The sequence below is a fragment of the Pseudomonas shirazensis genome (assembly GCF_050496565.1).
GTDB classification, from domain to species: domain Bacteria; phylum Pseudomonadota; class Gammaproteobacteria; order Pseudomonadales; family Pseudomonadaceae; genus Aquipseudomonas; species Aquipseudomonas shirazensis_A.
The window spans coordinates 565668-679039 of sequence record NZ_JBNWAE010000001.1 but is presented as its reverse complement, the minus strand read 5'-3'; the positions used below and the strand labels follow the sequence as shown (position 1 = coordinate 679039).

The 113372-nt window shown below is 57.4% G+C and carries 101 protein-coding genes and 1 pseudogene (1 of these 102 only partly in view); 70 read left to right on the top strand and 32 right to left on the bottom strand.

Annotated features, from left to right (window positions below; translation table 11 throughout):
• Positions 1 to 8: 8 nt before the first annotated feature.
• The 15 genes from ACQZ2L_RS03030 (at position 9) to ACQZ2L_RS02960 (ending at position 18614) form a co-directional block, all read left to right on the top strand.
• A complete protein-coding gene (locus tag ACQZ2L_RS03030) occupies positions 9 to 479 on the top strand; it encodes a F0F1 ATP synthase subunit B (protein WP_101322794.1) in 471 nt (156 codons plus the stop codon).
• Between the two features lie 12 nt (positions 480 to 491).
• Positions 492 to 1028: a F0F1 ATP synthase subunit delta gene (locus ACQZ2L_RS03025; protein WP_101322795.1), complete on the top strand. Its 537-nt coding sequence runs from the start codon at positions 492 to 494 to the stop codon at positions 1026 to 1028.
• Between the two features lie 21 nt (positions 1029 to 1049).
• Positions 1050 to 2594, top strand: coding sequence for a F0F1 ATP synthase subunit alpha (gene atpA, locus ACQZ2L_RS03020; RefSeq protein ID WP_101322796.1), 1545 nt, complete (start codon positions 1050 to 1052; stop codon positions 2592 to 2594).
• 48 nt (positions 2595 to 2642) lie between these two features.
• Positions 2643 to 3503, top strand: a complete 861-nt coding sequence (gene atpG / locus ACQZ2L_RS03015; protein ID WP_101322797.1) for a F0F1 ATP synthase subunit gamma — start codon at positions 2643 to 2645, stop codon at positions 3501 to 3503.
• Positions 3504 to 3530: 27 nt separating this feature from the next.
• Positions 3531 to 4907 (top strand): F0F1 ATP synthase subunit beta, encoded by a 1377-nt coding sequence (gene atpD, locus ACQZ2L_RS03010; protein ID WP_101322798.1) that lies wholly within the window; start codon positions 3531 to 3533, stop codon positions 4905 to 4907.
• 44 nt (positions 4908 to 4951) lie between these two features.
• Complete coding sequence (locus ACQZ2L_RS03005; RefSeq protein ID WP_101322799.1) at positions 4952 to 5371, top strand: F0F1 ATP synthase subunit epsilon; 420 nt, start codon at positions 4952 to 4954, stop codon at positions 5369 to 5371.
• 120 nt (positions 5372 to 5491) lie between these two features.
• The gene (glmU, locus tag ACQZ2L_RS03000; protein WP_430324635.1) at positions 5492 to 6859 is read left to right on the top strand and encodes a bifunctional UDP-N-acetylglucosamine diphosphorylase/glucosamine-1-phosphate N-acetyltransferase GlmU; all 1368 of its coding nucleotides are present in this window, start codon (positions 5492 to 5494) and stop codon (positions 6857 to 6859) included.
• Positions 6860 to 7031: 172 nt separating this feature from the next.
• A complete protein-coding gene (locus tag ACQZ2L_RS02995; protein ID WP_101322801.1) occupies positions 7032 to 7808 on the top strand; it encodes a DeoR/GlpR family DNA-binding transcription regulator in 777 nt (258 codons plus the stop codon).
• Position 7809: 1 nt separating this feature from the next.
• Positions 7810 to 9645 (top strand): glutamine--fructose-6-phosphate transaminase (isomerizing), encoded by a 1836-nt coding sequence (glmS, locus tag ACQZ2L_RS02990; protein ID WP_430324634.1) that lies wholly within the window; start codon positions 7810 to 7812, stop codon positions 9643 to 9645.
• A gap of 282 nt (positions 9646 to 9927) precedes the next feature.
• Complete coding sequence (locus ACQZ2L_RS02985) at positions 9928 to 10782, top strand: TnsA endonuclease N-terminal domain-containing protein (protein WP_039593186.1); 855 nt, start codon at positions 9928 to 9930, stop codon at positions 10780 to 10782.
• A complete protein-coding gene (locus ACQZ2L_RS02980; protein WP_039593187.1) occupies positions 10779 to 12947 on the top strand; it encodes a Mu transposase C-terminal domain-containing protein in 2169 nt (722 codons plus the stop codon). Before ACQZ2L_RS02985 ends, ACQZ2L_RS02980 begins: the two co-directional genes overlap by 4 nt.
• Positions 12944 to 14404, top strand: coding sequence for an ATP-binding protein (locus ACQZ2L_RS02975; protein ID WP_039593188.1), 1461 nt, complete (start codon positions 12944 to 12946; stop codon positions 14402 to 14404). Before ACQZ2L_RS02980 ends, ACQZ2L_RS02975 begins: the two co-directional genes overlap by 4 nt.
• Positions 14405 to 14420: 16 nt before the next feature.
• Complete coding sequence (locus ACQZ2L_RS02970) at positions 14421 to 16088, top strand: TnsD family Tn7-like transposition protein (RefSeq protein WP_073470823.1); 1668 nt, start codon at positions 14421 to 14423, stop codon at positions 16086 to 16088.
• Between the two features lie 374 nt (positions 16089 to 16462).
• Positions 16463 to 18094 (top strand): TniQ family protein, encoded by a 1632-nt coding sequence (locus ACQZ2L_RS02965; RefSeq protein ID WP_230082024.1) that lies wholly within the window; start codon positions 16463 to 16465, stop codon positions 18092 to 18094.
• Between the two features lie 187 nt (positions 18095 to 18281).
• Positions 18282 to 18614, top strand: a complete 333-nt coding sequence (locus tag ACQZ2L_RS02960; protein WP_039593249.1) for a DUF2790 domain-containing protein — start codon at positions 18282 to 18284, stop codon at positions 18612 to 18614.
• Positions 18615 to 18919: 305 nt separating this feature from the next.
• On the opposite strand, the gene ACQZ2L_RS02955 is transcribed toward ACQZ2L_RS02960, so the two are convergent.
• From ACQZ2L_RS02955 to ACQZ2L_RS02930, 6 genes are all read right to left on the bottom strand, one after another.
• On the bottom strand, positions 18920 to 19387 hold the full coding sequence (locus ACQZ2L_RS02955; RefSeq protein ID WP_039593193.1) for a DUF411 domain-containing protein: 468 nt from the start codon (positions 19385 to 19387) through the stop codon (positions 18920 to 18922).
• Positions 19377 to 20180, bottom strand: coding sequence for a c-type cytochrome (locus tag ACQZ2L_RS02950; RefSeq protein WP_039593194.1), 804 nt, complete (start codon positions 20178 to 20180; stop codon positions 19377 to 19379). The genes ACQZ2L_RS02955 and ACQZ2L_RS02950 overlap by 11 nt, the downstream gene beginning before the upstream one ends.
• A 9-nt stretch (positions 20181 to 20189) precedes the next feature.
• Positions 20190 to 21164: a copper resistance protein B gene (locus ACQZ2L_RS02945; protein ID WP_039593195.1), complete on the bottom strand. Its 975-nt coding sequence runs from the start codon at positions 21162 to 21164 to the stop codon at positions 20190 to 20192.
• Positions 21136 to 21384 (bottom strand): hypothetical protein, encoded by a 249-nt coding sequence (locus ACQZ2L_RS02940; RefSeq protein WP_430324633.1) that lies wholly within the window; start codon positions 21382 to 21384, stop codon positions 21136 to 21138. Before ACQZ2L_RS02940 ends, ACQZ2L_RS02945 begins: the two co-directional genes overlap by 29 nt.
• A gap of 12 nt (positions 21385 to 21396) precedes the next feature.
• Positions 21397 to 23373, bottom strand: a complete 1977-nt coding sequence (locus tag ACQZ2L_RS02935; RefSeq protein ID WP_024014918.1) for a copper resistance system multicopper oxidase — start codon at positions 23371 to 23373, stop codon at positions 21397 to 21399.
• A gap of 177 nt (positions 23374 to 23550) precedes the next feature.
• On the bottom strand, positions 23551 to 23757 hold the full coding sequence (locus ACQZ2L_RS02930; RefSeq protein ID WP_019816895.1) for a co-regulatory protein PtrA N-terminal domain-containing protein: 207 nt from the start codon (positions 23755 to 23757) through the stop codon (positions 23551 to 23553).
• Between the two features lie 383 nt (positions 23758 to 24140).
• Here ACQZ2L_RS02930 and flgB point away from each other — a divergent pair, with 383 nt between their 5' ends.
• Positions 24141 to 24554, top strand: a complete 414-nt coding sequence (gene flgB / locus ACQZ2L_RS02925; protein ID WP_019816894.1) for a flagellar basal body rod protein FlgB — start codon at positions 24141 to 24143, stop codon at positions 24552 to 24554.
• Between the two features lie 110 nt (positions 24555 to 24664).
• On the opposite strand, the gene ACQZ2L_RS02920 is transcribed toward flgB, so the two are convergent.
• Positions 24665 to 24865 (bottom strand): heavy-metal-associated domain-containing protein, encoded by a 201-nt coding sequence (locus ACQZ2L_RS02920; protein WP_047292961.1) that lies wholly within the window; start codon positions 24863 to 24865, stop codon positions 24665 to 24667.
• Between the two features lie 358 nt (positions 24866 to 25223).
• Between ACQZ2L_RS02920 and ACQZ2L_RS02915 the strand changes: the two genes are divergently transcribed.
• Genes ACQZ2L_RS02915 through ACQZ2L_RS02900 form a run of 4 tightly spaced genes read left to right on the top strand, consistent with a single transcriptional unit; the run spans position 25224 to position 27030 of the window.
• A complete protein-coding gene (locus tag ACQZ2L_RS02915; RefSeq protein WP_073470825.1) occupies positions 25224 to 25499 on the top strand; it encodes a metal/formaldehyde-sensitive transcriptional repressor in 276 nt (91 codons plus the stop codon).
• A gap of 20 nt (positions 25500 to 25519) precedes the next feature.
• Positions 25520 to 26434 carry a CDF family Co(II)/Ni(II) efflux transporter DmeF gene (gene dmeF, locus ACQZ2L_RS02910; protein ID WP_169859580.1) on the top strand — a complete coding sequence of 305 codons (915 nt, stop codon included), beginning with the start codon at positions 25520 to 25522 and terminating at the stop codon, positions 26432 to 26434.
• A gap of 39 nt (positions 26435 to 26473) precedes the next feature.
• Complete coding sequence (locus tag ACQZ2L_RS02905) at positions 26474 to 26845, top strand: hypothetical protein (protein WP_024014914.1); 372 nt, start codon at positions 26474 to 26476, stop codon at positions 26843 to 26845.
• Between the two features lie 2 nt (positions 26846 to 26847).
• Positions 26848 to 27030: a DUF1289 domain-containing protein gene (locus ACQZ2L_RS02900; RefSeq protein WP_024616838.1), complete on the top strand. Its 183-nt coding sequence runs from the start codon at positions 26848 to 26850 to the stop codon at positions 27028 to 27030.
• A gap of 37 nt (positions 27031 to 27067) precedes the next feature.
• Here ACQZ2L_RS02900 and ACQZ2L_RS02895 read toward each other — a convergent pair whose 3' ends face one another.
• From ACQZ2L_RS02895 to ACQZ2L_RS02885, 3 genes are all read right to left on the bottom strand, one after another.
• Positions 27068 to 29425 (bottom strand): heavy metal translocating P-type ATPase, encoded by a 2358-nt coding sequence (locus tag ACQZ2L_RS02895; RefSeq protein ID WP_024014913.1) that lies wholly within the window; start codon positions 29423 to 29425, stop codon positions 27068 to 27070.
• A gap of 180 nt (positions 29426 to 29605) precedes the next feature.
• The gene (locus ACQZ2L_RS02890; protein WP_019816982.1) at positions 29606 to 30139 is read right to left on the bottom strand and encodes a cupredoxin domain-containing protein; all 534 of its coding nucleotides are present in this window, start codon (positions 30137 to 30139) and stop codon (positions 29606 to 29608) included.
• 157 nt (positions 30140 to 30296) lie between these two features.
• The gene (locus ACQZ2L_RS02885; protein WP_024014911.1) at positions 30297 to 30650 is read right to left on the bottom strand and encodes a co-regulatory protein PtrA N-terminal domain-containing protein; all 354 of its coding nucleotides are present in this window, start codon (positions 30648 to 30650) and stop codon (positions 30297 to 30299) included.
• Between the two features lie 204 nt (positions 30651 to 30854).
• Here ACQZ2L_RS02885 and ACQZ2L_RS02880 point away from each other — a divergent pair, with 204 nt between their 5' ends.
• The 11 genes and pseudogenes from ACQZ2L_RS02880 (at position 30855) to ACQZ2L_RS02830 (ending at position 42998) form a co-directional block, all read left to right on the top strand.
• A complete protein-coding gene (locus ACQZ2L_RS02880; RefSeq protein ID WP_019816984.1) occupies positions 30855 to 31541 on the top strand; it encodes a heavy metal response regulator transcription factor in 687 nt (228 codons plus the stop codon).
• The gene (locus ACQZ2L_RS02875) at positions 31541 to 32929 is read left to right on the top strand and encodes a heavy metal sensor histidine kinase (RefSeq protein WP_243241216.1); all 1389 of its coding nucleotides are present in this window, start codon (positions 31541 to 31543) and stop codon (positions 32927 to 32929) included. Before ACQZ2L_RS02880 ends, ACQZ2L_RS02875 begins: the two co-directional genes overlap by 1 nt.
• Positions 32930 to 33289: 360 nt before the next feature.
• Positions 33290 to 33673 (top strand): copper homeostasis periplasmic binding protein CopC, encoded by a 384-nt coding sequence (gene copC / locus ACQZ2L_RS02870; protein ID WP_024014909.1) that lies wholly within the window; start codon positions 33290 to 33292, stop codon positions 33671 to 33673.
• Positions 33674 to 33676: 3 nt separating this feature from the next.
• Positions 33677 to 34615 carry a copper homeostasis membrane protein CopD gene (copD, locus tag ACQZ2L_RS02865; RefSeq protein WP_024014908.1) on the top strand — a complete coding sequence of 313 codons (939 nt, stop codon included), beginning with the start codon at positions 33677 to 33679 and terminating at the stop codon, positions 34613 to 34615.
• 73 nt (positions 34616 to 34688) lie between these two features.
• Positions 34689 to 35030, top strand: a complete 342-nt coding sequence (locus ACQZ2L_RS02860; RefSeq protein WP_080377434.1) for a hypothetical protein — start codon at positions 34689 to 34691, stop codon at positions 35028 to 35030.
• Between the two features lie 100 nt (positions 35031 to 35130).
• Positions 35131 to 36387, top strand: coding sequence for a TolC family protein (locus ACQZ2L_RS02855; protein ID WP_243241218.1), 1257 nt, complete (start codon positions 35131 to 35133; stop codon positions 36385 to 36387).
• The gene (locus ACQZ2L_RS02850) at positions 36384 to 37868 is read left to right on the top strand and encodes an efflux RND transporter periplasmic adaptor subunit (protein ID WP_243241220.1); all 1485 of its coding nucleotides are present in this window, start codon (positions 36384 to 36386) and stop codon (positions 37866 to 37868) included. The genes ACQZ2L_RS02855 and ACQZ2L_RS02850 overlap by 4 nt, the downstream gene beginning before the upstream one ends.
• On the top strand, positions 37865 to 41008 hold the full coding sequence (locus tag ACQZ2L_RS02845) for an efflux RND transporter permease subunit (protein WP_024014904.1): 3144 nt from the start codon (positions 37865 to 37867) through the stop codon (positions 41006 to 41008). The genes ACQZ2L_RS02850 and ACQZ2L_RS02845 overlap by 4 nt, the downstream gene beginning before the upstream one ends.
• Before the next feature lie 355 nt (positions 41009 to 41363).
• The gene (locus ACQZ2L_RS02840; RefSeq protein WP_073470827.1) at positions 41364 to 41693 is read left to right on the top strand and encodes an HNH endonuclease signature motif containing protein; all 330 of its coding nucleotides are present in this window, start codon (positions 41364 to 41366) and stop codon (positions 41691 to 41693) included.
• Positions 41678 to 42031 (top strand): annotated as a pseudogene (locus ACQZ2L_RS02835) (DUF3703 domain-containing protein). Before ACQZ2L_RS02840 ends, ACQZ2L_RS02835 begins: the two are co-directional and overlap by 16 nt.
• Before the next feature lie 55 nt (positions 42032 to 42086).
• A complete protein-coding gene (locus ACQZ2L_RS02830; protein ID WP_024014903.1) occupies positions 42087 to 42998 on the top strand; it encodes a cation diffusion facilitator family transporter in 912 nt (303 codons plus the stop codon).
• A 126-nt stretch (positions 42999 to 43124) separates the two neighbouring features.
• Here ACQZ2L_RS02830 and ACQZ2L_RS02825 read toward each other — a convergent pair whose 3' ends face one another.
• Together ACQZ2L_RS02825 and ACQZ2L_RS02820 are read right to left on the bottom strand one after the other, a co-directional pair.
• Complete coding sequence (locus ACQZ2L_RS02825) at positions 43125 to 44561, bottom strand: heavy metal sensor histidine kinase (RefSeq protein ID WP_430324632.1); 1437 nt, start codon at positions 44559 to 44561, stop codon at positions 43125 to 43127.
• Positions 44558 to 45232, bottom strand: coding sequence for a heavy metal response regulator transcription factor (locus ACQZ2L_RS02820; protein ID WP_039593197.1), 675 nt, complete (start codon positions 45230 to 45232; stop codon positions 44558 to 44560). Before ACQZ2L_RS02820 ends, ACQZ2L_RS02825 begins: the two co-directional genes overlap by 4 nt.
• 553 nt (positions 45233 to 45785) lie before the next feature.
• Here ACQZ2L_RS02820 and ACQZ2L_RS02815 point away from each other — a divergent pair.
• The 5 genes from ACQZ2L_RS02815 to ACQZ2L_RS02795 all read left to right on the top strand — a co-directional run bounded on the left by ACQZ2L_RS02815 (position 45786) and on the right by ACQZ2L_RS02795 (position 52321).
• Entirely contained in the window at positions 45786 to 46994 is a 1209-nt protein-coding gene (locus ACQZ2L_RS02815; protein ID WP_024014899.1) for a TolC family protein, read from the top strand.
• Between the two features lie 88 nt (positions 46995 to 47082).
• Positions 47083 to 48306 (top strand): efflux RND transporter periplasmic adaptor subunit, encoded by a 1224-nt coding sequence (locus ACQZ2L_RS02810; protein ID WP_024014898.1) that lies wholly within the window; start codon positions 47083 to 47085, stop codon positions 48304 to 48306.
• A 26-nt stretch (positions 48307 to 48332) separates the two neighbouring features.
• Positions 48333 to 51500, top strand: a complete 3168-nt coding sequence (locus tag ACQZ2L_RS02805; protein WP_024014897.1) for a CusA/CzcA family heavy metal efflux RND transporter — start codon at positions 48333 to 48335, stop codon at positions 51498 to 51500.
• 142 nt (positions 51501 to 51642) lie between these two features.
• Positions 51643 to 51837 (top strand): co-regulatory protein PtrA N-terminal domain-containing protein, encoded by a 195-nt coding sequence (locus ACQZ2L_RS02800; RefSeq protein WP_024014896.1) that lies wholly within the window; start codon positions 51643 to 51645, stop codon positions 51835 to 51837.
• A gap of 151 nt (positions 51838 to 51988) precedes the next feature.
• Entirely contained in the window at positions 51989 to 52321 is a 333-nt protein-coding gene (locus ACQZ2L_RS02795; protein ID WP_024014895.1) for a DUF2790 domain-containing protein, read from the top strand.
• Between the two features lie 368 nt (positions 52322 to 52689).
• On the opposite strand, the gene ACQZ2L_RS02790 is transcribed toward ACQZ2L_RS02795, so the two are convergent.
• Entirely contained in the window at positions 52690 to 54015 is a 1326-nt protein-coding gene (locus tag ACQZ2L_RS02790; RefSeq protein WP_024014894.1) for an OprD family porin, read from the bottom strand.
• Positions 54016 to 55045: 1030 nt separating this feature from the next.
• Here ACQZ2L_RS02790 and ACQZ2L_RS02785 point away from each other — a divergent pair.
• The 4 genes from ACQZ2L_RS02785 to ACQZ2L_RS02770 are packed head-to-tail and all read left to right on the top strand — an operon-like array spanning position 55046 to position 59710.
• Positions 55046 to 56212 (top strand): SAVED domain-containing protein, encoded by a 1167-nt coding sequence (locus tag ACQZ2L_RS02785; RefSeq protein WP_024014893.1) that lies wholly within the window; start codon positions 55046 to 55048, stop codon positions 56210 to 56212.
• On the top strand, positions 56213 to 57463 hold the full coding sequence (locus ACQZ2L_RS02780) for a nucleotidyltransferase domain-containing protein (RefSeq protein WP_430324631.1): 1251 nt from the start codon (positions 56213 to 56215) through the stop codon (positions 57461 to 57463).
• On the top strand, positions 57447 to 59231 hold the full coding sequence (locus tag ACQZ2L_RS02775) for a ThiF family adenylyltransferase (RefSeq protein WP_024014891.1): 1785 nt from the start codon (positions 57447 to 57449) through the stop codon (positions 59229 to 59231). Before ACQZ2L_RS02780 ends, ACQZ2L_RS02775 begins: the two co-directional genes overlap by 17 nt.
• On the top strand, positions 59228 to 59710 hold the full coding sequence (locus ACQZ2L_RS02770; RefSeq protein ID WP_024014890.1) for a Mov34/MPN/PAD-1 family protein: 483 nt from the start codon (positions 59228 to 59230) through the stop codon (positions 59708 to 59710). Before ACQZ2L_RS02775 ends, ACQZ2L_RS02770 begins: the two co-directional genes overlap by 4 nt.
• 28 nt (positions 59711 to 59738) lie before the next feature.
• Here the strand turns inward: ACQZ2L_RS02770 and ACQZ2L_RS02765 are convergent, their stop codons facing one another.
• A complete protein-coding gene (locus ACQZ2L_RS02765; RefSeq protein WP_024014889.1) occupies positions 59739 to 60287 on the bottom strand; it encodes a 3'-5' exonuclease in 549 nt (182 codons plus the stop codon).
• Between the two features lie 222 nt (positions 60288 to 60509).
• Between ACQZ2L_RS02765 and ACQZ2L_RS02760 the strand changes: the two genes are divergently transcribed.
• The 4 genes from ACQZ2L_RS02760 to ACQZ2L_RS02745 all read left to right on the top strand — a co-directional run bounded on the left by ACQZ2L_RS02760 (position 60510) and on the right by ACQZ2L_RS02745 (position 63085).
• Complete coding sequence (locus ACQZ2L_RS02760; protein ID WP_230383555.1) at positions 60510 to 61148, top strand: antitoxin Xre/MbcA/ParS toxin-binding domain-containing protein; 639 nt, start codon at positions 60510 to 60512, stop codon at positions 61146 to 61148.
• A gap of 42 nt (positions 61149 to 61190) precedes the next feature.
• Positions 61191 to 61583: a DUF6957 family protein gene (locus ACQZ2L_RS02755; RefSeq protein WP_024014887.1), complete on the top strand. Its 393-nt coding sequence runs from the start codon at positions 61191 to 61193 to the stop codon at positions 61581 to 61583.
• A gap of 396 nt (positions 61584 to 61979) precedes the next feature.
• Complete coding sequence (locus tag ACQZ2L_RS02750; RefSeq protein ID WP_430324629.1) at positions 61980 to 62549, top strand: TetR/AcrR family transcriptional regulator; 570 nt, start codon at positions 61980 to 61982, stop codon at positions 62547 to 62549.
• Between the two features lie 59 nt (positions 62550 to 62608).
• Positions 62609 to 63085 carry a DUF1348 family protein gene (locus ACQZ2L_RS02745; protein WP_430324628.1) on the top strand — a complete coding sequence of 159 codons (477 nt, stop codon included), beginning with the start codon at positions 62609 to 62611 and terminating at the stop codon, positions 63083 to 63085.
• A 134-nt stretch (positions 63086 to 63219) separates the two neighbouring features.
• Here ACQZ2L_RS02745 and ACQZ2L_RS02740 read toward each other — a convergent pair whose 3' ends face one another.
• Both ACQZ2L_RS02740 and ACQZ2L_RS02735 read right to left on the bottom strand, forming a co-directional pair.
• On the bottom strand, positions 63220 to 64347 hold the full coding sequence (locus ACQZ2L_RS02740; RefSeq protein WP_430324627.1) for an alpha-hydroxy-acid oxidizing protein: 1128 nt from the start codon (positions 64345 to 64347) through the stop codon (positions 63220 to 63222).
• 132 nt (positions 64348 to 64479) lie between these two features.
• Entirely contained in the window at positions 64480 to 65829 is a 1350-nt protein-coding gene (locus tag ACQZ2L_RS02735; protein ID WP_430324747.1) for a PLP-dependent aminotransferase family protein, read from the bottom strand.
• 221 nt (positions 65830 to 66050) lie between these two features.
• Between ACQZ2L_RS02735 and ACQZ2L_RS02730 the strand changes: the two genes are divergently transcribed.
• The 5 genes from ACQZ2L_RS02730 to ACQZ2L_RS02710 are packed head-to-tail and all read left to right on the top strand — an operon-like array spanning position 66051 to position 71116.
• Positions 66051 to 68063, top strand: coding sequence for a DUF2849 domain-containing protein (locus ACQZ2L_RS02730; RefSeq protein ID WP_430324626.1), 2013 nt, complete (start codon positions 66051 to 66053; stop codon positions 68061 to 68063).
• On the top strand, positions 68050 to 68529 hold the full coding sequence (locus ACQZ2L_RS02725; protein WP_430324625.1) for a DUF934 domain-containing protein: 480 nt from the start codon (positions 68050 to 68052) through the stop codon (positions 68527 to 68529). The genes ACQZ2L_RS02730 and ACQZ2L_RS02725 overlap by 14 nt, the downstream gene beginning before the upstream one ends.
• Positions 68530 to 68531: 2 nt before the next feature.
• Complete coding sequence (locus ACQZ2L_RS02720) at positions 68532 to 69950, top strand: cytochrome ubiquinol oxidase subunit I (protein ID WP_430324624.1); 1419 nt, start codon at positions 68532 to 68534, stop codon at positions 69948 to 69950.
• Between the two features lie 18 nt (positions 69951 to 69968).
• Positions 69969 to 70976 carry a cytochrome d ubiquinol oxidase subunit II gene (gene cydB, locus ACQZ2L_RS02715; protein ID WP_430324623.1) on the top strand — a complete coding sequence of 336 codons (1008 nt, stop codon included), beginning with the start codon at positions 69969 to 69971 and terminating at the stop codon, positions 70974 to 70976.
• Positions 70976 to 71116, top strand: coding sequence for a DUF2474 domain-containing protein (locus ACQZ2L_RS02710; RefSeq protein WP_430324622.1), 141 nt, complete (start codon positions 70976 to 70978; stop codon positions 71114 to 71116). Before cydB ends, ACQZ2L_RS02710 begins: the two co-directional genes overlap by 1 nt.
• Here ACQZ2L_RS02710 and ACQZ2L_RS02705 read toward each other — a convergent pair.
• Positions 71110 to 72030, bottom strand: coding sequence for a LysR family transcriptional regulator (locus ACQZ2L_RS02705; RefSeq protein WP_430324621.1), 921 nt, complete (start codon positions 72028 to 72030; stop codon positions 71110 to 71112). The two genes, ACQZ2L_RS02710 and ACQZ2L_RS02705, sit on opposite strands and share 7 nt — an antisense overlap.
• A 192-nt stretch (positions 72031 to 72222) precedes the next feature.
• Between ACQZ2L_RS02705 and mdlC the strand changes: the two genes are divergently transcribed.
• The 4 genes from mdlC to ACQZ2L_RS02685 all read left to right on the top strand — a co-directional run bounded on the left by mdlC (position 72223) and on the right by ACQZ2L_RS02685 (position 77589).
• Positions 72223 to 73812 carry a benzoylformate decarboxylase gene (mdlC, locus tag ACQZ2L_RS02700; RefSeq protein ID WP_430324619.1) on the top strand — a complete coding sequence of 530 codons (1590 nt, stop codon included), beginning with the start codon at positions 72223 to 72225 and terminating at the stop codon, positions 73810 to 73812.
• 61 nt (positions 73813 to 73873) lie between these two features.
• Positions 73874 to 75208, top strand: a complete 1335-nt coding sequence (locus tag ACQZ2L_RS02695) for an MFS transporter (protein WP_430324618.1) — start codon at positions 73874 to 73876, stop codon at positions 75206 to 75208.
• A 129-nt stretch (positions 75209 to 75337) separates the two neighbouring features.
• Positions 75338 to 76615 (top strand): OprD family porin, encoded by a 1278-nt coding sequence (locus ACQZ2L_RS02690; RefSeq protein ID WP_430324617.1) that lies wholly within the window; start codon positions 75338 to 75340, stop codon positions 76613 to 76615.
• 65 nt (positions 76616 to 76680) lie between these two features.
• Complete coding sequence (locus ACQZ2L_RS02685) at positions 76681 to 77589, top strand: ketopantoate reductase family protein (protein ID WP_430324616.1); 909 nt, start codon at positions 76681 to 76683, stop codon at positions 77587 to 77589.
• On the opposite strand, the gene ACQZ2L_RS02680 is transcribed toward ACQZ2L_RS02685, so the two are convergent.
• On the bottom strand, positions 77586 to 78461 hold the full coding sequence (locus tag ACQZ2L_RS02680; RefSeq protein WP_430324745.1) for a helix-turn-helix domain-containing protein: 876 nt from the start codon (positions 78459 to 78461) through the stop codon (positions 77586 to 77588). The genes ACQZ2L_RS02685 and ACQZ2L_RS02680 overlap by 4 nt on opposite strands.
• Positions 78462 to 78587: 126 nt before the next feature.
• Between ACQZ2L_RS02680 and pobA the strand changes: the two genes are divergently transcribed.
• The 5 genes from pobA (at position 78588) to cfaB (ending at position 84318) form a co-directional block, all read left to right on the top strand.
• Positions 78588 to 79772, top strand: coding sequence for a 4-hydroxybenzoate 3-monooxygenase (pobA, locus tag ACQZ2L_RS02675; protein WP_430324615.1), 1185 nt, complete (start codon positions 78588 to 78590; stop codon positions 79770 to 79772).
• Positions 79773 to 79837: 65 nt separating this feature from the next.
• Complete coding sequence (locus ACQZ2L_RS02670; protein WP_430324614.1) at positions 79838 to 81313, top strand: aldehyde dehydrogenase family protein; 1476 nt, start codon at positions 79838 to 79840, stop codon at positions 81311 to 81313.
• Between the two features lie 19 nt (positions 81314 to 81332).
• Entirely contained in the window at positions 81333 to 82115 is a 783-nt protein-coding gene (locus tag ACQZ2L_RS02665) for a coniferyl-alcohol dehydrogenase (protein ID WP_430324613.1), read from the top strand.
• A 206-nt stretch (positions 82116 to 82321) separates the two neighbouring features.
• Positions 82322 to 83047 (top strand): transporter substrate-binding domain-containing protein, encoded by a 726-nt coding sequence (locus tag ACQZ2L_RS02660; protein ID WP_430324612.1) that lies wholly within the window; start codon positions 82322 to 82324, stop codon positions 83045 to 83047.
• A gap of 86 nt (positions 83048 to 83133) precedes the next feature.
• On the top strand, positions 83134 to 84318 hold the full coding sequence (gene cfaB, locus ACQZ2L_RS02655; RefSeq protein WP_430324611.1) for a C17 cyclopropane fatty acid synthase CfaB: 1185 nt from the start codon (positions 83134 to 83136) through the stop codon (positions 84316 to 84318).
• A 6-nt stretch (positions 84319 to 84324) separates the two neighbouring features.
• On the opposite strand, the gene cls is transcribed toward cfaB, so the two are convergent.
• Entirely contained in the window at positions 84325 to 85764 is a 1440-nt protein-coding gene (gene cls, locus ACQZ2L_RS02650; RefSeq protein WP_430324610.1) for a cardiolipin synthase, read from the bottom strand.
• A gap of 131 nt (positions 85765 to 85895) precedes the next feature.
• On the opposite strand from cls, the gene ACQZ2L_RS02645 reads away from it, so the two are divergent.
• Complete coding sequence (locus tag ACQZ2L_RS02645; protein ID WP_430324609.1) at positions 85896 to 86429, top strand: DUF3617 domain-containing protein; 534 nt, start codon at positions 85896 to 85898, stop codon at positions 86427 to 86429.
• A gap of 49 nt (positions 86430 to 86478) precedes the next feature.
• Here the strand turns inward: ACQZ2L_RS02645 and folE2 are convergent, their stop codons facing one another.
• Positions 86479 to 87357 (bottom strand): GTP cyclohydrolase FolE2, encoded by an 879-nt coding sequence (folE2, locus tag ACQZ2L_RS02640; RefSeq protein WP_430324607.1) that lies wholly within the window; start codon positions 87355 to 87357, stop codon positions 86479 to 86481.
• Between the two features lie 112 nt (positions 87358 to 87469).
• Here folE2 and zigA point away from each other — a divergent pair, with 112 nt between their 5' ends.
• On the top strand, positions 87470 to 88678 hold the full coding sequence (gene zigA / locus ACQZ2L_RS02635) for a zinc metallochaperone GTPase ZigA (protein WP_430324606.1): 1209 nt from the start codon (positions 87470 to 87472) through the stop codon (positions 88676 to 88678).
• 120 nt (positions 88679 to 88798) lie between these two features.
• On the top strand, positions 88799 to 89773 hold the full coding sequence (locus ACQZ2L_RS02630) for a CobW family GTP-binding protein (protein WP_430324744.1): 975 nt from the start codon (positions 88799 to 88801) through the stop codon (positions 89771 to 89773).
• On the opposite strand, the gene ACQZ2L_RS02625 is transcribed toward ACQZ2L_RS02630, so the two are convergent.
• Entirely contained in the window at positions 89764 to 90165 is a 402-nt protein-coding gene (locus ACQZ2L_RS02625; protein ID WP_103435513.1) for a DUF3301 domain-containing protein, read from the bottom strand. The genes ACQZ2L_RS02630 and ACQZ2L_RS02625 overlap by 10 nt on opposite strands.
• Positions 90166 to 90285: 120 nt before the next feature.
• On the opposite strand from ACQZ2L_RS02625, the gene pdxY reads away from it, so the two are divergent.
• Positions 90286 to 91158 (top strand): pyridoxal kinase PdxY, encoded by an 873-nt coding sequence (gene pdxY, locus ACQZ2L_RS02620; RefSeq protein WP_430324605.1) that lies wholly within the window; start codon positions 90286 to 90288, stop codon positions 91156 to 91158.
• Between the two features lie 211 nt (positions 91159 to 91369).
• On the opposite strand, the gene ACQZ2L_RS02615 is transcribed toward pdxY, so the two are convergent.
• A complete protein-coding gene (locus tag ACQZ2L_RS02615) occupies positions 91370 to 91855 on the bottom strand; it encodes an acyl-CoA thioesterase (protein ID WP_101322816.1) in 486 nt (161 codons plus the stop codon).
• A 377-nt stretch (positions 91856 to 92232) separates the two neighbouring features.
• On the opposite strand from ACQZ2L_RS02615, the gene ACQZ2L_RS02610 reads away from it, so the two are divergent.
• On the top strand, positions 92233 to 93993 hold the full coding sequence (locus ACQZ2L_RS02610) for a cation:proton antiporter (protein WP_430324604.1): 1761 nt from the start codon (positions 92233 to 92235) through the stop codon (positions 93991 to 93993).
• Positions 93994 to 94044: 51 nt separating this feature from the next.
• On the opposite strand, the gene ACQZ2L_RS02605 is transcribed toward ACQZ2L_RS02610, so the two are convergent.
• The 3 genes from ACQZ2L_RS02605 to uvrD form a co-directional block, all read right to left on the bottom strand.
• Positions 94045 to 94452, bottom strand: coding sequence for an SMI1/KNR4 family protein (locus tag ACQZ2L_RS02605; RefSeq protein ID WP_101322819.1), 408 nt, complete (start codon positions 94450 to 94452; stop codon positions 94045 to 94047).
• A gap of 112 nt (positions 94453 to 94564) precedes the next feature.
• Entirely contained in the window at positions 94565 to 95419 is an 855-nt protein-coding gene (locus tag ACQZ2L_RS02600) for a Tim44 domain-containing protein (RefSeq protein ID WP_430324603.1), read from the bottom strand.
• Positions 95420 to 95553: 134 nt separating this feature from the next.
• Positions 95554 to 97737 (bottom strand): DNA helicase II, encoded by a 2184-nt coding sequence (uvrD, locus tag ACQZ2L_RS02595; RefSeq protein WP_103435517.1) that lies wholly within the window; start codon positions 97735 to 97737, stop codon positions 95554 to 95556.
• Positions 97738 to 97937: 200 nt separating this feature from the next.
• Between uvrD and ACQZ2L_RS02590 the strand changes: the two genes are divergently transcribed.
• Positions 97938 to 100289 carry a putative bifunctional diguanylate cyclase/phosphodiesterase gene (locus ACQZ2L_RS02590; RefSeq protein WP_430324602.1) on the top strand — a complete coding sequence of 784 codons (2352 nt, stop codon included), beginning with the start codon at positions 97938 to 97940 and terminating at the stop codon, positions 100287 to 100289.
• Here ACQZ2L_RS02590 and zwf read toward each other — a convergent pair.
• Positions 100286 to 101728 (bottom strand): glucose-6-phosphate dehydrogenase, encoded by a 1443-nt coding sequence (zwf, locus tag ACQZ2L_RS02585; RefSeq protein ID WP_430324601.1) that lies wholly within the window; start codon positions 101726 to 101728, stop codon positions 100286 to 100288. The genes ACQZ2L_RS02590 and zwf overlap by 4 nt on opposite strands.
• 104 nt (positions 101729 to 101832) lie before the next feature.
• On the opposite strand from zwf, the gene hexR reads away from it, so the two are divergent.
• Both hexR and ACQZ2L_RS02575 read left to right on the top strand, forming a co-directional pair.
• Positions 101833 to 102699, top strand: coding sequence for a transcriptional regulator HexR (gene hexR / locus ACQZ2L_RS02580; protein ID WP_101322824.1), 867 nt, complete (start codon positions 101833 to 101835; stop codon positions 102697 to 102699).
• Between the two features lie 84 nt (positions 102700 to 102783).
• Positions 102784 to 103002 (top strand): PA3496 family putative envelope integrity protein, encoded by a 219-nt coding sequence (locus ACQZ2L_RS02575; RefSeq protein WP_101322825.1) that lies wholly within the window; start codon positions 102784 to 102786, stop codon positions 103000 to 103002.
• On the opposite strand, the gene ACQZ2L_RS02570 is transcribed toward ACQZ2L_RS02575, so the two are convergent.
• Positions 102944 to 103891, bottom strand: coding sequence for a LysR family transcriptional regulator (locus tag ACQZ2L_RS02570; protein WP_181003831.1), 948 nt, complete (start codon positions 103889 to 103891; stop codon positions 102944 to 102946). The genes ACQZ2L_RS02575 and ACQZ2L_RS02570 overlap by 59 nt on opposite strands.
• 201 nt (positions 103892 to 104092) lie before the next feature.
• Between ACQZ2L_RS02570 and ACQZ2L_RS02565 the strand changes: the two genes are divergently transcribed.
• Entirely contained in the window at positions 104093 to 105508 is a 1416-nt protein-coding gene (locus tag ACQZ2L_RS02565; RefSeq protein ID WP_101322827.1) for an acetyl-CoA carboxylase biotin carboxylase subunit, read from the top strand.
• A gap of 11 nt (positions 105509 to 105519) precedes the next feature.
• Positions 105520 to 107328, top strand: coding sequence for a sodium-extruding oxaloacetate decarboxylase subunit alpha (gene oadA, locus ACQZ2L_RS02560; protein ID WP_101322828.1), 1809 nt, complete (start codon positions 105520 to 105522; stop codon positions 107326 to 107328).
• A 192-nt stretch (positions 107329 to 107520) separates the two neighbouring features.
• On the opposite strand, the gene ACQZ2L_RS02555 is transcribed toward oadA, so the two are convergent.
• Together ACQZ2L_RS02555 and ACQZ2L_RS02550 are read right to left on the bottom strand one after the other, a co-directional pair.
• Positions 107521 to 108339: an amino acid ABC transporter permease gene (locus ACQZ2L_RS02555; protein ID WP_430324600.1), complete on the bottom strand. Its 819-nt coding sequence runs from the start codon at positions 108337 to 108339 to the stop codon at positions 107521 to 107523.
• Positions 108336 to 109154: an ABC transporter substrate-binding protein gene (locus tag ACQZ2L_RS02550; RefSeq protein ID WP_430324599.1), complete on the bottom strand. Its 819-nt coding sequence runs from the start codon at positions 109152 to 109154 to the stop codon at positions 108336 to 108338. The genes ACQZ2L_RS02555 and ACQZ2L_RS02550 overlap by 4 nt, the downstream gene beginning before the upstream one ends.
• 107 nt (positions 109155 to 109261) lie before the next feature.
• Between ACQZ2L_RS02550 and ACQZ2L_RS02545 the strand changes: the two genes are divergently transcribed.
• Positions 109262 to 110161 carry a homocysteine S-methyltransferase family protein gene (locus tag ACQZ2L_RS02545; RefSeq protein WP_430324598.1) on the top strand — a complete coding sequence of 300 codons (900 nt, stop codon included), beginning with the start codon at positions 109262 to 109264 and terminating at the stop codon, positions 110159 to 110161.
• Position 110162: 1 nt separating this feature from the next.
• Here ACQZ2L_RS02545 and ACQZ2L_RS02540 read toward each other — a convergent pair whose 3' ends face one another.
• From ACQZ2L_RS02540 to ACQZ2L_RS02530, 3 genes are read right to left on the bottom strand one after another with little or no spacing between them, the layout of a single operon-like run.
• The gene (locus ACQZ2L_RS02540; protein ID WP_430324597.1) at positions 110163 to 110837 is read right to left on the bottom strand and encodes a GNAT family N-acetyltransferase; all 675 of its coding nucleotides are present in this window, start codon (positions 110835 to 110837) and stop codon (positions 110163 to 110165) included.
• Between the two features lie 14 nt (positions 110838 to 110851).
• A complete protein-coding gene (locus tag ACQZ2L_RS02535) occupies positions 110852 to 111298 on the bottom strand; it encodes an N-acetyltransferase family protein (RefSeq protein WP_430324596.1) in 447 nt (148 codons plus the stop codon).
• Positions 111299 to 111309: 11 nt separating this feature from the next.
• Complete coding sequence (locus tag ACQZ2L_RS02530) at positions 111310 to 111939, bottom strand: FMN-binding negative transcriptional regulator (RefSeq protein WP_430324595.1); 630 nt, start codon at positions 111937 to 111939, stop codon at positions 111310 to 111312.
• 89 nt (positions 111940 to 112028) lie between these two features.
• On the opposite strand from ACQZ2L_RS02530, the gene ACQZ2L_RS02525 reads away from it, so the two are divergent.
• Positions 112029 to 113372, top strand: partial view of a PLP-dependent aminotransferase family protein gene (locus ACQZ2L_RS02525; protein ID WP_430324594.1) — the 5' portion only. 183 nt of this gene lie beyond the right edge of the window; the window shows 1344 of its 1527 coding nt (coding positions 1–1344); the start codon lies at positions 112029 to 112031; the stop codon falls past the right edge of the window.

Here is a 113372-nt window from a genome sequence, read left to right as displayed (position 1 = left end):
GTGTTGGCGTGAACATTAATGCAACCCTGATTGGCCAATCCGTTGCCTTCTTGATTTTTGTTGTTTTCTGCATGAAGTACGTTTGGCCTCCGGTCATCGCTGCTCTGCAAGAACGTCAAAAGAAGATTGCCGATGGTTTGGACGCTGCCAACCGCGCAGCTCGCGACCTGGAGCTGGCCCAAGAGAAAGCGGGTCAGCAACTGCGTGAAGCTAAAGCACAGGCAGCTGAAATCATTGAGCAGGCCAAGAAACGCGCTGCTCAGCTTGTCGAGGAAGCCCGTGACCAGGCCCGCGTCGAAGCTGACCGTGTGAAGGCTCAGGCTCAGGCCGAGATCGAACAGGAACTGAACAGCGTCAAAGACGCCCTGCGTGCCCAAGTGGGTGCCCTGGCTGTTGGCGGTGCTGAGAAGATCCTTGGGGCCACAATCGATCAAAACGCGCATGCGGAGCTGGTTAACAAACTGGCCGCTGAAATTTAAGCGAGGGCGATCATGGCAGAACTGACCACGTTGGCCCGACCTTACGCTAAGGCTGCCTTTGAGCATGCCCAGGCCCATCAGCAACTGGCCAATTGGTCAGCCATGCTCGGCCTGGCTGCTGCTGTGTCGCAAGACGACACCATGCAGCGCCTGCTCAAGGCCCCGCGACTGACGAGCGCACAAAAGGCCGCCACGTTCATTGACGTGTGCGGTGACAAGTTTGATGCACAGGCACAGAATTTCATTCATGTTGCCGCGGAAAATGGCCGTCTCCTGCTCCTGCCGGAAATTGCCGACCTGTTCGAGCTGTACAAGGCCGAACTGGAAAAATCCGTGGACGTGGAAGTCACCAGTGCTTTTGCGTTGAACCAAGAACAGCAAGACAAACTCGCCAAGGTTCTCAGTGCACGGCTCGGCCAGGAAGTTCGCCTGCACGCGTCGGAGGATGCCAGCCTGATCGGCGGCGTCCTCATCCGCGCCGGCGACCTGGTAATCGATGGCTCTGTTCGCGGCAAAATCGCGAAACTGGCCGAAGCATTGAAATCTTGAGTTTGAAGGGGCAGCAGAGCAATGCAGCAACTCAATCCTTCCGAAATAAGTGAAATCATCAAGGGCCGCATCGATAACCTCGATGTAGCCTCTCAAGCCCGCAACGAAGGTACCGTCGTCAGCGTTTCTGACGGTATCGTGCGGATTCACGGTCTGGCCGACGTTATGTACGGCGAAATGATCGAGTTTCCGGGTGGCGTGTACGGCATGGCCCTGAACCTGGAGCAAGACTCCGTAGGTGCAGTGGTCCTGGGTGCCTATGACACCCTCGCCGAAGGCATGAGCGCCAAGTGCACCGGCCGCATCCTCGAAGTTCCGGTTGGTAAGGAACTGCTGGGTCGCGTTGTCGACGCACTGGGCAACCCAATTGATGGCAAGGGCCCGCTGGGCAACACCGAGACCGATGCGGTCGAGAAAGTTGCTCCGGGCGTAATCTGGCGTAAGTCGGTAGACCAGCCTGTACAGACTGGCTACAAATCCGTCGACGCCATGATCCCTGTCGGCCGTGGCCAGCGTGAGCTGATCATCGGTGACCGTCAGATCGGTAAAACCGCAATGGCCATCGACGCCATCATCAACCAGAAAGACTCCGGTATTTTCTGTGTTTATGTTGCTGTCGGCCAGAAGCGTTCGACCGTTGCCAACATCGTTCGCAAGCTGGAAGAAAACGGCGCCCTGGCCAACACCATCGTGGTGGTTGCCAGTGCTTCGGAATCCGCCGCACTGCAGTTCCTGGCACCTTACGCCGGCTGCACCATGGGCGAGTTCTTCCGTGACCGCGGCGAAGACGCACTGATCGTCTACGATGACCTGTCCAAGCAGGCTGTTGCCTACCGTCAGATCTCCCTGTTGCTGCGCCGTCCACCAGGTCGCGAAGCATACCCAGGCGACGTGTTCTATCTCCACTCCCGTCTGCTGGAGCGTGCATCGCGCGTTTCCGAAGAGTACGTAGAGAAGTTCACCAACGGCGCAGTGACCGGCAAAACCGGCTCCCTGACCGCGCTGCCGATCATCGAAACCCAGGCTGGCGACGTTTCCGCGTTCGTTCCGACCAACGTGATCTCGATCACCGACGGTCAGATCTTCCTGGAATCGGCCATGTTCAACTCGGGCATCCGCCCAGCAGTGAACGCCGGTGTTTCGGTATCCCGCGTAGGTGGTGCCGCTCAGACCAAGATCATCAAGAAGCTCTCCGGTGGCATCCGTACCGCCCTGGCTCAGTACCGTGAACTGGCGGCATTCGCCCAGTTTGCATCTGACCTGGACGAAGCCACCCGCAAGCAGCTCGAGCACGGTCAACGTGTAACCGAGCTGATGAAGCAGAAGCAATACGCTCCAATGTCCATCGCGGACATGGCGCTGTCGCTGTATGCCGCTGAGCGTGGGTTCCTGACCGACGTTGAAATCGCCAAGGTTGGCAGCTTCGAACAAGCGCTGATCGCCTACTTCAACCGTGATCACGCCGATTTGATGGCCAAGATCAACGTGAAGGGTGACTTCAACGACGAAATCGATTCGGGCATCAAAGCCGGTATCGAGAAGTTCAAGGCCACCCAAACCTGGTAAGCCGCGGCGGGGGCTTCGGCCCCCGCTTGCTAACCTGATAGGTGATACATGGCAGGCGCAAAAGAGATTCGCAGTAAGATTGCGAGCATCAAAAGCACGCAAAAGATTACCAGCGCCATGGAAAAAGTGGCGGTCAGCAAAATGCGCAGGGCTCAAATGCGCATGGCTGCTAGCCGTCCCTATGCGGAGCGTATCCGCCAGGTGATCGGTCATCTGGCCAACGCCAACCCGGAATACCGCCACCCGTTCATGATCGAGCGTGCTGTAAAGCGCGTCGGTTATATCGTGGTGAGCAGTGACCGTGGTCTGTGCGGTGGCTTGAATACCAACCTGTTCAAGGCCCTGGTCAAGGACATGAACGCCAATCGCGAACAGGGTGTTGAAATCGACCTGTGCGTGATCGGTAGCAAGGGTGCGACTTTCTTCCGCATCTTTGGCGGCAACGTGGTAGCTGCAATCAGCCATCTGGGCGAAGAACCGTCGATCAATGATCTGATCGGTTCCGTCAAGGTCATGCTGGACGCCTACCTGGATGGCCGTATCGACCGCCTTTCGGTGGTATCGAACAAGTTCATCAATACCATGACGCAAAGTCCGACGGTCGAGCAGTTGGTACCGTTGGTGGCAACCCCGGATCAAGAACTCAAGCACCACTGGGACTACCTCTACGAACCCGATGCCAAAGAGCTGCTGGACGGCTTGATGGTGCGTTACGTGGAGTCGCAGGTCTACCAGGCGGTGGTCGAGAACAACGCGGCCGAACAGGCTGCCCGGATGATCGCCATGAAAAACGCCACAGACAACGCCGGTGACCTGATCAGCGACCTCCAGCTGATCTACAACAAGGCGCGTCAGGCTGCGATCACCCAGGAGATCTCGGAAATCGTCGGCGGCGCTGCCGCGGTTTAACGGTTCAAAAATTCAGAGGATCCAGCTATGAGTAGCGGACGTATCGTTCAGATCATCGGCGCCGTCATCGACGTGGAATTCCCACGTGACGGCGTACCGAGTGTTTACAACGCGCTGAAAGTTCAAGGCGCGGAAACCACCCTGGAAGTTCAGCAGCAGCTGGGCGACGGCGTGGTTCGTACTATTGCGATGGGCTCGACCGAAGGCTTGAAGCGCGGTCTGGCTGTAGTCGACAGCGGCGCTGCCATCTCTGTCCCGGTCGGTAAAGCGACTCTGGGCCGGATCATGGACGTGCTCGGCAACCCGATCGACGAAGCTGGCCCGATCGGCGAAGAAGAGCGTTGGGGTATTCACCGCGACGCACCTTCCTTCGCTGACCAGGCAGGCGGCAACGACCTGCTCGAAACCGGCATCAAGGTTATCGACCTGGTTTGCCCGTTCGCCAAGGGTGGTAAGGTTGGTCTGTTCGGTGGTGCCGGTGTCGGCAAGACCGTAAACATGATGGAACTGATCCGTAACATCGCCATCGAGCACAGCGGTTATTCCGTGTTCGCCGGTGTGGGTGAGCGTACTCGTGAGGGTAACGACTTCTACCACGAGATGAAGGACTCCAACGTTCTCGACAAAGTAGCCTTGGTCTACGGTCAGATGAACGAGCCACCAGGCAACCGTCTGCGCGTAGCGCTGACCGGCCTGACCATGGCCGAGAAGTTCCGTGACGAAGGTAACGACGTTCTGCTGTTCGTCGACAACATCTATCGTTACACCTTGGCCGGTACTGAAGTATCCGCACTGCTGGGCCGTATGCCTTCTGCAGTAGGTTACCAGCCGACCCTGGCTGAAGAGATGGGCGTGCTGCAAGAGCGCATCACTTCGACCAAGGAAGGTTCGATCACCTCGATCCAGGCCGTATACGTGCCTGCGGACGACTTGACCGACCCGTCGCCAGCGACCACCTTCGCCCACTTGGACGCCACCGTCGTTCTGTCCCGTGACATCGCCTCCCTGGGTATCTACCCAGCGGTCGATCCACTCGACTCGACTTCGCGCCAGCTGGACCCGAACGTGATCGGCAACGAGCACTACGATACCGCTCGCGGCGTTCAGTACGTGCTGCAGCGCTACAAAGAGCTGAAGGACATCATTGCGATTCTGGGTATGGACGAACTGTCCGAAACAGACAAGCAACTGGTATCCCGCGCTCGTAAGATCCAGCGCTTCTTGTCCCAGCCGTTCTTCGTGGCCGAAGTCTTCACCGGTTCTCCAGGCAAATACGTTTCCCTGAAAGACACCATCGCAGGCTTCAGCGGCATCCTCAAAGGTGACTACGACCACCTGCCAGAACAAGCGTTCTACATGGTCGGCAGCATCGAAGAAGCTGTTGAGAAAGCCAAGAAACTGTAATCCCGGTGCCCCGCAAGGGGCGCCAATCAGGTTGAGGCAAGCAGATGGCTATGACAGTCCATTGCGATATCGTCAGCGCAGAAGGAGAGATTTTCTCCGGTCTGGTCGAGATGGTAGTTGCGCACGGTAACCTGGGCGATCTTGGTATCGCTCCGGGCCACGCGCCGCTGATCACCAATCTCAAGCCAGGCCCGATCACGCTGACCAAGCAGGGTGGCACCCAAGAGGTGTTTTACATCTCTGGTGGTTTCCTCGAGGTCCAGCCGAACATGGTCAAGGTGCTTGCCGATACCGTGCAACGTGCTGGCGACCTGGACGAAGCTCAGGCCCAAGCAGCCCTCAAGGCTGCCGAGAACGCCCTGAACAGCAAAAGCGCTGATTTCGACTACGGCGCTGCTGCCGCGCGTCTGGCCGAGGCCGCAGCTCAGCTGCGTACCGTCCAGCAGATGCGCAAAGGGAAGTAATCGGCCCAGGCCGACGCTTCCGTTGCGATTGAGTAAAAGGGTAGCCTCGGCTACCCTTTTTCTTTTTCCGAAATTTCTCTTCGGTCACAGCGCTGACCGCCTTGGATTGGTAGCCAGTCAATGTCACTCGATATCGTTATTCTCGCCGCAGGCCAGGGCACCCGCATGCGTTCGGCACTGCCTAAAGTGCTGCACCCGGTTGCCGGCAATTCCATGCTCGGCCATGTTATCCACAGCGCGCGCCAGCTCAAGCCGCAAGGCGTTCATGTGGTCATCGGCCACGGTGCCGAGCTGGTTCGTGAACGCCTGGCAGCAGATGACCTCAACTTCGTCCTGCAAGACAAGCAACTGGGCACCGGCCACGCCGTCGCTCAGGCCATCCCGGCGCTGACCGCCGACACCGTGCTGGTGCTGTACGGTGATGTGCCGCTGATTGAAGTGGAAACCCTGCAGCGCCTGCTGGCCCAGGTCAGCCCGCAGCAACTGGGCCTGCTCACCGTCAATCTGGATGACCCGACCGGCTATGGCCGCATCGTTCGCGATGCTCAGGGCCAGGTTGCCGCGATCGTTGAGCACAAGGATGCCAGCGAGGCACAAAAGGCGATCACCGAGGGCAACACCGGTATCCTCGCCATGCCGGCCGCGCGCCTGAGCGACTGGATGAGCCGTTTGTCCAACAACAATGCCCAGGGCGAGTACTACCTCACCGACGTCATTGCCATGGCTGTGGCTGATGGTCTGGTGGTCGCCACCGAGCAGCCGCACGATGCGATGGAAGTGCAGGGCGCCAACGACCGCCGCCAGCTGTCCGAGCTCGAGCGCCATTACCAGCTGCGCGAAGGTCGCCGCCTGATGGCGCTGGGCGTGACCCTGCGTGATCCGGCTCGCTTCGATGTACGCGGTGAGGTGACGGTCGGCCGTGATGTGCTGATCGACGTCAACGTGATTCTCGAAGGCAAGGTAGTGATCGAGGATGACGTGCAGATCGGCCCCAACTGCGTGATCAAGAACAGCACCTTGCGCAAAGGTGCTGTGGTCAAGGCCAACAGCCATATCGAAGGTGCAGTGCTGGGCGAGGGCAGCGATGCTGGCCCGTTCGCACGGTTGCGCCCGGGCAGCGTGCTGGACGCCAAGGCCCATGTGGGTAACTTTGTTGAACTGAAGAACGCTCACCTGGGTGAGGGTGCCAAAGTCGGTCACCTGACCTATCTGGGCGATGCCGAGGTCGGTGCGCGCACCAATATCGGCGCAGGTACCATCACTTGCAACTACGACGGCGCCAACAAATTCAAGACAGTGCTGGGCGCAGACGTCTTCATCGGCTCGAACAACTCGCTGGTAGCGCCTGTGGATATCCTGGACGGCGCCACTACCGCGGCCGGTTCGACCATCAATCAAAATGTCGAGGCCGGTCAGCTGGCGGTCGCGCGTAGCCGTCAGCGGAATATTGACGGCTGGAAACGGCCTGTGAAAATCACCAAGAGCTGATTTATCCACAGCCGGTAATCATAAAGCCGACTTATGTGAGTAAGTCGGCTTTTTGGTTTTCAGCGGTGACATCCGCTTCGAGAGTTACCCACAGGTGCAACAGCACTTGACGAAAATGACGAGTTAGGTTTTGATTGCGCTACTTATCTTTCGAATCGAAACTTAACCTGTCATGTCGAAACGAAACACTCCCCAGCGCCGTCATAACATCCTCGCCCTGCTCAGCGAGCAAGGCGAGGTGAGTGTGGATAACCTGGCCAAGCGTTTCGAGACCTCCGAGGTGACCATCCGCAAGGATCTGGCCGCGCTCGAGAGCAATGGCCTGCTGCTGCGTCGCTACGGCGGCGCGGTACCGGTGCCGCAGGAGCTGCTGGCCGAAGCGGTGCAGCCGGTATCGCTGTACAAGCAGGCTATCGCTCGCGCCGCCGTGGAGCGGATTCGCGAGCACGCCCGGATCATCATAGACAGCGGCAGCACCACTGCCGCCATGATCCCCGAGCTGGGTCGCCAGCCCGGCCTGGTGGTGATGACCAACTCGCTCAACGTAGCCCGCGCCATCAGTGACCTTGAACACGAGCCGGTGCTGTTGATGACCGGCGGCACCTGGGACCCGCATTCGGAGTCGTTCCAGGGCCAGGTCGCCGAGCAGGTACTACGCTCGTACGATTTCGACCAGTTGTTCATCGGCGCCGATGGCATCGACCTGCAGCGCGGCACCACCACCTTCAACGAACTGCTCGGTTTGAGCCGCGTGATGGCCGAAGTTGCCCGCGAAGTGATCGTGATGGTCGAGTCGGACAAGGTCGGGCGCAAGATCCCCAACCTGGAGCTGCCGTGGAGCAGCATCAGTACCCTTATTACAGACGAGCGCCTGCCCATGGCGGCGCGCGAAGCATTCAAAGCCCGCGGCATTAACCTGATCTGCGCCGCGATCAGCCAGGAGCAATAATATGTGTGGAATCGTTGGTGCCGTTGCTGAACGTAATATCACGACCATTCTGATCGAAGGCCTCAAGCGCCTCGAGTACCGTGGCTACGACAGCGCTGGCCTGGCTGTGCTGACTGAGGACGGCACGCTGCAACGCCGCCGCCGTATCGGCAAGGTCAGCGAGCTGGATGCCGCCGTCGCCGCCGAGCCCCTCGCAGGCAAGCTGGGCATCGCCCACACCCGCTGGGCAACCCACGGCGCACCGACCGAGCAGAACGCCCACCCGCACTTCTCCAGCGATGAACTGGCGGTGGTGCACAACGGCATCATCGAAAACCACGAAGAGCTGCGCGAAGAGCTCAAAGGCCTGGGCTACGTGTTTGCCTCGCAAACCGACACCGAAGTCATCGTCCACCTGATTCACCACACCCTGAAAAGCACGCCAGACCTGGCCGACGCCCTCAAGGCTGCGGTCAAACGCCTGCATGGTGCCTACGGCCTGGCGCTGATCAGCATCAAGCAGCCGGACCGCCTGGTCGCCGCCCGCAGCGGCAGCCCGCTGGTGATCGGCCTCGGCCACGGCGAAAACTTCCTCGCCTCCGACCAGTTGGCCCTGCGCCAGGTTACCGACCGCTTCATGTACCTGGAGGAGGGCGACATCGCCGAAATCCGCCGTGACCAGATCACCATCTGGGACCAGGCCAGCGCACAGGTGCAACGCGAAACCGTGCAGTACCACGAAGGCGCCGAAGCGGCCGACAAAGGCACTTATCGCCACTTCATGCTCAAGGAAATCCACGAGCAGCCAGCGGTGGTGCAGCGCACCCTCGAAGGCCGCCTGGGCGGTGACCATGTGCTGGTGCAAGCCTTCGGCCCACAAGCCGCCGAGCTGTTCGCAAAAGTGCGCAATGTGCAGATCGTTGCCTGCGGCACCAGCTATCACGCCGGTATGGTTGCTCGTTACTGGCTGGAAAGCCTGGCCGGCATCCCTTGCCAGGTCGAAGTCGCCAGCGAGTTCCGCTACCGCAAGGTCGTGGTGCAGCCAGACACCCTGTTCGTGTCGATTTCCCAGTCGGGCGAAACCGCCGACACCCTGGCCGCCCTGCGCAATGCCAAAGAACTCGGCTTCCTCGGTAGCCTGGCCATCTGCAACGTCGGCATCAGCTCGCTGGTGCGCGAGTCCGACCTGACCCTGCTGACCCTGGCCGGCCCGGAAATCGGCGTCGCCTCGACCAAGGCCTTCACCACCCAACTGGTCTCGCTGATGCTGCTGACCCTGGCCCTTGGCCGCGTGCGCGGCACCCTTGAAGCCGGTGTAGAGGCAGAGCTGGTCGAAGAGCTGCGCCGCCTGCCGACTCGCCTGGGCGAAGCACTGGCCATGGACGGCGTAGTCGAGAAGATCGCCGAGCTGTTCGCAGACAAGCACCACACCCTGTTCCTTGGCCGCGGCGCGCAGTACCCGGTGGCCATGGAAGGTGCGCTCAAGCTCAAGGAAATCTCCTACATCCACGCTGAAGCCTACCCAGCGGGCGAGCTCAAGCACGGCCCGCTGGCGCTGGTAGACGCCGACATGCCGGTGGTCACCGTCGCACCGAACAACGAACTGCTGGAGAAGCTCAAGTCCAACCTGCAGGAAGTCCGCGCCCGCGGCGGTGAGCTGGTGGTGTTTGCTGATGAGCACGCCGGCATGAGCAACGCCGAAGGCATTCACGTGATCAACGTACCGCACATCGCCGATGCGCTGGCGCCGATCCTCTACACCATCCCACTGCAGTTGCTTTCGTATTATGTGGCAGTGTTGAAAGGGACTGATGTCGACCAGCCGCGGAACTTGGCCAAGTCGGTTACGGTGGAGTGATGTGAGGTTGGGAGGGCGGTTTGTTTGGTTTTGAACAACAAGGATTGACACAAAACAATAAAGTTTGACACTTAAGAACATAGATTGACACAAGGCTCAAACCCCCGTATCTACGGGGGTTTTCCTGTCCAGGCTTTTCCTTTGGTCTGGATTCATCGCTTCAACTTTTACCGGGTGTAGTCTGGAAAATGTTTTGAATACGGCCGCTTTGGCAGTCGTGTCCTTCTACGACTTTTTCTCGACGCGAGGTGAAGCGGTCCGCATCGACTGAGGAGGCGTGGGTTGCGAGGTCGTAAATTTGCATCACAGCAGGACATTGAACGGCACATTGCAAATGGATTTGGCGAAGGCGCCGGGGCAAGCTACGTGCCTTGGCTGCGGGTACAAGATGTCCCGTCGATTGGTCGTTCGCACAAGATCCAAGGTGTGAGGATCGAGAGGATTCATCACCTCCTGTCAGATCTCGAGCGTTCTTACTTTCTTGTGTGTGAATTTTCTGAAGACGTCGTGGATATCCGGGAGCAATACCCGTTACTACCCACAGAGCGTGCGCAGGCGATAGCGTCGGCGATCGATGTACGTTATCCAAGATACCCTAGAACAACACTGCCTTATGTGATGACAACAGATTTCCTGTTAACTGTTAAGGACCCGAGCGGAAACTTCAAATCGGTAGCGAGGACGGTGAAGTATCGTTCCGATTTAGTTGGCAGCGGCAGTAAAAGAACGCTTGAAAAACTTGAGATTGAAAAGCGCTTTTGGGAAAGCCAAGGTGTTGATTGGAAAATCGTCACAGACGAATTTGTGACACGGGATTTGATCAAAAATCTTGGACTTATCAGAAAATACTCGAAGCTCTCTCGTGATTTAATGAAAGCCCCGTTGCATTCGAATTTTATCGAGTGCCTAGCAAACTCCCGGGAATATTCGTGGACCTTGGCCACCTGTCTAAGAAAAATAGCGTCCCTTCTTTCCATTTCCTACATAGACGCTCAAGCAATTTTCTTCCATCTGGTTTGGAACAAAATACTGAAAATAGATTTGGTTAACACTCCTCTCCACCTTACTGGTCTAGTCCCTGACTTCGAAGTTTCCCCGAGCCCTGTCCAAGTATCGTTGAAGGAGAAAATGTCATGACTGTTCTCGTTAATGACGTCTTCGAGCCTGTAACCGATCTGTCGGTCATCGCTACGATAGCCAGGCTCCTTTACCACGATGAAACGCAAGACTTAGCAGTTGTGATAGATCTAGCTGACCCACCCCGACAGCCGTACGCGGTTGGTCTGGAGGAGCTGCGTCGCTCGATAGCGTCTGGTCACACCAAACCAGCAGCCATTACCACGCCAGAGTTTATGCTTGTGCTTGAGGAACAGTTGGATGAGAGAGCCAAGCAAGGCCGGGACGAAAAGTGGGCCGTCATCGCCCCTCTGCTAGATCCTGAATACCCAGGACAAATATTTGTACGAGGTGAGTTAGGCCGACTTGTTAGCAAACGGGCGTCAGAGCTCGGAATCCAGCGGAAAACCATCTATCGGCTTCTTTACCGCTATTGGTCTTATGGTCAAGTTCGCAACTCATTGCTTAACAATTATACGGCAGTAGGTATTGCCGATAGAAAATATGATCCGAGCAGGCCGCCAGGGCGAAAGCCTAAATTTCAAGGCGTTCTTACTTCGCCTTCCAAGATGCTCAGTGCCGTTGATAAACGATGCATCCGTGTTGGATATGCTCTTTATGTAAGAGATAAGAAATCTTCTATTTCGAGCGCATATGACGAAATGTTGAGACGATTCTACTCTGTTCGAGACATCTCCAAAAACAGTGAAGAAGAGCTTCGTTTGTTGCCTAGTTCAGAACTCCCCAGCTTGAGGCAGTTCCAATATTGGGGACAGATTTTTTTCGACGAGATTGCAACCGAGCGTGGCCGTAAAGGGTTGAGAAGGTGGTTAAAGGATTGCCGTCCGCTTTCAGGTACCGTTCGCGATTGGCTGCGTGGACCCTGTCATCAGTTCGAAATCGACGCAACGATTGCCGATATTTATTTGGTCAACAGCTACTCTAGACGGATGCTCATTGGTCGGCCCGTCGTTTATATCGTAGTGGATAGTTTCTCCGGAATGATTGCTGGTCTCTATGTAGGATTGGAGGGCCCTAGTTGGAATGGGGCGAGACAAGCGCTGTTCAACGCGTTTACCTCCAAAGTTGAGTTCTGCGCTCAGAACGGCGTTGAAATCAATGCAGATGATTGGAATTGTCACCACCTGCCCCACCAGATTTACGCCGACCGGGGAGAGATGCTGTCACTCGCAGCAGAGGGGTTATCCTCAGGATTGGGAATTGAGATGGGCACTGCTCCACCTTATCGGCCTGATTGGAAGCCTATGGTAGAAAGTCGGTTTGGCATTTTGAATGATTTGACGGGTATCAGATGGCTACCTGGCGGGGTGGCTGCGCGGGACAAAGAGCGCGGCGAGCGAGATTACCGGCTCGATGCCACGCTGAATCTCAAAGAGTTCACCCAAATCCTCATTAATTGCGTGCTCCACTATAACCGGCACCATCGACAGCCTGACCGACTGACTCAAGCGATGATGAATGACGGCGTTGAACCTACGCCCAACGGGATATGGAATTGGGCCTGCGACAACGACCTGATGGAATCCAACAAACGTCCCGACGAGCTGGTTTATCTCCACCTTTTACCCCGTGAGCGCGCGACCGTTCAAAAGGGCGGAGTGATGTTTCGCGGCATGCACTACGTGTGTGATATGGCCATAGAGAAAGATTGGTTTGCCAAGGCTCGCAAAGGGGGCGTTTGGTCAATAGAGTGTTGGTTCGATCCGAACTCTGCGGCACACATTTGGATTCAGGGAGAGGCCAAGCAGTTTATCCGTTGTGATCTTCGACGATCGGATGCCGGTTACGCGAATTACCGCTCGGACGAGATTTTTGATCTGCTCGAAGCCTATCGCCAAAAACCGCCTACTCGCCGGCGAGCCGAGCTGGAAAGCCGTGTGCAGCTTAGCGATCAGGTCCACCAGATCATCAGTCATGCACTCGCAGAACGAAAACTGGAACCTGCTCCGCCCACCAAGGCAGAGGCCACTGGAAACATCCGCGAGAACCGCGCAGAAGAACGTCTCCGTGAGCGTGAAAATGCGGTTGTTCCTGAAGGCGTCAGGGCGGAGCCAGCTTCACTTCAATCTGAATTGACACCGAAAGCGCATGATTCATATGCCGGCGAGCGCACTGCGCAGGTTATCGATTTGCTCAAAAGAATTCGGCCAGGACAGGCAAAATGAAAGGTGCACAGACGTTTGCCAATTACGTCAGACAGGACATTAGTGAGTATGCGGGTAACCCGCTTATCGAAGCTTTGCCTCCGATATTGTCAGAGGCGGCGGCTGTTGAGCTGATCTCGAATTTTCCTCAGCCGGTGGATCCGAAAGAGCTGACTCTCGAAGGAGCCACTCGAATTCACTGTATCGACCGGCTAAGAACCGTGGTACAGCCGTTCTTGCTACATCTGGAATTGGAGGCCCTGTTCTCACTGCTCATTCGTCGAGGGTATGTTGGGCGTAACCCGATGTCGCCCGCTACCGTCCGGCATTTGCATTCTTTATCTGGGGCTCAGCGTTACCACGATGCGTTCAAGTCCACTGCAGAAACGTTTACCGTCGTTGGCCTGAGCGGCATTGGCAAGTCAACGGCACTCCACGCCATTTTGAGCCTTTATCCACAGACAATCCGTCATGAGCGCTATGAGGGAAAGCAGTTTGTTCATACCCAAATCACATGGCTGAAGCTTGACTGCCCTCGGGATGGATCGCTGGCTGGATTTTGTCAGCAGTTTTTTTATGCGGTGGGTGACGCTCTAGGAGACAAGGACTACCACAAGCGCTACAGGCATCGAAACATCAATGATGCGCTGCAACAGATGGAGCAGGTGGCCAGCACATTTTTCATCGGCGCCTTATTGATCGACGAGCTGCAAAACCTCCACCTGGCGAAAACCGGTGGTAAGGAGAGCATGCTGAATTTTTTTCTGCATTTGGTAAACAACATTGGTATCCCGGTCGTTTTCAGTGGCACGAATTCGACGATTAGCTTGTTCTCTGAAGCCATGCGGACTGCCCGCCGAGTCTGTGGTGCCGGTACGCTCGAATTCAAACGCTTCGAAAAGGATGATGAGGAGTGGCGGTTGTTGGTCGAAAATCTTTGGAGCTATCAGTGGTGCAAACAGACTGCTGAGCTGACCGACGAGATTTTTGACATGCTGTATGAGCACACTCAAGGCGTCACAGATTTCCTGGTCAAGCTGCTGGTATTGAGTCAGCGTTATGCGGTCCAGAGTGGCTCGGAGTGTTTGACTGCTGAGATCCTGGTGAAGGTAAGCAACTCAAAAATGCAGATTCTAAAGCCAGCCCTTTCAGCTCTGCGTAGCCGAGATCCGAAGCGGATGCGGCAGTTCGACGATTTGCTGCCGATTGAGGATCAGCTGAGCGAAATGATGGTCTTCGATGGTTTGGCACGAGAGGATCGCCTTGCCTTGCTTCGAAGCGTTGTATCCCGTGAGAAGCCGGCAGACCCATCTCCAAGCATCCTTGCGAAAGACCACCCATCGCCGATTGCTACTGCTGTGGAAAGCTCAGAGGCTAAAGCGCTTAGCGAACATGACGCTCCCCTCGACGCTCTGCGCGCTGCGGGCTGGCTCAACGAGGACCTGTTTGAGTTCTCACCGATGTATCACAAAGCGTGAGTCAGAGGGTGGTGAAGTGCACCTTAAACTCCATTTCTTCCCCGCCGCGTTTCCCGACGAGACGCTGCACAGCGTGATTTCTCGCTACACCCGTCTTTGTGGTGTTCGTAATTGCCAAGCAGCATTTGCCGGACTGAAATCGGCGGCAGCATTTTCACAAAATGTGGCATTCCCGAGCCATCTAGGGGATTTTGTCGACGCGCTACCCAGCGGTACCGAGCTATCGGTAGCCGAGGTCCTCATGCGCCACACATTATTACCCTACTATGCGCCGTTTTTGAGGATGAGCCAGGTTGAACACGCTCGGACGCTGATGACCGCTGATGGGAAAGGCTTGATGTTAAAGCTGGGCGTCAACGCGAGCCGTATTGGATTCGCCTCCCGAGTGCGGTTATGCCCAGAATGTATCGCCCAAGATCAGGCTCAACGGGGAGTCGCTTACTGGCACAGGGTCCACATGCTTCCAGGCGTGCTGGTATGTCCGCATCACGGCACGTCACTCAGGATCCTTGATCCTCGCTGGTCCAGCCGCAGCTCTCGACAACTCAATCTGCCCAATGATGGGAATGTGCAAGCACACACAGTACTCCTCGACACCCCGTTGCGGTGCATGCCGCCGCTTCACGAAATAGCTTTGCGCTCACTTCAGGTCCTTGAGTCTGAAGTCACTGCTTTGTCGGCGGAGGCGGTGCGCTGCACGCTTTTACACAGGGCAACGCAGCTCAACCTTGCTTCTGATAACCATCGCTTGCACCTGCACATGCTGGCGGAGCACATGACCGATTTTTTTGCCGCACTCCCGCAAGAATGGGAATTTTCTATACTCGGGGAAGTTCGTGCAGGTACACCCGCCTCATGGGTCACCAAGCTGCTTCGTACGCCTATAACCTCCCACCATCCGCTCAAATACATTTTATTGGCTGGTGCTCTGGGCATTGACATGGTGAGCTTGCTGCATGGCCAATGCCCTGTGAAACAGGCGGTGGCATGTGGCCCGGAAGCTCACATTAGACTTCCCACGCGTCCTTCTGCGGTGATGCCTGGTCAAGGCCTGGACTGTTCGTCAGCCGCTGTGTGGAGACATGCTCTTGAAGGAGCTGATGCCAAAAAGATCGCTGCGGTTCTAAGCGTTTCATTGGCGTATGTCTATCGTCACATCCGAAATGTACCTGGCGGGCAAGATGATTGGAGGGAGGCACGATTTCACATTGAGCTATGCGCAAGACGCGCGGCTTTCGAGGCTGATTATCGATTTTACAAAGCACATGCATGCAGGGGGTATGCGTGGCTGTATCGCCACGATAGGCAGTGGCTTTCGGAGTCTACTGCAAACCCAAGCCCACATCGTACGCCTCGTCTAAATAGCACCGAAATGTTCGCTGCCCTCGATGCGAGACTGGCCGGCGAAGTCCGTCAGTGTGCTGACGCGCTTTATGCTCTTGCGGGTAAGCCTGTCCGCATTTCGCGTACGAGGATTGGTCGTGAGCTTCATGTCCTATCCCGCTTCGAAAAACAGCTCTGCAAGCTTCCTCTCTGTGCAGCGATGCTCGACAAAGTATGTGAACCAATCGAAGGCTTTCACGATAGGCGTCTGCGATGGGCTAGATGCCAATTGCTCTCGGAGGGCAAGCCTGTATCACGTTCTTCGCTCTACCGGGTCGCGAGCATTCGACCCATGCTGTAATCCAGCTGGACATTCCTCCTCCATCTAAAAAAGTTCTAAATCAATTCACCATAAACCCATTATTTTGCTGTTAATGAAAAAATTCACCTCCAGAAAAGGTCCGGCATACCATCACGATCAGCATGTAAACGTACTAACCCGCGATCAACCGAAATAGTTTTGCAACCGGCATGGGCTGACCTACGCGGGTTTATCGATACGTGTTTTGTATTCGAGGAATACGGGCGCGGCAGGATTTAGATGAATTCACTACGATTCAAAGTTGAGCGGCTGTGTCATTTTCAAATCCAGACCGGATACAGAATTTTAGGGGTTGCATATATACTGCCCCCGGATGCACATTCTCTTCGAGCCCTACCTTTAATCGGTAAATGATGTCTGATCTATTATTTTTCCCCGTTTCGATGCCGGATGAAATGCTTTACTCTCGTGTCACCCGATATCACTATCTGTCAGGTAACAGAACCGCGACGGAAACCTATCGCGATTTGTTCGCATCGAAACCCTTTTGCATCGGTGGCATCGTACCCAAGCAGATCGAGAGGCTCGCGCACAGGCTGCCGGGGCAATCGGAGAGCAATCTCGCAGAGTTGATCAGTAGCAATACTACTTTTCCTGCTTACCGGCCGTTTCTTGGCGTTAAGCAGGGGCCGGAGAACGACGTAGGGCCACTGGGTTATGACGGGGTGGTACGGGTGCCCCGCAGAGAAGAGTCCACCCATGGCAAGGCTAAGCTTTGTCCTACCTGCGTTCAGGAAGATCTGATTGAGCGGGGTTCTGCCTACTGGCATCGATCTCACCAGATACCCGGTGTTGCCGTCTGTTGGCGTCATGGCGACGCATTGATCCATGCCTGCCCCGAGTGCTCTCGCCCGTTCTACCGTAAATTGAAGCTGCTTCCCAATCTGACTGAGCCATGTGCATGCGGCTGGAGCCCGTTAAACAGCGCAGCAATACACAAGGGGTCAAAGATGGAACAGAAAGTCGCTCTGTTCGCACACGATATCCTGCAACGCAATATCCCTCCGATAGGCAGTACGGTATTGAGTTCGTGCTACGTCCGCCAATGCAAGAAGCGCGGATTCATTTTCGGAAAAAATGCGGGTATTGCAAAACTGTTCGACAGCATCCAAAGCGCTTACGGCGACGAGCTTTTGGCGCAAATTGATCCGGCCTATAACACCGGGAAGCATGAGCAATGGATCCGGCTCAAATCAGACAAAGGTCAGCTAAATATGCCGCTCGCGCGGCATTTGATCATTGCTCTTCACTTGTTTTCAAGTGCAGATGGCTTTGAAGAGGCTCTGAAAAATGAGTCTATCCTGCTGAGTGCCGCTGTTTCTCCGCGAGCGCCCAAAGTCGAAGAATCGCGTCTAAGCCAAAAAACTAGATATCGCCAAAAAATCGAGTTGCTTTTAGCGCTACGTACCGATGCCGATATCGAGTACCTCTGGAAGAAGGCGTACAAACCTACGCAATGGATTCTAGAAAATGATAACGCATGGTTAATGGCAAAACTCCATGCACCTAAAAAAGCTACAGTTAAGGTCGAAAAGTCCATCGACTCAAGAGACGACGCCTATGCAGCCCTTATCGAAGCGGGCGTAGATGAGCTGTATAAAGTTACGAAAGATCCGAAGAGAGTGAACATTCGGAATTTACAATCGCTGCTCCCAGGTTCGTTACCTCATGAGCTGGATCTACGCAAGCAGAGGTTCCCTCTTACTTATCAACAGATCAAGATTCATCAGGAGTCAGTATGGCATTTCCGTCTAAGAACTTTAGTGTGGACTGTCTCTGAACTCATCAGGATGAAGCTCCCCGTGAATTACTCGACGGTAAGATTGACCTCAGCGGTATCAAGCAAGGTTTTCCTGGCTTTTTGCAGTTTCTTCGAGTGGGATCTGGAAAGCCTGGCAAGAACCGGGGTCGACGCGGAGGTCCTGCTCAGGTCTACCGGCGTATCGAGGAATTGGGAGGGACCACCGGTTCAAATAAGCTTTTGAGGGCATCTTTGTTCCGTCACCGTCTGCCAACCTTGGGTGTTAACAAAAATCCTATCTGGCTTGAAAGCGTAAATGCGGGGTAGCGTCCACCTTTCACATTAGTAACCTTCGCGGCAGCTTTCTGAAAGCTTTCACTTGTTACTCTTTAACTCAGTAAATTGAGCTTTAGGAGAAAATCATGAAAGCAATGACAGCAGTGAAAGCGTTTTGCGCCGCTTCGATTTTGACCTTATCTTCATTAGCCATGGCTGAAGGAGGCGGTGACCGCGTGTATGGTCGAATGATGCAAGAGAACCAACAAGCAATGGAGCAATATGCCTCAAGGAACGGCAAGACTCCTCCTGAAGTTGTTCATTATGAATATGGTATGAACCTCGATATCCAGAAGGTCGTCAGTGTCACGCAAGCCAATAAAACCTGTGGGGTTGCTCCTTCACGCATGACCTATGAAGACTCTACGGGCAAGCTTAACACCGTGGAATATAAGGTCATGGCCGACAACTGCCCCCATGGAAGCTAGACAATGAAAATTATTTAAGAACTGCATAATTTTCCTTTGTCCGAAACTAGCTTACTGCTCGCTGACGTAGAAGTAATTTTCAGGAAAGCCTGAAGTTATCCACTTTATGAAATCATGTCCGTCAGTCGAGGGGTTTCTAACGTGCAGTAAACAATTGCTCGACCACCTGATACATCCCGCCTCCTTGTTTTTCCTTTGGTTTGGGAGGTGGCTTAGGCGCCCTAGTGGCGCCTTTTTTACGTTCGAAATGAGCTATGTCCTCTGCACGGCCATGACCTTCACCATGCAGGAGCGAGATTAGAAGATCAGTTTTCGGGGTATTCAGCGACGACGTGGTCTGTGCCTGCCTTTGACAAGCCGATTACCTTATACGCGTCATGTTTCCCGTCCACTTCCATTCCTGGGGAGCCGGCCGGCATGCCTGGAACGGCAATCCCGAGCAGGTCATCACGTTTGCTCATCGCAATGATTTGCTCGGCGGGCACGTGACCTTCAACAAACTTTCCGTTGATGGTTGCTGTGTGACAGGACGAGAGCTCAGGAGAAATTCCGAAACCGCGCTTGATCGCGCTCATGTTGGTTTCCACGTGATCAACGACGGTAAAGCCGCTGGCTTCAAGGTGCTGGACCCATTTCTTGCAGCACCCGCAATTAGCGTCGCGATGTACATCGATCGTCAATGGCTCTGCTGCGTGACTGGCTGAACTGATGAACAGAGCCACGAAAGCAGCGAGACGAAGTGCCCGTCTGCGACGAAGAGAATTATTTCGCATGGGTATGTTCCTTCCCATCAGTATGTGTATGTGATTTGGGCTGTACGGTTGGAGTCGGGGCCGCGTCATCTGAAGCTTCCCTACCCTTATGATCGGCGTGGTCAGCAGGCTCCTTTGCAGATGGCGCTGCGGAGGGGCCATGGGCATGTGCCGTGTTTTTCTCGTCATCATGAGCGCGGACTTCCGCCCTTTGGTCGGCAGCACCTGCGCCACTTTGCCCCTGGATCGTTCCATGCTGACCCTCATGGTTGTGCATCACGCTTTCGCCACCACCGTGTTGATGGCCACTGCTACTCGTGATCAGAGCTTTGTATTGCTCTGCATCCAGTGACGGAAGCTGCTGGAGAAATGCAACCATCCCCCATACGTAGGGATCGGCCATGCTTTTGCCCCACGCGGGCATGCCGGTGGATTTGATTCCGTGTTTGATGATCCAAAAAGCTGCAGCTGGGTGCCCGTCGACGCCCAGTTTCGAAAGATTCGGAGGTGCAGGGTAAAGGCTGTTACTCAGTTCGGTGCCTGCAAGCCCCGGAGCCAAATGGCAACCGACACACATCGAGTTGTAGTTGCCAGCACCTTCACGGATGAGAGCTTCTTGGCTCAGGTCGGGGACCTGAATGTCGCGCGAGCGCACGTGTATCGAGCGATCCCGAGCAATAGAAAGTAGCGCGTAGACGGGGGCAGAGTGGGGATCATCCGCCCCGACATTGATCACGCCGAAATACACCACGCCGGCAGCCGCTGCTACGGTGGCCAGACCAGCAGCTATTAGTGCCTTCAGTGTAATCTTCATGCCCGGTTCTCAGAACCACATCCGTATACCGGCGACAAAGCGTGCCTCGCTGGCATCTTCACCTTCCTCACGTGCAAAGTCTGCCGTATTGCCATAGGAACGGCTCCAACTCACCCCGATATAAGGGGCAAATTGGCGGACAATCTCATAACGCAATCGGAGCCCCACTTCGGTGTTGGCTAATCCGGACCCGATGCCGCGCTGAGGGTCATTCTTCCCATAAAAATTGACCTCGGCCGTCGGCTGCAAGATCAATCGATTCGTCAGCAGAATGTCGTAATCGCCTTCCAGTCGAGCAGCCGATTGACCGTTCTCACCGATGTAGGCAGTTGCTTCGGCCTCGAAGTTGTAGAGGGCCATGCCCTGAATGCCGAGTGCGGCCCAGGTTTGAGGGGACCCTGGTTTGAAATCCTGTCGTACACCGGTGACGACGTCCCACCACGGTCCGATGGAGTGCCCCCAGAGCGCGGATAATTCAGCGCTTTCCGTCACGCCATTGGTACGTTCGCCTTCCGAGCGCAACCACAGTCGATCAATGTCACCGCCGATCCATCCTTTCGCATCCCAGGCCAACGCACTACCGTTGTCAGCATCCTGGTATTCAAACTTATCCAGCAGCATGAAAGAGTTGATTGTTTTGTCGTGGACACCATGACCAGCGACATCTGGGAAGGCGGCTGCACGGTCAGCATCGGTAAGAACGGGGATAGGGGTTCGACTGGTTGTCGTCGTCCCTTCATCCATACTTTCCATGCCGGTCATTTGACCGTCGTCCATTTTCATCTTGCTGTGCTCCATAGCCCCCATGTTGCTATGGTCCATCGCTCCCATGGAGCCATGGTTCATCTTGGAGTGATCCATCTCTTCAGCGGCGTGAGCCACGGCAAAGAAGACAGGACTCGTAGAAACTGCCAATACCATCAACGTTGGGCGTAAAAAATTCCTGGTCATGATCTCAATCCGCCTTCTTGTTTTCTTGGTCATGATCCATCGACTCATGGCGCATCTTGGTATGAGGCATCGTCGCGTGATTCGGCGTTGCCTCGTTTGACGTGGTCGCAGTCTTGTTCGGCGCATCCGCAGAAGTAGCAGGTGAAGGATCAGCACGTTCTTCGACTGCCAATGCTACGCAGGAGAATCCACCCATCAGGCCAAAGGCAAAGAGGCAACCGACCAGCGATTTACGATTTAGGTGTGTGCTCACAGATCGTCTCCTTTACTCATCAACCCGTACTTCACGGAACATGCCCATTTCCATATGGAAAAGCAGGTGGCAGTGATAGGCCCAGCGACCTAAAGCATCGGCGGTGACTCGATAGCTGCGCTTGGTACCCGGTGGCATGTCGATTGTGTGCTTACGTACCATGAACTTGCCGTTTTCATCTTCAAGGTCGCTCCACATTCCATGAAGGTGGATGGGGTGCGTCATCATGGTGTCGTTTACCAAGGTGATGCGAAGACGCTCCCCGTACTTGAGGCGAAGGGGCTCAGCATCAGAAAATTTGATGCCGTTGAAGGACCAGGAAAACTTTTCCATGTGACCGGTCAGATGCAGCTCAATGGTGCGATTGGGCTCTCGGCCATCAGGGTCCTGGAAAGTGCTCTTCAGATCTGAGTAAGTGAGCACGCGTCGACCGTTGTTCCGCAAACCGATACCTGGATCGTTCAGTTTTGGCGTTGGGTTCATGGCCTGCATGTCAACCAACGGGTTGTTGGTTTCGGACGCTGGGTGAGATTGCATCTCGCCTCCCATGCCCCCCATGCCTCCCATCTGGCTGTGATCCATGCCGGCCATGTTGGGCATGTCACCTTTGTCCATCCCCGCCATCTTGCTGTGGTCCATGCCGGCCATGTTGGACATGTCACCTTTGTCCATACCTGCCATCTTGCTATGGTCCATGCCGGCCATATTAGTCATGTCACCACTGTCCATGCCGGTCATCCCGGTCATGCCACCTTCGTCCATTCCCTGCATCTTGCTGTGATCCATGCCAGCCATACCTGACATGTCACCCGGTTTCATATCGCCGCCGCCCATGCCAGCCATGCTGCCATGGTCCATGCCAGCCATACCGCCCATGCCCATGTCATCCATGGTCAACAGCGGACGCGGATCGATCGCCGGTACCGGTGCTTTCAGTCCTTCACGAACTGCCAAGGTCCCCCGCGCATAGCCGGTTCTATCCATGGACTGGGCGAAGATTGTGTAAGCCTCCTCGGTGGCAGGCTCAACAATCACATCATAGGTTTCTGCCACGGCGATGCGGAATTCATCGACACTGACTGGTTGGACATATTGGCCGTCGGCCGCCACCACGGTCATTTTCAAACCAGGAATGCGAACATCGAAATAGCTCATCGCTGAGCCATTGATAAAGCGCAGGCGCAGCTTCTCGCCAGGCTTAAAAATACCGGTCCAGTTGCCGTTCGGCGCTTGGCCATTCATGAGGTAGGTGTAGGTATCCCCGCTGACGTCTGCCAGATCAGTGGGGTTCATTTTCATTTCGGCCCACATTTTCCGGTCGGCGACGGCAGCAGACCAACCTTGCTTGCTGACGTCGTCGATGAAGTCGCCCACGGTACGTTTGTGGTGGTTGTAGTAGTCCGATTGTTTCTTGAGTTTGGCCATGACGCGACCAGGATCCTCATCGGTCCAGTCAGTCAGCATCACCACATAGTCGCGATTGTATTGAAACGGCTCAGGCTCTTTCGAATCGATGACTATTGGCCCGTAAACACCGGCCTGCTCTTGCAACCCAGAATGGCTGTGGTACCAGTACGTGCCGTTTTGATGCACCTTGAACTTGTACTCGTACATGCCGTCGGGCGCGATGCCATGGAAGCTCAAACCCGGTACACCGTCCATGTTGGCAGGCAAAATGATGCCGTGCCAGTGAATGGAGGTATCTTGCTCCAGACGGTTTTTCACGCGCAGAGTGACCGTCTCGCCTTCGCGCCAACGCAGCAAAGGCCCCGGCAACGAGCCATTGATGGTCATGGCTGTGCGCGGCGAGCCAGTGATGTTTACCGGCGTTTCACCAATAAACAGATCAAATTCGTTGCCGGTGAGGACGCTCGGCAGGCCGGGACTGGTCACTGCCCATACAGGAGTGCGCCACAGACCAAGGCCACCAAGGATGCCGCCGGCGGCCAGGCCTTTAACGAATGTCCGTCTAGAGGTTTTGGAATGCATGCCGTTTATTTCCAATCAGTCAAAAGGGAGCCGTTCAAATCAACCCGTGAGTTGGCAAGATGAGCTTCGCGTACCGAAAAAAAGACGAATTTTTCATTGCAAGCGAGCTCAGAAATTGCCACATCTAAACCACCTTCGTGATTACATTTCTGTCAGCTTGGCCGCGTGCCTGATCGTTCAGCAGTTTTTATGGTCCATCGCTTTGGCTTTGCTTTCAGCGACAGGCGGTTGAGCGCTCTGCGTTTGAGCTACCTGGTACGATTCCATCGAATTCGTCCTGGCCACTTCCATACGTGCGAAAGTCCGGTCACCACCGCCTTCAGCCATGGCCAGAGTGGAAACAGTCAGCGCTGCGACGACGAACAAGGTTTTGATGGTGTTCATATGGGCTACCTCAGATGTGTGAAAATATCCCCTCTGAATCACATCATGGATTGGACTCTTTGGGGGTGAGCAAAAGACTCAGTTGGACTATAAGAGACACCCCCTGTCAGGAAGCTTAGGCCAATATTACAGTTGTGTCAGTTTGGAATATTTTTCTTGAAGTACACGCTATTTAATACGTATGGTCTCCATCTTTTCGCATTGCGCGACTTTTATTGAATATAAGATTGAAGTGTAATCATTGCTTTGGGTTCCATTAATTCTCACGGAGGCGATGTTCTAGGTCTCTGCATTAAAATTAATAGGAGACTTGAATGCTCTGCTGCAACAGCTGGGTGTTCAATGATCAAAGAAGATAGTAATGCCACCGAGGGTGATTGATTGTGAGTATTAATTTTGAGAAAGCATTAGGCTCCGCAGAAAGAGCGTTAGTTTATCGTGGCCAAAGAGCTGAGATCTTAAGTAACAATATCGCGAACGCTGACACTCCGAACTTCAAAGCCCAAGACTTGGATTTTTCTACTGTGCTCGCCAGCCAAACCAAAGAACCTGCTACCACTGCGTTTTCTTTGAAAACAACAAACGCAAAGCATTTTCTTAAGAAAGAATCGGCGGTGGCTATATACGGGCGCGACTTGCTTTACAGCACGCCGGCTCAGCCTGCCTTGGACCAAAATACTGTCGATCAGCAGGTCGAGGTCGCGAAATACACGGAAAACGCGATACGTTTCGATGCCGCTTTTACTCGGCTAAATGGAGCATTCAAGGGTTTGCTCAAAGCTCTGCGCGGTGACTAGCAGCATAGGCGCATGCGAGCCAACTTTGGCCGATACAGCGGCTCAGGTACTTTCGGATTCAAAGGTATTCACCATCAGACGACGCTCTACTCAGGAGCAGGCGTCTCCATTCAATGGCTGATCTTGGAAGGAAAACCAACAGCCTCCACAGCTTTACGAAGCTGTTCCGCGTTTTCGCTACTTTCAACACTCACCTTACCGGTTGATCGATCGACTGAGACCGTAGCGTTGCCGTCCAGTGCCTGGATCGCTCTGGTGATTTTGCCGACGCAGCTGCCGCAACCAATGCCTGATACATCTAAGACGACCATGTTAATTATCCTCGTGCTGAGCGGTGTCTTTTCCCCGCAGCTAAAGCATCGACGTTGACACCGTGGCAAGGTCAACAATTATCTAATCAAGGCCGTGAGCGTCATTTCGAGAAATTTCACAAACTTGACCACCCGGTTGTTAATCAGCTCACTACCGTTTGAACGGATTCGACCAGTGCGCCCTATGGCCCTGGTCGGTTGAGGTCGCCTAACGGCACATTGCGGCTCTCTTGCTTGATCCCTCGATTTTGTAAGCCTCTCGTTCCGTCAAAAAGCTTTGATCTGTCCTCCCGCGAACCTTGCATAGGTATAGGGGGTACGCCTATCATGCGAGCTAATATAGCCAGGGGGGTATCACGTGGGCCACATCGCATCACACAAAGACGATCTTCTTAAACGCGTAAAACGTATTGCCGGACAGATTCAAGCTGTTGAACGAGCATTGGAATCGGATCTCGACTGCGCCAAGACACTCCATCTTGTTGCGGCCACTCGGGGTGCCATCAACGGGCTGATGGAAGAGATCATCGAGGATCACGCACGAGAGCATGTCGCGAACCCTGCGCTCAGCGAAGAAGAGCGTAACAAGGGCGTCGAAGAGCTTCTTGAAGCTATCCGCCGGTACTCCAAGTGAATGCATCCAGGTAAACACGTATGAGCAGGACAGACATCGATTACACACACGACCACGTGTTTCTAGGCTCAGCGCACGACGAGAATGCCAAGCGTACGCTTTGGGTTGTAGCACTCACGGTGGTAATGATGATCGGGGAGATCACCGCCGGCTATATCACGGGTTCGATGGCGTTACTGGCCGATGGCTTCCACATGGCAACCCATGCCGGCGCATTGGGCATCGCGGCGGCCGCTTACGGATACGCAAAACGCCACGCTACCAGCCAGCGCTACAGTTTCGGTACAGGAAAGGTTGGAGACTTGGGCGGGTTCGCCTCGGCGCTGATTCTCGGCATTGTTGCGTTGGGCATTGGCGTTGAATCGGTCATGCGTTTGTTGCAGCCAACACCGGTTCAATTTGGCACCGCGACCCTCATCGCCGTTGTCGGTTTGCTCGTCAACATTGTCAGTGCCCTGCTGCTGGGGCATGGGCACGACCACGACCACGACCACGATCACCCTCATGCCCACAACGGAAACGACAACAACTTGAGGTCGGCCTATGTCCATGTCATTGCAGACGCGTTGACGTCGATTCTGGCCATCGCTGCATTGCTTGCCGGTCGGTATCTGGGCTGGGTGTGGCTCGACCCGGTCATGGGTATCGTCGGCGCTTTCGTTATCGCGCGTTGGGCCTGGACCTTGATGGGGGTAACTGCGGGCGTGTTGCTCGATCAGACCGACGCCCACGTTGCCGAGGAAATCCGCGAACTCGTTGAGAAACCGGGTGGCGCTACCATTACAGACTTGCACGTTTGGAGGGTGGGTCCTCAAGCGCGCGCGGCGATCGTCAGCGTTCTAGGTGAAGCCACTGTGAACGCCGACAGCATTCGTGAACGTCTCAAACCGGTTCACGAAGTCAGCCACCTGACCGTCGAGTTCCGACAAACATGACTCAGCGCCTGTCCAGCACAGCCTCTATAGGAAACACCGATGCCGCCCGGTAAACGTGAGCTGGCTCGAATCGAGCGCCAGTTGATCGTCACGCTCACCGACGCGTGCGAAACAGCAAAGGACGAGATAAAGGGCTTTATTTGGCTCACTCACACCGCTGACCTAAGTGCGTTGGCTGAAACCCTAAAGGTCATCTGGGTGTTCGAAACCCTGGCTGACAGGAAGCGGGCCGAGATTGATGCGAAGGCCCGCATCTTTGAGTTGACGGCGATCGCCTTGAAAGAGGCCAATCTTGACCTGCCTGTTTCAGACCGCAATGTCCGCTTTGACTCGGAGCAAGAGTGCCAACGCACGCACATAGGCGACTGGAAACGTCGCATGGCTCAACTACATAAAGCTAAGGGGGACTGACCATGGCAAAAGAAATCGAGAATCCTTGTATCTCGGTTTGCCAACTCAGTGGTGATCTGTGTGTGAGCTGCGGGCGAAGCAAGGAAGACATCAGAAAGTGGAAGCGCATGAAGCGGCCTGAAAAAATGGCCGCTGTGCAACGGGCGAATGCGCGCTTAAAGGGACTGAAGAAAGCACATGGATAGCCATTCCCCCGAGTTAAAACCGCTGCAATTTTGAAGGTCAGTCAACTCGGGTATTCCTCAGCCTCAATGCATTGAAAACTACAGATGCAGAACTGACGCTCATGGCTATGGCAGCGATCATTGGCGACAGGAGGTGCCCCGTCAATGGATAGAGCAAACCAGCGGCAAGAGGTATACCCATTGAGTTGTAGAGAAAAGCAAAGCCCAAATTCTGGCGCATGTTTTTAACTGTGGCGACCGAAAGAGCTCGTGCTCGTAAGATCCCCATCAGGTCACCTTTGACCAGCGTGAGTTGCGCGCTATTCATCGCCACGTCAGTCCCCGTTCCCATGGCTATCCCCACATCTGCTCGCGCCAGGGCCGGAGCATCGTTGATACCGTCACCTGCCATGGCCACTTTTCGCCCGTGTTGCTGTAGGTCTGCCACCAGACGTTCCTTGTCTTGGGGTTTGACTTCACCGTGGACCTCTTCAATCCCCATCTCCCTGGCGACAGCCCGAGCGGTAGTAAGCCCGTCCCCAGTAGCCATGATGATTTTCACGTTGTGAGCCTTAAGCTTGGTGACGGCCTCTTTTGAGGTCGGCTTGATCGGATCTGATACGGCCAACAAACCTGCCAATGCGCCGTCGACGGCGAGGTAGATAATACTGATGCCGTCAAGTCGCAACACCTCAGCGCGCTCTTGTAGGGAGTTGGTGCTCACGCCTGCGGCTTCCATCAACGCTGTGTTCCCCAGCTGGAGCTTCTTGCCATCGACAACGCCACTGACGCCGATACCCGAATCCGACTCAAAGGATTCGGGCTTGGTGAGCTTTATGTTCTCGGCTCGGGCGTGATCGACGATCGCATGTGCTAAAGGATGCTCGCTGCCCTGATCAAGGCTGGCAGCCAGGTGAAGGACGTCGTCGGGATTGAAGGTGGGAGTGGCCTCCACGCTGTGAAACACGGGCCGTCCCTCTGTCAGGGTGCCTGTCTTGTCGACAATCAGCGTGTCGATTCTGCAAAGGCTTTCAATTGCACTGGCATCTCTGAACAAAACACCCATGCTGGCTGCTTTACCTGTCGACACCATGATCGACATAGGCGTAGCAAGTCCCAACGCACAGGGACAAGCGATGATCAGCACGGCGACAGCGTTGATTAGACCAAACACCCAACTGGGCTCAGGGCCGAAAAGCCCCCAACCGATAAATGTCATTATCGCAATCGCGATAACACCCATCACGAAGTAGCCGGCAATCGAGTCGGCCATTCGTTGCATCGGCGCCTTGGAACGCTGAGCTCTCGCGACCATCTGTACGATCTGGGACAGCATGGTTTCGGCACCGACCTTCTGGGCCTCCATCACCAGGCTCCCATGCGTATTCAGCGTGGCGCCGATCAGGCTATCTCCAGCTTTCTTCATTACCGGGACTGGCTCGCCAGTGAGCATCGACTCATCCACCGCACTTTCACCCTCAAGTACCGAACCATCAACTGGCACCTTTTCACCCGGTCTGACCCGTAAGTGGTCTCCCAGGTGCACATGTGTGAGAGGAATGTCTTCCTCCTGGCCATCGGCATTGATCCGGCGTGCAGTTTTGGGCGAAAGGCCGAGAAGAGACTTAATGGCGGCGGAAGTTTGTGATCGGGCTTTGAGCTCAAGGATCTGGCCAAGCAACGTGAGCGAGATGATGACCGCTGCCGCTTCGAAGTAAACGCCGATACGTCCATCTTGCATGAAATTGGAGGGAAAACTTTGGGGGAAGAGCGTTGCTATGACGCTGTACAGATAAGCTGCGGCGGTGCCCAACCCAATCAGAGTCCACATGTTGGGACTGCGATTTTTAACCGAGGCCAGTCCCCTTACAAAAAAAGGCCATCCTGCCCATAAGGTCACGGGTGTCGCCAGAGCGAACTCGATCCAGTTTTGAGCCGAACCATGAAGAAGTTGTAACGAGTGACCCGCCATCGCGAGCACGGTTACGACCACGGTTAAGGGCAGCGACCACCAGAAGCGGCGATTGAAATCCCGGAGTTCAGGATTTTCTTCTTCATCAAGCGCCGGCATGACAGGCTCTAGTGCCATGCCACATTTAGGACAGTTACCGGGGCCGGTCTGCCGTATTTCAGGATGCATCGGGCACGTAAATTCAGTGCCCGTTTGTACCGCAGACTCCGGCGTTGTGCTGCCTGACTCGTTGCGCACCACGTGGCCACTGTAGCGCTCAGGGTCCGCTCGAAACTTCTCCTGACATTTCAGGCTACAGAACCGATACGTCTGTCCTTGGTAAGTCTCAGCAAATTTACTCGACGAAGTGACTGCCATTCCACACACCGGGTCATGTAGATCAGCATCATCCCGGGAAGCAGCATGGGTGTGATTATGGTCGTGATGGCCAGAGGTGGTAGGCATGTCTATTCCCCTTGTAAGGTGCTACTAGAAATGAGCATATTCAGTACAACGCTGATTTGCGGCTCCACAGTGGTGCGGTGATGTTTCCGCACGGACCCCGGCTGAGAAGCGTTGCTATGTTACTTGCGACTTAGCGTAGCCAACTCTTGCGTCGGGCCGGCAGAAACAGCCGACTCCGGTTTATTTCAGATCAAATTCGCCGACCATTCCCGATTGGTAATGCCCCGGCACGTTGCAGGCAAACTGAAGCCCTGCACTGTCGTTGAAGGTCCAGATCAGCTCTTGGGTTGAGCCAGGCTCAATCAGGACACTGTTAGGGTCGTCATGCTCCATTGCGACCATCTTCATTCCGCCCATGCCGTGGCTCATGCCGCTCATCTTCCCGGTACCGGTAGGGCTTAATGTTCCGTTCTTGAACATGCTTGCCATTTCTTTCTGGTGTGCTGCATGAGCAGCGGCTTTGCCGATGTTGAACTCATGCAGCAGCGAACCCTCGTTGCGAAGGACAAAGCGGATTGTTTCACCAGGTTTTACGTCGATGCTTTTAGGCTTGAAAAAAATGTCGCCCATCTCGACCTCTACAGTGCGGGTAACGTCAGAGGCCACACCAGGCTGGCCTATGTCGTCTTGTCCATGCCCAGCATTAGCCATAGCCGTAGCAGCGAAAAAAAGGGTCATTGCTGCGATGAACGGGGTAGCGAGCGTAGTTTTCATGGTGACCTCAGGAATACGTGGGAACATTGGCTATGCTAATGATGCTCAGCTGCCAGCTAACTGACTTGGGCATTACTTCTTTGTCAGTTTTCTAAATAGATACGGCGTCCAATTGACGCCGCAACAAGATGCTGACAAGTACTTATCCTGGGGGCGTTTATTGATGGTTTTCTGAAAGCATCAATTTGTGCTCGCGCTGCATCTGGCGCAAAACGTCGTCAACAATTTTGTCGTGCTTCTCCATCCAGGCTAGATGCTGTTGGGGTGACATTGAGGCATCTGGGTGATCGTTGTGGAGCTGGCTCATGATGTCGCCAAGCATCTTCATGTGTTCTGCCATGTGGACGTGACGCTCTCCTTCAGGGGCTTGTTCAGCTTTCATCAACGTGGCCTCGGCCTTGTCGCGCAAACCTTCCATACGCTCAATCACACGATCTCCGCCGCTTTCAGCCCACACAGAAGCCGAGACCAGTATCGAGCTTACAAAAAACAGCATTTTCAGGTGGTTCATCGGGGTAGCTCCTCATGAGGGAATCCGACTTCCATACGATTCATCGCTCAGAGGTCGGTCGAGCACCAATGAAGTGCTCATGTCTGAACCCTAGCCAGCACTCGCTGACATCTACCTGAAGCCAAGATTACTTTTCTGTCAGTTGCTGGTTGGCTGCCAGTTTTCGTTGCAGACTCCGCTTAACCTTTATCTGAGAACGACCTCATGAGACTTCTTGTCGCTGAAGACGAACCAAAAATAGGTATCTATTTGCAGCAAGGGCTCAACGAGGCCGGGTTCAATGTCGACCGTTTCACGAATGGAAAAGAGGCGCTTCAGCACGCTTTGAGCGAAGCCTATGATCTGCTGATTCTCGACGTCATGATGCCGGGTTTGGATGGCTGGGAAGTCCTGCAGAAGGTGCGCGCTTCCGGGAAAGACGTCCCGGTGCTTTTTCTCACCGCCAGAGACCGCGTTGAAGACCGAGTGAAGGGACTTGAACTCGGTGCGGATGACTATCTGATCAAACCCTTCGCGTTTTCTGAATTGCTTGCTCGAGTCAGAACGCTGCTGCGTCGCGGTAGCAGCGCACCTTCGCAAACCTTTATGAAACTGGCTGACCTTGAAGTGGACCTGCTCAAGCGTCGAGCCATCCGAGGAGGCAAACGCATAGACCTTACGGCCAAAGAGTTCGCGTTGCTTGAGCTTCTGCTGCGTCGTCGAGGGGAGGTGCTGCCAAAGTCTCTTATCGCCTCCCAGGTTTGGGATATGAACTTCGACAGCGATACCAACGTTATCGAGGTTGCAGTGAGACGGCTCAGGGCCAAGATAGACGACGATTTTGAGGTCAAGTTGATTCATACCTCAAGGGGAATGGGTTACATGCTCGATGCACCAGATTCGGAGTCGTGATGAACCGGATGTCCCTGACGACTCGTATGAGTCTGATGTTTATGCTCGCGGTAACGGCCGTGCTCACGGTCGCCGGACTCAGTTTCAATAACCTCAGCCGGCATCATTTCAAGATGCTGGATCAGCAGGCATTGTACGAAAAACTCCACTCGACCCAGCGGATCTTGTCCGGGCTGAGCAACATCGATCAATTCAGCGAGGCTAAACCGGAGTTAGAAGCGCTGCTGGGCGCACACCGTGATTTGACTGCGCTTATCATCGATGGCGACGGCAAGGTGCTGTTTGCGGATCCCGGCCCGGTCGACGTTCCGAAGGCGTTTCGAACAACCACAAACACAACCGTCTGGGAATGGCGGGAGCAAGAGCAGATGTTCCGTGGTGTGACTGCGCAATCCGTAGTGACGGGACAAGAAAGGCCATTAACTGTCATGTTGATTTTTGACGTTACGCAGCATATGTCCTTTTTCGAGACGCTCGAACGATGGTTTTGGATAGGGTTGGTGATCAGCGCATTGGTCAGTGCTGCACTCGGCTGGATGGTAGCTAGCAGTGGCATGCGGCCTATCCGCCAGGTCACACGGGTTGCTGCCTCCATGTCAGCAAAATCACTCAAGGAGCGTATTCCCCTGGCACCCGTTCCGAAAGAGCTTCAACAGATGGTGTTGTCGTTCAACGCCATGTTATCCAGGCTCGACGATGCATTTGTCCGGTTATCCAACTTTTCGGCAGACATTGCCCACGAACTACGGACCCCCGTGAGCAACTTGATGACCCACACTGAAGTGGTGCTTTCGAGAAAAAGAAACATCGAGGACTACGAAGACAATTTGTACTCCAATCTTGATGACTTGAAGCGCATGAGCCGGATGATTGATGACATGCTTTTTCTGGCGAAATCTGACAATGGTCTAATTACGCACGAGAGCAAGCCAATAGACCTGGTGGCTGTCGTGGAAAAATTGCTTGAGTACTACCGCCTGTTGGCTGATGAACGAGGGATCGAGCTCAAGGTTTCAGGACGGGGGAGCGTGCGAGGTGATGTTCTTATGCTCCACCGAGCGATTTCCAATCTGCTCTCAAATGCGCTGCGCTACACCTATGAAGGGACGTCAATCAGTGTCGATATTCAGCACAAGGATGCGTCGGTAACGGTTGTCGTGGAAAACTATGGTGAGCCCATTGCCCCCGAACACCTTGAAAAGCTGTTTGATCGTTTTTATCGCGTGGACCCAGCGCGGCGAGAAGGAAGTCCGAGCAACGCAGGGCTAGGTCTGTCAATTACCCGATCAATTGTCGAAGCGCACAATGGCAAGATCTGGTGTACGTCAGGCGACGGGAAAACGGCTTTTCATCTTGAGTTTCCGGCCGTCGATTCAACGGTTAGCTGAGCGACGAACATTTGTGATCATCGGCGGGTTGGCGTTCTGCGCTTAGCTACGCCTCTGCGGATTTTGTAGATCGATTTAACTCCCCGGTCCTGCGGTATGCCGTCTCTTTTCCAGGCCTTGCTACGCTCAACGACTAGATGCCAAACATCGGATCAAGCTGACTGAAATGTAATCGAACAGTTTGTGATCGTGTGGCATCGTGTTCTCGCACTGTAACGTTAGGGCTAGCGAGTTTCTCCTGTTCAACCTGGCGAAGAGGACGGGGGCTCCGAGTTAATCAACAGTGGTTTTTAAAGAAATTAAAAACTAGTTCCTCCCAAAAAACCTCGAATCAACAGCGCTTGCTGTGAGGAGTCTTGCATGTCATTCCTTAAAACTACGTCCGTGGCCGTTGCAATCACTGCTGGTTTGCTTCTGAGTGCAGTGGCCCAGGCACATCCGAAACTACTTTCTTCCACTCCGGCAGAAGGCTCGGATGCGGCGGCTCCGTCGAAAATCGAACTGCATTTTTCTGAGAATCTCACCACTCAGTTTTCCGGTGCAAAGCTGATCATGACCGACATGCCTGGCATGCCTAACTCCCCCATGGGTGTAAAGGCCGCTGTCGCTGCTGGTGGTGATCCGAAAACGATGGTGATTACGCCGGCTGCACCGCTGACCACCGGTACCTACAAAGTTGAATGGCGTGCAGTGTCTTCGGACACCCACCCGATCACCGGCAACTTTTCATTCAAAGTGAAATGATCCATGAGCGACTCATTAAATATCGTGGTTCGCTTTGCTCTCTATTTTGACCTGATGTTGTTATTTGGACTGGCCATATTCGGCTTGTACAGTCTCAGGGGAAAGGAAAGGGTATCGGGCACGGTCTTGAACTTTGAGTCGCTTCTTTACGGTACTTCTATTGCAGGTGTAGCTCTGTCCCTTGCTGCGATGTTGTTGCTTGCAAAAGCAATGAGCGGTGTATCGGAGCTTATGGAGCTACATCACCACATTTTTGAAATGGTCATCATGGGCACCGATGTTGGGTTGACCTGGATGGTTCGGATAGCCGCCTTGGTGGGGGCAATTCTGGGCGTCGCGTTGAATAAACGATATCCGACACCCAGCCTCTGGATCGTCACCGCCTGTGGAGCAATCGCGTTGGCCACGCTAGCCTGGACAGGGCATGGTGCCATGGACGAAGGCAGCCGCCGCTACTGGCATTTTCTCAGCGACATTTTCCATTTATTAGCGGCAGGTGGCTGGTTGGGTGCTCTAGCGGCCTTCGCTCTACTGCTGCGGTTGAAATCGCTGAAGGGTGAGGAGGAAGCACGTATTCTTGCCCGCGTGCTGACTGGCTTTGAGTCGGCCGGCGGTGTGATTGTTGCGATCATAAGCGTTACGGGAGTTGTAAATTATCTTTTCATCGTCGGTCCCAACCTTGATGAGGTCATGCTCAGTACCTATGGTCAGTTGCTGTTTTTGAAGATCCTGCTCTTTGCCGGGATGATCGTTTTAGCGACGCTGAACCGCTTTCACTTAAGCCCGCTATTGGAGCGCTCGGTTCGCAATGGTCAATACTCTGTAGCGGTCAATGCCTTGCGCCGCAGCATGAAATTCGAATTCCTGATGGCAATCCTCATCATCTGTCTTGTCGCATGGTTAGGCACGCTAAGTCCTGAAATGGAAATGAGCGCGCAATAGAGGTTTCTGGCAGCTAACCAAGAAGCCTAGAACGTGATTGTTAGCACCATTTCTACTGGCTACACTTCAGCCCATGACACGCTATCTACGGCTTTGCCTGATTTTCCTGATTAGCCTGGCGCTTCCCTTCAGCGGGATGGCGGGTGTTCAGGCGCCGACAGAGCCGTGCCCCATGCAAACCATGGGCATGGCGATGATGGACGGCATGGGCCAAGACTGCTGCCATGACATGAAAAGCCCAACCGAGCACGGTAAACCCTGTAAGCCGGGCCAGGAGTGCAAGACCGGCGGCATGCTGCAAGTCTCCATCATCAAGCCTCCGGTGACCCTGTCGAGCCCCCTCGCAGCGTCCATCTCCATAGATTCCCATCCTGTGCAAACCCCATCAGGGGTATGGCGACCTCCCCGCATTTGATTCCTGTACCACACTGAGCCTCATTCCGCGTCAGGCGGTATGGGATATCTGCGTGCATCTCTCATGAAGCACGCAGTGGATCATCACAGGAATCGTGAACATGAAATCCAAGTGCTATTGCACAGGGCGGCCCCTCGTGGCCATCTTGGCGGCAAGCGTATTGGCCACGCCGAGTTTCGCTGCTGCGTTGACACTCGATGATGCTTTGCAACTGGCTGAAACCAATGCGCCGTCGCTGACTGCACAAGATGCAAAAATTCGTGCCGCCACTAGCGCAGCCATCCCAGCCGGGGAACTACCCGATCCCAAGTTGCTGGTAGGTATACAGAACTATCCCATTGGGGGGCCGGATCGCTGGAGCATCGATCAGGACTTCATGACCATGCAAATGGTCGGTGTCAGTCAGGAAATGCCCAACAGCGCCAAACGAAAAGCCCGAATTGAGGTTGCTGATGCAGCCATTGAGCGCGCTGCCGCTGAGCGTCAGGTCGAACGTCTAAAGGTTCGTCAGGCCACGGCGCTGGCCTGGATCAGCAGCTATTCCGTTGAGCGTAAAGACGCGCTGTTCCAGGACTTCTATAGGGAAAACCGCCTGCTGGCCGATACCGTCCGCGCGCAGATTGCCGGTGGCCGCGCTCAACCTGCTGATGCCGTCACGCCCAAACAGGAGGCGGCACAACTGGAAGAGCAGCAGGACGATCTGATTCGCCAGCGATCGCAAGCCCGATCAGCTTTGAAGCGCTGGATTGGACCAGCCGCAAACGATAAACCCGTGGGCAGCTTGCCTGAATGGCCTGTAGAAGCCTCTGGTTACTCTCATAAGGTTCAACATCACCCAGAATTGGCTGCGTTTGCCCCAATGACCCGCGAAGCGCAGGCCAGGGTCCGCGAGGCCGAAGCGGAAAAGCGGTCTGATTGGAGCTGGGAAGTCGACTATCAGCATCGCGGCCGAGAGTTCGGCGACATGGTCAGCGTGCAGTTTTCATGGGATCTACCACTGTTTCCTGACTCGCGACAAAACCCAAAAATCGCAGCCAAGCATGCGGAACTCAATCAGCTTGAGGCTGAGCGTGAAGTCCTTTCACGCGAGCACACCCAGCAATTGGAGGATGAGTTAGCGGACTATGAGCGCCTGAACCGCGCCGTTCATCGAGCCAAGACCAGCCTGCTCCCTTTGGCTAAAGAAAAGGTCGAGCTCACTATGGCCAGCTATCGCGCCGGCAAAGGCGATCTGAACTCCGTCGTGGCCGCTCGGCGCGAGCTTATCGAAGCCCGTCTCAAGCAGATTGATGTTGAAGAGCAGCGTGCTCTCACCAGCGCTCGCCTGTATTTCGCCTATGGGGAGTCCGCTCAATGATCTCTCGAACATGGAAAGGGGTTTTTGTTGTCAGCATCTCAATTGCCTTGGGCGTTGCCGGTGGTTACTGGTTGGCCCAACCGAGGGTGAGCGCAGTACCGGATGCAGCATCGGAGCCGAAGCCGGAGCCATCAGTCGATCGCAAGGTTCTGTATTGGTACGACCCCATGTACCCACAACAGAAATTCGATAAGCCGGGTAAGTCGCCCTTCATGGACATGGAGATGGTCCCTCAGTACGCGGATAGCAAGGGGGACAGCGCCACTGTTCGCATTGATCCAAGCCTGACCCAGAATCTTGGTGTGCGACTGGCTACGGTCAATCGAGGTGTGTTTGCTTCGAGTCTGGACGTTGTCGGTGTATTGACCTTCAACGAGCGTGACGTCGCCGTCATCCAGGCCCGTACGGCGGGTTTCGTCGAGCGCGTGTATGCCCATGCTCCTGGCGATGTGATCAAAGCCAACGCCGCCTTGGCGGATATTCTTGTCCCGGAGTGGGCTGCGGCTCAGGAGGAGTTTCTCGCACTCAAGCGTAGCGGCGATGCGGGCTTGCTGGCAGCGGCTCGCCAGCGTTTGCGGCTTACCGGGATGCCGGCGGCATCGATTACTCAAGTAGAGCGCAGTGGCAAAGTCCAACCGAACCTGACCCTCACCAGCCCTATCAGTGGGGTGTTGCAAGAACTCGATGTGCGCGAAGGTATGACAGTGGCTGCCGGCCAAACGCTGGCACGCGTGAATGGGTTGAGTAACGTCTGGCTGGCTCTGGCGGTCCCGGAGACTGAATCCGGGTCGATCCAGCTGGGCCAAGTGGCTGAGGCGCGTTTGGCCGCGTTCCCAGGCGTCGTGCTCAACGGCGTGGTAAGCGCGATTCTTCCAGAAACCAATCCCGATAGTCGCACCCTTCGCGTGCGCGTCGAATTGCCTAATCCGCAAGGCCGTCTCAGGCCGGGCATGACCGCACGCGTGAGCCTTAATCGCGCGACGGAGCAAAGTGTGCTGTGGGTGCCGAGCGAGGCGGTCATTCGCACCGGTCGACGTGCTCTGGTGATGCTCGCTGAAGACGCCGGTCGCTATCGTCCCGTGGAGGTGCAACTTGGGCAGGAAAGCGATGGCAAGACGGCGATATTGAAAGGCTTGGAAGAGGGCCAAAAAGTGGTTAGCTCTGGCCAGTTCCTGCTCGACTCAGAGGCCAGTCTTAAAGGCATCGTTGCCAAATCAGAGGAACCTTCACCCACCAGTGCAGCCGCCGCCGGTTTGCATGAAGCGGATGGGCAAATCGTTGAGATCAACGATAAAGAAGTCACTCTCGCTCACGGCCCTTTTAAGACGCTGGGCATGCCTGGCATGACGATGACGTTCCCGCTCGCCAATCCCGCTCTGATGCAGGGTCTTAAAACGGGCGACAAGGTCCGGATAGGTGTGAATCAGACCGACGACGGCTTGCGTGTTGAGCGTCTGGACAAATCAGGGGGCCAGCCATGATTGCAGCCCTGATTCGTTGGTCCGTAACCAACCGATTCCTGGTGCTACTGGCGACGCTGTTTATCACGGCGTGGGGCATTTGGTCGGTGCAGAGCACGCCCATTGATGCGCTACCAGACTTGTCCGATGTGCAGGTGATCATCCGCACCCCGTATCCTGGACAAGCACCCCAGATTGTCGAGAACCAGGTCACCTATCCGTTGGCCACCACCATGCTCTCAGTACCAGGTGCCAAGACGGTGCGTGGTTATTCCTTTTTCGGTGACAGCTTTGTCTATGTGCTGTTCGAAGACGGCACTGACTTGTACTGGGCTCGCTCGCGGGTGTTGGAGTACTTGAGCCAAGTACAAAGCCGCTTGCCGGCCAGCGCCAAGCCAGCGTTGGGGCCAGATGCGACAGGCGTAGGATGGATCTTCCAGTACGCGCTGGTGGATCGCACTGGCGGGCATGATCTGGCGCAGCTACGCGCACTTCAGGACTGGTTCCTCAAGTTTGAACTCAAGACCCTGCCCAATGTGGCGGAAGTGGCCACTGTGGGCGGCATGGTCAAGCAGTACCAAGTGCAGCTTGATCCGCTCAAACTGGCCAGTCTTGGTATTACGCAGGCCGAGGTGACCGAAGCGATCGGCAAGGCCAATCAGGAAACGGGTGGCGCGGTGCTGGAGATGGCAGAGACCGAGTTCATCGTGCGTGCATCCGGCTACCTGAAGACGCTCAATGATTTTCGGGCGATCCCCCTCAAGCTGGGATCGGGCGGTGTGCCGGTGAACTTGGGCGATGTCGCCACGATCCAGTTGGGGCCGGAGATGCGCCGTGGCATCACCGAACTCGACGGCGAAGGCGAGACGGTTGGCGGCGTGGTGATTTTGCGCAGCGGTAAGAATGCTCGCGAGACCATTGCGGCGGTCAAGACCAAACTCGACGAGTTGAAAAGCAGCCTTCCGGCCGGAGTGGAAATTGTCACCACCTACGACCGTGGGAAACTGATTGACCGCGCTGTTGAAAACCTCAGCCACAAGCTCATCGAAGAGTTCATCGTTGTCGCATTGGTTTGCGGGATCTTTCTTTGGCACCTGCGCTCCTCTCTGGTGGCTATTATTTCCCTGCCGGTCGGTGTACTGATGGCCTTTATTGTCATGCGCTACCAAGGGCTCAACGCCAACATCATGTCCCTGGGTGGGATAGCCATCGCCATCGGCGCCATGGTCGATGCTGCTGTGGTGATGATCGAAAACGCACACAAGAAAGTTGAGGCATGGCACGTGGCCAATCCAGGTGAGGAACTGAATGGTGAACGTCATTGGCAGGTAATGACCGAAGCGGCGACTGAAGTTGGACCAGCCCTATTCTTCTGTTTGTTGATCATCACTCTTTCGTTCATTCCGGTGTTCACCCTGCAAGCGCAAGAGGGTCGGCTGTTCGGCCCGCTGGCTTTCACCAAGACCTACGCCATGGCTGCAGCAGCGGGATTGTCAGTGACCTTGGTGCCGGTTTTGATGGGCTACTGGATTCGGGGACGGATTCCTAATGAAAAAAACAACCCGCTGAGCCGCTGGCTCATCCGGATCTACCAGCCGGCTCTGGATGCAGTGCTGCGGCGACCGAGGATCACGCTGCTTGTGGCGGCGTTGGTGTTTTTTAGTGCGCTATGGCCAATGTCGCGCTTGGGGGGCGAGTTTCTTCCGCCTTTGAATGAGGGCGACCTGCTCTATATGCCTTCGGCGCTGCCCGGATTGTCCGCACAGAAAGCGGCGCAACTGCTGCAACAGACCGACCGCCTGATCAAGACCGTGCCAGAGGTCGAACATGTCTTCGGTAAAGCGGGACGTGCCGAAACTGCCACCGACCCGGCGCCGCTGGAGATGTTCGAAACCACCATCCAGTTCAAGCCACAGGAGCAATGGCGACCAGGCATGACTCCGGAAAAACTGGTGGAGGAGCTGGACCGAGTGGTGCGAGTTCCTGGGCTGACGAATATCTGGATACCACCGATTCGCAACCGAATAGACATGCTGGCTACGGGGATCAAAAGTCCTATTGGTGTAAAGATTGCCGGCACCAACCTGACGGAAATCGATTCGGCGACTCAGGCGGTCGAGCGAGTGGCCAAGGGCGTAGCCGGTGTCAGTTCGGCTCTGGCCGAGCGATTAACCGGTGGACGTTACATCGACGTGGATATCGACCGACAAGCCGCCGCCCGATACGGACTGAATATCGCCGATGTGCAGTCGATCGTGGCCGGCGCTATCGGCGGGGAAAATGTCGGTGAAACCATTGAAGGGCTTGCACGCTTCCCAATCAACGTCCGTTACCCTCGGGAGTGGCGGGATTCGCTTAGCGCTTTGGAGCAGTTGCCAATCTACACCCCGCTAGGCAGCCAGATCACCCTTGGCACAGTGGCGAAGATCAAGGTCAACGACGGGCCGCCGATGCTCAAAAGTGAAAACGCACGGCCTTCAGGCTGGGTGTACATCGACGTGCGTGGCCGGGACATTGCATCGGTAGTCGCCGATCTACGTCGGCTCGTCAGCGAGCAGGTCAAGTTGCAGCCCGGCATGAGCCTGAGCTACTCAGGTCAGTTCGAGTTTCTTGAGAGGGCAAATGCACGACTAAAACTGGTGGTCCCCGCCACGCTGCTGATCATCTTCGTCCTGCTTTACCTGACATTTGCACGCTTTGATGAGGCTTTGCTGATTATGGCCACGCTGCCATTCGCTCTCACGGGCGGAGCATGGTTTCTCTATCTGTTGGGATTCAACCTGTCGGTTGCCACCGGGGTCGGCTTTATCGCCCTGGCTGGAGTTTCTGCCGAATTTGGCGTGATCATGCTGCTCTACCTGAAAAATGCCTGGGCCGAGCGTCAAGAGCTCGGTGACAACACAGAACGCGGGTTGATGGCCGCGATTCGTGAAGGCGCTGTGCAGCGCGTTCGCCCCAAGGCCATGACCGTTGCGGTGGTTATCGCTGGTTTGTTACCAATACTTTTAGGAGGTGGTGCCGGCAGCGAGGTGATGAGCCGCATTGCCGCCCCGATGATTGGCGGTATGGTCACGGCGCCGTTGCTGTCGCTGTTCGTCATTCCGGCGGCCTATCACCTCATGCGCCGTCGACGCCTATCCGCTGAGCCTGGCAGGCACTAACGCGGAAAAAATGTGCAAAAGGGGCTGCGCTTGCAGCCTCGTTTGAGTTGCACATCTCGTTGTCATCAGTTCTACGCGCGGTATGTATCGAAATTAGCGAGTTTATGTATTTTGCATAAACTCGCTAATTTCGATACATACGCTGTGGTCAGTGCCATTCCCCACCAGCACTTGCTAGAAAAACGCCCGCTTCCATCACTGCGTTTCGATGAGCCAAAAAAAGCACCCTGCTCAAAGCCGACTTAGCATTCGTCACCCTGATATCTCTCTTGAAATTGAGGCAAATGACCTTAATATGATCTTATCTTGCCGTCATCGTTTTCGATCATGGATGTTTCTCGGGGGGTAGGTCGGAATGGCAGAACAAGAAGACGCAAAGCCTGCGAGTGGGCGCTTTAATACGAATGATGAGACGAAGCGGATCGTATGGACACAGACCGCTGGTCATTGTGAACTGTGCGGCGCAGATCTAACGTTCGACTATCGTGCCGGCAAGCCAATGAAATGGGGCGAAGTGGCGCATATCCTACCCGCCAGTCCCAAGGGGCCTCGGGGACGTGCGGATCATGATGCTGAGGCGCACACAAACGATACTGCCAACCTGATGCTCCTCTGCCCAGGCTGTCATGACAGAATTGATCGTGACGCAGATGGTTACCCTGAAAATAGTTGGAGCCCAAGCTGAAAGAGATTTTGCATAGGGCAATTCTTGAGGGCTTCGACGAAGCTCGGGTGGCGATTCTGTCCCGAGATTATGGGCGCGCTTACTATTGGCTTGAACGTACCCACATCCTCTCACAACGCCGCACTTTGCTACGTGCAAAGTCACACGTCTTGATGCTGTACGTGGGCGTCAAGACACATGATCCTCGGGAGATCCTGGGACAAATAACACGAGTTATCGCTGCACTGCTATTTTCTAAAGTATGAGTGCCTTCGGGGAATGCTGGTCGTGCCCGGGTCAGTTCTTTTCAGGTGATGCCTCTTTCTCAAGAGCTGGAAACTCTTCTGAATGAAGATTGATCCTCATGCGCGGTCTGAGTCGTTGTCGCATCCGCTTACACCCATGGAGAGACATATGAGCGCTGGTCATAGTCACGGTCAAGCACGTGCAGGACATGAGAAAAAACTGTGGATCGCTCTAGCGTTAACGACGAGTTTTATGATTTCAGAGGTCATTGGGGCTTTCATTACCGGCAGCTTGGCGTTGTTATCGGACGCAGCTCATATGCTGACCGATTCCACTGCATTAGCTATTTCATTGGTCGCTATTCAGATCGCCAAGCGCGCTGCGGATAAAAAAAGGACATTCGGATATGCACGATTTGAGATTCTCGCAGCTGCTTTCAACGCGATTCTGTTGTTCATGGTGGCGGTGTACATCCTATACGAGGCCTACCAGCGGTTTAAAACTCCGACAGAAATAGAATCGATAGGCATGCTGATCGTGGCAGTGATTGGGCTAGTTGTGAACCTTGTCTCAATGCGCTTGCTGATGTCTGCCAGTGACGAAAGTCTTAACGTCAAAGGTGCTTATCTGGAGGTTTGGAGTGACATGCTAGGCTCCATAGGCGTGATAGGAGCCGCATTGATCATTCGCTTTACCGGATGGATTTGGGTTGACGCGATCGTTGCCGCAGCTATTGGGTTATGGGTCCTTCCCAGAACTTGGATCTTGCTTAAAGAAAGCATGAATATCCTGTTGCAAGGGGTTCCAGAGGGCATCGATATCGCTGAAGTGGAGCTAAGAATAAGGGCGGTTGAAGGCGTTGAAGATATTCATGATTTGCATATCTGGGCTTTGACCAGCGGCAAGAATGTCATGAGTGCACACCTTGTCGTCCAACGTTTCTCCCGCACCGAGCAGGAAATATTAGCTGAAGTAACGCACCTTATGAGCGAAGCGTTCCATATTAGCCATACGACGCTTCAATTAGAGGATTCGCGATTTCATGAAGGGCTCGAAGAAAGCGAAGGTATGCAGCACTAGTAAGATACGTCGCGAACAGCCCATGTCAATGGTAGGGCACGTAAGGGGAAGCCCCCTACACCACCAGAGTATTTCTAGAGGTATGGGGGGATTTGAGTGCGGATTATGCAAGCTTGATATTGAAACTCACCCCTGAACCCGTCTTGCCTGCTGCCAGGAAGTTTGTCCCTCGAGGTTTGGAAAGTTCAGCCTGAAAACAGTAATGCTACCAGGCATGCTCTGAACCTCCGCTGTTCCCTGATGAAGACTCATGATCGATCTGACAATCGCCAAGCCAAGACCAGTCCCACCTTCCGCACGGGAGCGACTGGTGTCGACTCTATAAAAACGGTCGAACAAGTGCGTCAGATGCTGAGGTTCGATTCCTGCGCCTGGATTGCCTACAAGTAGCGAGACTCGTTCGGCATGGCTTTCGATAACAATTGAAATAGATTGGCCGGCCGGGCAGTGGCGTATAGCGTTCGACAGCAGATTCGATATTGCTCGCTGAATCATCAGCCTGTCGCCAATGGTCTTGCCGTTTCCGGCGACGCTTAGGCTGATGCGCTTTTCTTCCGCCGACAGCGAAAACAGATCGACGACCTTCAATGCTTCATCTTCTAACGTAATTGTCTCGAACGGGACGAGCGCCGCTGGATGACTGACTTGAGCGAGGAAGAGCATATCCGAGACGATCCGGGTGACTCGGCCCAACTCTTCGGTGCAAGACTCCAACACCGCTTTGTACTCTTCTGCAGGTCGCTCCCGAGATAGTGTCACTTGTGCCTTCCCCATCAAATTGGTGATTGGGGAACGTAATTCGTGGGCCAAGTCATCGGAAAACTGCGACAGCTGCTGAATACCACTGTCGAGTCGGTGGAGCATGAAATTGATACCATGGGCCAGTTCACTCAGTTCCTGAGGCATTTTGACCACTGAAAGACGATGACTGAGATCTTGGGCCGAGATCATGGCGGCGACCTTTCGAAATTCTCTGAGGGGAGAGAGCCCTCGTTGCACCACAGCCCAAGCGCTAATTCCAATGAGTATCAGTAAAAGCGGTAGAGCAATGATCGTCGATCGAAGATACGCGCTGAGCAATGCTTCATCGTTCGCACTATCCATGGACAGCAAAACGGCGACATTTTTACCATTCTTCAATCGGATGAGTTTGTATGCGGTGAGGAAGTGTCGACCCTCACTATCGGAATTTGAAGAATATGAGAGATTGTCGATGGCGGCATTAGCAGCTTTCAATTCGATTCGTGGATCCGATAAACCAGTTCCGAATTTTAGTACTGGCGTCCTGAGGTTTGTCAGGTCATAAATGGACAAATTTAGATTGTCGTGCCCCATGACTTGATCCAGCAAGGAGTGCGGTTTCGAGTTCACCTCCGCCATATCCTCGTAAAATGAGAGGCTGTGTTCCACCTGCTCCATTTTCTTTTCCAGACTATGTTTCGCCAATTTATCCAGCTCATGCGTAAGCGCGAAAAAGGCCAATATAGCCAGAAACACCACTACCAAGGCCCCCAAGATACTCACCGTCAAACCTAGTCGCATTGACAGGCTCGCCGGCTTCATTCGCGTGCCTCCAATACATAACCAACCCCGCGAAGGGTGTGGATCAATTTGTTATCAAAGGGATCGTCAATTTTGGCCCTCAATCTACGGATTGAAACCTCTACAACGTTGGTGTCGCAGTCAAAATTCATATCCCACACTAAGGAGATGATTTGGGTTCGTGAGAGTACCTCTCCAGTCTGACGCATCAGTAGATGCAGAAGCGCGAACTCCTTGGTCGTCAAATCTATACGCTGCGCGCCACGAAAGGCACGGTGGCGCCCTTGATCGAGCTCCAGATCGGCTACTTTGAGTACCTGCGGTACAGGAATGTGTTCACTTCGACGCATAAGGGTTCGTACTCGGGCAAGCAGCTCTGGGAACTCAAACGGTTTAACCAGATAGTCATCAGCACCCAGATCGAGCCCGCGAATTTTGTCCGCAAGCCGTCCCCGGGCCGTCAACATCATCACCCTGGTATTGCTGCTTTGGCGCAGATGTTCAAGAACACCCCAGCCATCAAGTTCTGGAAGATTAACGTCGAGTATCACCAAATCATAGACATGTTGACGTGCAAGATGAAGTCCATCTGCTCCGGTTACCGCACGGTCGACTATATAGCCACTTTCTGTCAGCCCTTGATGCAAGTATTCGGCAGTTTTAGGCTCGTCCTCAATTACAAGGATTCGCATGATATTTCGCCCTCTTCAATAGGAAGTCAGTTGGGTCAGAAGTGTTATTGTTTTATTTTCTGAGAAGAATTATATAATTCGAAACCATTTAATTTTTTGCGCTTACCGATATCCGGCATTAGATATTAAATAATGATCTTAAAGCCTGTAGCCGCTACAGGGTCAAGCTTAAACCCCCGGTCTTGAGCCATCACAGCGACTCCTTGCGACAACGTGTCGCACTTTGACCGTTGAATCGAACACTGGGCAAGCGCCACACATGGTTAACCAAAATCGACAAGTGCTGTTCGGCAGATACCAGGTTGGTATTTGTTTCGGCATATTGCTGCCCCCACGTTCGAATCTTTCATTCCTCCTATGCTAGTGCAAAAAAAATAGCTGCATCGTTGGATAACGTATTTGTAATTTTTCAGTCACCTTGCTGATAAGTGCAAAACTTTACATTTACGTATAGAGAATAGGCGTTGAAGGAACTATGAAATTGCGTCCGCATAGAAAGTTAACTGCACCCTTGAACATACAAAAGTCCTTACTAGTTGTAGGCTTGAGTTGTATGTTCTTAATGGCAGACACCAGTTTTGCCGCAGTTTCGTCTTCTCAGACGCTGACCATGGATCAGGCACTGGAATCGGCCTTTGCTAACAATCCCGATTTGGCGGCAGCACAATGGGAAATTGGTATCAGCCAAGGAGATCGAAAACAAGCGGGTTTGATTCCCAACCCCGAGCTTTCTTGGGAAGCTGAAGATACCCGACGGAGCTCGCGCACTACGACGGTAATGATCAACCAACCGATTGAGCTTGGCGGCAAGCGCGGAGCTAGGATAGACGTTGCCAGTCGAGCCCAAGACGCGGCTAGTATTGAATTGGAGCGTAAACGCAATATTCTACGTGCAGAAGTCATCCAGGCCTTTTCTAGCGCCTCGACGGCCCAGCAGAGATTGCTCTTATCGCGTCAATCCCTTGTGCTTGCCGAGCGCGGTGTTCGTGTTGCTCAAGGACGGATTAATAGTGGTAAATCATCCCCCATCGAAGGTACACGAGCAGAGGTACAGTTATCTGAAGTGCGCCTAGAACTGCGGCGTGCTGAGCGCGACGAAGCAAATGCCTATCAGCAGCTTGCGCGCGTAATGGGCGCACCGTTGCCTTCGTTTAAATCCGTCGGTGAGTCAGACCGGCCAATGCCCAACGTTCCGGAACCGTCACTGCTGCTCAACCGCATCGGTGAAACTGCCGAATTACGATTGGCAAAACTACAAATTGATCAGCGTGAAGCTTCTCTTGATCTGGAGAAGTCTCAGCGTGTTCCAGATCTCACCGTAAGTGTGGGCAGTCAATACGATGAACGAGAACGCGAGCGTGTGAACGTTGTGGGGCTGTCGATGCCCATTCCGTTGTTCAATCGTAATCAAGGCAATGTACTGGCAGCAGCCCGCCGAGCCGATCAGGCCCGCGACCTTCGCAATTCAAGCGAGTTACGCCTGCGTACAGAAATTCAGATCGCTCTGGATCAGTGGATGACGGCGAACACCGAAGTTACCTCTTTCAATCAAACCATCCTGCCTGCCGCCCAAAATGCCGTCGACACCGCGACCCGAGGTTTCGAAATGGGCAAGTTCAACTTCCTGGATGTGCTCGATGCACAGCGCACGTTGATCAGCGCACGTAACCAATACATCCAGGCCATTGCAGAGGCAACAGACGCCTGGGTGCGCATTGAGCGAGTTTTCGGTGATGTCACTCAATTAACTCGTTCCCAGTGAATTTCATATAACGCTTTTGTACCGCTGCTCAGCACTGCATTGTCACGCTAATCCGTGACTGCCCGATTGAGCTGCGTAGGGAGTTTCCATGGATAAAAAACAAATCTTTGTGATCGCGCTGACCCTGACGGTGGGCATGGGAATCGGCTCATTCTGGGTTGGTAAAACGTCTGCACCGTCCGCCGAAGCTCAGCCTCATGAGGAGCATGGCCACGATGACGACGGCAACAAGGATGCCGGTGGGTCAACAGCTGTAGGCGAACATGCCGAGGGCGAAGAGGAGGAAGGTCACCTGACACTTAGCGAGGAGCAGATTAGCGCGGCTGGCATCCAGTTGGCCGAAGCAAAGGCACACAGCATCAGCCTGTCATTGCCCTTCCCAGGAGAAGTCCGGTTCGATGACGACCGGACTTCCCATGTCGTGCCCCGAGTGCCTGGCGTCGTCGAGTCGGTACATGTCAATCTTGGCCAGCCGGTGAAAAAAGGCCAGCTACTAGCCGTGATCGCCAGCCAGCAAATTTCTGATCAGCGTAGTGAGCAAGCCGCAGCGCAACGTCGTCTGGAGTTGGCGCGTACCACCTACGAGCGTGAGCGACAGTTATGGCAAGACAAAATCTCTGCCGAACAAGATTTCCTTCAAGCCCGTCAGGCTCTGCAAGAAGCTGAAATCGCCCTCAGCAATGCCCGTCAAAAAATCAGCGTACTCAGTGGCAGCTCGGTAGCCAGCGGCGGCAACCGGTATGAGCTGCGTGCGCCGTTCGATGGCGTCGTGGTTGAGAAACACTTGGGCCTTGGTGAGGTTGTCAGTGAAACCACCAATGCCTTCACTCTCTCGGACTTGTCGCGTGTGTGGGTAACTTTTGGCGTCTCCCCCAAGGATTTGAACAAGGTGCTGGTGGGCAAGTCCGTCACCGTCAATGCCCCAGAGTTAAGTGCCGAAGTCACCGGCACCGTGGCCTACGTAGGAAGTTTGTTGGGCGAGCAGACCCGTACCGCCACGGTCCGCGTGACCCTACCCAATCCGAAAGGCGCCTGGCGTCCCGGACTGTTCGTTACCGTGCTGGTAGATACCGATACCCGGCAGACGAAAGTCGCGGTGCCAGAAGTGGCGATCCAGACGGTCGAGGATAAACCGACAGTTTTCGTTCGAACTGATGACGGATTTAAGGCGCAGCCGGTGGAAATAGGCAGTCGTGCGGCGGGTCTGGTTGAGATCACAGAGGGCCTGGAGCCCGGTGTTCAAGTCGCTGCTGCCGGCAGCTTCATTCTGAAATCAGAGCTGGGTAAAGCCTCGGCTGAACACTCCCACTGATCCGCCATTTCCACGAGAAGGTTCTTATGTTCGAACGCCTGATCCAATTTGCAATCGAGCAACGCATCATCGTGCTGCTCGCGGTTCTTCTCATGGCTGGCCTCGGCATCGCCAGCTATCAGAAACTTCCGATCGACGCAGTACCCGACATTACAAACGTCCAGGTGCAGATCAACACGGGTGCCGCAGGTTTCTCGCCACTGGAGACAGAACAGCGAATCACCTTCCCCATCGAAACCGCCATGGCCGGCTTGCCAGCTCTTGAGCAAACGCGTTCGCTCTCACGCTCAGGTCTGTCGCAAGTCACCGTGATATTCAAGGAAGGCACCGACCTGTTTTTCGCCCGGCAATTGGTCAATGAGCGACTGCAGGTGGCCAAGGAGCAATTACCCGAGGGCGTGGAAGCGGTCATGGGGCCGATCTCTACCGGCCTGGGTGAGATTTTCCTCTGGACAGTCGAGGCAAAAGAAGGCGCCGTTAAAGAGGACGGCAGCCCTTACACCCCGACCGACTTGAGGGTGATCCAGGATTGGATTATCAAACCTCAGTTGCGCAACGTTCCCGGCGTCGCCGAAATCAACACCATTGGTGGTTTCGCCAAAGAATATCAAATTGCTCCCGATCCAAAACGCTTGGCGGCGTACAAGCTGACTCTGACTGATCTTGTGACGGCGCTGGAACGGAATAATGCCAACGTCGGTGCCGGATACATTGAACGCAGTGGTGAACAACTCCTGATTCGTGCTCCCGGGCAGGTGGCAACCACCGACGACATTGCCAACATCGTGATGGCCAACGTCGATGGCACGCCGATCCGCATCAAGAATGTGGCAACAGTTGATATCGGCCGTGAGCTGCGCACGGGGGCCGCTACCGAAAACGGTCGTGAAGTCGTGCTTGGCACTGTGTTCATGTTGATCGGTGAAAATAGCCGAACCGTCTCTCAGGCCGTTGCCGCCAAACTGGAGCAAGTCAATCGGTCACTACCTGAGGGGGTGGTGGCGGTCACGGTATACGACCGTACCAATCTCGTGGACAAGGCGATTGCCACGGTCAAAAAGAACCTGATTGAAGGTGCGATCCTGGTCATCGCAATTCTGTTCCTGTTCTTGGGCAACATTCGCGCCGCATTGATCACTGCCATGGTTATTCCTTTGGCCATGCTGTTCACATTCACCGGTATGTTCACCAACAAAGTCAGCGCCAACCTGATGAGTCTCGGCGCGTTGGACTTCGGCATCATTGTTGACGGAGCGGTGGTGATTGTCGAAAACGCGATCCGGCGCTTGGCTCATGCACAACAGCACCATGGACGTATCCTCACACGTTCCGAACGGATGCATGAAGTGTTTGCAGCGGCAAAGGAAGCGCGCCGCCCATTGATTTTCGGTCAGTTGATCATCATGGTCGTGTATCTCCCGATTTTTGCCCTGACCGGTGTTGAAGGGAAAATGTTCCACCCCATGGCGTTTACAGTCGTAATTGCCCTGCTGGGCGCCATGCTGCTGTCCGTTACCTTTGTTCCTGCGGCGATTGCCATGTTCGTAACTGGCAAGGTCAAGGAACAAGAGAACGTGATCATGCGTGGCGCGCGTCGGATGTATGCACCTGCGCTGGATTGGGTCATGAACCACCGATCAGTAGCCTTTGCCATGGCACTAGGCCTCATTGCAGTGTGCGGGGTTGTCGCCAGTCGAATGGGAAGTGAGTTTGTACCGAGCCTCAGCGAAGGGGATTTTGCCCTGCAAGCACTACGCGTGCCGGGCACCAGTCTGACGCAATCGGTAGAAATGCAGCAGCGTTTGGAAAAGCTAGTGCTGGCAAAAGTGCCTGAAGTCGAGCGAGTTTTTGCTCGTACCGGTACCGCAGAGATTGCCTCCGATCCAATGCCGCCGAATATCTCTGACAGCTATGTGATGCTTAAGCCTAAGGATCAATGGCCTGACCCGAACAAATCCCGGGATGAGTTAGTCGCGGATATTCAAAAGGCTACGGCCGCGATGCCCGGCAGCAACTATGAGCTTTCGCAGCCAATTCAATTGCGTTTCAACGAGCTGATATCAGGCGTGCGCAGTGACGTAGCCGTTAAGGTCTTCGGTGATGACATGGTAGTGCTTAACAGCACAGCTGCGAAAATCGCTGCCTCTATGCAGAAGGTCGAAGGAGCTTCAGAGGTCAAAGTCGAGCAGACCACAGGGCTACCAGTACTTACCATTAACATCGACCGTGACAAGGCCGCGCGTTATGGCCTGAATGTTGGTGATGTACAGGACACCATAGCGGTAGCGGTTGGTGGTCGCCAAGCGGGTACGATGTATGAAGGAGACCGTCGTTTCGATATGGTTGTGCGTTTATCCGATGCCATGCGCAAGGACATTGAAGGGTTGTCTACGTTGCTGATTCCAGTACCGGCGCTGGTCAATGGCAATGCAGAACAGATTGGTTTTATTGCCCTCTCAGAAGTGGCAACTCTCGATCTGGTGCTTGGGCCGAACCAGGTCAGTCGCGAAAATGGTAAGCGTCTGGTAATCGTAAGCGCTAACGTGCGAGGTCGGGATATAGGCTCTTTTGTTCAAGAGGCCAGCAGCGCTATTGATCGAGAGGTACAGGTGCCGGCTGGTTATTGGACTAACTGGGGTGGGCAATTTGAGCAACTCCAGTCGGCTGCGAAACGTCTCCAAATCGTTGTCCCGGTGGCCCTGCTCCTTGTATTTGCCCTGCTTTTCATGATGTTCAACAATCTCAAGGACGGCCTCCTGGTATTCACCGGTATTCCATTCGCGTTGACTGGAGGGGTCATGGCTTTGTGGCTACGTGACATCCCGCTATCGATCTCGGCGGGTGTTGGTTTCATTGCTTTGTCGGGGGTTGCGGTGCTGAACGGTTTGGTGATGATAGCGTTCATTCGCAATCTTCGAGAGCGGGGGTATTCGTTAAATTCTGCTATCAATGAAGGAGCCCTCACGCGGCTTCGTCCGGTATTGATGACAGCTTTGGTGGCTTCCCTCGGCTTTATACCTATGGCTCTGGCCACTGGCACCGGGGCAGAGGTTCAACGACCACTGGCCACCGTTGTGATTGGGGGCATCCTGTCCTCGACTGCATTAACGCTGTTAATACTGCCTGCGCTCTATCAATGGGTGCACCGCCACGATGAAGATGAACCCGCAGAAGGGAGAATAACAACCCAATAGTTCTTTTGGTTTTGAGCCCGCTGCGGTTGTTCATCAGCGGGTTTTTTATACCAGGAACGATTACGAATATGTAATCTGAGCGCCACCGTGATGATAGGTTCGCATTGATACCCTAATAGCGTTATCTATATGAGGTGTCAGAATGAAACTTACTAAAATCTTTGCTGTTGCGGGCGCTTTGGCCCTTTCTTCATTCGCTATGGCGGAAGGCGGTGGAGACAGAACATTCGAGAAGATGATGGCGGCAAAAGATCTGGCAATGGAGAAGTATGTGGCGAAACAAGGAAAAAATGCCTCAGTGGTGTCAAGTGACGAAAAGAATGAGAAGGCTAAGTAAGCGTAGCCATGCAGTTTGGAATCAGCCCGCCCCTAGGCTCCTAGTGGCGGGTTTTTTTTGCCGGTTTGATTACATACTTGTAATTTTAGCGCCACCCGGTCGCAATCATTAGCCTGATATTATCTTGACTGTATTAGTTGAGGTGCTGAATATGAAATCTATCAACATTTTAGCTTTGTTCGGAGTTTTAGCTGTCTCGTCAAGCGTGTTTGCAGAGGGGGGAGGAGATAAGGCTTTCGAAAAAATGATGGCTGCCAACACCAAAGCTATGGAGAAGTACGCAGTCAGCCAAGGAAAAAGCGCGCCGGTACCGAAGCGATATGAATATGGAATGAAGGTGGATGTGGTAAAGGTGATCAGTGTGGTGCGGCCTGCGAAAATCTGCGCAGTAGTGCCGGCCGCAATGACTTATGAAGACTCCGTAGGGCAACTAAACACGATCACTTACACTGTAGCTGGAGACTGCCGTAGGCGAGGCGGTTAATACCTGCGCTGTCATATGACAATTAAACGCGCGACCCGCTTCGTTAGTCAAAGGTGTCGGGCGTTTTTGTTTGTTCGAGTTCTGAAAGGCAAAAAAAGACGCCCCGAAGGGCGTCTCAAAATTCACCTTACCAAAGGAGCAAAGGAGCTTCCAAAGGTGAATGGATATGACAACTGAACAGCATTGAGTTTGGATTTTCACAATCTAGCTACTCATCCATAGAACCCCAGCCAGATGCGCTAGCTAAGATTCTATCAACTCACGATAAGTATAAAAAACATAACCTAACGTGAAGATGATTGAAAAATGACATTTCTGTAACTTTTCGAAGGACGGGACGCTCGCACAGCGAGTCATCCCGTTCGATGTCACATGACAGCTAATGGATACTCAACAATCACACGTACTTCATCAAGGTCAGATTCAAACGCTGTAGCACGAGTGTTTGCTTGGCGCAGGCGGAAAGACATGTCCTTCAAAGATCCGGTCTGAACGACATATTTCACCTCAATATCGCGTTCCCAGCGTTTCTGATCGGTCAGCGGATTTCCCTCTGCATCCCGTCGCATGTAGGTTCCATTAGCGTTGGAGTAATCGGCATCGGTGCCACGGGCGTAACGTGTCATAAACGACAGTCCTGGCACGCCATATGTCGTCATATCCAAGTCGTATCGGACCATCCATGAACGCTCTTTAGGCGAGTTGAAATCGCTGTATTGGATTGAGTTGTCGAGAAAAATGGAATCCGATTGGCGGAGGTAGTCGAAGTCGTCGTTACCATTGTTTCGTTGGTGAGACAATGCGACAGAGTGTGCGCCATACTTCACGCCGACTTTAGCACTCCAAATATTATTGTTGAATTCACCTAGCAATTTTTTGCCTTCGTCGACGGCTTTGTAGTAGTTCAAGCCGCCGAATACGGAGAGTTCATCCGAAAGCGAATAGTTTAATCCCGTGCCGGCATAATATTGATTCCAGGCGTCTTTAAGGCGGCTGGAGTAGAGGCTAACGATCACATTCTTGTTCAGATTGTAGTCACCGCCAAAGTAGCCGACCCACGGTGAATTAACAGGTCCGGCATAAAATGTCGCGAAATTGTCGCGCATATTGCTGGAAGTTGGCTGGCTCATAGCGTGAAGGCGGCCCGCCTGAACAGTCAATCCGTCAAAGCTGGTGTTTGTCGCCGTTACGCCTGTGAAACTTTCTGGTAGAAGTCTGGAGTCACCAGCGGCAACGACTGGGTTAGATGGGAATACGTCGCCGACCTTTACTACCGTGTCAAAGGCGCGAATTTTTGCTGCACCTCCAATTTTAGTATATTCGTCTCTAGCCTGCCCATCACTATTGACCGGTAGTACATCGAACGAACTACGGCCACCATTACGCCCGTCACCTGTGTCGAGTTTCAATCCGATCATGGCGAACGCGTCAACACCGACACCCACAGTGCCCTGAGTAAACCCGGACTCGAATTTACTAATGATGGCATGTGCCCAGGCCTCGGAGTAACCGTTGCCCGTTGCACTCGATTGGCCGTTGCGATGATCACGATTGAAGTAATAGTTTCGGTTGAGAACAGTAAGGCTGCTGCCTTCCACAAATCCTTCGGCCTTTTCTTCCGCAAATACCGTGGACGGGCCAGAACTGACAACGATCGCCAACGCGGCCATCGAAAATTTCGTGTTGTTATTCATACATCACTCCTTAGGTTCGGCAGAACTAGAAAGCTCTTCGGCTGGAATTATTGTTTACAGAAAGCAGGATGTGCCTCCCGCATCGTCGCCGAGCTGTATCGTTGCAATCTGGAGATAACGTGGACATGATCAGAAAATTACAATTTTGTAATGTAAATCTGCTTTTTTAAAATTGCCTTTATTTGGAGCGCGTGTCAGCTGATGTGCAGATCTTGTTTGCTACCTTAACGTTCATGGGAGCCTTATGATCCGCAGCGCACCGGGTATTCACACGCAATCTGCGCTCAGATCGTATCGGTCCAACGAAACGCCTTTTTTGACGCAACTGCGAAGCTAATGATGTCCGCCGAGCCAATACGTGGGTGGCTGTATTCGCGGTGAGGTGGGAGCCTGTTGGTAATCCAGAATGTATTACGCTTACTTCGTAGGTGGGAGGGACACGAACCATGGCTTGCCAGCGGCTAGCGACGAGTCCTCCCCGAGCGACATGTACGTACTAGATACGAAATCATCTAAGCTTATCCATGGCTGGGAACGGCTCAAATCGTTACTCGACCAATGCCTAAGCTTCATGCTTACAGCCATTGGCTGACATCTCTGAACGGCCGGAAAGAGCGACTGATGCATTTTCAAACGGCGCGCATACCGGCTGCTTCGCTTTTCCTAGCTATGGGGCTCGAGGGTACGAGATCACCTCTTCGGTATATTCTAAGACGGAGCAGACAAGCTTAAGACAGGAATTGTGCGATCACTGAAGAGACGTGTACGCAAATTAGCGAGTTTATCTCTTTCACATAAACTCGCTAATTTCAGTACATACGCTGTGGTCAGCGCTCTTAATAAGTCGCATTTACCATAAAACGGCGCCGCCATTCCCCCTTCCGTTGGGGTCAAATACGACCTTGGTGCTTAAGACGATTCAGCCTCCGCCACTCTCAGATCTTTCTTGTATTTGGGGTGAATGACCTTAAGATGATTTTATCTGGCCATCATCGTTTTTTTCATGGATGTTTCTCGGGGGTAGGTCGAAATGGCAGAGCAAGAAGACGCTAAAGTCGCGAGCGGGCGCTTTAACACGAATGATGAGACGAAGCGGATCGTGTGGATACAGGCCGCTGGTCATTGTGAACTGTGTGGTACAGATCTAACGTTCGACTATCGTGCCGGCAAACCGATGAAATGGGGCGAAGTGGCGCATATCCTACCCGCCAGTCCGAAGGGGCCTCGGGGCCGCGCAGATCATGACGCTGAGGCGCATACCAACGATACCGCTAACCTGATGCTCCTGTGCCCAGGCTGTCATGACAAAATTGATCGTGACGCAGATGGTTACCCTGAAAATGATTTGAGTGGTTTACACCAAGCGTACATGGAACGCATCCGACTCGCCGCAACGACCCCCGATGGTGGCAGAGCCATTCCTCTCATCGTCCAGAGTCAGCATTTCCAGACTGTCACCGATATTCCCGTTCGCGATCTGTTGACTGCGATGTCTGCTGAGGGATTTATCGCCTTCGATCAAGGCATCAAAATCACTTTCCCTGCACCCGGACCGCGAGGTAGGGACGCGACCTATTGGCAGAACATCAAAGACAGTGTCCAGTATGAGCTGGAGCAGCAACTCAAGCGTCGCGGCGGCACCTATGGAGACTCGCCCGCGCTAGCAGTGGTAGGCTTGGCCGACATTCCGGCTTTGATGATGTTGGGCCAGAGTATCGGCGACCGTTCCAAGCGCTTGATCTTCTCCTTTCATCGCGAGCATCTTTTGCGCTGGCCCGATCAGTCCGCTGAGCCGCCCGTTTTTTTGTTTACACCTCCCTCCGACGGCGACGGGCCACTGGCGCTAGTGCTCTCCATTTCTGCGCAAGTTCCAGTTCGAGACGTGATCGACGCTCTGCCCGGTGCACGTATAGCAGAGCTGTCGATCCCAGAGCCAAGCTATGCGATGGTACAAAACCGTCGGGTGATTCATGCCTTTCGTGACGCACTTCAAATACGACTGAGCCAGCTTGAAGCTCTGACTCCTACCCCTATCCACGTCTTCGCCGCTATTCCTGCTGCATTGGCCATCGAGTTTGGCGCGTTGCTCACAACGCAGCACCAACATACGTACCTGATCTTCGATCGGGACAAAGAAAACCAAGATCGGTTTACGCAAACACTGCAATTGGGCTCGGTGGCCCAGGAGGCTAGGTAGATGCTATTGAGCAACGAACAGACCAAGCGCAGCAGTTGGGAATATTTTCTGCTTCGCGCCGCGCGGGAAATCTCGCTGTCGGAAGCGCAGTACGAAAAAATCAATGACCGCTACTCCCAACTGGAAAAAATCCTCTCGGCATCCGACAACCCGCTGCTCGCTGAGGCCCATATCTTCGTTCAAGGCTCGATGCGGCTGAAAACGACCATCAAGCCAATCCCCGGTGCGCCTGCGGATCTGGACACCATTGATGCGGACGCGATTATCTGGCTCCCTCACGCTCAAGGCGCTAGTGCGAAGGAAGTTCTAGAAGTGATTGAGCAGCGTTTTAGGGAGGGCTCCCGCGTTCAAGAAGAAGTTAAGCAATTACGTCGTGGCATCCGGATCGTTTATGCCGACGAAAATCCAGGTTTCCACATTGATGTCACACCTGCCCGCGCGATCAACGGAAATGGCGAAGCAAACGGCGAGGGTAAGCTGGAGGTTCCGGATCGGGTCACAGGGTGGAAAGCAAGCAGCCCTATCCCTTACTCGAATTGGTTACAGGTTGCCTCTGCCCAGGAAATCTCTCTTGAAAGCTTGGTAATTGCCAAAAGCCAGCGGATGCTCGATGCCGCGACACAAGATCCTTTGCCGCATTATCAGGATTACATCGATCAAGATCCCCTGCGTGCGACCATAAAACTGCTCAAGCGGCATCGCGATGAATGGGCCATCAACACAAGGAGCGCTGATACTCGCCCCATATCCGCTGTCATAACCACTTTGGCGACTCACGCATACCTGGATGTCGTGAAGGAATCGCAGTCGAAGCCCTTGGCGCCGCTCGATGCAATTTTGGAAATCGTTCGCAGAATGCCGCAGCACATCGTGCAAAGAGGTAGCGATTGCTTTGTCTGCAACCCTGCCGATAACGGCGAAAACTTTGCAGAGAAGTGGAATCGACCGGGCGAGGGACAAGGTTATCGCCAAGCATTTGCCAAGTGGCATGCGGACGCCAGTGCATCTGTGTCTCTGGGTTTGGAAAGTTTTGAATCCAACGATTCCTTCGCCGAGGCAGTGAAAAAGAATTTCGGTATTGCACCGGCGCTCATTACGGCAGTGAACAATGAGATCCCTGCGAATTGGACCATGCCCGGCCGACCGGATGGCACTACTCGAAACTCTGCTTCGATGGGTTCGCTCTTCGGAGGGGCCAGCGGTGGCGGAACGTCTCAGTCGAGCGTAAAGCCAGTTGGACGCCTTGGCTGATCCTATTACGACGCCATTGCAGCGCGGAATCGTCGCACTGCGAAATGCCCTAGGTCAGGACGCTGCCGATGCATTGCTCCAGCCCGCACCCATGCGGGCTGACGAAGCGGCGTCCTTTCACTTTCCCTTGCCCATCGATTACACGGGTCAGGAGCGGCGACTGCGTATTGGTTTCCCCTCCAACTTTCCCCGTGGGCTTTTGCGGCTGAACGTCGAACCCTCTCCATGGCTGGTTTGGCCGCATGCCACCAAGTCGGGGCTTTGCCTTCATGGCTTTCAGGAGCGCCCCATCATGGGTTCCTCGGAGGTTGTGGTAGAGGACAGCCTTGCTCGCTTGGCACAGATCGTTTCGTTGTCCAAGATGGGATCAAGCCAGGCAACGCGCGATATCGAATTTCAGAATGAGATCACTACCTACTGGTCTTTTCAGCACGGTCAGTCATTCCAGAACCTCTTACTGTTGGATCGACCTCAGGCTGCCTCGCAGTTGTTTGCGCTCAGCGATCCGCGCCGGGCTGTGCCATCCGGTCAGGAAACGGTTTGGTTAGCATCGAACGTAGCTGCACTCAAAGGGCATTACCGACGGGTTGTCGGGCGTTCCGCTGTCATTCGCGCGGCCGAAACTCCCGGTTTTTACGTCAAGCTTCAGACTTATCCGGATATCCGCACCCCGGATCCAGAAGATTTATTGCCGTGGCTAACGCCCCACCTTAAACCCGACGATGCCGAGCAATTGCTGGCATGGTTTGAGCTGAATGGAACGTTGGCGAGTCGATGGATTGTTCTGGAGCTTCCAGGAGGGGCAGATGCTCCAACATATTGCCTAAATGTACGCTCGCTCGGCGTACAGCAGGAGCGGGGGGCAAAGTTTGGCCTGCGTACAGCGCGGCGCCGGCCAGCTATCGCAAATGCACATCCACCGGCGCTCGTCCGAGCAACTACCCTGGACGTGCTTGATCGAGCGTCCATTCTGTCCCGCGATATAAGCGGCACAGCACAGCGCCTCGAAAATGCTCGGGTAGTTTGCGTTGGTGTTGGCTCGCTAGGCAGTGCGGTGGCAATACAATTGGCACGCTCCGGTGTTGGCCACCTTACCCTCATCGATCCTGACACTCTGGTGTCAGCCAATCTGGGTAGGCACGTTCTGGGAGCGGATAGCCTAGGGAGGCTGAAAGCCTCAGCGTTGAGGGACAAGATTCTGTTAGATCTTCCGACTACAGAGTGCACCGCTTATTCGACTTTCGCCGAAGTAGTGATGAGCAGCAAACCAGAAGTGTTCGATAACGCAGATCTTGTGGTGATCACGACAGCAGACTGGCAGTCGGAGGTCACTGTATGGCGAGCCAAATCCAGCGGCGCTTCTTGGGGACTTTTACAAGCCTGGAGCGAACCGTATACCCAGGTAGGCCACGCGCTATTCGCACCAGCCGGTACCTTTGATGGCCGTCATTTATTCACGAACATCGGCGATTTTCTTCATAAGTTTACAGAGTGGCCGGGAGGCGGTGTGGTTCCACTGCCGGCGTGTGGGGAGAGCTTTATTCCAGGCGGATCACTGGGGATGACCAATATTGCCTCTATGGTGTCGCACACGGCTTTACGCGCATTGACCGGCAACATTGCCACTGCATCTTGGGTCAGCAGTATCTACAGGCCTGAAGATGTGCCGAGCCTAGGAGGCCAATACCGTGGGCCCAAACTGCCAGAGGGGGCGCAGCAACTCCTACTCGAGCGCGGATGGCCGGAACCTAAGGATGAAATGGTATGACGGATATCGCTTGGCGCTGGCGATGGGCGGAGGTGGATTCCGAGCTATTGGTGTCGCAAGCTGTCGCGGACATCTTGGATAGTCATCGGCAGGGCCTTTTTGGCGTGGAGCGAGGGGGACAGTTATTCGTCAACCCGGTTAATCCGAAAGGGTTGCTGCTGGCCGTGGCCACGTTGCCTCATCGCGCCGATCGGTCAGGCTGGTCTTGGCTAGAGTTGGATGCGGAGCGGTGCCGTCAGGAGATCCAAGCTGCCAACGAACAAGGGTTACGTCTGGTGGGCTATTGGCATACGCATCCCCAATCTGTTCCGGTGATTTCTCCGGCAGACATAGGAAGTTTCTCCAGATTTGCTGCGCGTTACACGCAGGATCTGCCGCACCCAATAGCCGTTATCGTTGGCAAGTCCGAAAAACCAGAAGGCATCAAGGCTTGGTCGTTCAGGGGCGGCAGATATGTTGAGGCAACCTGGCTTAGATAAGCTTCAAGTCGGTGCCATGGGAGGCACGTCAGCGGTTACCTTTACCCGCCAGCATCAGCGCGAAGAGCTCTGCCTGAAAGCGAGCATCATCCAATGCGTTATGGTTCGGTTCGCTGAGTGGCTTCAGCGCAGCGGTCATCTTGGATGATTTTGTTTCCTGCCAGCTGCAACCTACAGCTCCCATGAAGTAGGCCTTCATGTCGATAGCGGTAAAACCAAAGGGGTTGGTATCCAAGTATTTGTGGAAGTAATAGTTGACGAATGACCAGTCAAACGGTGCATTGAGTCCTACGAAAATGACCTTTTGCCCCGTTTTGCAGGACGATTTCAGCCACTTATCAAATGCCAGCATCGCCTGTTGCGGAGCGAGGCCATCGCGCTCCAGCTTCTCCAAACTCAGCCCCGATACTGCCAGCGCTTCGGGGTCGTGTTTCGGACTGTCAGGTCGTAGTTCAAGATAGATGGACGTTTCAGGTTGGGCTACAAGACACGCTCCAATGGAAAGCAGACTGTATTCGCCTGGTATAGGCCCAGACGTCTCGACATCGACGGAAACATAAAGCTCATCAGGGTGCATGTCATATCCTTTCGTGTAGTTACCTGATCACGCTCAGGCTTAGCCATGTGAAGGTGGAAAGGCAGGTATTGCCGTTGACCCATTTTTGCCCTTTCACTCGCTATCCGGCGTTCGAGCAGCGGCAGTGCCTGTCGGTCAGCGGATCGCCGATTCCTTTGGTCAGCTCTGCGCCCAAGCATAATGATGTGTGTCATTCTGATGGCGGATGAGGGCCGGACGATCATGAGTGAAAACGAGCGTTGGATAGTCAAGTGCCAAAAAACTAAGGACGGCACTGGCGACATCATCATCGATCTGCCTCAAGAGTTGCTTGACCAAATGAGGTTAGGTATTGGGGACGACCTGGAGCTAACGGTAGCGAATGGCACATTAGTGCTAACGCCCGTGCACAACGCAACATCAGTGCGGCCCATGGTTTCTGGCGTCCTGCGTCAGGATGCCTATCATGCATATCGCATGCGTCTGGAGAGGCTTCTTCATATCTCTGTCAATGCCTCGGATCTGGACATTCACGACATGATAGTAGCTGGCTTCTCGGTCAGCCTGATCAAAATGCTTTGTGATGATGGAACCTTAAGCGACGAAGAGCGCGACAGAATCATTCACCCCAAAACCCTAAAAACAAGATTGTCAGCCAATCATCTTTTAACGCTGCCTGAGAGCGATCGCCTTTTCCGGTTTGTACATATAACCGCCATGGCCGAGGTGATCTTCGGTGACAAAGTTAAGGCCAAACAATGGCTATCCAAACCCAAAGCCCGCTTTTTGGGAGAAAGTCCGTCATCGATGGTCGCTACAACCTTTGGCACACATCTAGTCGAAGAAATGCTGATTCAAGTGTCGGAGGGCATGTCATTTTGAGCTTCTCGTTCGAATCGGTTTTTTGATCGGCAGGAGGTAGTCATGAATTTGGCAGATTATATTTCAGTGCTTTCTGATGGTGAGAAAATAGACGGATGCGAACTCACCACCCCAGATGCTGTAGCGCTCGCCCGCCTGCATTTCCCTTCCCGTGCCTATTGTCTTGTTACTGATTGGGCGATATTGGATCTCGCCGTCACAACAAGTCAGCGGAAAGCCATTACGGATAGAGAGCTAATTCCTGCTCTCGTTTACGCTTCGACCGTTATCCAAGACAGTAAAGGCCGCTTCGCATCTGGTGATTGGGTCAAAACGACACTGGGTGTTTCCTACATCCACGACTGCTTGTTTCTAACAAAAAACACCGTTTACGTGCTGATGGGGGCCGGCCGAAGGTTGCGCACAGATTTAGACACCGCACTAAGCCTGTGCTGAAAAACTCTATTCCAAACGGGTAAGTGCCAAGTCGCGCTCACATAGCGTTTCGGCATGAATGAACGCCGACGCTGTTGTGTCAATCTATGTTGTTACCAATCGAGCACCGTATTTGAAATGTGACGCGCCTGTGTCAATCTATGTTGCTGTTGTGTGGATCCCGGATCATCCTACAGCCCCCGGTTTACTTGAGGGGCTGTGTCAAACTATGTTGTTGGTAACCATTGTTGGCCATGCAATATGGCTGACACGAGATTAACGCCCTCCCAAATACACCACTAGCACCCCCCTGCGATGAAATGCCGGCGGCCTGCTTTTCCCCAGCGCTAGCTCACCACATCGAAAATTTAAAAGTTGCTGCTTGACCATGGAGAACGATCGTTCTACATTGAGTCCATGAGCAGACCAACGATAGATCATCGCGACCAGATCCTCGCAACCGCCGAGAAACTCATCTACCAGAACGGTATCCACGCCACGGGCATGGATCTACTGGTGAAGACCTCCGGCGTGTCGCGCAAGGGCATTTATAACCACTTCGCTACCAAAGATGAGGTGGCCGCTGCGGCGCTGAGTGCGCGCGATGTGCGGTGGATGCAATGGTTTAGAACAGAGTGCGACAAAGCGGCAACGCCGTATGACCGCGTACTCAATATGTTCTCTGTTCTTAAGGGCTGGTTCGAATCGGATGGTTTTTGTGGCTGTGCTTTCATCAACACGGCAGGTGAGGTTGGGAATCCTGATGACCCCATCCGCCAGATCGCAAAGCTGCACAAGCAAAAGCTTCTGGACTACACGCTTGAACTGACCGAGCAATTGAACATCGAGCAACCGTTGGTGTTAGCCAGGCAGTTACTGGTGTTGATGGAAGGCGCAATCACCATGGCTCGAGTGATGGGTGATTACCACGCTGCTGATGATGCGAAGGACGTTGCGCGGATGTTGCTTAAAGAGCTCACGCCCTAACGCTTGAGCTGCAGAGAAACAACTCAAACTATTTATCCTGCTCGACTGGAGTCACTACCATGTCCAATGCCCAAACTCGCCCGCCACTTCCTCCTTTCACTCGCGAAACGGCGATTGAAAAAGTTCGACTGGCTGAAGATGGCTGGAACAGCCGCGATGCCGAGAAAGTTTCGCTCGCTTACACCCTAGATACCAAATGGCGTAACCGCGCTGAATTTGCCGCCAATCGCGAAGAAGCCAAAGACTTTCTCACCCGCAAATGGAAAAAAGAACTCGATTATCGCCTGATCAAAGAGCTCTGGGCCTTTACCGATAACCGCATCGCCGTTCGTTACGCCTACGAGTGGCATGACGACTCTGGTAACTGGTTCCGCTCCTACGGCAACGAGAACTGGGAGTTTGAAGCAGATGGCCTGATGCACCGTCGTTTCGCCTGCATTAACGACATGCCTATCAAGGAAAGCGAGCGTAAATTCCACTGGCCGCTGGGCCGCCGTCCGGATGATCACCCAGGTCTGACTGAGCTCGGCCTGTAAGTATGTGAATCCGGGAGTGGTGTCATTGTGAGTGCCGCCTCGGAGCTGGATGCAGTCGGCGAGGCTTTGACGGCGGCTGATTTCAATGTGAACGGTGGCTGGACCACTCGGTGAAATAGCCCATCGCCTGTTCGTCATGACGCGCGGATCACATAATCCGCCGTCAGCTCCTCAACTGATGCACAGCCCATGTTGGCCAGGGTGCGGCTTATCTCGTCTCTGAAAAACTCCAGCACCTGGCTCACACCCTGTTCCCCGGCAGCGGCAAGGCCGTAAAGCACTGGGCGCCCGATCAGTACGCTGCTCGCACCCAGCGCGAGCGCCTTCACAACGTCAGAGCCTCGGCGGAACCCGCTGTCTACCAGCACCTTGCCGGGGTGGGCCAGTGCAATTTGCTGAAGCGTTGCCAGGGGCGAACAGCTTGAATCAAGTTGCCGACCGCCGTGATTCGACAGGATGACGCCGTCTGCGCCCAGTGCTATGCACTGCGAGGCATCCTGCGGATGAAGCACGCCTTTGACCAGTAGCCGATGCGGCCAGCGTGCGCGTAGCCTTTTCAACGCCTCCCAGTCAAAACTTGCATCCATTTTGCGTGACAGAAGCGCGGCCTGCAGCTCAGTGTCGTAGGCTTCCTTGCTGGCGAAGTTGGCCATTTGGGGCATGCCTGCCGTGAGCAGCCGAAGCGACCAACGCGGGTGCAGCAACCCATCCAGCATTACTTTGGGCGTGTATTTGAATGGCAGGCCGAAACCGCTGCGCAAATCACGCTCGCGCTTGCCGTTGACCGCGACGTCAGTGGTCAGGACCAAGGTTCGGTAGCCTGCGGCCAGGGCTCGATCGACCAGTTGGTCGGCCAAGGTAGGGTGCACTACGTACAGCTGGAACCATAGATCGCCGCCGACCTTTTCGGCCACTTCCTCGATCGATGCGTTAGAGGCAGTGGAAAGGATAAAAGGGATGCCGGCCTTCTTCGCTGCGCGCGCAACCTCTAGATCGCCCTCTGGCCAGAACGCACCATTGAGTCCAGTCGGAGCAATCATCAACGGCAATGGCTGATGCCTGGTGAGCACCTGAGTGCCAAGATCCCGCTCGGCCACATTGACCAGCCGCCGGGGGAGCAGCTCCAGCTTGTCAAAAGCATCCAGGTTGCGCTGCAAACCTTTCTCGTCATCAGCGCCGCCCTCGAGATAGTCAAACACCATTCTGGGTAAACGCTGTCGGGCAAGTTGTCGGTAACCGGCGACATTGAAAGCTGAGCTCATAGCATCCTCAAGGTACGGCGAGGGAATAACCGTGATCCAACCTAGAGGACGCTCATTCGCTTAGCAAATCGATACTCGACGCGCCGGACATAAGCGCTGTCTATGTCCGCGCTTGGGTATTCGCGCAGCTGTTCAAACAAACGTGCGCGAATCGCGGCGGCGGTCCTGGTTGAGGAGGGCGTCGATTTTGCGCAAGGCACGGCTCAGTTCGGCTTGGTTGCTGGCGCCGCCCAGGGAGATTCTCAGGCAGTTCGGCGCAGGTGTCACAACCGCGAACGAATGCCCACTGGCTACCTGCACGCCTTGCTCGCGCAGGGCATGGGTGAACAACTCCTGATTCCAGTGCGCAGGCAACTCCAGCCACAGGTGCAGCCCGGTCGGATGCGACTGGAACGGGTGCGGCAGCAGCTTGCCAGCCAATTGTTGACGGGCGCGCATCTCGCGTTTGATTTCCTGCATCAAGCCCGCAGCGGCTCCGCTGCTGATCCATTGCTCGACCAAAGCCAGCAACAATGCCGAGCAACCCATGCTGGTCGCACGCAGGCTGAGTTGCAGGCTCTGGCCGTCATCGCCGTGCGGGGGCAGTACGAACGAGGTACGCAGGCTCGGCCACAGGCACTTGGACAGGGACGCGAGGTAATAGGTGTTGCGCCGTCCGGTCAGGGTGGCTATCGGTGGTGGTGCATCGTCGAGCAGATAGCGGTAGGGATCGTCCTCGATCAGGGTGATGCCGCAGCGCAGGATGATTTCGGCGATTTCTCGGCGCCGTGCCAACGGCATCGTATGCGCCGTCGGGTTATGGAATGTCGGGTTGAGGTAAAGCAGGCGGGCGCCGCTTTCCTGGCAGGCTCGCTCCAGGGCGTCGGGCTGCATGCCCTGTACACAACTGGGCACGGGCCACAGACGCAGTTTCAATTGTTCGGCAGCGAGAATCAGTCCTGGGTAGGTCAGCGCATCGCACAAGACGACATCGCCCGGGCGCGTCTGCGCGCTGAGGATGGCGAAGATCGCCACCTGCGAGCCTGAACAAACCACCAGCCCGTCGCAATCGAGCTCGCCCAGCGCAGGGCGCAGCCAGCCCTGTGCTGCCTGTAACAAAGCGGAGGGAACCGGCTGCTGCTGGTAGGCCGAGAGCGCCTCGATGTTGTGGCGTGAGAACAATTCGGCCATCGCGCTGCTGGCCTGTTGGGCCATCGAGCCATCGGCGGGCTGCGGCGGGATGTTCATTGCCAGGTCGATGCTCTTCGGCATGTCTGTTTCGCTGGTGCCCATGACAAAAGAGCCGCGCCCACTATAGGACGCGATCAGCCCACGGTTACGTGCCTCGGTGTAGGCGCGGGTGATGGTCGTCAGATCAACGCCAAGGTGAGCGGCCAGGGTGCGCTGCGGCGGTAACTGGTCGCCCTGCTTGAGTGAGCCACACTGTATGGATTTTTCCAGCATTTCTATAATTTGTATGTATTTTGCCCCGCTACCCGGCATGAAGGGCCTGGTCCAAGCAATCATGGGCGATGCAGATGACTCTTCACTTATGGGCATAACGATTCCTACGGTTGTAAATCCATACGCTCAGGAATAAAATGTCATACAGATTATCATTATTCCATACAATATAATAGCGTATGGTTAATTCTTCGGCATTCGCGCAGCGCTGCAGGTTGCAACCATAAGCGCTTACGGGGTGCCAGTCATGGAGATGTTTCATGAGTGACTGCCATCTGATCTGCGCCAATCGCCTCGGCGATGGCGCCGTGGTCTGGCTCGATGCAGTGCATGGCTGGGTCGACAGCCTGGAGCTGGCCGCCGTTTTCAGCGCCGAGCAGTTGCCGGCTGCGCAGCACGCTGCCGAGACTGCGGTTCGCGACAACCTCGTAGTCGGGCCACTGCAGTGCCCGGCGTCGCTGGTCGACGGTGTCCCTGAACCGCATAGCCTGCGCGAGCGGCTACGGGCGCGTGGGCCGTCGGTGCGCACCGACCTGGGTAAACAGGCGCATGCCGCGCTCTCTATAGCGGCATCTCCCAGCCAGCGGCCGGTTGTACCCATGGCTGCCAGCAGAGCCGGGATTTATCAATACGACCCTGACGAACGCGAGTTTCTCAAGGACCGTGCGCGTCAGTTCGGCCAGCAGGTGCAGCGGCGCCTCAGCGGCGAGCTCGATGAAGAGGCGTTCAAGGTCTATCGACTGATGAACGGCCTGTATCTGCAACTGCACGGCTACATGCTCCGCGTGGCTATCCCGTATGGCACCTTGAGTGCGGTGCAACTGCGTCAGCTGGCCTATGTCGCGGATACCTACGACAAGGGCTACGGCCACCTCACCACCCGGCAGAACATCCAGTTCAACTGGCCCAAGCTGGCGGATACTGCCGAAATTCTTTCGGTGCTGGCCGATGCCGATTTGCACTGTATTCAGACCAGCGGCAACTGCATCCGTAATGTCACCACCGACCATTTCGCTGGCGCCGCTGCCGATGAACTGGTCGACCCGCGGGTGCATGCCGAGATCCTGCGCCAGTGGTCCACCGACCATCCCGAGTTCACCTACCTGCCGCGCAAATTCAAGATCGCCATGACCGGCAGCCCGCACGACCGTGCGGCTGTGCGCTTCCATGACATCGGTATCCTGGCGCGCCGCAACGAGCAGGGCCAGGTTGGCTTCCAGATCTACGCCGGCGGCGGGCTGGGGCGTACGCCTATCGTCGGTACGCTCGTGCGCGAATGGCTGCCTGAGCGTGAACTGCTGCGTTATGTCGAGGCCATTCTGCGTGTCTACAACGCGCTCGGACGACGTGACAACCTGTACAAGGCGCGCATCAAGATACTGGTGCGCGAGCTCAAGCCTGGCCGTTTCATCGAGATGATCGAAGACGAGTTCACGCGTCTGCCCAGCGACCGTCAGTATCTGGAGCCTGAGATCGTCGAGGCGATCACTGCACGCTTCGTGCAGCCGGCCTTCGAGGTGTTGCCAGGCCTGTGCGAGGACTTTATCGAGAGACGCGCCGAAGACCCGGCGTTCGCCGCCTGGGTGAGCAGCAACACCCACCCGCACAAGCGCCGCGGCTACATCAGTGCGGTGGTTTCGCTGAAGCCGCCAGGCGGTATTCCCGGCGACATCAGTGCGCAGGAAATGCTCCAGCTGGCCGACCTTGCCGAAACGTTCTCGCTGAACGAAGTGCGTGTTTCCCACGAGCAGAACCTGGTGTTGCCTCACGTGCGCCAGCGCGATCTCTACTCGGTGTGGGAGGCGCTGTGCACCATGGGCCTGGCCACCGCCAATGTCGGCTTGCTGTCTGACTCGATTGCCTGTCCAGGCATGGACTACTGCAGCCTGGCGACTGCCCGCTCGGTGCCGGTTGCCCAGCGCATCGCGGCGCGTTTCGACGGGCCTCGGCAGCGAGAAATCGGCGAGCTGAAGCTGAATGTGTCGGGCTGCATCAATGCCTGTGCTCACCATCATGTCGCCCATATCGGCATCCTCGGGCTGGATAAGTCAGGTCACGAGAACTACCAGATCACCCTGGGCGGCAGCGCCGAGGCAGATGCTGCAGTGGGGACCATTCTGGGCCGCTCCGTGCCTTACGAGCAGGTCCCTGAGGTGATCGAAGCGATCATCGACATCTATCTGAACCTGCGTGAGGTGCACGAGCGCTTCCTCGACACCTATCGGCGGGTCGGTATCGAGCCATTCAAGGAGGTGCTGCGTGATACTCATTGATCGCCATGGTCTGCCGCAGAGCGACACCTGGCACTACCTGGATCGCGACGAAACGCTGTCCTTTTCGCCCAGTACCGTGGTCCACCCGCAGCAATGGGACACCTACCACATGCACTTCGGTACCCCGGCCCAAGGCTTGTGGCTGGCTGGCGAGCAGGCGCTCGACCAGGTCCAGCCCATACTCGGCCAGCTGACCCTGATCGTGGTGGAGTTCGCCAAGTCGCGGGATGGCCGTGGCTTCACCCTGGCGCGCCTGCTGCGTGAGCGCTACGGCTTCGACGGCGACTTGCGTGCCGCCGGGCCGTTGCTGCCTGACCAGTTCGCCATGCTCCTGCAGTGTGGCTTCAGCAGCGTTCTGGTGCCGTCTGCAAGCCCCGTCGTGCGTTGGCAGCAAGCTGCTGGCGCCATTCACAACGCGCGCCCGCGGACTCTGCTCGAGCGCCTTTCTCAACGTAACGAGGTATAGCCATGTCTGGCCTGACAGCGCTTGAGCTGGCCCGGATACAGTTCGGTTTCACCGTGACATTTCACATCGTCTTCCCGGCGATCACCATCGGCCTGGCCTCGTTTCTGGCTATGCTGGAAGGCTTGTGGCTATGGAAGAAAGACAGCACCTACCTCGACCTGTACCACTTCTGGTCGAAAATCTTTGCAGTCAACTTCGCCATGGGCGTGGTGTCCGGGCTGGTGATGGCTTATCAGTTTGGTACCAACTGGAGCTTCTATTCGCAGTTCGCCGGCAGTATTACCGGGCCGCTGCTCACCTACGAGGTGCTCACGGCATTCTTCCTCGAGGCAGGTTTCCTCGGTGTGATGCTGTTCGGCTGGCACAAGGTCGGGCGCGGGTTGCATTTCTTCGCCACGCTGATGGTTGCCGTCGGCACGATGATCTCTGCCACCTGGATCCTCGCATCCAATAGCTGGATGCAGACCCCCCAGGGACACGAGGTGATCAATGGGGTGGTGATCCCGGTGGACTGGTTCGCGATCATTTTCAACCCGTCCTTCCCCTACCGCCTGGCGCACATGGTCACTGCGGCCATGCTGTCCACGGCGTTGTTCGTCGGCGCGTCGGGCGCGTGGCACCTGCTCAAGGGCAATAACACTCCGGCAGTCAAGCGCATGTTCTCCATGGCGTTGTGGATGTTGCTGTTCACAGCCCCGCTGCAGGTATTGATCGGTGACGTGCATGGCCTGAACACCCTCAAGCACCAGCCGGCGAAGATCGCCGCGGTGGAAGGGCATTGGGCCAATGTCCCGGGTGAGGGGGTGCCGTTGATCCTGTTCGGCTGGCCTGACATGGATGCGGAAACCACCCACTTCAAGGTCGAGATTCCGCGCCTGGCGAGCTTGATCCTGACCCACTCGCTGGATGGGCAGATCGCTGGCCTGAAAGACTTCCCGCGCGAGGACCGGCCCAACGCCACCGTGCTGTTCTGGAGCTTCCGGGTGATGGTTGGCCTTGGCCTGCTGATGGTTCTGCTTGGCGGGTGGGGCGCCTGGATGCGCTGGCGCGGGCGCCTGTATCAGTCCCCGCTGCTGGCGCGCTTTGCACTGTATATGGGGCCATCGGGGCTGATCGCATTGCTGGCGGGCTGGTATGTCACCGAGATTGGCCGTCAACCGTGGGTGGTGTATGGGCTGATGCGCACCAAGGATGCGGTTTCAGAGCACTCGGCAATAACATTGTCGGTCGGCCTGGTGGTGCTGGTGGTGATGTACCTGGGCATCTTCGGTACCGGCATCGGTTACATGCTGCGGCTGGTGCGCAGCGGGCCTCAGGGGCACGCGCCGCACCCTGGCGAGATTGCCGATAACCAACGGCCCGCTCGGCCGCTGTCGGCCGTGGATGAGCCGCTGTACTCCACACCCAATTCCACACATTGACTGACGGGAGACGTTGTCATGGGTATTGATCTTCCGCTGATCTGGTTTCTGATCATTGGCTTCGGGGTGATGATGTACGTCATCACCGATGGCTTCGATCTGGGCATCGGCATTCTGTTTCCCTTCATCCGCGACCGCGACCATCGCGACACCATGGTCAACACAGTGGCGCCGGTGTGGGACGGCAACGAGACCTGGCTGGTATTGGGGGGCGCCGGGCTAATGGCGGCGTTTCCCAAGGTTTACGCGATCCTCCTCAGCGCGCTGTATTTGCCGGCGCTGGGCTTGCTGGCCGGGCTGATCTGGCGAGGCGTGTCGTTCGAGTTTCGTTTCAAGGCCGACGAGGCGCACAAGCCGTTCTGGGATCGCGCCTTCATGGCCGGTTCGTTTGCAGCGGCATTCTTCCAGGGCGTGATCCTGGGGGCGTTCATCGAAGGCCATCAGATCGTCGACGGCGTAGCCACCAACGACGTCATGAGCTGGCTGACGCTGTTCAACGTGTTCTGTGGCCTGGGTGTCGTCGTGGCGTACGCGCTGCTCGGTGCGACCTGGCTGGTGTACAAGACTGAAGGGCCGCTGCAGGCGAGCATCATCCGCGCTACAACGCCGATCACCCTGGCGACAGTGGTGACCATGCTGGTAGTGAGCATCTGGACGCCGATGACCCACCCGGCGATCTTCGAGCGCTGGTTCAGCCTGCCGAACTTCTGGTTCTTCCTGCCGGTGCCGCTGCTGGTCATGCTGGCTACCTGGGCGATCCTGCGGTCGCTGCGCGGTGAGCCCCATGCTGGCCCGTTCATCTGGTCGCTGGTGCTGGTCTTTCTCGGCTACACGGGGCTGCTGATCAGTATCTGGCCGTATGTGCTGCCACCGAGCCTGACCATCTGGGAGGCGGCTGGCCCGCCGCAGAGCCTGGGCTTCGCCTTGGTCGGTGCGCTGTTCATCATCCCGTTCATTCTGGGTTATTCAGCCTGGTCGTATTACGTTTTCCGCGGCAAGGTCAAAGTAGGCGAGGGGTATCACTGATGAGCAAGGCAGTCTCTTCGGGTCACTTGGGCCGCAAGCTGCTGTGGATGGCCGGTATCTGGGCCGCCAGCGTGGTTGCCTTGGGCGCCGTGGCCATAGCGGTGCGGGTGGCGATGTCGTTGGCCGGCATGCATCACTGAGCTGCACCTGCGTCGCTGCCCAGTGCGATCTGCACCTGACGGACAAACCAGGTCAGTGCGGTGGACTGGGCGCTGCGTGAATGCCAGTACAGGGTCACGTCAAAGGCCGGTACATCGAAGGGCAGCTCGAGCGTCTTGAGCTGCCTGGGCAATGGCATTTCACAAAAGCTCTGGGCGATCTGGTGGGGCAGGATACCCAGCAGATCGGTGCCCGGAATCAGTCTGGGCAGTACCGAAAAATGCGGCAGACGCAGTTTGATCCAGCGCTCGACGCCGAGTAGCTGCAGCGCATCTTCAGCCATGCCATGGCCTGAGGTGCGCGTCACCAGCACGTGCGGCTCAGCGAGAAACTGCTGCATGTTGATGGCTTCACCGATACGTGGATGGGCCGCATCGAGCAGCAGTACATAGCGCTCTTTCATCAGTACCCGCGAGACCACCCCGGTTTCGTTGAGCTTCCTGCTGCAGATGGCTGCGTCGATGTGGCCATCGTTCAGCCAGGTGCCGACCTGGTCGATTTCCAGCGGGACCACTTCCAGTTCGATGTTCGGTGCCAGGGTGCTGAGGTGTTCCATCAGCCGAGGCAACAGGGCCATTTCGCCCAGGTCCGACAGCGCCAGGCGGAACTGCCGCCGCGAATGGCCGGGCTCGAACTTGCGCGCTTCGCCTACCGCCGAGTCGATGCAGCGCGAGGCTTCCTTGAAACCGCCATAGAGTTGAGTGGCCAGCCGCGTCGGTTGCATGCCTTGGCGATTACGCACGAACAACGCGTCATCAAATTGCTCCCTGAGTTTTGCCAGGGCATAGCTGACGGATGGCTGGGTGACGAACAAACGTTGCGCCGTGGCCGTCACGCTTTGGGTTTCATAAAGGGTGATGAAGGTGGTGATGAGGTTCAGGTCGAAGCTGGCCATGATCGCGCGCCTGTTGTTTTTGTTTGTCGAATTGCGCTTGTGCAGTGCTGGCAGCGTGGCTGGGGCCGCGCTGCGGATTCAAACGTTATCAACATAAGCCATATTTATACAGCGGCTGTAAAACATTTATTTGATCGATTGGTGGTTGCTTCATAGAGTGAAGTTCTCACGACACACGCGGAATTCTGCCCCATGCAAACCATCCACTCCGCGGCTTATACGCTGCTGCGACGCCACGGCATGACCACCATCTTCGGTAACCCGGGCTCCAACGAGCTGCCGTTTCTGAAGTCGTTCCCGGAAGATTTTCAGTACGTGCTCGGGCTGCATGAAGGTGCGGTGGTCGGCATGGCCGATGGCTACGCATTGGCTAGCGGCAAACCGGCTTTCGTCAATTTGCACGCAGCAGCGGGCACTGGCAACGGCATGGGCGCACTGACCAACTCCTGGTACTCGCACAGCCCGTTGGTGATCACTGCGGGTCAGCAAGTGCGGCCGATGATCGGTGTCGAGGCCATGCTGGCGAATGTGGATGCGGTGCAACTGCCCAAGCCGCTGGTCAAGTGGAGCTACGAACCTGCCAATGCGCAGGACGTACCGCGTGCGCTCAGCCAGGCCATTCACTACGCCAACACCACGCCCAAAGCACCGGTCTACCTGTCGATCCCTTACGACGACTGGGACGCACAATGCGCCCCCGGTGTCGAGCATCTGTTCGAGCGCCAGGTGCAGGTTGCTGGCACGCCCGATGCGGCCCAGCTGCAAGCGTTGATCGAGCAGCTGGATAACGCACGTAATCCAGTCCTGGTGCTAGGCCCTGAAGTGGATGCCACCCTCAGCAACGCTGCCGCCGTGGCCCTGGCCGACAAACTGCACTTGCCGGTGTGGATCGCACCGTCGGCCTCGCGCTGCCCGTTCCCTACCCGTCACCCAAGCTTTCGTGGCGTGCTTCCGGCAGCCATTGCCGGAATCAGCAAGATTCTTCAAGGGCACGATTTGATCGTAGTGGTTGGGGCGCCGGTGTTCCGTTATCACCAGTTTGCGCCAGGCGACTACCTACCGGCGGGCGCACGCCTGCTGCACATCACGTCCGATCCGCAGGAAGCGGCGCGTGCGCCCATGGGCGACGCATTGATTGGTGACATTGCAGTCGCCCTGCAGGGGCTGGCCGAGGGTGTCAGGCCGAATTCGCGAGCGTATCCCGAGCCATTGCCGGTGCCACAGGCGATTGCAGACGAACCTCGCCATCTGCGTCCAGAGACCTTGTTCGATGTGCTCGATGCCGTGGCCCCGGAAGACGCTATCTACGTCAAGGAATCGACTTCGACCACCAGTGCCTTCTGGCAGCGGATGAACCTGCGCCATCCTGGGAGCTATTACTTCCCGGCTGCAGGCGGCCTCGGCTTCGGCTTGCCTGCGGCAGTCGGCGTGCAGCTGGCTCAGCCGCAGCGGCGCGTCGTTGCGCTTATCGGCGACGGCTCTGCCAACTATGGCATCACCGCGTTGTGGACCGCTGCCCAGTACCGCGTGCCGGTGGTGTTCATCATCCTCAAGAACGGCACCTACGGCGCATTGCGCTGGTTCGCCGGAGTGCTCAAGGCCGAAGACGCCCCTGGCCTGGACGTTCCGGGCCTGGACTTCTGCGCTATCGCCAAGGGCTACGGCGTCAATGCCGTGCACACCGACACCCGCGCCAGCTTCGAGGCGGCACTGCGCGCCGCGCTGGATGCCAATGAACCTACCGTCATCGAAGTCCCGACGGTCACCATCGAACCTCACTGACGTGCTGCGGGGCCATCGTGGCCCCTTCAACCCACTGACATAAAAACAAGAAGACATGACCATGACTCATAAACCTGCGCTGCACATCGCGGGGGCCGCGCCCCTCGGCAAGCTCCATTACACGCTGCTGTTCTGGTGCTCTTTCATCATGCTGTTCGATGGCTATGACCTGGTCATCTATGGTTCGGTAGTACCGCGCCTGATGGAAGAGTGGGCATTGACCCCTGTGGTTGCCGGTTGGATGGGCAGCGCAGCATTGTTCGGGATGATGTTCGGCGCGGTGGTGGTCGGGCCGCAGGCCGACCGACTCGGGCGCCGCAAGGTGATCATCGGCTCCATGGCCCTGGCCAGCCTGTGCGCCCTGGGCACTGCCTTTACCTGGGATGCACCTAGCTTTGCCTTGCTGCGATTCATCACCGGCGTAGGTCTGGGCGGCGCAATTCCCAACATCGTGGCATTGATGAATGACCTGGCGCCGACCTCACGGCGCAGCTCGCTCACCACCATCATGCTCAGCTTCTACTCGATCGGCGCGATGATTTCGGCGCTGGTGGCGATGCTGATCATCCCGCGCTTTGGCTGGGAGGCGACCTTCATCATCGGCGGCGTACCGTTGCTGTTCCTGCCTTGGCTGGCGCGCCAGTTGCCCGAGTCGCTGCACTATCTGCTGGAGAAAGACCCTGCCGCGGCAAGCACTCTGCTCAAACGAATCGATCCACAGGTGGATACCAGCACCGTCAGCTTCGCCGCACCAGTGCGCACTTCATCTGCAGCACCGCTCTCGCGGCTGTTCGCCGAGGGCCGTGGGGTTGGCACGGTGTTCCTGTGGCTGGGCTTTGGCATGTGCATGCTGATGGTCTACGGGCTCAATACCTGGCTGCCGAAAATCATGGTCGCCGGCGGCTTCGAGCTGGGTTCGAGCCTGATGTTCCTGGTCATCCTCAACATCGGCGCTACGGCTGGCGCGTTGGGCGGCGGCTGGCTGGCGGACCGCTGGGGCTGCAAGCCGACCTTGATGCTGTTCTTCCTGTTGGCCGTGGTGTCCTTGTGCACCCTGGGCGTCAAGCCGGGCCCTGTGCTGCTCAACATCATGCTGCTGGTGGCGGGGGCTACCACCATCGGTACGCTTGCGGTCATTCATGCCTTCGCTGCCCAGCAGTACCCAAGCGAGATCCGCTCCACCGGCGTCAGCTGGTGCTCGGCAATCGGCCGCTTCGGTGGCGTCGCCGGGCCGACGCTGGGCGGGCTGATGCTGAGCATGAACCTGCCGCTGCAGCTCAACTCCATCCTCTGCGCGGTGCCAGGTGTGATAGCCGTCCTCGCCATCGCGATGATTCGCCAGCGCCGCGTCGCGGTACCTGCCGCCAGCACGCCGGCGCTGGACGCGCAGCCTTGAGCTGAGCGCGGCACCGAGTACACCCCGGGCGAGTTTCGCGCCCAGCTTGCCATCTCATGAATTCCCGCCGCTCAGCCATGAGCGGCGGGTGGATCGTGCCGTTCGTAAAACAATAAAAAGGTATCCGGTATGCGTTCTTCTCTATCGTGCAGCCGCAGTGTGTGGCTGATAGGTTGTGCCTGCTTTGCCCATTCGTTTGCTGCCAACGCTGACTTTGTCGAAGACAGCAGCGTGGCGCTCGGGCTGCGTAACGCTTATATCGACCGGGACTTCAAGCAGCACGATGCCGCCAAGTCACGGGTTGGCAGTTGGACACAGGGCTTCGACCTGCGCTTCACGTCCGGGTATACCGAAAGCCCTCTGCAGTTCGGTGTGGAAACCAGTACACAGTGGGCCTATCGCCTGGATGGCGGCGGTGGCCGCGGTCCAGACAGTGTGATCCCGTACGATGCCAGCAAGGGTGAACAGGTGCGCGACTATGGTCGCACTGGAGTCACCGGCAAGGTCAAATACTCGCAGACCGAGCTGCGCGTCGGCGAGTTGCGCCCACGTTTGCCAGTGGCCTACATCGACGATTCGCGGCAACTGGTGACCACCTACCAAGGCGTCATGGTCGAGTCCAAGGAGTGGTCCAACCTTGCCCTGACCGCCGGGCGGATCGACGAGATTGCGACTCGCGAGTCCTCGAACCGGGAAAAGATCTACCTCATGAATGGGGCCAACATCCGCCGCCCCAGCGACGGTCTGAACTTTGCCGGCGCTACCTATCAGTTCACCCCGAACCTGTCCGCAACCTACTTTTACGGCCAGCTCGAGGACATCTACCAGCAGCATTACCTGGGCCTTTCCAACCGCTGGGCACTCTCGGCGGACTACACCCTGCAGACCGAGCTGCGTTACTACCAGAATCGCGAGGACGGCCAGGCGCTGTACGGCAAGATCGATAACAAAAGTTACGGTGCCATGACCACCCTCAAGACCGGTGGACATGGTTTGGGTGTTGGTTATCAGCGCATGCTGGGCGACAGCGCCTTCCCGTTGTTCAACGGTTACGCGCCACAGCCTTACCTGGTCAACTGGTCGACGGTTGGCTTCTTCAAGGCCAACGAGGCGTCCTGGCAGCTGCGCTACGACTACGATTTCGCCGCGCTAGGCGTGCCTGGCCTCAAGTTCATGACCCGCTACCTGCGCGGCAGTGGCATTGACCGTGGCAATAACGATCTCGATCAGAATGTCGAAAGCGAGCGTAACTTCGTCATCAGCTACGTGCTGCAAAGCGGTGCGCTCAAGGGCCTTGGCTTTGAGTGGCGCAACATTGACGTGAAGACCCGCTACGGCAGCGGCAGGGCGTCGGGTGCCGATTACGATGAAAATCGTCTGATCACGACCTACACCTGGAATTTCTGAACGTAGTCTGCGCGAGCAATGAGCCCGCCTGCTACGGAGTCATCTGAGTCAACTGGAGCGTAACCATGAAGATAGCAATTGTTGGTGCGGGGGCCATGGGCGGTCTGTTTGGCGCTCGTCTGGCATTGGCAGGGCAAGATGTTTCGTTCGTCGAAGCCTCCGACCACGCCATCGAAATCATCAGCCGGCAGGGATTGCGCCTGGATACTCCCGATTTGCAGGCAACCGTGCAGGTTCCGATTGGTCGGGCAGTGCAATTTTCTGGCCAGGTTGATTTGCTGGTGATCTTCACCAAGGGCTTCCACACCGCAGCGGCAATCGACTCGGTGCGTCATCTGGTCGGGCCAGACACCTGGGCGCTGTCGGTACAGAATGGTCTGGGTAACGCCGAACTGATTGCCGAGGTGGTTCCTGCTGAGCGCGTGATTGTCGGCATGACCAACTTTCCTGCCGACCTGGTGGCGCCAGGCGTAGTGCATAGCCATGGCGAAGGCCACGTCAACCTTTGGTCCTACAGCGGCGAAAACAGCCCGGTGGTGCAAGAGGTAGCCGCTGTGTTCAGCCAGGCTGGCTTGGCCTGCGAGGCCGATCCGCAGGTACAGGTAGCGATCTGGGAAAAGGTTGCCTTCAACGCAGCACTCAACTCGGTGTGTGCCGTTACTCGGCAGACGGTCGGTGCGGTTGGCAGCTCCGAGCAGGGGCGCCAGGTGTTGGCCAGCATCCTCGCGGAAACAGTAGCCGTTGCCCAGGCGAATGGCATCGCGGTGGATGGCGTGCGAGTCAACGCTGCCGTCGACTACGCCTTGCGCAATCACCAGCAGCACAAGCCGTCGATGCTGCAGGACCTGGAAGCCGGGCGAAAAACCGAGATTGATTTCATCAATGGGGCAGTGGTCGCGCAGGGCAAGTGTTTGGGCGTGGCGACGCCTGTGCTCCAGGCGCTGTACAACCTGGTCAAGGTCAGCGAGGGCTAGACCTCGCGGCGTTGCAGGCGGAACTCCTTGGGCGTCAGCCCGGTGGCCCGTTTGAAGTAGCGCGAGAAGTAAGCCTGCTCGGCAAAGCCGAGGCTGTCGGCCACCTGGCCGATGGTCATGGAGGTGTAGACCAGGTTGCGCTTGGCCTCGAGGATCACCCGTTGGTTGACCAACTGCAGCGCAGACTGCCCGGCAAGTTGCCTGCACAGCGCATTGAGGTGGGCAGTGCTGACGCCGATCTGCTGGGCGTAGTGCTCGATCTGCCGGTGCTCCCGGAAGTGCTTTTCTATCAGCTGCGCGAGGTGATCGAGGTGCTGCATGCCGCGCTCTCGGGGTTTGGCGATGTGCTGGGCGCGTTCGCGCGAACGCCGCGAAATCCATACCAGCAGGGCGCACAGCAGCGACTGCAACATCAGGTCGCGCTCCGGTCGGCGCGAGGCGTATTCGTCGGTCAACTGGGCGAGCAACAGCTCAAGGTAATCACGGTCATCGCCGGCCCAATAGCAGTGGGCCTCAGCCATTGGCTTGCCTTCGAGCAACGGCGCAAAGCGGTCGAGTACCGGCTTGGCCAGGCTGATCACGTAGCCCTGAATGTCTTCGGAGAAGCGAAAGCCATGAATGCTCATCACCGGAACGATCTGCAGGGCACCGCCGCTGACTTGCTGCTCGACGTCTTCAACCAAAACCCGTGCTTGCCCCGCCTGCACGTAGAGCAACTGAGCAAGGTCACCGTGGCGGTGGGTCTTGATTTCCCAGTCATGCAAACGGCTGCGCTCAGGGATCGACTCGCAGTGGATCAGATCCGGCGTCGGCCAGGACGTCTCGCCGTAGAGCTTGAACACCGGGATGCCATTAACAGTCGCCATACGGATACCTGCCGATCCTCGAAAAGTCCTAAAAATAAAGCAGAAATTGCCTTCTTATAGAACCTTTATCTGCGAAAAATACAGAACGACTAATCGTAACCCAGAGCCGCCAGGCTCATGAGGATAAAAACAATGAAGACTCAAATTGCCATCATCGGGGCAGGTCCGTCTGGATTGCTGCTCGGTCAATTGCTGCACAATGCCGGTATCGACAACATCATCATCGAGCGTCAGAGCCCAGACTATGTCCTCGGCCGAATCCGCGCCGGCGTGCTTGAGCAAGGCATGGTCGACCTGCTGCACGAGGCGGGTGTTGGTGCACGGATGGATCAGGAAGGGCTGGTGCACGATGGTTTCGAGCTGGCCTTCAACGGTCGTGTCGAGCACATCAACCTGCGCGAACTGACTGGCGGCAAGACCGTGATGATCTATGGCCAGACCGAAGTTACCCGTGACCTCATGCAGGCTCGTCGGCAAAGCGGTGCGCCGACCTACTACGACGCCAGCGATGTGCAACTGCACGAGTTGAAGGGCGAAAAGCCTTACGTCACCTTCATCCAGGACGGTCACCAGGTGCGCATCGACTGCGACCTGATCGCCGGCTGCGATGGCTATCACGGCGTGTCCCGCAAATCGATCCCGGACGGCGTGCTCAAGGAATTCGAGCGGGTGTATCCGTTCGGTTGGCTGGGCGTTCTGGCCGATACGCCGCCGGTCAACGAGGAACTGATCTACGCCAGCCACGAGCGCGGCTTTGCCCTGTGCAGCATGCGCTCGCCTACGCGTACTCGTTACTACGTGCAGGTCGCCAGCGATGAAAAGGTCGAGGACTGGTCGGACCAGCGCTTCTGGGACGAACTCAAGAGCCGTCTGCCCGAAGCCGTTGCCGCCAAGCTGATTACCGGCCCCTCCATCGAGAAAAGCATCGCGCCGCTGCGCAGCTTCGTGGTCGAGCCAATGCAGTATGGCCACCTGTTCCTGGTCGGGGATGCCGCCCACATCGTCCCGCCTACCGGCGCCAAGGGCCTGAACCTGGCCGCCAGCGACGTCAGCACCCTTTACCGAATCCTCCTCAAGTACTACCGCGAAGGCCGCCAGGACCTGCTCGAGCGTTACTCGCAGATCTGCCTGCGCCGGGTCTGGAAGGCCGAACGCTTCTCTTGGTGGATGACCTCGGTGTTGCATCAATTCCCCGGCACCGACGCCTTCAGCCAACGCATGCAGCAGACCGAGCTGGAATACTTCGTGAGCTCCGAAGCCGGGCGTAAAACGATTGCGGAAAACTATGTTGGCTTGCCGTACGAGCCAGTGGAATGAAACCCCTTGCGCTGTGATCAACGACTCATCGAGCGATGAGCGCTATTCCAATACAGAGGTAACTCATGACTCACCTTGCCACGCAATTCCCAGTCTTCACCCAACAGTTCATTGCCGGTCAATGGCGCGACGGCCGTGACGGCAGTGTGCTGCAGGTGACCAACCCGTTCGATGGCAGCCAATTGGCGCAAATTGTCCAGGCCGATCGCGACGACCTTGACGAAGCCTATCGCAAGGCTGCGCAAGCGCAGGTGCAGTGGGCCGCCACCGGTCCTGCCGAGCGGGCAGCGGTGATGCACCGCGTCGTGCAGTTGTTCGACGAGCACCGCGAAGCGATCATCGACTGGATCATTCGCGAGTCTGGCAGTACCCGCATCAAAGCGCAGATCGAATGGGGCGCGGCGCGCAGCATTACCCTGGAGTCGGCCTCGTTCCCGGCCCGGGTTCACGGCCGCCTGTTGCCGTCCAACGTGCCTGGCAAGGAAAACCGCGTATACCGTGAGGCGCTTGGCGTGGTGGGCGTGATCAGCCCATGGAACTTCCCCCTGCACTTGTCGCAGCGCTCCGTGGCGCCTGCCTTGGCCTTGGGTAACGCGGTAGTGATCAAGCCTGCCAGCGACACGCCGGTCACCGGCGGTCTGCTCCTGGCCAGTCTGTACGAAGCGGCCGGGCTGCCAGCCGGGTTGATCAGTGTCGTGGTCGGCGCCGGGTCGAAAATCGGCAATGCGTTCGTCGAGCATGAGGTGCCCAAGTTCATCTCCTTCACAGGCTCGACGCCAGTTGGGCTGAACATCGGCCGCCTGGCCTCGGGCGGGCAGCACCTCAAGCATGTGGCGCTGGAACTGGGTGGCAACAGCCCCTTCGTGGTCCTGGCCGATGCCGACCTGGAACAAGCGATAGGGGCGGCGGTGATGGGCAAGTTCCTTCACCAGGGTCAGATCTGCATGGCGATCAACCGGATCATCGTTGAAGACGCCCTCTACGACGAATTTGTCGCGGGTTATGCCAAGAAGGTCAAAGCGCTGAAAGTCGGCAACCCGCATGACGCTGACACAGTGATCGGCCCGATTATCAACGCCAAGCAATTGCAGGGGCTGCTGGAGAAGATTGCGCGAGCCAAGCAGGAGGGTGCCCGCACCGTGGTCGAAGGCGAGGTGCAAGGCCAATTGCTGGCGCCGCATGTGTTCGCGGATGTCACCAAGGATATGGAGATCGCCCGCGAGGAGATCTTCGGCCCTCTGGTCGGGATTCAGCGTGCACGTGATGAAGCGCATGCGCTGGAGCTGGCCAACGACAGCGAATTCGGCCTGTCGAGCGCGGTGTTCAGTGGCGATCTGGAACGTGCCGTGCGCTTCGCCCGCAAGGTCAAGGCCGGCATGACTCACGTCAACGATATCCCGGTCAATGACGAGGCACACGCGCCGTTTGGTGGCGAGAAGAACTCCGGGCTTGGCCGTTTCAATGGCGACTGGGCCATCGAGGAGTTCACCACCGATCATTGGGTCAGCGTGCAAGCCAGCCCGCGCCGCTATCCATTCTGAGGCCTACCGGAGAACGATCATGCTGAACGGTAAAGTGCTGGTCATCACAGGTGTGTCCTCAGGCATCGGCGAAGAAACCGCCCGGCTCGCGCGCGCCCAGGGTGCCCATGTGATCGGCGTCGACATCAATCGCCCGGCAGTCGAGGTCGACCGCTTCATCCAGGCCGACCTGTCGTCCCAGGCCTCGATCGACTCGCTGCTCGGGCAACTGCCCGATGGCATCGACGGCCTGGCCAACATCGCAGGCTTGGCACCGACGCAAAATGCCGAGTCGGTACTTAAGGTCAATCTGGTCGGCCTCAAGTACCTGACGCTGGGGATGTTGCCGCGCCTCGCCGACAATGCCTCCATCGTCAACCTGGCCTCGCTGGCAGGCATCGGCTGGCCACAGTCGATCGCGGCGATCAACGACAGTGAACACCTGAGTTTCTCTGGCGCAGCGGCGGTCTGTGCTCGGCATGAGATCGTCGGCGCGCGCAGTTATTTCTTCTCCAAGGAAGCGCTGATCGCCTGGACCCTGCAGAACCGCTGGACCTGGCGCGACCGCGGCATTCGCATGAATGCCGTCAGCCCAGGCCCGGTAGACACACCGATCCTCAAGGACTTCGTCGAAACCCTCGGTGCCCGCGCCGAAGAAGACATGAAAACCATGGATCGACCTGGCCACGCTAGCGACATTGCGCCGGTTGTAGCCTTCCTGCTTAGTGACGGATCACGCTGGATGCGCGGTACCAATGTGGCGGTCGATGGCGGTATGCATTCGCATATTCTGGCCAGTAGTAGTGGCTTGCAAGGCGCGTAAGCAGTCGCCCGCATCGTGTCCTGGGCATTGCTGGCTGAATCAGAAGACCCTCGTTCTACACGAGGGCCTTTCTGTTTGTGGATGGGGTGGCAGGCGACTCTGTTCAGCGCTTGAAACAAGCGATAGTGACGCCGCGCGCCGCAGGATAGAGAGCTGGGTTCTGGTACCCTCGACAATCCAGCCAGCCATTGCAGCGGAACCTTGACATGCACGGAATGACCCCAGAAGTACTCACCGATCTTGCTCCCGAAGGAACGCTGCGAGTTGCGATCAACTACGGCAATCCGGTCCTCGCCCAGCAGGGTGCTGATGGCACCCCCTTGGGCGTGTCTGTTGCCTTGGCCAAAGCGCTCGCCGCTGAGCTTGGTGTCGAACTGCAGATAACCGGCTTCGACGCCGCCGGCAAGGTGTTTGCGGCGCTGGAGCAAGACCTGTGGCGCGTCGCGTTCCTGGCGATCGAGCCGGTGCGGGCCGCTCAGATCGACTTCACCGAGCCCTATGTGCTGATCGAAGGCACCTACCTGGTCAAGTGTGATTCAGCCTGGCAGCAGGTGGATGAGCTTGATCAGGCTCAGACCCGTATCGCTGTGGGCAAGGGAGCGGCCTATGATCTGTATCTGTCGCGTACCCTGCAGCATGCGCAGCTGGAGCGTGCAGACACTTCCCATGCCGCCGTGGACCTGTTCATCGCCAACGGGCTGGATGCCGCTGCCGGGGTGCGTCAGCCGCTGGAGCAGTTTGCCCTGCGCAACCCTGAGTACCGGGTATTGGACGGCGCGTTTACCGCTATTCGTCAGGCCATGGCAGTGCCACGCGGCCGGGACGCTGGCGCCGCTTACGTTCGTGCGTTCATCGAGCGCCGCCTGACGGAAGGGTTTGTCCGCGGTGCGTTGCTGGCGAGCGGTCAGACCGACGTCAGCGCGCCTCGCTGACCCTGGCCGACCAGCGTCAGGTCCTTGGCTGAGTAGCTGTACTACCCTGTTGCGAAGACGTCCGAACTTCACACGGGGGACTCTTCATGCAAGCGCAACTTCCACCCGCACTGCAGCAGCTGCATTTACCCTTGCGTCTCAAGCTGTGGGACGGCAATCAGTTCGATCTGGGGCCTAGCCCTCAGGTCACCATCCTGATCAAGGAACCGCAGCTGATCAGCCAGCTCAGCCACCCCAGCATGGGTGAGCTGGGCACTGCGTTCGTTGAAGGCAAGCTTGAGCTGGAAGGCGACATCGGCGAGGCGATCCGGGTCTGCGATGAGCTCAGCGATGCCTTGCTGGTGGGGCAGCAGGACACCTCACCGGTGCGCTCTGCCCACGACAAGCACACCGATGCGCAGGCCATCTCCTACCACTACGACGTATCTAATGAGTTCTACCAGCTGTGGCTGGATCAGGACATGGCCTACTCGTGCGCCTACTTCAAGGAGCCGGACAACACCCTTGATCAGGCCCAGCAGGACAAGTTCGACCACCTGTGTCGCAAGCTACGCCTGCAGCAGGACGACTACCTGTTGGACGTCGGCTGTGGCTGGGGCGGGCTGGCGCGTTTCGCGGCGCGTGAGTACGGCGCCAAGGTGTTCGGCATCACCTTGAGCAAGGAGCAGCTCAAGCTGGCGCGCCAGCGAGTCAAGGAGGAGGGGCTAGGTAAGCGGGTCGATCTGCAGATTCTCGACTACCGCGATCTGCCGCAGGATGGCCGCTTCGACAAGGTGGTCAGTGTCGGCATGTTCGAACATGTCGGCCATGCCAACCTCGACCTGTATTGCCAGACATTGTTTGGCGCCGTGCGCGAGGGCGGGGTGGTGATGAACCACGGCATCACGGCGCGGCATGTGGATGGTCGACCGGTAGGCAGAGGGGCGGGCGCGTTCATCGACCGTTACGTGTTCCCCAATGGCGAGCTGCCGCACCTGTCGATGATCAGCAGCAGCATCTGCACCGCTGGGCTCGAGGTGGTGGATGTAGAGAGCCTGCGCCTGCACTACGCGAGGACGCTGCATCAGTGGAGTGAGAACCTCGAGCACCAACTGCACCGGGCTGCGGCGATAGTGCCGGCCAAGACCCTGCGTATCTGGCGGCTGTATCTGGCAGGGTGTGCCTATGCCTTCAGCAAGGGCTGGATCAACCTGCACCAGATCCTCGCGGTCAAACCCTACGCCGATGGCCACCACGATCTGCCCTGGACGCGCGAGGATCTGTATCGCTGAGCGCCCTCAGAGCACCGGAGATATCAGCCGAGCGATACGCATCCCAAGCTGTTGCAGGCGGTGGGTATCGCGGCTGTCTTCGGCGGTGATCTCCTTGGCGTGGGAGAAGTCCTCCTGCAGCATCGCCTCGACCTGATCGGCAAACGCCCGGTCGACGGTCAGCAGGGTGATCTCGAAATTCAGCCGAAACGAGCGGTTGTCCAGGTTGGCGCTGCCGATGGCGCTGACCTCATCATCAACCAACACCACCTTCTGATGCAGGAAGCCCGGTTGGTAGCGGAACATGCGCACACCGGCGCGCACCGCTTCGAAGGCAAACAGGCTGGAAGCGGCGTAGACCACGCGGTGGTCCGGCCGCGCCGGGATCAGCACGCGCACGTCGACACCGCGCATCACGGCCAGGCGCAATGCCGCAAACACGGCCTCGTCGGGGATGAAGTACGGCGTGGTTATCCACACCCGGTGCACCGCCGAATGAATGGCCTCGACGAAGAACAGCGAGCAGGTTTCCTGGGGATCAGCCGGGCCGCTCGCCAGCAGCTGGCAGAGCACGCCGTTGTCTGGGTAGGTGTCCTGCAGAATCAGCGGCGACAGCTCGCGCGTGGCCCAGTACCAGTCCTCGGCGAACGACTCCTGCAGGCAGGCCACGGCCGGGCCGTTGATCTGTACATGGGTATCACGCCACGGTGACAGCTGCGGGTTGCCGCCCAGGTATTCATCGCCAACGTTATGCCCACCGATAAAGCCGACTTCACCATCCGCCACGACGATCTTGCGGTGGTTGCGGAAATTGACCTGAAAACGGTTGAACCAGCCGCCGCGGGTGGCGAAGGCCTTTACCTGCACACCGCCATCGCGTAGTTCCTTCACATAGCTGGCTGGCAGCGCATGGCTGCCGATGCGGTCGTATAGGACGAAAACCTGCACACCCTCGCCAGCCTTGCGCAGCAGTAGTTGCTGCAGCTCGCGGCCGATGATGTCGTCGTGGATGATGAAAAACTGGACCAGCACTGCTTGGCGGGCTTTATCGATCGCAGCAAAGATTGCGTCAAAGGTAGCCCGGCCATTGATCAGCAGCTTGACCTGGTTGTTCGCCAGACACGGCATGCGTCCCAGCTTGGGCATGGCGCGCAGGGCCTTGTAACTGTCCGACTCGCGCGCCGCCAATGCTTCCTCAACCCATGGCCGCCAGTTCAGGTTGGCCATCGCCACGTGCATCTCCTGGTTGGCCTGCCGACGCGCCTTGATGTAGGCGTTGAACGAGCGTGCGCCGAAGACCAGATAGGGGATCAAGGCCAGATACGGTATGAACAGCAACGGCATCGCCCAGGCGATTGCGCCCTGGGCAGTGCGCACGGTGAGCACGGCATGCAGCGCAGCTACCATCCCCAATAAATGAGTGAAGCCAATCACGTAACCGAAGAAATAGGGGCTGTGGTAATCCATGTGCATCCTGCTTGCTGAAAACACTACTGATAACAGACCACGGGTCTAGTGTAGCGTGCAACCGACTGACGAATTTGACGTCTAAGCTTGAGTCCGGCCAGTTGCCCGGTTATGCCAAGGAGCATTTATTGATGAACATCCGCCTGCCCCTGTTCGCCCTGGTCGTGAGTCTGACCAGCCCATTGGTCCACGCACAAATGCTCCAGCCCGGGCTGTGGGAACTGACCACCAGCGACATGCAGGTCGATGGCAAGGCACTGCCCGACATGGGCTTCATGCTGGGTCAGCTGAAGAACCTGCCGCCTGAGCAACGGGCGATGATGGAAGGCGCGCTGGCCAAGCAAGGTATTACCGTTGGCGGCAATGGCGTGCGCTCGTGCCTGACACCGGAGCAGGTCAAGACCGACGATATTCCGCTGCAGGATCCGAAGTCAGGCTGCACGCAGAGGATCACTGACCGCACCGGCAAGGTCTGGAAATTTGAATTCAGCTGCCCGAAAGCGCAGGGTCAGGGTGAAGCGACGTTCCTAAGTGATCGGGAATTCACCACCAAGGTGAACGGCACCTTCAACGCCTCGGGTGTGGAACAAAAGGGCAGTATGAATACCCGCGCGCAGTGGCTGGGTAGCGATTGCGGCACAGTCAAACCACGCGTAGGCGGTTAAGCGCGTCTGTTGTTGCAACCGGCTGCCGACCCAGCAGCCGGTTGCTGTTTCACCAGCGCCATTCGCTGACGGCTACCGCATCGTGAGCATGCAGGCTCTCTGCATGCTCGACCCTTATGCTGAATCCAGTTGCCCAAGGCAGCGCCTGCATCGCCAGGTGCAAGCGGCGGGCAGCGTCTTCGCAGAACATCAGGTTCTGCCCATTTGCTAAAGCAAAGGCCTGCTCATCGGCGCGCTTCACTGCTGTTTGCACTGCGGTGCCCAGCGCTGCCTCCACGCTATCTATCAGCGCTCTTAAAGGCAGCGTCTCTTTGCTCGCGGCTAACCTCACCTTGATGCGTGCTTCGCTGCGCTGACTGTGCGGTGTGGCGACGATGCCTTCGCTGCTGCCAAGCCAGGCAATCACCGCCTCTTCTTGCAGTTCCACCCCCGCGAAATCATCCAAGAACTGCTGCTGAATGAGCTGTCGCGCCAGCGCGGCGGAGCATGGGCATGTCGAGGAATAGGCAATTCGCACAAATAGTTCCACGTGGAACATTTCGTTCTTGATCGTCGCATCAACGGTTACTGGATAGCTCTTCCAGCCGGCTAGCGAGCTGATCAACGCAGGTCGATTGACCAGATAATCAAAGCTCAGATTGCAATGAGCGGCCGTAGAGAGGCCTTCGTGGCTGTCGAGGAACTCACTGAGCAGGCGGCGCAAAACAAGCGGCGACAGTTCTTCCTGCTCGATGCCTTGCAACGCCAGGTACAGGCGCGACATGTGGATACCGCGTGAGCGCCCATCAACCAGATTGACGCCTGCGCTGGCGCGAGCACTCACCCGGTGTCCCTCAATGGTCACGGGCAGCGCGATGCCTTGCATGCCAACCCAATCCAGCGGCTGGGCCTGTGGGTCCATCTGTGCAGCAATATCGGGCAGAGTCATTGGTGGGTTCCGGGAGAGATTGTTCGCAAGACGGGTTGGCTAAATTGTATTGTTATAATATAACATTAAGCAAATGCATCGCTTCGAATGCGTTCGCCTGATGAGGTTTGCCATGTCCACCCGTCTCCCCGTCACCGTGCTGTCTGGCTTTCTTGGCGCAGGCAAAAGCACCTTGCTCAATCATGTGCTGCGCAACCGCGACAACCTGCGCGTCGCCGTCATCGTCAACGACATGAGCGAAATCAACATCGATGCCAGCGAAGTGCAGCGCAACGTCAGCCTCAACCGCGCCGAAGAAAAACTGATCGAGATGAGCAACGGTTGCATCTGCTGCACCCTGCGCGAAGACCTGCTCGAAGAAGTCGCCCGGCTGGCAGAGGACGGTCGCTTTGATTACCTGCTGATCGAGTCGACCGGCATCTCTGAACCGCTACCAGTCGCCGAGACCTTCACCTTCCGCGATGAACAAGGCCGCAGCCTGTCTGACCTGGCACGGCTCGACACCATGGTGACCGTGGTCGACGGGTTGAATTTTCTGCGCGACTACCAGGCCGCAGATACCCTGGCCAGCCGCGGTGAGACGCTTGGCGAAGACGATGAGCGCTCGATCAGTGACCTGCTGATCGAGCAGATCGAGTTCGCCGATGTGCTGCTGCTGAGCAAGATCGACCTGATCGGCCAGGACCAGCGCAACGAGCTGATGGCGATCCTGCGCAGCCTCAATGCCCGCGCCCAGATTGTGCCGATGGTGATGGGCCAGGTGCCGCTGGCGCAGATTCTCGATACCGGCCTGTTCGACTTCGAGCAGGCCGCGCAGGCGCCCGGCTGGCTGCAGGAGCTGCGCGGCGAGCACGTACCGGAGACCGAGGAATACGGCATCGCCGCAAACTCCTGGCAGGCGCGGCGACCGCTGCACCCGCAGCGCTTCTTCGACTTTATCCACAAGCCATGGACCAATGGCCGATTGCTGCGCTCGAAGGGCTTCTTCTGGCTTGCCAGCAAGTATCAGGAGGCAGGCAGTTGGTCGCAGGCTGGCGGCATGATGCGCTACAGCTATGCAGGGCGCTGGTGGTGTTTTGTGCCAGAGGACCAGTGGCCGCAGGACGACGCCAGCAAGGCTGCGATTCTGGGTCACTGGAGTGAGGAAGCCGGGGATTGCCGCCAGGAGCTGGTATTCATCGGACAGAACATCGACTTTGCACAGTTATCCACAGCGCTGAATGCGTGTCTGTTGACCGACGAAGAGATGGCAGCCGGTTCGGATGCCTGGCTGAATTTCCCAGATCCGTTCGGTGCGTGGCATGAGGACATGGCCGCATAAACCGAGCCCTGTGGATAACATCGTGATGTGCAGGCTGGCCTTGACTGCCTGAGCAGGCGGGGCATAGTGGACGCTTCCGGTTACGGGGCCGCTTTGCCTCGCTTTGCGCAGATCATCGGCATGCTCAAGAACATCCCCACCCACGTCGTTGCCGGCCCTCTGGGCGCCGGCAAGACCAGCCTGATTGGCCATCTGCTTGCGCAAAAGCCTGCCAATGAGCGCTGGGCTGTGCTGGTCAACGAGTTTGGCCAGATCGGCCTGGACGCCGCGCTGTTACACCGTGACGAAGAAGGCGTTGCCATCGCTGAGGTTGCCGGTGGCTGCCTGTGCTGCGTCAACGGCGTGCCGTTTCAGGTTGGGCTGGGTCGGCTGCTGCGCAAAGCTCGCCCGGACCGGCTGTTTATCGAACCGTCCGGCCTGGGTCATCCGCTGCAGCTGTTGCAGCAGCTAAGCCAGGCGCCTTGGGCCGGCATACTGCAATTGCAGCCCTTGATCATGGTGCTGGATGCGTCCGCATTGGCCAGAAGAGAGCGCTTGGCAGAGGCGCAGCAACAAGCGCTGGCGGCAGCGGAGCTGTTGATAATCAACAAGGCCGACGCTGTGGATAACCCTCAGCGGCTGGCAATAACCGCGCAGTTATCGGAAAAACCTGCTTTCTGGACCGAACAAGGCCGGCTGGCGATTGCAGACCTTTTACAGCTTTCCACAGCCCCGACCCATGCTGTGACGGTGACGCCGTTGCCTGAGGATAACCATCCCAACCTGGCTGGCGCATTGTGGAAAAGTAGCGACAAGCCGCTGTTTGCCGCTGAAAAAGGCGAGGGTGGTTGGAGCTGTGGCTGGCGCTGGCATCCATCCCAATGCTTCGAAGAACAGCGTATCGAGCATTTTCTGAGCACCACACCGTGGCTCAGAGCTAAAGGAGTTATCCACAGCACATCTGGTTGGCAGTCCTTTAACGGTCTTGCTGGCGGCGTCTTGAGTTGGCAGCCAAGCGAATGGCGCAAGGATTCAAGGCTGGAGCTGATTTTCGCGAATGAGCAGCCTGTAGCAGCGCTGCAGCAGGCCATGGCCGACTGCCGTATTCAGCGCTGATCGTTGCTCCAGCGGTTGTGCTCCTGGCGCCACTGCTGCATCTCGATCACGTTGTCGCTACGTGGCGCCGGCTTTATCTCGAACGGGTAGGGCGCCAACTCGATCTGCATGGTGTGCGCACCAAACTGCGTGACAGTACCCGGATGGCGCTGCTCGCCGGTCACGGTGAATTCGAAGTTGTAGATCCGCGCCAGGCGCTTGCGGCCGTTGGCGTCGCGGACAAAGCCGATACGCTTGAGCGCTACGGCTTCGTCGAGCAGCTCCAGGTCGAGTTTGGCGCAATGCTGTTTGACCCGCTCGAGGGCTTTCTCGCGCAGCCCGTGGTTATGCCACAGCCAGGCGCCGCCGCTGGCCAGCAGCATCAGGACGAAGAGGTTCTCCAGGGTCAACATTTGCATATGCTCCAAACAGGTAGATCCAGCTTAACTGCGTCCCTGGCCTGTCGTACAGGTGGCAATCGGGTTCATACTGCGCAACGTTCTTATCTTGAAATCAGTTTTGGAAACCTCTGCATGAAACGCACGCCGCACTTGCTCGCGATCCAATCCCATGTGGTCTTCGGCCACGCCGGAAACAGCGCCGCGGTGTTTCCCATGCAGCGCATAGGCGTGAATGTCTGGCCGCTGAATACGGTGCAGTTCTCCAACCACACTCAGTATGGCCAGTGGGCCGGAGAAGTGCTTGCGCCAGCGCAAATTCCTGCGTTGGTGGAAGGCATTGCCAACATCGGCGAGCTGGGCAACTGCGATGCGGTGTTGTCCGGGTATCTGGGCAGCGCCGAGCAGGGCCGGGCGATTCTGGCCGGCGTCGAGCGGATCAAGGCGGTCAACCCCAAGGCGCTGTACCTGTGCGACCCGGTCATGGGCCATGCCGAGAAGGGCTGCAGCGTGCCGGCCGAGGTCAGCGACTTCCTTCTGCAACAGGCTGCGGCCAAGGCCGATATTCTCTGCCCTAACCAGCTTGAGCTGGACAGCTTCAGCGGGCGCAAGGCGCAGTCGCTGGAAGATTGCGTGGCGATGGCGCGCAACCTGCTCGCCCGCGGCCCGCAGGTGGTGCTGGTCAAGCACCTGAGCTATCCGGGCCGCGCCGAAGACTCTTTCGAAATGCTGCTGGTCACTGCCGAAGACTGCTGGCACTTGCGCCGGCCGCTGCTGTGCTTCCCACGCCAGCCGGTTGGCGTCGGTGACCTTACCTCAGGGCTGTTCCTGGCTCGCGTGCTGCTGGGCGACAGCTGGCTGCAAGCGTTTGAATACACCGCAGCGGCTGTCCACGAGGTGCTGCTGGAAACCCAGGCCTGCGCCAGCTACGAACTGCAGCTGGTGCGAGCCCAGGATCGCATTGCCCATCCGCGCGTGCGTTTCGAAGCGCAACGCCTGAGCGTTTAGAACCATCTCGTTCAAGGTCTCTGCTTTTGCTCTGGCTTGATATCGCCGGGGCCGCTGCGCAGCCCTTTCGCGACACAAGGCCGCTCCCACCGGACGGCGTACGCCCGGCTCCGTCCATGTAGGAGCGGCCTCGTGTCGCGAAAGGGCTGCGCAGCGGCCCCGGCGAGTTCACGACTAGTGAAATTTCAAAACACCTTGAAATGGATAGCGTTTAGATCGAGTCGGTTTTCAGGTCCTGGTAGCGTTTTTCCAGCTCCTGACGGATCTGCCGGCGCTGTTTGCCCTGAAGGAAGCGGCGTTTTTCTTCGCTGCTTTGCGGCAGGCGCGCCGGCACCGGGACCGGCCGGCGATTATCATCCACCGCCACCATGGTGAAGAAGCAGCTGTTGGAATGGCGTACCGAGCGCTCGCGAATGTTCTCGGTCACCACTTTGATGCCCACTTCCATCGACGTGTTGCCGGTGTAGTTGACCGACGCCATGAACGTCACCAGCTCGCCGACATGTACAGGCTCGCGGAACACTACCTGATCGACCGACAGGGTCACTACATACGTCCCCGCGTAACGGCTGGCGCACGCATAGGCCACCTCGTCGAGGTACTTGAGCAAGGTGCCGCCATGTACGTTGCCGGAGAAGTTGGCCATGTCCGGGGTCATCAGGACGGTCATAGTCAGCTGGGCGTTTCCAGGTTCCATAGTGTGCTCACGGTGAGGTTGCGCTGAATCGGGGCCGGTATCTGCAGACACTTCTTGGTACCCCTGTTGAAATTTCCGATCTAGATACGGGACGCCGCAGAGCGCTCCGTCGTCACGCGCATGGGCCGTCAGCAGTGTTGTGCACCACAAGCGGGCAGCGGTCATAGCTCGCATCACAAAACGTGCAGCAGCACATCAACCGATCTGTTTCTGCATATTGCGCAGACGTTTTGCGTCCGGGCGCGATGGTAACCTGAGTCAGCCCATGCAACATGGGCTTTCCCCGCTTTAATCACAGTATGTACTTGCTGCCCGCTCAGGTTCGCCTCAGCGGAGGAGCGGTCTGCTCTGGCACCGTGAACAAGGAGTAGCACGCCATGCATGCCATAAGCTTCATCCAGGATCTTGCCGTAATCATGTTGGTGGCGGGCGTGGTCACCATCGTCTTTCATCGGTTGAAACAACCGGTGGTCCTGGGTTACATCGTTGCCGGCTTTATCATCGGCCCGCACACCCCGCCATTTGGCCTTATTCACGACGAAGACACGATCAAGACCCTGGCCGAGCTTGGGGTGATCTTCCTGATGTTCTGCCTGGGCCTTGAGTTCAGCCTGCGCAAGCTGTTCAAGGTAGGGGCCACGGCATTTATCGCGGCGTTCATGGAAATCGTCCTGATGATCTGGATCGGTTTCGAAATCGGCCGCTGGTTCGGCTGGAACACCATGGACTCGCTGTTCCTCGGCGCGATCCTGGCGATTTCCTCGACCACCATCATCGTCAAAGCCCTCAATGACCTGAAGATGAAGAACGAGCGCTTCGCGCAGTTGATCTTCGGCGTGCTGATCGTCGAGGACATCCTCGGTATCGGCATCATCGCCTTGCTCTCGGGTATCGCCGTCAGCGGCTCGGTCAGCTCTGGCGAAGTTTTCTCGACAGTCGGCAAGCTGTCGCTGTTCATGATCGTGGCGTTGGTTATCGGCATTCTGCTGGTGCCGCGGCTGCTGGCCTACGTGGCCAAATTCGAAAGCAACGAGATGCTCCTGATCACCGTGCTGGGGCTGTGCTTCGGCTTCTGCCTGCTGGTGGTCAAGCTTGAGTACAGCATGGTCCTCGGTGCATTCCTGATCGGCGCGATCATGGCCGAGTCGCGGCAACTGCTGAAGATCGAGCGTCTGATCGAACCGGTACGCGACATGTTCAGCGCGATCTTCTTCGTGGCCATCGGCCTGATGATCGACCCGCAGGTGCTGGTCGACTACGCCTGGCCAATCGTGGTGATCACCTTCGCCGTGGTACTGGGCAAGATGCTCTCGTGCGGCATGGGCGCGTTCATTGCCGGCAACGATGGCCGTACCTCGCTGCGGGTGGGCATGGGCCTGTCGCAGATTGGCGAGTTCTCGTTCATCATCGCCGCGCTGGGCATGACCTTACAGGTCACCAGTGACTTCCTCTATCCGGTGGCGGTGGCGGTCTCGGCGATTACCACCTTGCTCACGCCATATCTGATTCGGGCGGCTGACCCGCTGTCGATCAAGCTCGGTCAGATCATGCCCAGCCGGCTGTCACGGGTGCTGTCGCTGTATGGCGAATGGCTGCGCAGCATTCAGCCACAAGGTGAGGGTGCCATGCTCGCGGCGATGATCCGGCGCATCCTGCTGCAGGTTGGGGTCAACCTGGCGCTGGTGATCGCGATCTTCTTTACCGGTGGCTACTTTGCCGAGCGGATCGGCCTGTGGCTGAGCGAGTGGCTGGGCGATGTCAGCCAGCAGAAGGCGCTGATCTGGGGTGCGGCGTTGTTGCTGTCGCTGCCGTTCCTGATTGCGGCATACCGCAAGCTCAAGGCGCTGTCGATGCTGTTGGCGGAGATGGGGGTCAAGCCGGAGATGGCCGGGCGGCATACGCAGCGGGTCCGGCGGGTGATCGCCGAGGTTATCCCGTTGCTGTCACTGCTGGTGATCTTCCTGCTGCTGTCGGCGTTGTCCGCGAGCATCTTGCCGACCAACGAACTGCTGCTGGTGATCGTGGTGGTGGCTGCGGTGGTGGTCGCGGTGCTGTGGCGCTGGTTCATCCGCGTGCACACGCGGATGCAGATCGCTCTGCTCGAAACGCTGGAAAACAACCGCGATCAAGCCCACTGACATTCAACGCAATCGCGGTGCAGAGTGCACCGCGATTGCGTTGAGCGCGGATCAGCTTTCCAGCCAGACGTCGCGCGCCCAGTGCCAGACCGATTCCCAGCTTTCTTCGGTAACCAGCTCTTCTTCGCCCGACCACAGCACCACGGTGCCGTCTTCTTCGACGCAGTAGTAGTTCTCGCCGTCCTGGCAGATCGGGATCAGCTCGCGTGGCACGCCGGCATCCCAGGCGTTGGCAGCAACTTCCGGCAGATAGGTGTGTGACTGTGGGTCGGTGACGGTGACCGGCTCCAGGCTGCCGTAAATCACATCGCTGACTGTCAGCAGATATTCCTTGAACACGAACGGAATATTGATGAACAGCTGCTCCTCGACTTCGACCAACTGATCCTCGTCAGGAAGCTCCAGGGGCACCGGCACCGGCTCATTGGCTTCACGCAGTTGTTCGATCACTTCTTCCACGGTTCACATCCTCTCGCTTGATGACAACGCTGCGGGTTATACCCTAGTAGGGCGCTCTGGCAAAAGCAAAAACCCCGGGCAAGCCCGGGGTTTTTTATGCAGCGAGCCTGGATCAGCCGTTCTGGCGGATACCGGCGACCAGCCAAGGCTGGTTGTCGCCTTGGGCGCGCTCCATGTGCCAGCTTTCGCTGAACGCCTCGCCCTGGTCGAAACGCGAGGTTTTCGACAGACCGCTGAAGGTCAGGGTGGCGATGGTCTTGTCGGCGCGATCTTCGACACCGTCCAACTGCACTTCGAGGTTGTCGATGTAGGTGGACTGGAAGCCATCACCCAGATCAGCGCGCTCGCGCTTGAGGAACTCAAGCAGTTGTGGGGTCACGAACTCGGAGATCTTGTCCATCTCGTTGGCGTCCCAGTGCTGCTGCAGCGTTTGGAAGTGGCTGCGCGCGGCATTCAGGAAGCTTTGCTCGTTGAACCAGGCTGGCGCGTTGATCGCAGGTGCGGCGGCAACAGGTGCGGCAGAACCACCGAAGATAGACGGCTGCGCTGCTTGCTGGTTGTACGCCTCACGCTGGAACGGTGCATGGCCGGCAGCAGCAACTTGTGGTTGTTGCTTGCGGCGACGCGCAGCGATGAAGCGGAACACCAGGAAGGCAATCAGGCCCATGATCAGGAAGTCCATGATCTGCATGCCCTGGAAACCGTCACCCATGAACATGGAGGCCAGCAGACCACCGGCGGCGAGGCCGGCGAGTGGGCCCAACCAGCGCGAAGCACCGCTGGCGGCGGCCGGCGCACGACCTGCAGCATTTGGTGCGGCAGCTGGAGTGTTTGGCGTAGCCTGGCGAGTCTGGTGCATAGGCGCGGCGCCCGAGCTCTTGCCGCCGCCGAAGCGTTTGGCGTTAGCGTCCAGGCTCAGCGTCAGGCCGAGGCACAGCGCCAGGGCGATGCTAAGAAAACGTTGCATAAGTGGGATATCCCCTAATTGTGGATTGCACGCGCGTCATGTTGCACATGTTGTAGCAGACATGACCAGCAGCATAATGTTTCGAGCTTTTGCCTGAACGGTCATTCAGCAACCGCTCAGGCATCCGCGTTGGCTCAGATGGCCTCGAGCTTGGCGTAACCGAGCATCAGCCATTTGCTGCCCTCGGCGAAATTCACCTGCACCCGTGCCTGGGCGCCAGAGCCCTCGAAGTTGAGGATCACGCCTTCACCAAATACCGAATGCTGCACGCGCTGGCCAAGGTTGAACGAGGTCTGCGGGATGTTGGCATTGGCGAAGATGCTGCTGGCCGGCGCCTGCGAGCCGCCGAACGGGCGGCTGACCGAGTTCGACAGGCGCACTTCCTGCACCAGACCAGCCGGGATTTCGCGGACGAAGCGCGAGACCTTGTTGTAGGTCTCGCTGCCATATAGACGACGCGTCTCGGCGTAGGTCATGAACAGCTGGCGCATGGCCCGGGTGATGCCGACATACGCCAGGCGCCGCTCTTCGGCCAGGCGACCGGGTTCTTCCAGGCTCATCTTGTGCGGGAACAGGCCTTCTTCCAGGCCGACCAGGAACACGTAGGGGAATTCCAGGCCCTTGGCGCTGTGCAGGGTCATCAATTGCACGCTGTCTTCGTGTTCATCCGCCTGCGACTCACCGGCTTCCAGCGAGGCGTGGCCGAGGAAGGCCGACAGCGGCGACAGGTCGGCGTCTTCGTCGCTGCTTTCGAAGTTGCGCGCAGCGCTGACCAGTTCCTCAAGGTTTTCTACCCGTGCCTGGCCCTTTTCACCCTTTTCTTCCTGGTGATAGATGATCAGCCCGGACTGCTCGATGACGGTCTGGGTCATGACGTGCAGTGGCATTTCGACGGCTTTTGCCGCCAGCCCTTCGATCAACTCGATAAAGGCACCCAGCGCGCTCGCGGCGCGGCCTTTGAGGCCTTTGGCGGCGATCAGCTGGCACATCGCTTCCCACATCGACAGCTGCGCGTGGCGAGCGTGGTCGCGGATCGCTTCGACGGTTTTTTCGCCTATGCCACGCGGGGGCACGTTGATCACCCGCTCCAGCGCAGCGTCGTTGCCACGGCCTTCGAGCAGGCGTAGGTAGGCCATGGCGTTCTTGATTTCGGCACGTTCGAAGAAGCGTTGGCCGCCGTAGATCCGGTAAGGGATGCGTTCGCGCAGCAGGGCCTCTTCAAGCACCCGCGACTGGGCGTTGGAGCGATAGAGGATGGCGATGTCGCTGCGCGCATGGCCCTGCTTGATCACGCTCTCGATCGACTCGACTACATAACGTGCCTCGTCGTGCTCGTTGTAGGCGGCGTACAAGGTCAGTGGCTCGCCTTCACCGACATCGGTCCACAGCTCTTTGCCGAGACGGTCGGTGTTGTTGGCGATCAGGGCGTTGGCGGCCTTGAGGATGCCACCCGTGGAGCGGTAATTCTGCTCCAGGCGGATCATCTCGGCGTCGGGGAAGTCTTCGGTGTACTGATGGATGTTTTCGATCTTGGCACCGCGCCAGCCGTAGATCGACTGGTCGTCGTCGCCCACCGCCATCAGGCTGTCGCCGCCCTTGGCCAGCAGGCGCAACCAGGCGTACTGCACGGCGTTGGTGTCCTGGAACTCATCCACCAACAGGTGGCGGAAGCGCCGCTGGTAGTGCTCAAGCAGGCCCGGGTTGTCGCGCCACAGGTCCAGCGCACGCAACAGCAGTTCGGAGAAGTCAATCACGCCGGCGCGTTCGCAAGCTTGCTCGTAAGCTTCGTAGACGCTGCGCATGGTCGCCAGGAACAGGTCGCCGCCCGCTTGAATGTGCTGCGGGCGCAGGCCTTCATCTTTCTGCCCGTTGATGAACCACTGAGCCTGGCGCACCGGCCAGCGCTGTTCATCCAGGCCCAGCTCGCGCATCACCCGTTTGACCAGGCGCTGCTGGTCATCGCTGTCGAGAATCTGGAAGTTCTGCGCCAGCTTGGCTTCCTGCCAGTGTGCCCGCAACAGGCGGTGAGCCAGGCCGTGGAAGGTGCCCACCCACATGCCGGCGGGGCTGATCCCCATCAGCTGCTCGATCCGCTGGCGCATTTCGGCGGCAGCCTTGTTGGTGAAGGTCACCGACAGGATCGAGTGCGGCGAGGCCTGTTCGACCTGGATCAACCAGGCGATACGGTGCACCAGCACGCGGGTTTTACCGGAACCGGCGCCAGCAAGCACCAGTTGACGCCCGACCTTGGCCGCTACGGCCTGGCGTTGGGCATCGTTGAGGGAATTCAGCAGGAGGGAGAGGTCGTCTGTGCGCATCCGGCCATTCTAGGTTGCTGTGGGGGGAGGGGGCAAATCTCTACTGTATAAATATTCACCTCGAGCGCCCGCCGTTCATCGATTCTGTGATGTCGTTACGCCGGTAACAGCACTGGATGACACAGAGCAGTTTGGCCTGGGCGTTCGCTTGTGTAAGATCCGGGCAACTTTTTGTCGCCAGCCAATAACAAGAAAATGACATGACTCAGGATTGCACGGCGGTCGGCGTATTGCCGCAGGTGTCGAGGAATGTGCGCAGGCAATTTGCCACTCAGCTGTCCATCGAGCGCACCCGGCTGCTGTATCAAGGCTCGCTCCTGCCCACTTTATTGATGCTGTTCAACGGCCTGCTTTGCGCGTGGCTGTTGTGGAGCCCTGGTCGCTATCTGCTGCTGGGCGCCTGGCTGATCTGGTTGCTGGCGATTGCCGGGCTGCGGCTGGTGCAGGTGACCGCGTTCGACGCCGCACCGACCCAGCGGCAGGCCAGCCTGAGCTGGCGGCGGATGTTTCTGCTGGGCTCGGCGTTCAGTGGCCTGACCCTGGCCTGCGCAGCGATTGCCCTGGTGCCGGTGGCCAACTTCATCCAGCAGGCCTGGGTCTTTGGCTTGCTCGGGGTGGCGGCGTTGTCTGCCAGCGTCGCCTATGCCGTCAGCCTGCCGGCGTTTCTCAGTTTCGCCTTGCCCTGCCTGCTGCCGCCGATTGCCTTCCTGTTCTACTTCGACGCCGGCCAGCAACGCGGCTGGGGTTGGTTGGGGCTGATTCTGCTGGGGGCGCTGATGGTGGTGGCCTGGCAGGTCCATCGCTTGGTCGATCGCAGCTTGTTACGGCGCTTTCAGAATCAGGCGCTGAATGAAGACCTGCAGCGCATTTACGCGCAAAAGGCGCTTGAAGAGCAGCAACGCCTGGCGTCGTCGGTATTTGAAGCCTGCAACGACGGTATCGTCGTGCTCACGGCCGACTTCACCTTGCTTGCCGTCAACCAGGCTTACTGCCAGATGACCGGCTACTCCATTGCCGAGCTGCTCGCCCGCCAGTTGCTCGAGCTGCCCTGCAGCAGCGACGCTCGGCGTTATCAGCAGTCCATGGAGCATGCCCTGGCCCAGCACGGCCAGTGGCAGGGCGAGCTGGTCGAAGCCCGGCGCAATGGCGAGTTGTATCCGCAATGGCTGCAACTCACAGCCGTGCGTGGAGCGTCTGGCAGGCTCAGCAACATTGTCGGCTTTTTCACCGATCTGTCGGCGCGGCGTGCGTCTGAAGAGCGGCTGCGCTACCTCGCTCACTATGATGAGCTGACTGGCCTGGCCAACCGCGCGCTGTTCCGCTTGCGCGTGCATGAGGCCGGCCAGCGCGCGCGGCTGAACGGGCGCAGCCTGGCCTTGCTGCACATCGACCTTGATCGCTTCAAATTGCTCAATGAAAGCCTTGGCCACGAGCTGGCCGATCAGTTGTTGAAAAAGATCGCTCAGCGGATCGCCAATGCCGTGCCCGAAGCCGACACCGTCGCGCGCCTGTCGGGCGATGAGTTTGCCGTGCTGTTCGATGGCTACAGCAACTTGTCCAGCCTGGTCCGAGTGACCACGCGCTTGCTCGACAAGCTGCGCGTGCCGCTGCGCCAGGATGATCATGAGGTGGTGGTCAGCGCCTCGGTGGGCATCAGCCTGTTGTCTGATGCTGCGTTCGACGGCAATACCCTGATCAGCCAGGCGGACATGGCCAAGCGTCACGCCAAGCACCTGGGTGGTGACAACTTCCAGTTCTACACCGAGAGCCTGCGCGCCAGCACGCTGGAGCGTTTGCAGCTGGAGATTCAGCTGCGCAAGGCAATCGATGAAGGGCAGCTGTGCGTCTACTACCAACCCAAACTGTGCCTGCGCAGCGGCAAGCTGCATGCGGCCGAGGCCTTGGTGCGTTGGCAGCATCCGCAACTGGGGATGGTCCCGCCCAGCGAGTTCATTGGCCTTGCCGAAGAAACCGGGTTGATCGCGCCGATGGGCGAGTTCGTTCTGCGTCAGGCCTGCCGGCAGGCGTGCCAGTGGCTGCGTGAGGGCGTGCAGGTTCGCGTCTCGGTCAACCTGTCGGTCTATCAGCTGCGCCAGGGCAAGCTGGTCAGCCTGGTGCGTCAGGTACTGGAAGAAACCGGGCTCGCGCCTGAACAGCTGGAACTCGAGCTGACCGAGAGCCAGCTGCTGGACAGCGTCGAGCACATCATCGCCATCTTCGAGCAGCTGCACGCGCTGGGAGTCAAACTGGCGATCGATGACTTCGGCACAGGCTATTCATCGCTGAGTTATCTGAAGCGCTTGCCGGTGGACTACGTGAAGATCGATCAGACCTTCATCAGCGGGTTGCGCGAGGGCAGTCAGGACGCTGCGATCACCCGCGCGATCATTGTCATGGCCAATAGCCTTGGCTTGAAAGTTGTGGCCGAGGGTGTCGAGACCCAGGAGCAACTTGACGTGCTCAAAGCCCAGGGTTGCGATGAGGCGCAAGGCTATCTGATCAGCAAACCGGTGGATGCGGCAGCCTTTATAGGGTTGCTGAGCAGGGACTAGCTGTACCAGTGCCTGCCGTGGCGGCTGAGCAAGCTGTTGGCCAGCTCTGGCCCATTACTGCCGGCATGGTAGGGCCGCGGCGCCTGGAAGTGCTCTTCCCAGCCCTGCAGGATCGGGTCGATCCAGGCCCACGCGGCTTCGACCTCGTCGCGGCGCATGAACAGCGTCGAGTCGCCGTCGAGCACATCCAGCAACAAGCGCTCGTAGGCCTCCCAGCGGCGGGTCTGGCCGAACGCCTGGGCCAGGTTGAGGTTCAGCTCGACCGGCTCCAGACGCATGCCTTTGCCCGGGGTCTTGGTCATCATGCGCAGGCTGATGCGCTCATCGGGCTGGAGCTGGATCAACAACTGATTAACCTGACCGCCGCTGAACAGCTCGTGCGGCACCGGCTTGAACTGGATGACGATCTGCGACGAGCGCCGCGCCATGCGTTTGCCGGTGCGTAGATAGAACGGCACACCGGCCCAGCGCCAGTTATCGATCTGCGTCTGAACGGCGACAAAGGTCTCGGTATCGCTGTCGTTGTCGACGTCTTTCTCGAAGTAGTAGGCCGGCACTTCCTGCCCGCCGATACGCCCTGCGCTGTACTGGCCGCGCACGGTCTTGTCCTGCACGTCCTGGCCGCTGATGGGCTTGAGCGCGCGCAGAATCTTCACCTTCTCGTCGCGTACGGCCTCGGCCTCGAACTGCGCCGGCGGCTCCATGGCGACCAGGCAGAGCAGCTGCAGCAGGTGGTTCTGCAGCATGTCGCGGGTAGCCCCGGCTCGGTCGTAGTAGCCGCCGCGGCTCTCGACACCGAGGGTTTCGCACACGCTGATCTGCACATGATCGACCTGGCCGTTACGCCACACCGGCTCCAGCAGGGCATTGGCAAAACGCAGCGCCATCAGGTTCTGCACGGTCTCTTTGCCCAGATAGTGATCGATGCGAAACACCTGCGATTCGGCGAACACTTCACCGATGGCCTGGTTGATCGCAGTGGCCGACTGCAGTGAATGACCGATGGGTTTTTCCAGGACGATGCGCGCTTCGTGATCGGCCAGGCCGGCGATGCGCAGGTGCGTGGCGATCGGCACGAACAGGTGCGGCGCGGTGGCCAGATAGAACACTCGGGTCAGCCCGCCAGGCTCGCCCAGGTAGCGTGCCAGGCGGCCGAAGTCGGCGCTTTGCGAGGCGTCCATGGCGAAGTAGTCGAGCCGCGCGCAGAAGCGCCGCCACACCTCTTCATCGAAGTCGTTGCGGGCGATCTGCACCCTGCAGTGGCGTTCGGCGAGCTTGAGGAAGTCGTCGCGGTGCAGGTTGCGCCGCGCCAGCGCGATGATCCGTACGGCATTGTGCAGGCGCGCCTCGCGGTACAGGTGATAGAGCGCCGGCAGCAGTTTGTGCAGGGCCAGATCACCGGTGCCGCCAAAGACCAGAATGTCGCAAGGAATCGTCAAGCCACCACTCTCCACGTTCGTTTAACTGGGCGCTTTGCCGGTCATGTAGTATAACTACAAGAAAGCTACATCCCCGGCCAGTCGATCATAACCGAGTCCAGCCCGTGAATCTGTTGCACCATATCGCCCAATCGCGCCACTTGCTGCGTAAATCGGAACTGAAAGTAGCCGACCATGTGCTGCTGGACCCCGCTGCCGTCATGCACAGCTCGATGGCCGACCTTGCCCACAACGTCGGTATCAGCGAGCCGACCATCGTGAGGTTTTGCCGGGCGATTGGCTGTTCAGGGTTTCAGGATCTGAAGCTGAAACTGGCGCAGAGCCTGGCTGCTGGCGCAAGCTTTGGCCAGTTCGCGATCCACGAAGACGACTCGGTTGCCGACTACAGCCTGAAGATCTTCGACACCACCCTGCATACCCTGATGGAGGTGCGCGAGCAGCTCGATCCGGAGGCCTTGCAGCGTGCTGTAGCGGCCATGGCCCAGGCCCAGCGGGTCGAGTTCTACGGCTTTGGTGCATCTGGCGCGGTCGCAGCCGACGCCCAGCACAAGTTCTTCCGCCTGCTGCTCAGCGCGGCGGCGTATTCCGACCCGCACATGCAGGCGATGTCGGCGGTAACCCTCAAGCCCGGTGACGTGGCGGTGTGCATCTCGCAGTCGGGGCGCTCCAAGGACTTGCTGATCACGGCCAATCTGGTCCGTGAGAGCGGCGCCAACCTGATCACCCTGTGCCCAAGCCAGACACCGCTGGCCGAGTTATCCACAGTCAATCTGGCCATCGACGTGCACGAAGACACCGAGATCTACACCCCGCTGACCTCGCGTATTGCCCACCTGGTGGTGATCGACGTGCTGGCCATGGGCGTGGCCATGGCGCGCGGGCCGAGCCTGGTCAACCACCTCAAGAGCGTCAAGCGCAGCTTGCGCAGCCTGCGCCTGTCGCCCAAGTCGATCAAGGCCATGGACGACTGACCATAAAAGTTAATCGGGCTGTCACCTCACGGTAAACCAGCCCGGTCAGTCTGAAGCTCCCCGTAATCGCTCAGGGAGACAGGCATGACTCGTGACTTCGATGGCTCGTTTCAACCCAACGCCAAAGCGCGCAAACAACAGCAGAAAGATCAGCGCCGGATGGAATTTCGCCGGGCGATCGAAAGCTACTCCGAGCAACGGCAACTGCTGCGCGAAATCGCTGATTATTCCGAATTGAGGGATATCACGGTGTGGCAGGTACTGCCGGGGGCGTCGCCGAAAAACGCTCCACAAGCCCACTGATCAACGCACGTTCGCTGCGGATGAACGCCAGAAACGCCAGGGCCACCGGCGACTGGCGCTTGGCTTTGGCCTGCACTACACACCAGCTGCGGTACAGCGGCAGCTCTTCCACTGGCAGCTCCTTGAGCCTGCCGGTGGCGAGTTCCAGGCGCAGCGCGTGGCGGGTCAGCAGGGCAATGCCGAGGCCGGCACTGACACACTCGCGCTGCGCTTCTGCCGAGGCCACCTCGAGGGTCTGGGTGAAGTGCACGCGCTTGTCCTTGAAGTATTCTTCACAGGCCTTACGCGTGCCCGAGCCCTGTTCGCGGATCAGCAGGGTATGCGGCTCGAGGTCTTGCAGGCGCAGCGTGTCGAGCTTGCACAAAGGGTGATCCGGCGGCGCCACGGCAACAATCGGGTTGTTCAGAAACGGCAGAAACTCTAGGCCCATGTCCTGCGGCACCATCGACATGATGATCAAGTCGTCGCGGTTATCCGACAGGCGCCGGATCACCTGCGCCCGGTTGACCACGGTGAGGGTCAGGTTGACCTCGGGGTGACGCTCCTTGAAGGCCGCGAACAAGTGCGGCACGAAGTACTTGGCACTGGATTCGACGGCCAGCTTCAGCTGCCCTTGCAGCGAGCCCTGCATGTCCGACAGTTGCATGTCGAGGTTCTCCAGGCGACCGAAGATGTCGCGGCTGGCGCGCTGCAACGCCTCGGCGGCTTCGGTCAGGTACAGCTTCTTGCCGACATACTCGAACAGTGGCTGGCCAACCAGTTCTTCCAGCTGGCGGATCTGTAGACTTACGGCGGGTTGCGTCAACGACATCTCTTCGGCAGCGCGGCTGTAAGAGCGCAAATCGCACACCTCATTGAAGATCTGCAGCTGACGCAATGTCATACGCATCAATGACTTACGCATTTATTCCACCGTTTGGCAAAACCTTGTTACCGAACTATAAGCTTTTGCTAATGCTGCCCCTAACAAATATTGATTTTTGTTTATCGTTCGCTGGCGCTAGGGTGAATGTGCGACTGGCCAGCAGCGTCTGGCCACGCCGAGCGGTAGAACCGGCTCGTATGTTCCAACGGCTTTGGGAAGAATCCAGTGATAAAAAAAATCCTGATCGCCAACCGGGGTGAGATTGCAGTTCGGATCGTGCGTGCCTGCGCTGAAATGGGCATTCGTTCGGTGGCGATCTATTCCGACGCCGACCGCCATGCCTTGCACGTCAAGCGCGCAGATGAGGCCCACAGCATCGGTGCCGAGCCACTGGCTGGCTACCTGAACCCGCGCAAGCTGGTCAACCTGGCGGTCGAGACCGGCTGTGATGCCTTGCATCCTGGCTACGGTTTCCTCTCGGAGAACGCTGAGCTGGCGGAGATCTGCGCCGAGCGTGGGATCAAGTTCATCGGCCCGTCGGCGGATGTCATTCGGCGCATGGGCGACAAGACCGAAGCGCGCCGGACCATGATCCAGGCCGGTGTCCCGGTTACCCCCGGCACCGAGGGTAACGTGGCGGATATCCACGAGGCGCTCAACGAAGGTGAGCGCATTGGCTATCCTGTGATGCTCAAGGCAACCTCCGGTGGTGGCGGTCGTGGTATCCGCCGCTGCAACAGCCGCGAAGAGCTCGAGCAGGCATTTCCCCGGGTAATCTCCGAAGCCACCAAGGCCTTTGGCTCGGCTGAAGTGTTCCTGGAAAAGTGCATCGTCAACCCCAAGCACATCGAGGCGCAGATCCTCGGCGACAGCTTTGGCAATGTGGTGCACCTGTTCGAGCGTGACTGCTCGATCCAGCGCCGCAACCAGAAGCTCATCGAAATCGCCCCCAGCCCGCAGCTGACCCCGGAGCAACGCGCCTACATCGGCGATCTGGCGGTGCGCGCGGCCAAGGCGGTCGACTACGAGAACGCCGGTACCGTGGAGTTTCTGCTCGCCGATGGCGAGGTGTACTTCATGGAGATGAACACCCGGGTCCAGGTCGAACACACCATCACCGAAGAAATCACCGGTATCGATGTGGTCCGCGAGCAGATCCGCATCGCCTCTGGCCTGCCGCTGTCGGTCAAGCAGGAAGACATCCAGCACCGCGGCTACGCGTTGCAGTTCCGCATCAACGCCGAAGACCCGAAAAACAACTTCCTGCCAAGCTTTGGCAAGATCACCCGTTACTACGCCCCGGGCGGCCCGGGCGTGCGTACCGATACGGCGATCTACACCGGCTACACCATCCCGCCGTACTACGACTCGATGTGCCTGAAGCTGGTGGTCTGGGCACTGACCTGGGAAGAAGCCATGGACCGCGGCCTGCGCGCCCTGGACGACATGCGCCTGCAGGGGGTCAAGACCACCGCCGCGTACTACCAGGAAATCCTGCGTAACCCGGAATTCCGTAGTGGCCAGTTCAATACCAGCTTCGTTGAAAGCCACCCTGAACTGACCAACTACTCGATCAAGCGCAAACCCGAAGAGCTGGCCCTGGCCATCGCCGCCGCCATCGCCGCCCACGCAGGCCTGTGAGGAATACAACAATGTCCAAGAAAATCCACGTAACCGACACAATCCTGCGCGACGCCCACCAGTCCCTGCTGGCCACACGCATGCGTACCGAAGACATGCTGCCGATCTGCGAAAAGCTCGACAAGGTCGGCTACTGGTCGCTGGAAGTGTGGGGCGGCGCAACCTTCGACGCCTGCGTGCGCTTCCTCAAGGAAGACCCGTGGGAGCGCCTGCGCCAGCTGCGTGCGGCCTTGCCCAACACGCGTCTGCAAATGCTCCTGCGCGGGCAGAACCTGCTCGGCTATCGCCATTACAGCGATGACGTGGTCAAGGCCTTCGTGGCCAAGGCCGCGGTCAACGGCATCGACGTGTTCCGTATCTTCGACGCCATGAACGACGTGCGTAACCTGCGTGTGGCAATCGAAGCGGTCAAGGCTGCCGGCAAGCACGCCCAGGGCACCATTGCCTACACCGTCAGCCCGGTGCACACCATCGACGCCTTCGTGGCCCAGGCCAAGCAGATGGAAGCCATGGGTTGCGACTCGGTCGCGATCAAGGACATGGCCGGCCTGCTGACGCCGTTCGCCACTGGCGAGCTGGTCAAGGCGCTCAAGGCCGAGCAGTCGCTGCCGGTATTCATCCACTCCCATGACACCGCTGGCCTGGCCGCGATGTGCCAGCTCAAGGCTGTGGAAAACGGCGCCGACCATATCGACACGGCGATCTCCAGCTTCGCCTGGGGCACCAGCCATCCGGGTACCGAGTCGATGGTCGCTGCGCTCAAGGGCAGCGAGTTCGACACTGGCCTGGACCTGCAACTGCTGCAGGAAATCGGCTTGTACTTCTATGCCGTGCGCAAGAAGTACCACCAGTTCGAGAGTGAATTCACCGCGGTCGACACCCGTGTGCAGGTCAACCAGGTCCCTGGCGGGATGATTTCCAACCTGGCCAACCAGCTCAAGGAGCAGGGCGCCCTCAACCGCATGAACGAAGTGCTGGCAGAGATCCCGCGGGTTCGTGAAGACCTCGGCTTCCCACCGCTGGTGACCCCGACCTCGCAGATCGTCGGTACTCAGGCGTTCTTCAACGTGCTCGCCGGCGAGCGCTACAAGACCATCACCAACGAGGTCAAACTGTACCTGCAGGGCGGCTACGGCAAGGCTCCGGGCGTGGTCAACGAACAGCTGCGCCGTCAGGCCATCGGTAGCGAAGAAGTCATCGACGTACGCCCGGCCGACCTGCTCAAGCCCGAGATGACCAAGCTGCGTGCCGACATCGGTGCCCTGGCGCAGAGCGAAGAAGACGTACTGACCTTTGCCATGTTCCCGGACATCGGGCGCAAGTTCCTTGAAGAGCGCGCGGCCGGCACCCTGACCCCTGAAGTGCTCCTGCCGATCCCTGAGGCTGGCGCAGTGGCTGCTCCTGGCGGCGAAGGCGTGCCGACCGAGTTCGTCATCGACGTGCACGGCGAGACCTACCGTGTGGACATCACCGGTGTCGGCGTCAAGGCCGAGGGCAAGCGTCACTTCTACCTGTCGATCGACGGCATGCCGGAGGAAGTGGTGTTCGAGCCGCTCAACGACTTCGTTGGCGGTGGCGGCAGCAAGCGCAAGCAGGCCAGCGGGCCGGGCCATGTCAGCACCAGCATGCCGGGCAACATCGTCGATGTGCTGGTCAAGGAAGGTGATGTGGTCAAGGCCGGCCAGGCGGTGCTGATCACCGAGGCGATGAAGATGGAGACCGAAGTGCAGGCGCCTATTGCTGGCAAGGTCGTGGCCATTCATGTGGCCAAGGGCGACCGGGTGACTCCGGGCGAGATTCTGATTGAGATCGAGGGCTGAGTAACGGCCTCATCTACACGCGGTTAACCTCATTGGGGAGCGAATAGCTCCCCTTTTTTTGTGTGTGGCTTGGGATTGCCGGGGGCGCTTTGCGCCCCTTTCGCGATACAAGGCCGCTCCTACACAGGCACCGCGTACCCCTGTAGGAGCGGCCTTGTGTCGCGAAAGGGCTGCGGAGCAGCCCCGGCAATCTCAGCGCTGATACCCCTTGCCGAAATACCGCTCCAGCCGCGCCTGCACCAGCTCCAGCATGATCGACAACACCCAATAGATCACCGCCGCCGTCGTCAGCATCTCCAGGTACCGGTAGCTGGAACGCCCATACGACTGCGCAAGAAACATCACTTCCCAAACCCCCATCACCGAAATCAGCGACGAGTCCTTGAGCATCGAGATGAACTGGTTGGCGCTCGGCGGGATGATCGTGCGCATCGCCTGCGGCAAGGTGATATGCCAGAAGATCGCTGCCGGACGCATACCCAAAGCGAGTGCCGCCTGGCGCTGGCCGAGCGCTACGCCGATGATGCCGGCGCGGAAGATCTCGCTCAGGTAAGCACCATAGTTCAGCGACAGGGCGATGATCCCCGCAGCAATCGCCCCCGGCACCAGCCCCAACTGCGGCAGGCCGAGGTAGATCAGCAGAATCTGGATCAGCAACGGCGTGCCGCGGAAGAACGACGTGTAGAAGCTGGCCACGCCAAACAGCACCGCACTCGGAGACAGCCGTGCCAGCGCTGCAGCAAAGCCCAACAGCACCGATACCAGCATCGAGCACAGGCACAGGAACAACGTCAGCGCCGCGCCCTGCAGGAAGCCGTTAGGCCCCAGCTTGAAGCCTGCCAGATTCGGAAACTTGTCGACGATGATCGCGAAATTCAGATCAAAGCTGAGAAAGAAGCCGACAAACAGCAGCAGCAACACCAGCCACGTCAGGTACAGCCGGGTGCGAAAGCCGAACACGCGCAGGGCGGTATTGCCTACAGGCTTTGGAGCAGGTTGATGAGCACTCATTTACTGATGTCAGCGCCGATCCATTTCTGTGACAGCTTGGCCAGCGTGCCATCGGCTTTCAGCTCGGCAAACACCTGACGCACCTTGGCATCCCACTCCGGGTCGCCTTTTTCGATGGCCACCGAGTTGGGCTCTTCATACAGCGGCGCGCCGGCCAGCTTGAAGCGCTTGTCCTGATTCAGACGCGGTTGCGCAGTTACCAGGTTGGTGAGGATCGCATCCAGGCGTACGCCGGCACCCAGGCCAAGGTCCTGGAAAGCGACGTTGTCGGTGTCGTACGGGGCAATCTGGACGAACTCGAACGGGTACTCGAGTTTCTGCTCTTCGGCGCCCTCGATCACCAGGTTCTTGTTCAGGTAGCTCTCGTAACTGGAGGCGCTGGTCAGGCCGACCTTGCGGCCATCGAGGTCCTTGGCTGAGTGAATGCGATCGTCCTTGGCATTGACCACGATCACCGCCGGCGAGGCGTAGTATTCAACCGGGAAGTCGAACACCTGGGCGCGGGCCTTGCTCGGCGTCATCGAGCAGATGCACAGGTCATAGCGACCGCTCCAGCGGCCCGCAGCGATCACGTCCCAGGACGGCGTTTCCAGGCGCAGTTTGACGCCAAGCTTCTGCGCGACCGCTTTGGCCACGTCGACGTCGAAGCCGTCGAGCTGGTTCTGATCATTCAAGAAGGAGAACGGCGGATAGCTCTCCATCAATACGTTGACGACTTCCTTGCGCGATTCGACGCGGTCCAAGGTGGCACCGGCAAAGGCAGAAGTAGCGCTGAAGGCCAGCAGGCCTGCGCAAAGCAAGGAAGGTAAACGCATAAGGACACCTGCAAAAAGGTTGTTAAAAAAACGCTGATGGATATTTAATAGTTATAAGTTTTACATCACTAGTGAATATTATTCATATCAATATAAGCGGAAGTTATATGGCCGAGCGAGCGTTGGAAATTCTTGATGGCGGTATGGGTCGGGAGCTGCAGCGCCGCGGCGCGCCGTTCCGCCAGCCAGAGTGGTCTGCCCTGGCCTTGAGCGAGGCGCCAGAGGCAGTCATCGCTGTGCACACTGCCTACATCGAGGCGGGTGCCGGGGTGATCACCAGCAACAGCTATGCGGTGGTGCCGTTCCACATTGGTGAAGAGCGCTTCGCCAATGAAGGCTTTGCCTTGGCCGCTACCGCTGGTCAGCTGGCGCGCACGGCTGCCGATGCCAGCGAGCGTGCGGTGAAGGTGGCGGGTTCGTTGCCGCCGCTGTTCGGCTCGTATCGCCCGGACTTGTACGAGCCGGAGCGCGTCAGCGAAGTGCTGTTGCCGCTGGTGGTCGGCCTCGCGCCGTATGTCGACCTGTGGCTGGCGGAAACGCAGAGCGCGATCATCGAAGTGCAGTCGATTGCCCGGCAGCTGCCGGCCGACGGCAAGCCGCTGTGGGTGTCGTTCACGCTGCAGGACGAGGATGTCGGTGACGTGCCGACCCTGCGTTCCGGTGAGAGCGTGACCCAGGCCGCCGAAGCGGTCGCGGAGCTGGGCGTGGGCGCGCTGCTGTTCAACTGCAGCCAGCCAGAAGTGATCGGCGCCGCCATCGACGCCGCCCGTGCGGTGTTCGAGCGCCTCGGCGCTGATATCGCCATCGGTGCCTACGCCAACGCCTTCCCGCCGCAGCCCAAGGATGCCACCGCCAACGACGGCCTCGACGAGCTGCGCGACGACCTCGACCCGCCGGGCTACCTGAGCTGGGCGCAGGACTGGCGTCAGCGCGGTGCAAGCCTGCTCGGCGGTTGCTGCGGCATCGGTCCGGAGCATATCGCCGAGCTGAAAAATAACCTGAGCTGATTCAGCTCGGGTTGCGACAGGCTTCCAGCGTCTGCGCTTGACCTTCTGGGCGCTGGTTGTCGGCGCTCAGCCAACGCTCGAAGCCCGCCGCAACAGTGGGCCATTCGTCATCGGTGATCGAGTACCAGGCCGTGTCGCGGTTCTGGCCCTTGATCACCATGTGCTGGCGGAATACCCCCTCAAAGACAAAGCCGAAACGCTCCGCCGCGCGCTTGGAGCGGGCATTGGCGTTGTTGCATTTCCATTCCAGGCGGCGGTTGCCCAGGGCAAAACCCAGCTTGCCGAGCAGGTACACCGCCTCGCTGCCTTTGGGCGTGCGCTGCATCGCGCCCCCAAAGGCGATGTGGCCGATCTCGATACGGCCGTGGTCTGGCACGATCGACATCAGGCTGAGAATGCCCTGTACCTGGCCGCTGGCGCGGTCGATGACACTGTAGAACAGCGGGTCGCGGCAGGCCGCGTTGGCGTCGAGCCAGCGATCAAAGCTGGCGCGCTCGCTGAACGGGCCGTAAGGCAGGTAATCCCACAGCGTCGGATCTGCCTCGGGGCCCTGCAGCACCTCCCACAGATCATCGCCGTGGCGCGCCGGGTCGAGCTTTTCCAGGCGGATGAAGCGGCCCTCGATCGGCTCGGCTTGCGGAGCTGTCGCGGGCTTCCAGTTACTTGGCTGACTCATCTACGGCTCCTGTCTTACAGCGTTTGCCGGAATTGGATAAAGCCTGGGCGTTCGGCCACCTGTTCGTACAGCTTGATGGCGGTGGCATTGGTTTCGTGGGTCATCCAGTAGACCTTGCAGCAGCCGATGGCCTTGGCGGTAGTGTGCACATGCTCGATCAGCTGGCGGCCGATACCCAGGCCGCGCTGGCTGCCGTCGACGTAGAGGTCCTGCAGGTAGCAGGCGTCGCTGACGCTCCAGTTGGTACGATGATAGATCCAGTTGACCATGCCCACCGCCTTGCCATCGACCCAGGCCAGCGCCGAGTGGGTAGGCTGCTGCGGATCGAGCTGGCGCTGCCAGGTTACCGCACTGACTTCGTCGGCCAGCTCGGTTTCATAAAAGCGCAGATAGGCCTGCCACAGTGGCAGCCAGGCAGCGTGGTCGTCGGCGGTGACGGCGCGGATAGTTACGACTGACATGGGCGAGTCCTTCACAGTGGCCGCATCTGCGCGGCGAGTTGGTTGTCTTGCGGGTCGCTGCTGCTGGCCAGGCCGTCGCGCACGCCTGCGACATCTTCGGCGGAGCGGTTCTGGCTGAGCTTGCGTGCGCCCTGCAGGCGTGTGATCGGCAAGCGAAAACCGACGATGGCGCGCAGCATGCCTTCGATGTAGTCGCTTGGCGCATCGCTGACCTGCCAGGGCGTGTCACGGCTCTGTTCGTGGCGGTCGGTCAGGCGGCTGACGATGTCGAGCAGGGCGGCGCCATCCTCGATCACTTCGGCGCTGCCGTAGGCATGCACGGCCAGGTAGTTCCAGGTCGGCACGACCTTGTGCGTGGCGGCTTTGCTTGGATAGAAGCTCGGGCTGACATAAGCATCGGCACCGGCAAACACCAGCAGTGCCTCGCTGCCTTGTTGCAACTCCTGCCACTGGCGGTTGGCCCGGGCCAGGTGGCCATAGACCGTGCCGTACTCGCCTTGGCCGGTGTCGATCAGTACCGGGATATGGCTGGCCAGCAAACCCTGTTCGCCGTGGGTGATGAGTACCGCCAGGCGGGTTTCCAGCATCTGTTGGTGCAGGCGCTGCAGATCATGCTCTTGATGGGGTTTGCTGTTGTACATGGCAGGATCCTTGTGCAATGGCTCTATCCTAGGCAGGCTATTGGCTCAGGTTAAGAGCCATTAATGACTGTTTTCATAGGTCCAATGCCATGCGTCATCAGCCACTTGCACTGCCATTCGACCCGGCCGGGATTGTGCTCGACCGCCGCCGCGGGCTAAGCCTGCAGTTGTACCAGGCGTTGCGTGCAAGGGTGCTGGATGGGCGCCTGAGCAGTGGCACCCGGCTCCCGGCCAGCCGCGATCTGGCCAAGGTGCTGGCGCTATCGCGGAACAGCGTGGTGCGCGCCTACGACCAGTTGTACGCCGAGGGCTACATTGAAAGCCGGGTAGGCGATGGCACCTATGTCAGCCGCCTGCCAAAACTGTCCACAGAAGTATCCACAGGGTTATACCCTGGGTTATCAACAGGGTTATCCACATTTGTGGATAAAAGCACTGAGGATTTATCCAGCAATGCGTCTTCCAGCGTGCCGCTGGATCGTCTGAAAAATCATCATCTGCCCGCGCCCCGCAGCGGCCCACCTCGGGCCTTTCGGGTCGGCGTGCCCGCGTTCGATCTGTTCCCGTTCGACGTCTGGGCCAAGCTGCATGCGGGTTTCTGGCGTAATCCCGATCCAGCCCGGCTTGGGTATGGCGACCCAGCCGGTGAGCCGCAGCTGCGCGAACTGATCGCCGCTTACCTGCGCCAATCCAGGGGCATCAGCTGCACGGCTGGGCAAATAGTGATCACCAGTGGTGCACAGGAGGCCATAACCCTTTGTGCACAGCTGCTGGTGCAGCCTGGGCAGGCCGTGGCTGTGGAAAACCCGGGCTATCGGGCAGCAGGGCATGCCTTTGCCGTAGCGGGTGGTCAGGTCAAGGGTGTACCAGTGGATGCCGAGGGCCTGGATTGCGCCAGGCTCGAGCAGATACAGGACTGCCGCGTGGCTTACGTTACCCCGGCTCACCAGTACCCCACCGGCATCACCATGAGCCTCGCCCGCCGCCTGCAACTGCTGGCCTGGGCCGAGCGCAGCGACGGTTGGATCATCGAGGACGACTACGACGGCGAGTACCGCTACAGCGGCGCACCGCTGGCGCCGTTGGCTGCACTGGATCAGCAGGGGCGGGTGCTGTACGTAGGCACTTTCGGCAAAATTGCCTTCCCGGCTTTGCGGCTGGGGTACCTGGTATTGCCCCAGCGTTTGGTTGAGCCCTTCAGCCAGGCGCGGGCACTGGCGGTGCGTCATTCCGAGGTAGGTACGCAGTCGGTGATGGCGCAGTTCATGGCGTTGGGGCACTTCCAGCGCCATATCCGGCGCATGCGGCGGGCGGCACTGAGCCGGCGCAATGTACTCAAGGCCGGTTGGCCGACCACCGTTACGGGCTTGGGTGCGATGCCGGAAGTGGCAGCGGGGCTACACGTCATGGTGCCTGTGGATAACTTTGCTCGA

What these genes read in the sequence shown, in the direction of transcription:
- ACQZ2L_RS03025 (WP_101322795.1), top strand. Translation starts at nt 492, where the DNA reads ATGGCAGAACTGACCACGTTGGCCCGACCTTACGCTAAGGCTGCCTTT.
- atpA (WP_101322796.1), top strand. Translation starts at nt 1,050, where the DNA reads ATGCAGCAACTCAATCCTTCCGAAATAAGTGAAATCATCAAGGGCCGC.
- atpG (WP_101322797.1), top strand. Translation starts at nt 2,643, where the DNA reads ATGGCAGGCGCAAAAGAGATTCGCAGTAAGATTGCGAGCATCAAAAGC.
- atpD (WP_101322798.1), top strand. Translation starts at nt 3,531, where the DNA reads ATGAGTAGCGGACGTATCGTTCAGATCATCGGCGCCGTCATCGACGTG.
- ACQZ2L_RS03005 (WP_101322799.1), top strand. Translation starts at nt 4,952, where the DNA reads ATGGCTATGACAGTCCATTGCGATATCGTCAGCGCAGAAGGAGAGATT.
- glmU (WP_430324635.1), top strand. Translation starts at nt 5,492, where the DNA reads ATGTCACTCGATATCGTTATTCTCGCCGCAGGCCAGGGCACCCGCATG.
- ACQZ2L_RS02995 (WP_101322801.1), top strand. Translation starts at nt 7,032, where the DNA reads ATGTCGAAACGAAACACTCCCCAGCGCCGTCATAACATCCTCGCCCTG.
- glmS (WP_430324634.1), top strand. Translation starts at nt 7,810, where the DNA reads ATGTGTGGAATCGTTGGTGCCGTTGCTGAACGTAATATCACGACCATT.
- ACQZ2L_RS02980 (WP_039593187.1), top strand. Translation starts at nt 10,779, where the DNA reads ATGACTGTTCTCGTTAATGACGTCTTCGAGCCTGTAACCGATCTGTCG.
- ACQZ2L_RS02975 (WP_039593188.1), top strand. Translation starts at nt 12,944, where the DNA reads ATGAAAGGTGCACAGACGTTTGCCAATTACGTCAGACAGGACATTAGT.
- ACQZ2L_RS02965 (WP_230082024.1), top strand. Translation starts at nt 16,463, where the DNA reads ATGTCTGATCTATTATTTTTCCCCGTTTCGATGCCGGATGAAATGCTT.
- ACQZ2L_RS02960 (WP_039593249.1), top strand. Translation starts at nt 18,282, where the DNA reads ATGACAGCAGTGAAAGCGTTTTGCGCCGCTTCGATTTTGACCTTATCT.
- ACQZ2L_RS02955 (WP_039593193.1), bottom strand. Translation starts at nt 19,387, where the DNA reads ATGCGAAATAATTCTCTTCGTCGCAGACGGGCACTTCGTCTCGCTGCT.
- ACQZ2L_RS02950 (WP_039593194.1), bottom strand. Translation starts at nt 20,180, where the DNA reads ATGAAGATTACACTGAAGGCACTAATAGCTGCTGGTCTGGCCACCGTA.
- ACQZ2L_RS02945 (WP_039593195.1), bottom strand. Translation starts at nt 21,164, where the DNA reads ATGACCAAGAAAACAAGAAGGCGGATTGAGATCATGACCAGGAATTTT.
- ACQZ2L_RS02935 (WP_024014918.1), bottom strand. Translation starts at nt 23,373, where the DNA reads ATGCATTCCAAAACCTCTAGACGGACATTCGTTAAAGGCCTGGCCGCC.
- ACQZ2L_RS02930 (WP_019816895.1), bottom strand. Translation starts at nt 23,757, where the DNA reads ATGAACACCATCAAAACCTTGTTCGTCGTCGCAGCGCTGACTGTTTCC.
- ACQZ2L_RS02920 (WP_047292961.1), bottom strand. Translation starts at nt 24,865, where the DNA reads ATGGTCGTCTTAGATGTATCAGGCATTGGTTGCGGCAGCTGCGTCGGC.
- dmeF (WP_169859580.1), top strand. Translation starts at nt 25,520, where the DNA reads ATGAGCAGGACAGACATCGATTACACACACGACCACGTGTTTCTAGGC.
- ACQZ2L_RS02905 (WP_024014914.1), top strand. Translation starts at nt 26,474, where the DNA reads ATGCCGCCCGGTAAACGTGAGCTGGCTCGAATCGAGCGCCAGTTGATC.
- ACQZ2L_RS02900 (WP_024616838.1), top strand. Translation starts at nt 26,848, where the DNA reads ATGGCAAAAGAAATCGAGAATCCTTGTATCTCGGTTTGCCAACTCAGT.
- ACQZ2L_RS02895 (WP_024014913.1), bottom strand. Translation starts at nt 29,425, where the DNA reads ATGCCTACCACCTCTGGCCATCACGACCATAATCACACCCATGCTGCT.
- ACQZ2L_RS02890 (WP_019816982.1), bottom strand. Translation starts at nt 30,139, where the DNA reads ATGAAAACTACGCTCGCTACCCCGTTCATCGCAGCAATGACCCTTTTT.
- ACQZ2L_RS02885 (WP_024014911.1), bottom strand. Translation starts at nt 30,650, where the DNA reads ATGAACCACCTGAAAATGCTGTTTTTTGTAAGCTCGATACTGGTCTCG.
- ACQZ2L_RS02880 (WP_019816984.1), top strand. Translation starts at nt 30,855, where the DNA reads ATGAGACTTCTTGTCGCTGAAGACGAACCAAAAATAGGTATCTATTTG.
- ACQZ2L_RS02875 (WP_243241216.1), top strand. Translation starts at nt 31,541, where the DNA reads ATGAACCGGATGTCCCTGACGACTCGTATGAGTCTGATGTTTATGCTC.
- copC (WP_024014909.1), top strand. Translation starts at nt 33,290, where the DNA reads ATGTCATTCCTTAAAACTACGTCCGTGGCCGTTGCAATCACTGCTGGT.
- copD (WP_024014908.1), top strand. Translation starts at nt 33,677, where the DNA reads ATGAGCGACTCATTAAATATCGTGGTTCGCTTTGCTCTCTATTTTGAC.
- ACQZ2L_RS02860 (WP_080377434.1), top strand. Translation starts at nt 34,689, where the DNA reads ATGACACGCTATCTACGGCTTTGCCTGATTTTCCTGATTAGCCTGGCG.
- ACQZ2L_RS02855 (WP_243241218.1), top strand. Translation starts at nt 35,131, where the DNA reads ATGAAATCCAAGTGCTATTGCACAGGGCGGCCCCTCGTGGCCATCTTG.
- ACQZ2L_RS02850 (WP_243241220.1), top strand. Translation starts at nt 36,384, where the DNA reads ATGATCTCTCGAACATGGAAAGGGGTTTTTGTTGTCAGCATCTCAATT.
- ACQZ2L_RS02845 (WP_024014904.1), top strand. Translation starts at nt 37,865, where the DNA reads ATGATTGCAGCCCTGATTCGTTGGTCCGTAACCAACCGATTCCTGGTG.
- ACQZ2L_RS02840 (WP_073470827.1), top strand. Translation starts at nt 41,364, where the DNA reads ATGGCAGAACAAGAAGACGCAAAGCCTGCGAGTGGGCGCTTTAATACG.
- ACQZ2L_RS02830 (WP_024014903.1), top strand. Translation starts at nt 42,087, where the DNA reads ATGAGCGCTGGTCATAGTCACGGTCAAGCACGTGCAGGACATGAGAAA.
- ACQZ2L_RS02825 (WP_430324632.1), bottom strand. Translation starts at nt 44,561, where the DNA reads ATGAAGCCGGCGAGCCTGTCAATGCGACTAGGTTTGACGGTGAGTATC.
- ACQZ2L_RS02820 (WP_039593197.1), bottom strand. Translation starts at nt 45,232, where the DNA reads ATGCGAATCCTTGTAATTGAGGACGAGCCTAAAACTGCCGAATACTTG.
- ACQZ2L_RS02815 (WP_024014899.1), top strand. Translation starts at nt 45,786, where the DNA reads ATGTTCTTAATGGCAGACACCAGTTTTGCCGCAGTTTCGTCTTCTCAG.
- ACQZ2L_RS02810 (WP_024014898.1), top strand. Translation starts at nt 47,083, where the DNA reads ATGGATAAAAAACAAATCTTTGTGATCGCGCTGACCCTGACGGTGGGC.
- ACQZ2L_RS02805 (WP_024014897.1), top strand. Translation starts at nt 48,333, where the DNA reads ATGTTCGAACGCCTGATCCAATTTGCAATCGAGCAACGCATCATCGTG.
- ACQZ2L_RS02800 (WP_024014896.1), top strand. Translation starts at nt 51,643, where the DNA reads ATGAAACTTACTAAAATCTTTGCTGTTGCGGGCGCTTTGGCCCTTTCT.
- ACQZ2L_RS02795 (WP_024014895.1), top strand. Translation starts at nt 51,989, where the DNA reads ATGAAATCTATCAACATTTTAGCTTTGTTCGGAGTTTTAGCTGTCTCG.
- ACQZ2L_RS02790 (WP_024014894.1), bottom strand. Translation starts at nt 54,015, where the DNA reads ATGAATAACAACACGAAATTTTCGATGGCCGCGTTGGCGATCGTTGTC.
- ACQZ2L_RS02785 (WP_024014893.1), top strand. Translation starts at nt 55,046, where the DNA reads ATGGCAGAGCAAGAAGACGCTAAAGTCGCGAGCGGGCGCTTTAACACG.
- ACQZ2L_RS02780 (WP_430324631.1), top strand. Translation starts at nt 56,213, where the DNA reads ATGCTATTGAGCAACGAACAGACCAAGCGCAGCAGTTGGGAATATTTT.
- ACQZ2L_RS02770 (WP_024014890.1), top strand. Translation starts at nt 59,228, where the DNA reads ATGACGGATATCGCTTGGCGCTGGCGATGGGCGGAGGTGGATTCCGAG.
- ACQZ2L_RS02765 (WP_024014889.1), bottom strand. Translation starts at nt 60,287, where the DNA reads ATGCACCCTGATGAGCTTTATGTTTCCGTCGATGTCGAGACGTCTGGG.
- ACQZ2L_RS02760 (WP_230383555.1), top strand. Translation starts at nt 60,510, where the DNA reads ATGAGTGAAAACGAGCGTTGGATAGTCAAGTGCCAAAAAACTAAGGAC.
- ACQZ2L_RS02755 (WP_024014887.1), top strand. Translation starts at nt 61,191, where the DNA reads ATGAATTTGGCAGATTATATTTCAGTGCTTTCTGATGGTGAGAAAATA.
- ACQZ2L_RS02750 (WP_430324629.1), top strand. Translation starts at nt 61,980, where the DNA reads ATGAGCAGACCAACGATAGATCATCGCGACCAGATCCTCGCAACCGCC.
- ACQZ2L_RS02745 (WP_430324628.1), top strand. Translation starts at nt 62,609, where the DNA reads ATGTCCAATGCCCAAACTCGCCCGCCACTTCCTCCTTTCACTCGCGAA.
- ACQZ2L_RS02740 (WP_430324627.1), bottom strand. Translation starts at nt 64,347, where the DNA reads ATGAGCTCAGCTTTCAATGTCGCCGGTTACCGACAACTTGCCCGACAG.
- ACQZ2L_RS02735 (WP_430324747.1), bottom strand. Translation starts at nt 65,829, where the DNA reads ATGCCGGGTAGCGGGGCAAAATACATACAAATTATAGAAATGCTGGAA.
- ACQZ2L_RS02730 (WP_430324626.1), top strand. Translation starts at nt 66,051, where the DNA reads ATGAGTGACTGCCATCTGATCTGCGCCAATCGCCTCGGCGATGGCGCC.
- ACQZ2L_RS02720 (WP_430324624.1), top strand. Translation starts at nt 68,532, where the DNA reads ATGTCTGGCCTGACAGCGCTTGAGCTGGCCCGGATACAGTTCGGTTTC.
- cydB (WP_430324623.1), top strand. Translation starts at nt 69,969, where the DNA reads ATGGGTATTGATCTTCCGCTGATCTGGTTTCTGATCATTGGCTTCGGG.
- ACQZ2L_RS02710 (WP_430324622.1), top strand. Translation starts at nt 70,976, where the DNA reads ATGAGCAAGGCAGTCTCTTCGGGTCACTTGGGCCGCAAGCTGCTGTGG.
- ACQZ2L_RS02705 (WP_430324621.1), bottom strand. Translation starts at nt 72,030, where the DNA reads ATGGCCAGCTTCGACCTGAACCTCATCACCACCTTCATCACCCTTTAT.
- mdlC (WP_430324619.1), top strand. Translation starts at nt 72,223, where the DNA reads ATGCAAACCATCCACTCCGCGGCTTATACGCTGCTGCGACGCCACGGC.
- ACQZ2L_RS02695 (WP_430324618.1), top strand. Translation starts at nt 73,874, where the DNA reads ATGACTCATAAACCTGCGCTGCACATCGCGGGGGCCGCGCCCCTCGGC.
- ACQZ2L_RS02690 (WP_430324617.1), top strand. Translation starts at nt 75,338, where the DNA reads ATGCGTTCTTCTCTATCGTGCAGCCGCAGTGTGTGGCTGATAGGTTGT.
- ACQZ2L_RS02685 (WP_430324616.1), top strand. Translation starts at nt 76,681, where the DNA reads ATGAAGATAGCAATTGTTGGTGCGGGGGCCATGGGCGGTCTGTTTGGC.
- pobA (WP_430324615.1), top strand. Translation starts at nt 78,588, where the DNA reads ATGAAGACTCAAATTGCCATCATCGGGGCAGGTCCGTCTGGATTGCTG.
- ACQZ2L_RS02670 (WP_430324614.1), top strand. Translation starts at nt 79,838, where the DNA reads ATGACTCACCTTGCCACGCAATTCCCAGTCTTCACCCAACAGTTCATT.
- ACQZ2L_RS02665 (WP_430324613.1), top strand. Translation starts at nt 81,333, where the DNA reads ATGCTGAACGGTAAAGTGCTGGTCATCACAGGTGTGTCCTCAGGCATC.
- ACQZ2L_RS02660 (WP_430324612.1), top strand. Translation starts at nt 82,322, where the DNA reads ATGCACGGAATGACCCCAGAAGTACTCACCGATCTTGCTCCCGAAGGA.
- cfaB (WP_430324611.1), top strand. Translation starts at nt 83,134, where the DNA reads ATGCAAGCGCAACTTCCACCCGCACTGCAGCAGCTGCATTTACCCTTG.
- cls (WP_430324610.1), bottom strand. Translation starts at nt 85,764, where the DNA reads ATGGATTACCACAGCCCCTATTTCTTCGGTTACGTGATTGGCTTCACT.
- ACQZ2L_RS02645 (WP_430324609.1), top strand. Translation starts at nt 85,896, where the DNA reads ATGAACATCCGCCTGCCCCTGTTCGCCCTGGTCGTGAGTCTGACCAGC.
- folE2 (WP_430324607.1), bottom strand. Translation starts at nt 87,357, where the DNA reads ATGACTCTGCCCGATATTGCTGCACAGATGGACCCACAGGCCCAGCCG.
- zigA (WP_430324606.1), top strand. Translation starts at nt 87,470, where the DNA reads ATGTCCACCCGTCTCCCCGTCACCGTGCTGTCTGGCTTTCTTGGCGCA.
- ACQZ2L_RS02630 (WP_430324744.1), top strand. Translation starts at nt 88,799, where the DNA reads ATGCTCAAGAACATCCCCACCCACGTCGTTGCCGGCCCTCTGGGCGCC.
- ACQZ2L_RS02625 (WP_103435513.1), bottom strand. Translation starts at nt 90,165, where the DNA reads ATGTTGACCCTGGAGAACCTCTTCGTCCTGATGCTGCTGGCCAGCGGC.
- pdxY (WP_430324605.1), top strand. Translation starts at nt 90,286, where the DNA reads ATGAAACGCACGCCGCACTTGCTCGCGATCCAATCCCATGTGGTCTTC.
- ACQZ2L_RS02615 (WP_101322816.1), bottom strand. Translation starts at nt 91,855, where the DNA reads ATGGAACCTGGAAACGCCCAGCTGACTATGACCGTCCTGATGACCCCG.
- ACQZ2L_RS02610 (WP_430324604.1), top strand. Translation starts at nt 92,233, where the DNA reads ATGCATGCCATAAGCTTCATCCAGGATCTTGCCGTAATCATGTTGGTG.
- ACQZ2L_RS02600 (WP_430324603.1), bottom strand. Translation starts at nt 95,419, where the DNA reads ATGCAACGTTTTCTTAGCATCGCCCTGGCGCTGTGCCTCGGCCTGACG.
- uvrD (WP_103435517.1), bottom strand. Translation starts at nt 97,737, where the DNA reads ATGCGCACAGACGACCTCTCCCTCCTGCTGAATTCCCTCAACGATGCC.
- ACQZ2L_RS02590 (WP_430324602.1), top strand. Translation starts at nt 97,938, where the DNA reads ATGACTCAGGATTGCACGGCGGTCGGCGTATTGCCGCAGGTGTCGAGG.
- ACQZ2L_RS02575 (WP_101322825.1), top strand. Translation starts at nt 102,784, where the DNA reads ATGACTCGTGACTTCGATGGCTCGTTTCAACCCAACGCCAAAGCGCGC.
- ACQZ2L_RS02570 (WP_181003831.1), bottom strand. Translation starts at nt 103,891, where the DNA reads ATGCGTATGACATTGCGTCAGCTGCAGATCTTCAATGAGGTGTGCGAT.
- oadA (WP_101322828.1), top strand. Translation starts at nt 105,520, where the DNA reads ATGTCCAAGAAAATCCACGTAACCGACACAATCCTGCGCGACGCCCAC.
- ACQZ2L_RS02555 (WP_430324600.1), bottom strand. Translation starts at nt 108,339, where the DNA reads ATGAGTGCTCATCAACCTGCTCCAAAGCCTGTAGGCAATACCGCCCTG.
- ACQZ2L_RS02550 (WP_430324599.1), bottom strand. Translation starts at nt 109,154, where the DNA reads ATGCGTTTACCTTCCTTGCTTTGCGCAGGCCTGCTGGCCTTCAGCGCT.
- ACQZ2L_RS02545 (WP_430324598.1), top strand. Translation starts at nt 109,262, where the DNA reads ATGGCCGAGCGAGCGTTGGAAATTCTTGATGGCGGTATGGGTCGGGAG.
- ACQZ2L_RS02540 (WP_430324597.1), bottom strand. Translation starts at nt 110,837, where the DNA reads ATGAGTCAGCCAAGTAACTGGAAGCCCGCGACAGCTCCGCAAGCCGAG.
- ACQZ2L_RS02535 (WP_430324596.1), bottom strand. Translation starts at nt 111,298, where the DNA reads ATGTCAGTCGTAACTATCCGCGCCGTCACCGCCGACGACCACGCTGCC.
- ACQZ2L_RS02530 (WP_430324595.1), bottom strand. Translation starts at nt 111,939, where the DNA reads ATGTACAACAGCAAACCCCATCAAGAGCATGATCTGCAGCGCCTGCAC.